Below are 115,343 nucleotides of genomic sequence, written 5' to 3'. Positions count from 1 at the left end.
GATAACTTAAAAATAAGGTTCTCAACAAGATTAATTGTTTTATTGTTAATTATTTTGTTGAATGGCTATTTTATTTTTTATCCTTTAATATTATATTAGCGACCATCATTAAATTTTTGCTCAAAATCTATGGCTGAACAAACCAATTATACCGAAGATAATATACGCTCATTAGACTGGAAAGAACATATTCGTATGCGTCCAGGAATGTATATTGGTAAGTTGGGTGATGGATCGTCTCCGGATGACGGGATTTATATTCTGCTAAAAGAAGTTTTAGACAACTCTATTGATGAGTATGTCATGGGGGCTGGTAAAACCATTGAAGTATCTATTCAAGGAGAAAAAGTAACTGTTAGAGATTACGGACGAGGTATTCCGCTTGGAAAAGTTGTGGATGTAGTTTCTAAGATGAATACGGGTGGAAAGTACGATTCTAAGGCATTTAAAAAATCAGTTGGTTTAAATGGTGTGGGAACAAAAGCTGTTAATGCGTTGTCTTCATTTTTTAGAGTAGAATCTACCCGAGATAGTAAGTCGGCCTCTGCAGAATTTGAACAAGGAAATCTTACCAATCAAGATCTTTTAGATGATACGTCCAGACGAAAAGGTACTAAGGTGTCATTTGTTCCTGATGAAGTCATTTTTAAAAATTATAAATACAGGAGTGAGTATGTTATAAGAATGCTTAAAAACTACGTATATCTTAATACGGGCTTAACTATTGTTTTTAATGGTGAAAAGTATTTTAGTGAACATGGTTTAAAAGATTTGCTGGCTGAAAACATTAGTGAATCAGACATGTTATATCCAATCATACATTTAAAAAGTGACGATATAGAAGTTGCGTTAACACATAGTAAAACGCAGTATAGTGAAGAATATCATTCGTTTGTAAATGGTCAAAATACCACGCAAGGAGGTACACATTTATCTGCTTTTAGAGAAGCCTTGGTTAAAACCATTAGAGAGTTTTATGGTAAAAACTATGAAGCAGCTGATGTTAGAAAATCAGTAGTAAGCGCAATTGCTATTAAAGTAATGGAGCCTGTTTTTGAAAGTCAAACAAAAACAAAGTTAGGTTCTACTGATATGGGAGGCGATTTGCCAACCGTAAGAACGTTTATTAATGATTTTGTAAAAACACATCTTGATAACTATTTACATAAAAATCCAGAATCAGCCGAGAAAATACAACGTAAAATCCTTCAGGCAGAACGGGAGCGTAAAGAACTCTCAGGAATTCGTAAACTAGCCAAAGACCGTGCTAAAAAAGCGAGTTTGCACAATAAAAAATTACGAGATTGTCGGGTACACTTTGGAGATACTAAAAACGAACGAAATTTAGAAACTACTTTATTTATTACCGAGGGTGATTCCGCTTCTGGTAGTATCACAAAATCAAGAGATGTTAACACACAAGCGGTCTTTAGTTTAAAAGGAAAACCTCTAAATTCATATGGTTTAAGTAAGAAAATTGTTTATGAAAATGAAGAATTTAATTTATTACAAGCCGCGTTAAATATTGAAGAATCTATTGAAGACTTACGTTATAATAACATTGTTATAGCCACCGATGCAGATGTTGATGGAATGCATATTAGATTGTTATTAATAACCTTCTTTTTACAGTTTTTTCCAGAAATCATTAAAGAGGGACATTTGTACATATTACAAACACCGTTGTTTAGGGTGCGTAACAAAAAAGAAACCATTTATTGCTATTCTGAACAAGAACGAAAAGATGCCATTGAAAAATTAAAACCGAAACCAGAAATCACCAGGTTTAAAGGGTTAGGTGAAATTTCACCTGATGAATTTAAAAATTTTATAGGAGATAGTATTCGTCTAGATCCTATTATGTTAGATAAGGATTTATCTATAGAAGAATTGCTTGGATTTTACATGGGGAAAAATACACCAGATAGGCAAGAATTTATTATCGATAATCTTAAAGTTGAACTTGATTTAATTGCAGAAGATAACTAAATTTGTAGTGTCTAAAATTGTTAATTATATATGCCAAAAAAGGCTAGTTATTTAACTAGTTGAAAAGCATACATATTAGAGTTTTAGATGAACAAACTAAAAGTATTAATTATGTTATATTCTAAAGAAAAAACTGGTTTTAAAAGACGTTCTTATGAGCATTTACACACTCATACAAGTAAAGAGCAAATGCACAGATTAAAGTCTGTGGGGCGTGTTATGCTTAATGGTACACCAAAAAAGTAAAAATTTTTAATGACAGAAGACAGCGACGATTTAATTAACGAACAAGACGAGCCCAAGGAGACGATTACCCGTATTACGGGGATGTACAAAGAGTGGTTTTTAGATTATGCATCGTATGTTATTTTAGAACGTGCTGTTCCTGCTATTGAAGATGGTTTTAAACCCGTTCAACGTCGTATCATGCATTCTATGAAAGATTTAGATGATGGACGTTACAATAAAGTCGCTAACATTGTTGGTCATACCATGCAATATCATCCTCATGGAGATGCCAGTATTGCAGATGCCATGGTGCAAATAGGGCAAAAAGACTTACTTATAGACACCCAAGGAAACTGGGGAAATATACTAACAGGTGATAGCGCTGCAGCATCAAGATATATAGAAGCACGCCTTTCTAAATTTGCTTTAGATGTTGTTTACAATCCTAAAATAACCGAATGGCAGGCCTCTTATGACGGACGTAGAAAAGAGCCTGTAAATCTACCTGTTATGTTTCCGTTGCTTTTAGCGCAAGGCGGAGAAGGTATTGCAGTAGGATTATCAACAAAAATATTACCACATAATTTTATTGAACTTATAGATGCTTCCATAAAGCATTTAAAAGGGAAAAGTTTTACTATTTATCCAGATTTTCCAACGGCTGGAATTATTGATGTTAGTGATTATAAAGATGGTTTACGCGGTGGTAAAGTTCGTGTTAGAGCTCAAATATCGCAACTCGACAAGAACACTTTAGTCATTACAGAAATTCCGTTTGGCACCAATACAACGTCGCTTATAGATTCTATTTTAAAAGCCAATGATAAAGGCAAAATAAAAATCAAAAAAATAGAAGATAATACTGCTGCAGAAGTTGAAATATTAGTCCATCTACCGTCAGGAATTTCACCAGATAAAACCATAGATGCGCTCTATGCATTTACCAATTGTGAAAGTTCTATTTCTCCTTTAGGTTGTGTCATTGAAGATAATAAACCATTATTTGTTGGGGTCACAGAAATGTTACGTCGCTCAACAGATAACACAGTTTTATTACTTAAAAGCGATTTAGAAATCAAACTAGATGAGTTTGAAGAGCAATGGCATTTTGCTTCACTAGAACGTATTTTTATAGAAAATAGAATTTATCGTGATATTGAAGAAGAAGAAACCTGGGAAGGCGTTATTAATGCGATTGATAAAGGCCTAGAGCCACATATTAAGCATTTAAAACGGGTTATTACTCAAGAGGATATTGAGCGCTTAACAGAAATTCGTATCAAGCGTATTTCAAAATTTGATATTGATAAAGCACAACAAAAAATAGATGCTTTAGAAGATCAGATAGCACAAGTAAAACACCATCTTGAAAACCTGATTGATTATGCGATTGCTTATTTTACTAGATTAAAAAAGGACTATGGTAAAGGCCGTGAACGTAAAACAGAAATCAGAGCCTTTGACGATGTCGATGTTACCAAAGTGGTCATTCGCAACACCAAACTTTATGTAAATAGAGAGGAAGGGTTTATTGGAACTTCTTTAAAACGAGATGAATACGTTTGCGATTGCAGTGATATAGATGATATTATCGTGTTTACCAAAGAAGGTAAAATGATGATTACCAAAGTAGACTCAAAAACATTTATAGGAAAGGATATTATTCACCTGGAAGTTTTTGACAAAAAAGACAATCGTACTATCTATAACATGATTTACAAGGATGGTACAAAAGGGCCTTCATACATTAAACGTTTTGCGGTTACCAGTATTACCAGAGATAAGGAATATGATTTAACCAACGGAAGTAAAGGATCAACGGTTTTATATTTCTCTGCAAATCCCAATGGTGAAGCAGAAGTAGTAACGGTTTTTTTAAGGCAAGTAGGAAGCATTAAAAAATTAAAATGGGATTTAGATTTCGCTGATATTTTAATTAAAGGAAGAAATTCAAAAGGAAATTTAGTTACTAAATATTCAGTTAAAAAAATTGAACTCAAAGAAAAAGGCATCTCTACTTTAAAGCCAAGAAAGATTTGGTTTGATGATACCGTTCAGCGTTTAAATGTTGATGGCAGAGGCGAATTGCTTGGTGAGTTTAGGGGAGAAGACAGATTGCTTATTATGACTCAGTCTGGCACTGTAAAAACGATTTTACCAGAACTGACAACTCATTTTGATAATGATATGATTGTGCTTGAAAAATGGATTCCTAAAAAGCCTATTTCAGCCATATATTATGATGGTGAAAAAGAGCGCTATTATGTTAAGAGGTTTTTAATAGAAAATGAAAACAAAGAGGAAATCTTTATTTCTGAACACGAGAAATCACAATTAGAAATCGTTTCAACAGATTGGATTCCACGAGTAGAAGTTGTTTTTGGCAAGGAGCGCGGAAAAGATAAAAAAGATGATTTAGAAGTAAATCTTGAAGAGTTCATCGCTATTAAAGGCATTAAAGCGCTTGGAAATCAATTAACGACGGATAAGGTTAAACAAATAAATTTACTGAATCCTTTGCCATACGAAGCCCCAGAAGAAGTTCATGCCGATGAACTTGAGGTTATTGATGAAGAAACTGTTGATTCAAAAGAATCTAACACTAAAGCAAAATCAAAAGGCTCTGATTCTGATGATACTGAAAGTGGTATTCAGGGGCAGCCCACTTTATTTTAAATAAAAAACAAAAACCCTTAAAAAAGGGTTTTTGTAAACTTCTATTTTTTTCATCTTTTATTCATATTTTAATGAATTAACGGGATTTGAATTGGCTGCAATATAGGCCTGAGTACTAACCGTAATTATAGCAATAATAAGTGCTAATACTGTAGCAAATATGTAAGGCAAAATAGGCATATCAATTTGATATGAAAAGTTTGACAACCAATTTTTTGCTAATAAAAACGTTATAGGCCACGCAAAAATATTTGCGATAAGTACCAGTTTAATAAAGTCTTTGGTTAGCATATTCATGATTTGAGAAACTGAAGCTCCCAAAACTTTGCGTATCCCAATTTCTTTCGTTCTCTGTTCTGCCGTATAAGAGGCCAATCCATATAAACCCATTGCAGATATAATAATAGCAAGAATAGTTAAGAATAAAAACATAGTTCCAAAGTTTTCTTGTTGTCTTAATAACGCACCAAACTTTTTATCCAAAAAGGTATATCTAAATGGATGGGTTGGTTCTAATTTATTCCATTCATCTTCTATAAAACTTATAGTAGAGCTTGCGTTTTCTGGTGAAATTTTAAAAGCAGTAAACCAGGTATAGTTACTAATTCGCATTACCATAGGACGAATAGGTTGGTTAAATCCTTCAATATGGAAATCTTTTACAACTCCTACAATTTTACCATATTGAACATCACCATTGTTATTAATAAAGGTGCCAAGTCGTTTTTCCAAGGGGTTTTTTATGTTCAAATTATTGACTGCAGTTTCATTTACTATAAAAGTTGGAATGGAATCCGAATCTTGCTCTCTATTAAAAAATCGTCCTTCAGCCAATTTAATACTCATGGTTTTAAAAAAATCATAATCTACGTTCATATTCCAAAGTGGTAATTGCTCTTGACTTCCCTCTAATGCATACATACTTTGATTAGGAAGGTCACCAGGAAAAAACGAGGCTCTTGAAACACTTTGAACATGACTGTTTTTTAAGAAGATACTTTTATAGTCTCTAAAGTTATCAGCCATTTGATCGGTTTGGATAGGAACTATAATAACTTGATCTCCTTTAAATCCAATATCTTTGTTGTGTAAGAAATCAATTTGCTTAAAAATAATAATCATTCCAATAATTAAAATAGTTGAAGCTGTAAACTGAGTAACAACAAGTGCTTTTCTTAAAAATGCTCCATTTTTAGATTTGGTAAAATCACCTTTTAAAACAGAAATGGGTTTAAATGATGATAAGAAAAAGGCGGGATAACTTCCTGCAAATAATCCATAAAACATGGTTATGATAATTGAAAAAAGTAAGGTTTGACTAAAATACTCATTCAATAAGCTAATATTGGTTTCTAAAACATTATTAAACCCTGGCAGCAATACTATAACAAGGATGTAAGCCAGACATAAAGCAATGAAACTTTGAATGACCGATTCTACTAAAAATTGAAAAATCAACATCTTTCTGGATGCTCCAGAAACTTTTCTAACACCTACTTCTTTGGCTCGTTTACCCGAACGCGCTGTTGACAAATTCATAAAATTAATACCGGCTATGATAAGTACTAAAAAGGCAATACCTAAAAACACATAGATGTACATGATATTACCATTTTGCTGAATCTCGAAGTCTTTATGAGAATATAAATGAATATCTTTTATTGGCATAAGCTGATATTCAAAAGCATTTCCTTGTTTGAAGAATTCGTCTACACTAACTTTTAGAAACCGTTCAACATCTGGTTCAATTTTTTTCATAAAGTTAGTTTTCATTTGCTGTTCAAATGAATTAAAATCAGCGCCCTTTTTTAGTTTGAGATAGGTGTTCCAACCATTATTTATCCAAACATTTTTAACATCATTATCAGATATAAATAAATCAAAACTAAAATGAGCATGTCCTTTGGGTTCTTTTATAATACCTGTAACGATTAAGTCTCGTCTATTATCATAATTAACCACTTCTCCCATAGCACTTTGGTCTCCAAAAAGCTTTTGTTTAGTTTCTTCAGATAATACAATGGAATTTGATTCTTTAAGAGCCGTTTTTGGATCTCCATGAATAAATTCATAATTAAAGACATTAAAGAACGAACTATCTGCTTGTGCAATATGTTGTATATAAACTTTTGTTTGATCGTGACGCATTAATATTTCCTGCCTACCGGTTTGAATTCTGGTGGCTGATTCTACATCTGTAAACTCTGTTCTTAGTGCATTTGCCATTGGGCTACAGGAAACCGGTGCGTCCATTTTTTGGCCCATCATATCGGCTTTTATGCCTGTTCTATATATACGTTCATAACCATCCCAGTGCTTTTCGTAACTCGTTTCATCTTTTATAAATAAAAAGACAAGTATGGATACTGCTAGCCCTAAAGCTAATCCAAGGATATTTATAAAAGCATAAATTCTATTTTTATTTAAGCTTCTGAGTGCTACTTTTAAATAATTTTTAAACATGGTTTTACGTTTTTAATTTAAACAGCAGCTTGGCTTAATTTACTTTCCTTTTCAGAAACTATTTTCCCATCCAATAAATTAATCGTTCTATTAGAGAAACTGGCATCATGTGCAGAGTGCGTTACCATGACAATGGTTGTGCCAGATTCGTTGAGCTTGCACAATAAATCCATAACCTCATTACCATGTGACGTATCCAAATTTCCCGTTGGCTCATCAGCCAATATCAAGGATGGGTTGGTGACAAGCGCCCTTGCAACGGCAACACGTTGTTGTTGTCCACCAGATAATTGTTGCGGATAGTGATTTGAACGATGTGAGATTCCAATTTTTTGAATGATCTCATCAACCCGCTTTTTTCTTTCTGAACTATTGATTTTATTATAAATGAGTGGTAATTCAATGTTTTCAAAAACAGTTAACTCATCAATGAGGTTAAAGTTTTGAAAAATAAATCCAATATTTTTTTTACGAATTTCAGACCGTTGTTTTTCATTGTATTGCGCAATTTCCTTTCCAAGAAACTCATAACTTCCGCTTTCAGGTTTATCCAACATTCCTAAAATGTTCAATAGGGTAGACTTTCCACAACCTGACGGACCCATAATAGAGACAAATTCGCCTTGGTTAATTTCAAAAGATATTTGATTTAAAGCGGTAGACTCTAACTCTTCTGTTCTGTAAACTTTAGTAAGATTTTTTAATTTGATCATCTGTTCGTTTTTTATTGGTTAATTTTGATTGATTCATAATTTTTAAAGTCGTCATAAGACGATGAGATAAATTCTTCATTGGCACTAAGCCCTTCAAGAACTTGGTAAAAGCTAGGATTTTGGTTGCCTAACTTTATATAACGCTTATGAGCTTCTCCTTTGCCATCCAAGACAAAGACGTATTGCCCACCAGAAGCTTGAAAGTAATTTCCTCGAGGAATCATGATTGATTTTTTAGATTTTGAAAGCTCTAGCCTAACTTGAACAGATTGCCCAATGGTAATATCTTTAGGAACCTCATTTTCAAATACTAATTCTATTTCAAATTTTCTGTTTTTTACTTCAGGAAACACTTTGTTCACTTTTAAATTGAGAAGTTCACCATTAAAAGAAAAGTTTGCTAGTTGACCAGGTTTAACGGAACTTAAATAATACTCGTCTACAAGCCCTTTCACTTTAAATCCTGATTGCACATCAATTTTAGCAACCGTCTGGTTTTTACTATAGGATTCTCCGATATCTGGATCAAAACTTGAGAGCATACCCGAGATAGGTGCTCTTACCAACAGTTTTTCAATGTTTTCGCGAATTAAATTTAAATTGCGTTGCATCAATGATATGGAGGTGTTAATCTGATCAATTTGCACCAAATTATCCTGCGTGCTTTTCACAACGTTGGTCTTCATAAAGTCGCGTTTGTTCTTAAAGTACTTGTAGGATTCTTGCCGTTCAATAAAATCGTTTCTGGCAATTATATCTTTTGAATATAAAACAGAATCAACTTTATAATTACGTTGTACTTCTGCTAGACTGTTTTCGCTATCAATTAAAGATTCTTTTAAATCTCGTTGATCTTTTTCTAGCGAGAGTTTTAAACTTCTTAGGTTGTTTATTTGCTCTACAATGGCTGTTTCCTGATTCATATAACCTAAGGTTGCAGAAGGATTACTTAAACGCAAAAGGGGAGTGCCCTTTTCAACGTTTACGCCATTTTCAATAAAGACCTCGTCTACTGTACCACCCTCTAGTGTATTGACTAAAACTAAATTGATAGGTTCAACGTCTCCATCAATTAAGATAACGTCTTGAAAATCGCCTTCAAAAGCCTTTTTTACAGAAATTTTTGAAGCCTCAACTTTGTATATTTTTTTGTTAAATACCTGTAATCCGAAAAAAGAGAGAATCAGAACAAATATGATACCAGCTAGTGTTAACATTTTTTTCTGACTCCAGGTTTTTTTCTCAATTTTTTTATCCATTCCCGTTTGGTTCATATTATGTTAGTTTTGATTTTTGGTTTGGTTGTTTTAAAATAAAATGACTTCAATAATTTTTATTAAAAAAGCTATTAGAGTAATAATTAGAGATATCATGCGGAATGAAAATTAGTTTGAAATTTATCTAAATTTGAATAGTGTAGTCTTTTACTAAATCCTACATACATTGAATTTCTATGTTTGATACTTTCTTTTGAATTGTTTACTATTAAAGTTGTCATAATGTTCGTTTTTTGATTGTTGATGGTATTTTTAGATGTTACTATCTGTAACGTCTTTTAGTATTCCAATAGTTGCTTTTTGAATTGTTTGGATGCTCTGATAATTGATAATTGTGTACTGTTTTCATGATTTTTATAGTTTAATGGTTTGATTTATAATATAGAGACGACTAACTTTTGAATTTGTTACAGTACTATGCATAACATATTAATAAATTTACAAAAAAAGGTAATTAGAGGTGTTCAGATTTATATTGAAAAAAGAGAACCTTTTTTAAAGAATGTTACAGTGATAAGATTTTTTAAATGTAGCTATTCTTGTTTACGCTCATCATATAACAATAATGAGACTAAAAAAAGAAAATATGATCAATAAAAAATTCTAGTGAATTTCAAAAATTAATTAAATTTTATTTTTTCTTATTCACCTTAAAACTTAAGAATTCTACAAAAAGCGAGAACGCAATAGCAAAGTATAAGTAGCCTTTAGGAATAGCACCAACTGCATTGCCAAAAAATTTGGTATGCGATAAATGAGCAGCTTCAGTGATAAGCATAAATCCAATTAAAATTAAAAAGGCTAAACCTAATAGTTGCATACTTGGATGCGCATCAATAAACTTGCGAATAGGATTGACAAACCCAATCATAATTCCGATGGAAATTACAACGGCTATAATCATTAAAACCAAATTGTAATTATGATTTTCATGTAACCCGTTAGTCATGCCAACGGCAGTTAAAATAGAATCTATGGAGAAAATAAAATCAATAATTAAAATTTGAACAATGGCTTGTGATAAGGTTTTTATTTTTTTTCCTTTTAATTGATTTTCATCATGTTTGGGAGATTCTACTTTCTCATGAATTTCAGAAGTACTTTTATAAATTAAAAACAAACCACCACCGAATAAAATGATAGATTGCCAACTTATGGCAATATGTAACCAACTGAATTCTATTGTATAAAAAGGGTCTTTTAAACCCACTAAAAATGACACAAAAAACAATAAAATAATACGTTGAACCATGGCTAGTAAAAGGCCTATGTTAGTGGCTTTACTCCGCTGGTTTTCTGGTAATTTATTAGCGGCTATGGAGATAAAAACAATATTGTCAATTCCTAAGATAATCTCTAAAAACGTTAAGGTAAGTAGCGCCATAATGGCATCACTAGTAAATAGAAAGTCTAACATGGAAATATATTATAATTTATGTGTCAAAATTAAGTAAATTTCAGAGCTTAAAAGAATAGGAAGAGCAGAATTATTGCTAGTTGAATTTTTTATTTAGTTCAGCAATAATAGTATCCAAAGGAGTTTCATAATCAAACCATAAAATGCGGTCATCTTTTCTAAACCATGTTAATTGGCGCTTTGCAAAACGTCGTGTATTTTTTTTAATTTCTGAAATGGCAAAATCTAATGTCCAATTACCGTCTAAATAATTAAACAATTCTTTATAGCCAACAGTGTTTAAAGCGTTTAATGATTTATAAGGAATAAGATTTTTTACTTCATCAAGTAAACCATCCTTAATCATTATATCTACGCGTTCGTTAATTCGGTTATAAATGATGTCTCTATCGGCAGTTAAACCAATAGTAATCGTTTTAAATGATCGTTTGGTTTTGTCTTTGTTTAAAAAAGAGGAATACGGATTTCCTGAACCAATACAAATTTCTAAAGCGCGAATGACGCGATGTGGATTATCAATAGCTATGGAGTTATAACTTTTAATATCTAACAATTTTAGTTGCTCCTGTAAAAATGGAAGTCCTTTTGATTCTAAATCAGCATTTAATTGGTCTCTTATTCTATTATCAACATCAGGAAAATAATCTAACCCTTTCGAAACAGCATCCACATAAAGGCCAGAGCCACCAACCATTATAACAATATTTTTGGTTTTAAAAAGAGACTCTAAGGTCTGTAAGGCTTCTTTTTCAAACTCCCCAACATTATACTGGTCTTGTATCGATTTATGATGGATAAAATGGTGTTTAGCGGCTTTTAATTCCTCTTTTGATGGAGCTGCTGTACCAATGGACATTTCTTTAAAAAACTGTCTAGAGTCTGCTGAGATAATCTCTGTATTAAAATGCTTAGCCAATTTAATGCTCAAGGTGGTTTTACCTATAGCTGTTGGTCCAACAATAGAAATAAGATAGTTATGCATGGTTTAATTTATGACCACAATTATAACAGAATTCAGCATTATCCTTATGATTTTCTGCCGAACAGCTAGGGCACGATTGGGTATTAAGACTCACTAAGTCTTTTTCTAAAATTGGTTTTGCTTTGCTTTGACTGGTATATTCTGCGGATACAATACCAGTTGGAACAGCAATAATACCGTAACCCAAAATCATAATACAAGTGGCTATTAATTGTCCTAAGGGTGTTTGTGGAGCAATATCCCCAAAACCTACGGTTGTAAGTGTTACGATACACCAATAGACACTTTTTGGGATATTTGTAAATCCATTTTCTTCGCCTTCAACCAGATACATTATAGTTCCGAAAATAATTGACATGATAAGAACAGCGAATAAAAACACAAATATTTTAGCTCGACTAGCTTTCAAGGCTGACATTAAATTATTAGAAGCGCCAAGATAACGTGCTAATTTTAAAATTCTGAAAACCCGTAATAAGCGCAATGCACGTAACGCCGCTAGAGCATGTACGCCACCAAAAATTAATGATATATATTTAGGAACTGTTGATAAAAAATCGATAACACCATAAAAACTAAAAATATATTTTAGAGGTTTTTTTACGGTAATAATTCTAGCAATATACTCCAAACTAAACAAGATTGTGATAATCCATTCTGAAATGTTAAGTATGTTATGATAATTTGCATCAATACTTTTAACGCTTTCCAGCATAACTAAAATAATGCTAGCAATAATGGTAATGAGCAATACAACATCAAATAACTTACCCGCAGGTGTATCAGCTTCATAAATAATTTCATGAAGTTTTGTTTTCCAGGTGGTTTTATCGAGATTGCTCATTTAGTAAAAATAAAAAAAGATAAATTAAATCTTCTTAATAAGGATAAGTGAATTTTTTTGAATATCAACAATTTTGTTCATAAATTCTTTTAAATAGGGATAATATTCTGCAGTATAAAAAGGTTCTTTAAAATCAACTTTCATAATTAGGTTTACAGAGTCATTTAAAATTTTGGTAGAAAAATTAATTTGTCCGGCATTATTAGGGAGCGCAACGGAGTAGTCTTTAGGTTGTTCTAAAACTGAATAAGAATTTCCTAAATTTAACTTAAGCAAATACAGATATGTTTTTTTGTAACCAAAATCAATAGGATAAGTTCTTTCTTGCAGTTTAAATGGGTTTTTATCAAAGAATTTAATAAAAAAGGGATTTAAATATAACTTGTCACCTGTATTTTCAGGATTATACTCGATATTATAAGATTCTATAAAGTCTTTGCTAGTTTTATCATTACTAGTTACATTATGATCAAAAATGTCCATGTAGGGTGAATTGTTTTCCAGTTTTTCTATGTAGGCATCTCTGTTTGAATAGTAACTCTTTCTTGCGTTTAAAGCATAATATCCTGTGTGTCTAGCGTCAACTTTACCAATAAAAGTTTGATTTTCATCTATATTTATTTCTGCTTTAAAAAAAACGCTAGATGGTTTATTGATAGCGATATCAACCCATTCACTACCATTTTTAAAGTCTAATAAGCGCCCATATAGATTTAAACATCTAAAGGGAATTTCGCCAAAACTTAAGTAATCGTCTGTTGCATCCAATAAATACGTTTTATTGTTTATGGTAGCTTGAACAATTAAGTAGTTAAATTCTGAAATAACGGGAAATAATTTTGTTGCAAACCCATTGTCCCTGGTGGATAATAAGATTGGTTTTACTAAAATTCCATTTTCCTCTAATAAATTGTGCAACAAAATATTGATGGAAGAAACATTTCCAGATTTATTTTTTATTAAGTCTTTAACAGAAACATCTTTGAAAATGTTATATTCTTTATTCCAAGCGTAGTTTTCTTGCACATATTTATAAATGGCTTCTGCTTTTTTTAAGGTGTCCTGCTCACTAAGAATGTCGATGCTCAATAATTCATCGGCTTTAACAGATTTTGATAATTGTCTACCAATATTAGGTTCTGCTTTTAATTCTTTATCAACTGTTTCCCATGTTTTTGCATAGTTGTGAACTATCCCTTGAAAATCTTGGAATGTTTTAAGTTCGTATTCAACTCTGGCCAAATAATTACTTTTAGCTGTCATATAATCCTCCTCTATAAAAGCAGGTGTGTTTTTCATGACGTAAGTAGAATTCGTGCAATCTGCTGTTCCGCCATTAGAAGAAGTCAAACAATTTTTTTGAAGCTTTGATTCGGCAACCGAAAGTTTCTGACTACCAATTAACTTAATATGATAATCCCAATTTGCTGGAATACTAGTTACATACTCACTATGCAATTTGGGAATATCATCTTGAAAATTCCAGCTTTTATAGTTAAACATAAAAGGGGATATAATAGTGTAACTATAGGTAATTACAGAGCCAGTTTTGATGTTGGGAAGCGCAAATTTTACAAGTGTATAATTTTCATTATACTTTTCTTTATATGTATTCGATTCTTTTAATTGTGTTTTTATAACTTTTCCATCAACTAGATTATAGGTAGTCGCAATAATTTTTTTTATTTTTTCTTCTCGACTTTCATTATTATATAAATAGATGGTAATATTCGCTTTATCAAACCCATCTCTATTTAGTATTTTAATTTTTTTTTGCACTTCTGTTCTTAAATCATAGTCGTTTTTATCAACATAACTGTTGCCATGCTCATAAATAACTAAAGCATTTGCAGTTGAATCTTTTTCGAAAGTTCTAGCAGAAATATCATTTAAAGTAACTCTATAACTTTCGGAACTATAATTTTCTTGAGAATAACTTGTTAGGTTAATAATGAGAAAAAGCAGGGGTAATATTATTCTTTTCATGGGTTTTAATCAAATTGTAATACTTTAAGGCGTTTATTTCGTCTCATATAACTTTGAATAATATGTTGAGTATCTCTATTATTTTCCATAGGAGTAATAAAAGATTTTAATACATCAATATTATTAATTTGATAATTTAAATTAAAAAAGCCAATACCTTTAAAAACTCCATTTTCAATGTAAATGGCACTTCGTTCGTCAATCTCGCGACCTCTATCAATAATAACCATGTTTTTTTGTCTGTAGCTATTTTTATTGATCAAGGACATGACTCTTTTGTTGTAATCTTCTGATGATTCTTTTCCAATGCAAGCGCCATGACACTCCTTAATATCATAGTTAAAGCAACTTGTTTTAGTTTTATAAAGTCCCGTTAATTTTTGACATAAATTATAATCTTCAACGGCTTTATTAATAAAACTTTTACCACTATCTCTGTTACTAAAGGTTGTGATAGGTTTTTTTCTTCCGTCAACCTTATCAATTTTTAAATTGATATAATCATTCTCATCAACAAAGCTGTAAAGTGCATGTGTAAAAACGGTTCGTCTTAGGGCACGATTATAAATAGGCTTATTTCGTTTTATTTCTTCACTTTCTTTAAGTAAAGCAACTAATTCGCTACCTGTAGCTTCATAAGTTACAGCAGCAGCATTGAGTTGGATTTTTTTTGATTTATGATTAGAATTGGTAAAATGCTGATTGATGCGTTTCTTTATGTTATTACTTTTTCCAATATAAATAATTTCGCCATCGGATTTATGAATGTAATAAACACCTGTTATTGAAGGTAATTGCTCAATAATATCAATGTGTCTGGGTTCTAATTGTAATTTTGGATTCTTGCGTATGGATTCTTGGATTATTTTTTTTGAGGAATCTTTATCCAATAACATTTTGAATAACTTAACCGTCGCAATGGCATCGCCAGACGCTCGGTGTCTATCTGTTACCGGAATACCTAATGAGCGCACTAATTTGCCTAAGCTATAAGAAGGCTGATTTGGAATAAGCGTTTTAGCTAATTGAACGGTACAAAGTGATTCTCGCGAGAAATCAAACCCTAGGCGTCTAAATTCAGTAACTAGTATTCTGTAATCAAACTGAGCATTGTGGGCAACAAGAATACAATCTTCTGTAATTTCAACAATGCGTTTAGCAACTTCATAAAACTTAGGCGCATTTCGTAACATATTACTGTTAATCCCTGTAAGATTTACCACAAATGGTTGAATGTCTCTTTCAGGATTTACTAAACTAATAAATTGGTCAACTACCTGATGACCATCGTATTTGTAGATAGCAATTTCAGTAATACCCTCTTCATTATACTTTCCGCCCGTTGTTTCTATGTCTAATATTGCGTAAATAAGATATAAAGTTAAATAGTTATAAAGTTAAAACGTTTTTTGATTGGCTAAAAACACCGAACAGTGCCAATTGAACTCTGCCCACTAACCACTATAATTCCGTTCTCCAAAAATACTACTTCCTACACGTACCATCGTACTTCCGCAATCAATAGCAATTTTATAATCACCACTCATACCCATGGAAATAATTTTAGGCTTAAAGTTAAAAATTTCAAGTGGTTTTAAGGTGTCAAATGTATGTTTTAAAACGTTAAATTCTTTTTTTATTTGATAGGTGTCGTCTGTAAATGTTGCCATTCCCATAAGACCCATAATTCGTATATTTTTTAATTCTGAAAGTGTTTCAGATTCAAGCAATACTCTAGCATCATCGGGTGTCATTCCAAATTTTGAGTCTTCGGAAGCTATTTTTATTTGAAGCAAACAATCAATGATTCTATCGTGTTTTAAAGCTTGTTTATTGATTTCTTTTAAAAGTTTGATGTCATCAACACCATGAATTAAAGACACAAAAGGAGCCATATATTTCACCTTATTTTTTTGAACATGCCCAATCATATGCCACTCTATGTCTTTCGGCATGGCTTCATATTTGTCTGCCATTTCCTGAATTTTATTTTCTCCAAATATTCGTTGTCCAACATTGTAGGCTTCCATTAAATCTGAAATAGGCTTTGTTTTTGAGACAGCAACAAGAGTTACATGTTCTGGTAAAGTTGATTTTATATGTTTTAGGTTTTCTTGTATTGAAGACATAGTTAATTTTAAAATTCGTAAATCGTAATTCCACTTCGAAGCTTTGGTAAAATATAGGTGCTTTTAGGAGGCATTTTTAAACCATCATCTGCAATTTGTTTCATTTGCTCAATAGTTGTAGCTCTCATGCCAAAACCTACTTTAAATTCTCCACTATCAACACTCCCTTTTATGTTTACCATTTCTTTATTACCGTGTGTATGCATGTAAGAAATACGATCATCATTGCGCAAATCTTGAATTCCCAAAATTGGCTTTAAAACAGTTTTATAGAGTATTTGAGTATCTAAACTATCTAAAGATGTTTTAAAATCATAAGATGTTTTTCTTAGATATAATGAATAAAAATCGCCATCTAAGTACATACTAAAATGATGATGTTTTGAAGGCGAATATGGTGCGTTTCCTCTATTTTGTATTCTGAAATTAGCATCTAATTTAATTAAAAAATCTTCTTTTGATAAACCGTTGAGATCTTTAATCAATCTATTAAACTCGTGTATTACTAAATCTGATTCAGGAATTAAATAGGACATGAAGAAATTATACGATTCGGTTCCGTTGTGGTTTGGGTTGTTTGCTTTTTCTTCTTGATATAATAAATGAGACGATGCCGATCTGTGGTGTCCGTCTGCAATATAAATGGTATTCATTTTTTTAAACTCATCCTGAATGGTTTTAATGACACTCTCATCATCAATTTTCCACAAATAATGCGTGTCCTTATAAGTCATGGTAAACTCATATTCGGCATGTTTTTTTTGAGTCTCCTTGATAATAGTTTCAATGTTGCTATTGTCTGGATAGGTGAGTAAAACCGGTTCTGCATTAAAACCTACTGTTTTTAAGTAATTTTTGAAGGTTTCTTCACGTAATTCAATCGTGTCTTCATGTTTTTTAATAATATCTTTTTCATAGTCTTCCGCACTTACTGCAGCTATAATACCATTAAACGTTTGATAGTGTCTATTCACAATTTTATAGACGTAAAATGAGGGTTTATCATCCTGAATGAAAACATGATTTTCTTTAAACTCTAAATACCTATTTTTTACCAATTTATAGCGTTCTTCACCAGTAATTACTTGATCGTATTTATAACCTGGATTGACAATATGCAGAAAAGTATAGGGATTATAGTCCATACGAGCTTCTCTCTCGTCTATAGTATAGCTTTGATATGAGCGCGATGCTACCAATCCCACGATGGCTCTAGTAGGTCGAACTGCTTTAAATGGAATTATTTTAGCCATGAATTTATTCTCGTCATTACAAGGAGTAAAACGATGTGGTAATCTTTTTATAGCAAAGAGATTACCACAACTTTTTTTAAAAGTTTCGCAATGACATTTTTATATTATTTAATAAACTGCTTTGCAATTTTTTCTGCTTTTCTGCTTTCAGAATAATCGTAAAATCCTTCACCAGATTTTACGCCCAATTTACCAGCGTTTACCATATTAACTAATAACGGACAAGGAGCATATTTGGGATTTTTAAAGCCATCATACATCACATTTAAAATAGACAGACAAACATCTAAACCAATAAAATCTGCTAATTGTAGTGGGCCCATTGGGTGTGCCATGCCAAGTTTCATTACAGTATCAATTTCATGAACACCGGCTACACCATTGTATAAGGTTTCTATAGATTCGTTAAGCATAGGCATTAAAATTCTATTAGCAACAAAACCAGGATAATCATTCACTTCAACAGGAATTTTGCCTAAAGTTTCAGATAACTCCATAATGGTTTTGGTTACGTCATTGCTGGTATTATAACCTCTGATGATTTCAACTAATTTCATAATAGGTACAGGATTCATAAAGTGCATACCAATTACTTGTCCTGGTCTTGAAGTAACCGAAGCAATTTGTGTAATTGAAATGGACGAGGTGTTAGTTGCCAGAATTGTATCTTCAGGACACGCTTCATCTAATTGTTTGAAAATTTTAAGTTTTAAATCAATATTTTCAGTAGCTGCTTCAATGACTAAACTAGCGTATTCAACGCCTTCATTAATGTTTGTAAATGTGCTAATATTAGATAACGTTTCTGCCTTTTGAGATTCAGTAATACTTTCTTTAACAACCATTCTATCCAGATTTTTAGTAATGGTTTCAATCCCCTTTTTTAAGGCATTGTCGCTTACGTCAATCAGTTGTACTTTAAATCCGCTTTGAGCAAAGGTATGTGCAATGCCATTTCCCATGGTTCCCGCACCAATAACAGCAACATTTTTCATCTGTTTAAATTTTTATTGAAAACAATTTATTATTTGAGTTGCAACACGTAAGGCTTCGGTACCATCATGAAGTGTTACAATAGGCTTTGTGTTATTATTAATAGAATCTGCAAAAGATTCTAATTCATCCAGAATGGCATTATTGCTAGAAATATTAGGATTGTCAAAATATATCTGTTTTTTAACACCTTCTGCATTTTGAAGTACCATATCAAAATCTCCTGGCTGTTCGGGAGCATCTTTCATTTTAACCACTTCGCATTTTTTCTCTAAAAAATCTACCGAGATATATGCATCTTTTTGAAAGAAACGTGTTTTACGCATGTTTTTTAATGAAATCCTGCTAGCTGTTAAATTGGCGACACAACCGTTTTCAAATTCAATGCGCGCGTTGGCGATATCTGGCGTGTCACTTATTACTGAAACACCACTTGCCAACACATGTTTTACTTTTGATTTAACCACACTTAAAATAATATCAATATCATGAATCATTAAATCTAATACTACAGGTACATCAGTACCGCGCGGATTAAATTCAGCCAATCGGTGTGTTTCAATAAACATAGGCGTATGGATATCATTTTTAACCGCAGTAAACGCTGGGTTAAAACGCTCTACATGACCTACCTGACCTTTTACATGATTTTCAGCTAATAAAGCCCTAATTTTTTCGGCTTCTTCTACCGTATTCGTGATCGGTTTTTCAATAAAAATATGCTTACCTTTTTCAATAGCTTGTATGGCACAATCGTAGTGCGAAAGGGTAGGCGTTACAATATCTACAACATCTACTGCATTAATTAAATCTTCGATAGTATGAAAGAATTTATAACCAAATTCGGCTTCTACTTTCTTGCCGTTTTCTATATCGGCATCATAAAATCCAATAAGGTTATATTTTTCAGATTGATTTAGGAGTCTTAAATGAATTTTTCCAAGGTGACCAGCACCTAGAACACCAGCTTTTAGCATTTTCTTTAGGTTTTAAACAAAAATAAGATATTTAACGAATGAAATTCATAATATTCTTGTAAAATTTTATCTATTAATTGTGAAAAATTAATTAAAAATAAATTGTTTTTAGCTAAAATGTTTGACTAATTTTAGACTTGAAAAGAATACGATAATTGAAAGATACATTTAAGCATAAAGGATTACGGCAGCAGTTGGTTAATATTGTAAAAGCCAAGGGTATAAAAGATGAAAGGGTTTTAAAAGCCATAGGACACATACCAAGGCATTTATTTATGGATTCTGGTTTTTTAGACCATGCTTATCAGGATAAAGCGTTTCCTATTGCAGCAGATCAAACTATTTCACAACCTTATACGGTAGCTTTTCAAACAGAATTATTGCAGGTTGAAAAGGAGCATAAAATTCTTGAAATAGGTACTGGAAGTGGTTATCAAACAGCCGTATTGTGCGAATTAGGTGCTAAGGTATTTAGTATTGAACGCCAATTAGAATTATTTAAAAAGACCAGTAAGTTTTTGCCAAAATTAGGCTATCGTGCTAAAAAACTCATTTTTGGTGATGGCTATAAAGGTCTTCCAGAGGAAGCTCCTTTTGATAGTATTATAGTCACGGCAGGCGCACCCTTTGTACCAAAACCGTTGTTAAACCAATTAAAAATTGGTGGAAGATTAGTGATTCCAGTTGGAGAAGCTATTCAAATTATGACCTTATATGTGAGGAAAGATAGGAAGGAATTTGAACAACACGAATTTGGTGAATTTCGTTTTGTACCTTTATTAGAGGACAAAAATTAGCTAAAGTTCGATGATTAATCAACCCTTGAATATTCAATGGGAATAGGGAATTCTTTACTTTCTTGTGCCCAATAGATATTAATTATCCACCAACGAATACCATCATAAAGTAATTGAATACTATTAATTCCTCGCATAAAAGGATATTTATCTGCTTCACTTGTAAAAGATTCATAGGTGCTAAATACTTGTGTTATATTACCAAAGGTATTAACAGTTCTGTGTATTTCTTTTTCAAAGAACCCATTTTCAACAAGCCAAGGGCCTGAATTTTTAATATACTCATCAGGTTTTAAATAACGTACTTTAACCTCTCCTTTATCATTTTTACCTGTAGGAATTAGTTTTGCATCTGGTTTAAATAAATATTTGAATAGTTTCCAGTTTCTTTCTTTTCCTTTTTCTCCAGAAATAACACTGTATAAGGTGTTAATGGTGCTGTCAAGTGTAACAACATGTTTCAGATAGAGTTCGTCTTCACTTGTTTTGGCTTTGGCAAGTATTGAAATGTCAATAGGCTGCATCCATTTAGCTCTTAATTTTAACTGGGCTTCTGTTGGATTATCTTCAAGTGAAAAGATGTTGGTTTCTTCATCAAAATCAACTCCAATTTTATCATAATATTCTTTTAAAGGCAATGGTTTTGAACCAATAATATAATCATCAAAAAAGGATCTGATTTCCGGATACGTTTCTTTAGTGAAATCATCAAAAAAACTAGTTTCATTAAATGGTTTGTCAGGACCGTATTCTTTTGCTAAATTTTTAATAACATCAATTAGTCCCGTTTTTCCATCAGAAAGCTCTATTAATCTAATATCTAAAAGCCCCGCTACCAGAGCTCCTTTCATATAAATATTTCCATATAACCGGTGACCCATTGGCGTATAAGATGTTTTTGATAATTGTACTAAGCTAATTTCTGAACTGTAAAAACTTGTACTTATATCAACTTTTTGCTTAAGTGTTTTAAAATAATCATTCAATGATTTTTGACCAGAGCGCATGAGCATCATGTGGGCAGCCCATTCGGTAGTTCCTTCGTAAAGCCATAAATGTTCGGAAGGTACAGGTTTAACAAAATTAAAATGGGCAATAATTTCGCTGTGAATATTTAAAGGTGTCACGACATGAAAAAACTCATGAGCAGCAACTTCTAAAATGCTTTTTTCTAGTCGGTTCCAAACATCTTCCTTGTAAATATATTCAGAACTATACGAATGTTCCCAAGCTCCAGCTGTTGAGTCTTCAAAATGAAATAAAAAGGTGTAATGTTTAACAGGAAGACCATTTAAAAAACCACTTGCTGAAAGCAACATGTTTTTCATGGACTTTAAAATTTCAGGAGAGGTTACTAACCCAGTTTTTGAATAGGTGTAAATATCAATAGATGTCCCTTGAACAGTCATGGATGCTTTCGTTAATTTTCCAAGAAGGATAGGTGAGTCTACAACTTGGTCATAATCTTTGGCTACATAATACCCATTTTCTGTTTTGCTTAATGCGGTAGCAATTTGCCAATCTTCGGGAGCTTCTATTTTAATTTTTATGGGGCTTGTTTGCTTTCCTTTAAAGTAACCAAAAACAGCCTGACCATTAATTAAAGCATGATCATTTTCTATAGAAGTGCCACACATTAAATAAATTTTGTTTTCTTTTACAGGTGTGTCCCAAGTATCTGCTATTTGGTATTCTATTTTAGCAATCTTTTCAGGCGTTGTTAAGGCATATTGATTGGTAGAAATTTTATTAGTTTCTAATTCATCACCACTCTTGTCATACGCTTTAAAATTGGATACATAACGACCAATATCCATAACTTCATAGGTTCCTGGAGCTGTTGACGCAAATTGAAAAATAGTATTATCAGCAGTTAGTGTTGGAGGTATAACTTGAACTTTAAAAGTATCGTTTGTTCGGTCTAACAAATTCACATTAAAACTAACGTCTTTTACTTCCTCAGCTACTTTATTTTTTCCGCTTCCGCAGGAAATGATAATAAATGCAAAAATTGAGGCTGCTATTTTTAATAAGTATCTCATGTTATATAAAGTGATTTTTTGGAACAAAAAATTTGAAATGCCTTTCTTTTGAAGTGTTAATTATTTGTATATCTTTTTAATGCGATCAAGATTGCGTTTATTATCACGATCTTTTATAGTTTCTCGCTTATCGTATAATTTTTTTCCTTTGGCCAAGGCAATATTTAATTTAGCATAGCCTTTATCATTTATAAATAATTTTAAAGGAATAATAGTAAGTCCTGTATTCTGAACTTCTTTATGCAGTTTTTTTAGTTCCTTTTTATTTAAAAGCAACTTGCGTTCTGCCTTTGGTCTGTGGTTATAATACGTGCCATAAGCATATTCTTCAATAGTCATATTAATAACAAAAAGTTCACCTTGCTCGTTAAATTCACAAAAGCTTTCAGCAATAGAAGCTTTACTAGATCTTATTGATTTAATTTCTGTTCCCGTTAATACAATACCAGCTGTATATTTATCCAGTATTTCATAAAGGAAACGTGCTTTTTTATTTAATATGTTGATGTTTTTTTGCATGGGGAACAAAATTACATAAATTTATTTTTAGAGTATGATTTGTTACTGTTGAAAAGTTAAATAAAAATTAACGCCTAGTGAATTAAAACAAATACATGTATTTTAGCTTTGCCTCTATGAATAGTATAATGTTTTACATAAAGAAATTACTATGGTCTACTTTGGTAGTAATTCTTATAGCGTCATGCAGTAGCGTTAAAAAATATAACGAACAAATAACAGCATTGCATTCAGTTGAGAGTATGCGTGCCGATTTAGATCAATTATACGCTCAGTTACAAAAAAATCATCCTAAATTATATCAATATACACCCAAGGAAGTTTTAGATTTTAAATTTGATAGCCTTAAATCAACCATAACAACTCCCATAACATCACGCGAGCTTTATAAAAAATTAGCTCCGGTTGTAGCCAACGTTAGGCAAGGTCATATTTCTATGGGATCGGCCAACAAACACTACACAAAAAGAGAGAGGAAGGCATTAAAACAACAAAAATTTGAATTTTATGATTTAGATTTTGAATTCGTAGACCATAAATTATGGGTTAAAAAATCCTTAGGAAAAGATTCATTAATAGCGGGTAGCGAAGTGATTAAAATAGCTGACGAACCTGCGGAAGATTTAGTAAAGCTTTATAAAAGTCGTTTTTCATCAGATGGGTTTAATAAGACGTTGTATGATAGGTATGTGGGCAAAGTGTTTCCTGCATTATACTATAAAGATAAGGGGTTTGTTGATAGTTTAACCGTTACTTTTAAGTTAAAAGATTCGGTGTTTAACAAAACGTTTAGACGGGTTCAAAAAGATAAAAAACAAGATGCTAAAAGTAATGATAGTATACCCTCTGTAAAAAAACCAAAACCAAGTAAAGAAGAGAATAGGATACAAAGGCATATAGCCAAAAATAAAAAGCGGTATAATAGAATTCACGGTTTTATTAGTAGAGAAAAAAATTATACCCGAAACTTTAATTTTTTAGAGGCAGATAGCTCTGTGGCATATATGAAGATTAGAGCTTTTGGAAATGGAAATTACAGAAAATTTTACAAAGAATGCTTTGCCAAATTGGATTCCGCTAAAACTAAAAATCTTATTATAGATTTAAGAGATAATGGAGGTGGAAGAGTTTCTGAAATAGATTATCTTTATTCATTTTTAGCGAATAAAGATTATCAACTTGTAAAAGAAAGTCAAGTAAATAGTCGGTTGCCCTATTTTAATTTTTTAATGAGTAAATCACAGCCCAATTTACTCAAAGTTGCTTCAGGGATCTTATCACCTTTTATTATGATTCATGATTTGCTTAAAACTAAAAAACACGACGGCAATATCTATTACAAGCTAAGATTTTCAAAAGAGAAGCAACCCAAAACCGCATTGCATTATAACGGAAACCTGTATGTAATAATTAACGGAAATTCTTTTTCAGCGTCGTCTTTATTAGCTACACATCTTAAAGCAACAAAACGAGCTGTTTTTGTTGGAGAGGAAACGGGCGGTGCTTATAACGGTTGTGTAGCAGGGATTTATAAAATATATGAATTACCAACTTCAAAACTTAACATACGAATGGGTTTAATGCAGATGGAAACACCATATAAGCAAAGTCCAGATGGATATGGTGTAAAACCAGATGTAGAAATAACACCAACAAGTGATGATGTAACTTCTAAAACAGACCCTGAGTTAGAATGGATATTGACTACAATAAAAAATAATAAGAATCCATAATCTTTCAAGGAATTGTAATTTACTTGCTTTTATTCCATTTTTATAAACGTAATTTGGAAAAATCTCTAATTATGATACATTGACTTCATAAAGCATTGTTTTTTATTGTCTTCCAGCAAAACATTTGTATTTTTGATGCTACTTTTGCTTTGTTGTGTTAAGCACAGTCGAAGCATCTTTTATTTATAAATTAAATTATTACTTATAATATGAATTCATACGATGTAGCCGTTATTGGCTCTGGACCTGGCGGATATGTTGCAGCGATACGTTGCGCTCAATTAGGCATGAAAACTGCCATTATAGAAAAATACTCAACTCTAGGAGGAACCTGTTTAAATGTGGGATGTATACCAAGTAAAGCCCTTTTAGATTCGTCTCACCATTATGAAGATGCCATCAAGCATTTTGAAGAGCATGGTATAGAAATTCCTGGAGAGATTAAGGTGAATTTAAAACAAATGATCGATCGTAAACAGGCGGTTGTAGACCAAACGACCGGTGGTATTGATTTCTTAATGAAGAAAAATAAGATTGATGTATACGAAGGTTTAGGAAGTTTTAAAGATGCAACCCATATTACGATTGCCGGCAAAGAAACAATAGAAATTGAAGCAAAAAATACGATTATAGCAACAGGAAGTAAACCATCCAACTTGCCTTTTATTTCTATTGATAAAGAACGTATTATTACTTCTACAGAGGCTTTAAAACTAACTGAAATACCAAAACATTTAATTGTAATTGGTGGTGGCGTTATTGGGTTAGAACTTGGTCAGGTTTATAAGCGTTTAGGAGCTGAAGTATCCGTAATTGAATACATGGACAGAATTATTCCAACAATGGATTCTGGTTTGTCTAAAGAACTTAACAAAGTTTTGAAAAAGCAAAAATTCCAAATCAATATCTCACATAAAGTAAAATCTGTTGAACGAAAAGGGGATGAAGTCATTGTAAAAGCAGATAACAAAAAAGGAGAAGAGGTCGAGTTTAAAGGCGATTATTGTTTGGTATCTGTAGGGCGTCGTCCATATACAGACGGTTTAAATGCTGAGGCAGCTGGTGTTAAAATAACTGAAAGAGGGCAGGTGGAAGTTAATGCTCATTTGCAAACATCGGCTAGTAATATTTACGCTATTGGTGATGTGGTTAAAGGCGCTATGTTGGCACATAAAGCTGAAGAAGAAGGTGTGTTTGTTGCAGAAACTATTGCAGGTCAAAAACCACATATCGATTATAATTTAATTCCGGGTGTTGTTTACACATGGCCAGAAGTAGCTAGTGTTGGTAAAACGGAAGAACAATTAAAAGAAGCTGGAGTTGAATACAAAACAGGATCGTTTCCAATGCGTGCGCTAGGTAGAAGTAGAGCTAGTATGGATTTAGACGGTTTTGTAAAAATACTAGCAGATAAAACTACCGATGAAATTTTAGGTGTTCATATGATTGGAGCTCGTGCCGCCGATATGATTGCAGAAGCAGTAGTTGCTATGGAATTTAGAGCAAGTGCAGAAGATGTGTCTAGAATGTCTCATGCACATCCAACCTTTACAGAGGCTATTAAAGAAGCGGCGTTAGCAGCGACAGAAGATAGATCGTTACATATGTAATGAATTCCTGTGAAAGGAGGAATCTTAATAGAACAAAAAAGCAACCATATAGGTTGCTTTTTTGTTTGATATACTATTATAATTTAAAATAAATCATTCAATACTTTAGCGAGTCTGATACCACCTTTTTGAAGTTGTGTTCTCACCGTTTCAAAATTATCGTACATGTATCGGTAACGTAAATTCTCATCAGGTTTTACATGCGCATATACTTCTCTTGTTACTTTATGGGTATCATTTATCCAATCAATAATACTACCTTCTTGGATGGCTTTTACTTCCTTTTTACTGAGCTTTTCAGCATTGCCTGCAAGCTCACTATAACTCATACCAAAACTGTCAATCATTTCTCTATCCCAAACCGAATGTAGATTTGTGTCTTTGTAAAACCATTGTAGTTTAAAGTCGTTACCACCTTTGTCTTCGGCAAGACCAACATGCATTGGCTGGTGCATATCACCTATAAAATGAATCAACAATTTAAGATAAAAGGTCTTGTCAGCATCACTGGAGGTCTTATCTTTAATGACTTTAATACAAAAGTTAATACCTGTTACTAAATCACCATTTTTATTAGCATCTGACGCCTTATAATCTGAATCTAACGGAATATTTACATAATGCCATGTGTAAAACTTATTAAAACGCTTATCTGATTTTATATCGTCTGCATAGGTAGATACAAATGCTAATGATTCATTATTGAGTAATTTTTTAAGTTTTCTTTTGGTGCTTCCTTTAAGATATTGATCAGCGATTTTACCAACCACTCTATGACCGGTAGCACTCCAATCATCAGAAGCATGAGATTGATAGGAAATAAAAAAAGTAAAGGCCAGCAAATAGGTAAATAATGATTTCATGTGTTTTTTTATTGTTTTTTAAAAGGCAAAAATATTTGGGCTAAATTATGAATATAAATAGAAAAAGATCTTAAATTTTTCATAACAAAAACTAAAAATATATAGCAATATATTTATTAGTTGTCTAGATGTTTTACAGTGCTTTTTTTCATTAAAAGCATGGGTAATGCAACACCAACTGTAAGGGATATTAAAACGAAAACCATGGTGAATCCATTGGTAAAAATGGCATCAATTAATTGTAAGCGTTTTTGGGAATCATCAACCATAAAAGTAAAATTCATGATAGATAACACGGTTTCATAGGCGAAATAACCCGGGATCATTGGGATTACCGGCGGAATTGAAAAAACAACGGGAGGCTGATGTATTTTATGAGCTAGAGGAACACTTATAAATCCAACAAACGATGCAGCTATAAAGCTTGCAAGAACCACATGAATATCAAAGTGCATTAATAAAAATTTTATAAATCCAGCCCCTGCTCCCAATAAAAATACCGTTAAAATAGAGTTTTTTGGAATGTTAAATAAAAGACCAAAACCAAGGGCAGCAATACCAGACCAAAAAGACACTTCTAATAATTTTAATATAACCTCTAACATCATCTTAAATTTATTTGAAAAATATACATGGCTAAAAATAGGCCAATTGCCATCGCAAAAACAATCATAGCCCCAGTTGTAAATCGTACCATGCCGTTTATTATTTTACTATCCATTAAGTCGGTAAAGGAGTTAATTAAAGGAACTCCTGGAACTAAAAACAAGATGGATGTTGCCAATGCTGTTGAAGGGTGAGAACCAATATTATAAATAACCGCTAAAGACGCTAAGGATGATGCTACAAACGATCCTAAGAATATTCTAATGTACAGATTGTATTTATGTTTATGTGTTTCTTGAAAAATATATAGGCCTACAAAGGTGCTCACAAAAGCTACCAGCATATTTAAATAGTCTCCTTTAAATATGTTGCAAAAACCGGCGCCAGCTAAACTTACGGCAATAAGAACAAGCCATCTGGGATATCTTTTTAAGGTTTGAATTCTTTTAATTTCTTCGGCAATTTGCTCTAAACTCCATTCCTCACTTAAGGCTTTCCAACTAGCTTTACTAATAGCAGAAATAAAAGTGAAATTGATAATATAAGGGGGTATTTTTTTTACTCGTGTACAACTTAAATCTGTTTTCTTATCATATAACGTCATCACTATGGTTTTATGACTAATAAAACTAGAGGCTTTAGTATTTAAAGCAGAGGCAAACCTGCCAATGCTTAAATTTATTCTAGTTGTATTAGCACCAGACACCATTAAAAGTGACGAAATATCTAATAATAAATCTGCTGTTTTTATAAGTTTTGATGAATCATCCATGCGATAAAGAGATGCTAAAATCTGTGCAAATTTAATGTTTTCATTTCTTCTTAGGGGATGAAATTTTAATATTTTGCATAAAGAACTAGAAGGGAAGATTTAGTTTTTAAAACTTTTCTAAAATGGATAGAACTTCTTTTTTATAACTTCTACTAATAGGGAATGACTTTTTATTAATGGTAATCTCTTCATTAGTAAACGATGTAATATGAGCCAAAGAAATGATGAAGGATCTATGAATTCTCATAAAATTGTTGTTAGGCAATTTTGCCTCAATAGCACTAATAGTTTCTCTTGTTGTAATGGTTTCATCTGTTAAATGAATTTTTATATAGTCACTATAACTTTCAACATAAATAATGGCATTAAAGTCAATTTTTATCATGCGTCTGTCTGCTCGTACAAACATAAATTCACTTACGGCTTCTTCTTTTAAACTTGTTTTATTTGAATTATTATAGACTTCAAAATACGTGTTTACAGCTTTCAGTAGCCGTTCAAAAGAGATAGGTTTTAACAAATAATCTACGGCTTGAAGCTCAAAACCTTCAACGGCGTAATCACGATAAGCAGTCGTGAAAATAATCTTAATGTCTTTATGAATAGATTTTGCAAAGGAGATACCAGAGATTTCAGGCATATTAATATCTAAAAAAACGAGATCTACAGAGTTATTTATTAAAAAATTAAACGCTTCAATGGCATTATTACAGCTATTAATTGATTTAATAGTTGGTATTTTAGACAAATGAGTTTCTATAATTTCTATAGCCATAGCTTCATCATCTACAATTAGGCACGATATGTCTCTGTTGATGTTCAAAAATTATAGGGTCTTTAATTCTAAGTTCACTTTAAAAGTATCACTTTTAGTTTCAATTTTCAAGTTATAATGGTCTTTATACAACAAATCTAAACGTTTTTGCATGTTTTCTAAACCAATACCTTTTGTAGAAACTTCTGATTTTTTATAGGTATTTTCAATATAAAAATGGATATTTTTATCTGTACAAGTAATAGAAATTTTAATAACTAAAACACCATTTATTAAAGCGCCATGTTTAAAACTATTTTCAATAAAAGGTAAAAATAGCATGGGAGCTATTTTAATATTTTCAGAAATAGTATTGCATTTTAAATCAATACTCAAGGTGTTATTAAATCGCAGTTTTTCTAATTCAATATAATCTTTAATATGATTAATTTCGTCTGTTAAAAGTACGAATGGTTTATCAACTTTATAAAGTAAGTAATCTAATAAATTAGATAGTTTTAAGATCATTTCTGGCGCTTCATCCGCTTTTTTTAATGCAAAACCGTACATGGTGTTTAACGTATTAAACAAGAAATGTGGATGAATTTGCATTTTTAGATAATTGAGCTCCTGTTCTTTTAATTTGAGTTGTGTTTCTAAAATTTTCTTTTCGAGATTATTGGCTTTGGAAGTGTTTTTAAAATTAAGTTTTAATAGTTTAAAGGCACTTACAATAATGGTTACTAAATAAACTGCTGTGGTTACCAGTATAATGTTTCTGGTAATTGGGTTCATGTTAGTATATTCGAAATTTGAAATATAAATCAAACTAAAAAATATCGATAGCATTATTAAATATCCAGAGATAATAATAGTGTAGAGACTATATAACACAAATAAAAAATAGCGTTTTGTAATTAAATAATCAGGTATTAATTTATAGATTGAAACGTATGTCGTTGCAATGGTTATTGGCATTAAAAACAAGGAGAATAAGAGAGTTTCACTATAATTTTTATTTTCTGCACCAAAGAAATATGTAAAAAACAAAAGGACCATGCACCAAAACACAAGATGCAATAGCAATCGTCCTATTAATTTTAAAATGATATTTGTTTTTGGCATTTCAACTATATATAAATACAATATTACTATATTTTTAAAATTGATTTGTACTTTGTAGATGAATAACGGATTTAATTAGGGTTTTTACACATTGTAATATCGGTAGCTAATTTGGTTATTCGTCGCATTTTATATTTTTTATGAGGAATCAATCTTAAGTTTGAAACATATTAATCATAAAACCATCAGTTATGTTTACATTACTCACATCATTATCACCAAAATTATTAGTTGTTTCAAATCCATTTGTAGACAGATTCAATGAAGGAGGCGTTTTCTTTATGTCTCTTATTCTAATTTGTTTCTTACTATCTATATTTTTTATAGTTAAGGGTATTATTTCAAACAAATCAAATAACGCACTTTCTAAAAAGATGCTTAAACTAGCTATAGACAGCAGTTTGTTGGGGTTGGTTATTGGTTTTTTTGCATCTGTTATCGGCTTAATTACAGCTTTTGATACAATAGAAGCTATGGGAGATGCCGATCCTGCTATTTTTGCAGGAGGGCTTAAAGTGTCTTTGCTAACCGCTATTTTTGGATTATTTACGTTTGCTATTTCTAGATTAGGTATCCTAATTTTGCGATGGATACAACAAAAAGAAGATTAAGAAATATGTCAATATCATCATTATCATCATCAAACAACGAATTATCATCATCAAAAAACAATAACATGAGAACAGTTCTTTTAACATTTTTTTTAATAATTAGTCAGCAAATTTCAAACGCTCAAAGCAGTACATTTTTGTATAGCGTGGGCGTTGCTGATAGCTTATATTCAAAAACTTTGAATGAATCAAGAGATATTTATATTCAAGTTCCTGAAAGTTATCAAAATGATACAACTAAACAATATCCAGTCGTTTATATTTTAGATGGAGAAGTTTTTCTTCCAACGGTCGCTAATGTATTCAACTTTTATAGTGGCGGATTTATGCCAGAAATGGTAATCGTCGGCATTTCAAATGCTAAGCATAGAACGAGAGATTTAACACCTTCAAAAATAACTACAAAATATGGGATGCCATTTAATGAAGAAAATGGTGAAGCAGTCAACTTTTTAAAATTTATTAAAGACGAATTAATTCCTTATGTTGAGAGCAACTATAGAGTTACAGATTATAGAACTTTAATAGGGCATTCTTATGGAGGCTTATTTGCTATGTATTCATTAGTTAATAATCCAGATATATTCGATAATTACTTATGTATAGATCCCAGTTTAGACTGGGATAACCAAAAACTATTGAAGCAAACAAAAGAGGTTTTATCTAAGCAAGATTTTTCAAAAAAATCATTGTATGTCTCTTTAAGTGGACAATTACATATGCAAAATCCCGAAATAACGATTAGCAATGTGATGCAAGATACCACAGATTTTACCATCTTTTCTCGCTCTAATTTGATGCTGTCAGATATAGTAAAAGATAATAAACATAGTGGATTAACTTTTGCTTGGAAGTTTTATCCAAACGATTTACATGGTACCATACCGCTTCCTTCCATTAGAGACGGGTTGTTGTCTACGTTTGAATGGTTTCAATGGGAAAATACAAGTAAGATTAATGATCCTGAAACCTCAAAAGACGAACTATTGCGTATAGTAAATTATAGAGAGGAGAAACTTTTGAATCATTTTGGTTATCACGTGTCTCCCTATCCAGAAGAACTTTTAAACATGTCTGGATATATGAATTTAGATATACAACAACCAGAAAAATCTAAAATGTATTTTGAACTTGCGCTTAAATATTTCCCCAAAAGTGCAAATGCATATGATTCTATGGCCGATTATTATGAGTCGCAAAACGATACTCAAAATGCTTTAGCATTTGTAACAAAAGCGTATGAGTTAAGTGGTAGCGATTATTATAAAAAAAGAATGGAAGATTTAAAAGCTCAAAACTAACTAAGTGTATTAATTATTTAGCAAGTCCCTTTTCATTTATTTGGAAAGGGATTTTTTATAAATGGCAATAAAAATATTTAAGAATTAGTACTCAAAAGGGTATATTTGATCTCGCAAAATTTTTAAAATGAATACAAAATTATTCTTACCATTTGTTGTTGTCATTCTTTTAGTGTCATCGTGTAAGTCAAAAGAAATAGATAAAAATGCGACTATAGAAGTCTTAGATCAATTTGAAGAACTTCAAGCTATTATTGATGCCCAAGGAAATGACGTATTAGTTTTAAATTTTTGGTCCACCTATTGTCCGCCTTGCATTAAAGAGTTGCCTCATTTTAAAAGATTAGAATCAGAATATCAGGATAAAAAAGTTAGAGTTTTACTTATTAGTTTAGATGATGTTAAACAGCTCGACTCAAGAGTTTATCCTTTTGTAAAGAAAAATAAAATTAAACAAGAAATCATGGTTCTTAAAGATCAAAATTATTCAAAATGGACCGATGATATTGACGAATCTTGGTATGGCGCGTTACCGGCAACCCTTATAATTAAAGGTAAAAAGAGACATTTTAGATTTGGTAGTTATGAAACTTATGATGATTTAAAAGCAGACGTTGATAAGATGCTGGAAGAGTAATTTTTTATTAGTTTCACTATTAATTAGGGCTAATTGATTATTCTTTTCACAAAGTTATCATCTACTTTCTCTTATTCCGTTTATTGTAGTTTTTATCACCTCGGGTTTTAGGCTTTTTATACTTCTCCGCAATTTTAAATTTATAAGAACCTCCTAAATTTTCTTTTTGGTTGCTCTCTTTCTTTTCATGAAAGGCAGGACCTACAGTCTCTTTTTTAATGGGGTTATTGCGTTCTTTTATTTTGGGACGTTCTTCTTCTATAAGCTCATCTGATATGTCCACTGATTCAGGAAATTCTATTAAATCGATTTTCTTGTTCATTAATGTTTCAATCTTTTCAACACTTTCAAGTTCCTTATCTGTTGAAAATAATATTGAAATACCTGCACGTTCTGCACGACCGGTTCTACCAATTCTGTGCATATAGTTTTCAGGATAATCGGGCGTATCAAAATTAATAACATGACTAATATTGTCAATATCCAGACCACGCGCCATCACATCGGTGGCGACCAAAATTCGGTTATCACCATTTCTGAATTGTTCAATACTTCTAAGTCGGTAATTCTGTGTCTTGTTGGAGTGAATAATGCAACATTCTCCATGAAATGATTCTTCTAATTTTTCAAACAATAAATCGGCTAACTTTTTATGGCTAACAAAAATCAAGACTTTACTAAACTCATCTGCATCTTGTAATAAATGACTAACTAAATTGACTTTGGTATAAAAATTAGGAATGGTATACCGATGTTGCGAAATGTTTTCTAAAGGTGTTCCAGAAACAGCGATTGAAACACGCTCTGGGCTTTTAAAAAATTCGGAAATCATTATATCTACATCATGCGTCATGGTAGCCGAAAACATGATGTTTTGTCTTTTATCTGGTAATAAATCAAAAATATTGATTAGCTGATGTCTAAAACCTAAATCAAGCATCACATCTACTTCATCAATCACTAATTTTTGAATCGTTTTTACTTGTAAAACACGGCTTAAAGCCAAATCATAAAAACGTCCTGGAGTCGCCACCAAAATATCTAAACCTTCTGCGATAGCTTGTTTTTGGGTGTTAATGTTGGTGCCACCATATACACCCAAAACACGAGCATTCATGTATTTGGTAAGATTCTCAATATCACTAACCACCTGTACAACTAATTCTCTAGTAGGTACTAACACCATAATGCGAGGTGTTTCCTGTGTTGAAAATTTTAAATGCTTTAGAATTGGCAACATATAGGCATAGGTTTTACCTGTTCCTGTTTGTGCAATCCCAACCATGTCTTTTCCTGAGGCCACCACATTAAATGCTTCTGCCTGAATAGGCGTAGGTGTTGTAAAGCCTAGGTCGTTTAAGGCATTATATAAAGGTGTATTTAAGTTTAAATCTTGAAAAGTCACAGCTTAATTTTGCTGGCAAAGTTAAGGTTATTATTCGTATTTAAACGAGATGATTGTTGTGAATTTCAATACTATAGCTAGCTGTAAAGCTTTCTTGAGCCTTTAAAGACAAAATGCCTTCCTTCGTTTTAAAGTCTTGATTAGTGTCTTCGCTGTCAGCAATACCTAACCAAGGTTCAATACAAACATAGTCGCCATTTGGTTTTGCCCAGATACCTAAATAGGGGAAATGTTGGTATTTAACCGTTAGAATAGCACCGTACGTATCACTTTTTAAAGTCACTTTTCTAGATTTTAAATCTTTAAAAACTAGTGCGTCATCATTAAATAATTCGTGGGTCAATCTTAAAATATTAGAATTTTTAAAAACAGGTTCTGTATTTGAAGAAATCAACCCATTTTCCATATTAATTAGGTGCCTTTCTGAAGTTTCATTGTGTTCAAACTCTAAAAAATAGTCATCATAAGTGTCATTGTAAACAGGACACTTAAATGCCGGATGACCACCTAAAGAAAAATACATGGTTTTGATGTCTATATTTTTAACGGTATGAATGATTTCTATCACATTATCCGTTAGTTTATAAGTGATATAAAATTCAAATTTAAAAGGATAGGATTGGAAGGTAGCGTCGTTATACTTTAATTTAAACGTTAAGCTGGCTTTGGTTTGCTCATGCAAAACAACGTCCTCATTATATCTTACAAATCCGTGTTTTACGAGCTGATATGTTTGGTTCTCAAAAATATAAGAATCGTCTTTTAAGGCGCCGATAATAGGAAATAAATTTGGAGCGTGGTTAGCCCAAACAGCAGGATTTGCGTGCCACATAAATTCATTGGTGTTTTTTACAGATGAAATTTGTGATAATTCTGCCCCAGCTTTTTTAACCCCAATTTTAAGTTTATTATTCTCTAATGTATACATACCTGCTATTTTAAAACTAATAAGCAAAATTCTTAATTTTTTAAGGATTCTAACTAACTTTACTCCATAATTTTTTGTTATTGAGAACAACAATTAGTCATAACGTTGAAAATCCAGAAGTATTTAAACAAAAGCTCCTTCTTTGGAGTCAGCAGTTTCATGAGGTAGTTTGGCTAGATTCTAATAATTATGAGCAAACCTATTCTAGTTTTGATGCTGTTTTGGCGGTTGATGCTATGAGTAGTGTTCAAACAAATCATTGTGATGCATTTAATACACTTAAACAGTATCAATCAAATTGCAAGGATTGGATTTTGGGGTATTTAACGTATGATTTGAAGAATGATGTTGAGCCTTTAGAATCGCATAATTTTGATGGCTTAGAATTTCCAGATTTATATTTTTTTCAGCCTAAAAAATTGTTTTTACTGAAAGGGAATCAGGTTGAAATTCAATATTTAGATATTGTAGAAAATGATTTGAAAACTGATTTAAAAAACATCCAACAAATGAACAAATCAACAAATCAACAAAATCAGGATTCAGTAAAAATTAAAATGCGCATTCACAAAGATGCCTACTTTGAGAAGGTGAATCGTGTTTTAGAGCATATTCATCGTGGCGATGTGTACGAAGTTAATTTTTGCCAAGAGTTTTATGCTGAAGACACGACAATCAATCCATTGGAAACCTATTTTAAGCTCAACGAGATTTCAAAACCACCATTTGCAACATTTTTAAGGCTTAATGATTTGTTTTTAATGTCATCGTCACCTGAACGCTATTTGAAAAAGGAAGGGCATTCGATAATATCAGAACCCATCAAAGGAACGGCAAAACGCTCTATGAATGCAGATGAAGATTTACAATTAAAAACAGACCTATCTCAAGACGAAAAAGAGCGAAGCGAGAATATCATGATTCTGGATTTAGTGCGTAACGATTTATCTAAAACAGCAAAAAAGGGAAGTGTACGCGTTGTAGAATTATGCAAAGTATACAGCTTTAAACAAGTACATCAAATGATTTCTACTGTGGTTTCGGAAATTGAAAATTCTGTTCATCCTGTCGATGTTCTTAAAAGTACATTTCCAATGGGCAGTATGACGGGTGCACCAAAAATATCCGCTATGAACATAATTGAAACATTAGAGGAAACCAAACGCAGCCTATATTCTGGAGCTGTTGGTTATTTTACTCCAGATGGCAATTTCGATTTTAATGTCGTAATACGCAGTATTCTATACAATGAAAGCAATAATTATGTATCCTATTCTGTTGGCGGCGCTATTACGGCAAAGAGCGACCCTCTAAAAGAATACGAAGAATGCCTCATTAAGGCTAAAGCAATGCGCGATGTTTTAGAGAATTAATCTAAATGATCTTTAAATTGCTTTTTTACTTCCTCATAAATAAATTCTACACGGCTCACTTCAATAGATTTTACTTTTGCGATGTCTTCAAAACTTAGTTTTCCAAAAACAAGCAAATCTATCACACTCGAAACATGTAAAGGCATCCAGCTATAAAGACTACCTAAAATTTGTTTAGATCTGTTTGGCTCTATGTCTTCAGCGTCAAATTCTGATAAAACAGAACTGTTATTATCATCATATAAAAACAAATGTTTGTGTTTATGGTCTTGTTTATATGAAATATCATTGAGCTCTTCATTCATTACAAAATCCCAATCAGCATTCATAGTGTAATGCTCTTCTAAGTCATCAAGTTCTTCTTCAAGTATGCTATTGGTACTAATCGTATCTTTATGAAACGCCTCTTTTTTAAAAAGTGTTTCTAAGTTAGAATTAGCTATTTTAAAAAGCTTGATTTTGATGGTGTGTATATCACTGTCAACATCAAATCCATTTTCATAAAATTCAGCGATGCTGTCATCAATGATACCATTTGATGTATCCATTTTTTTAGGTATAATACCTGTTGATTCAGCTATATATAGTCTGTGTTTTACATATGGGTGAATTTGTTGTGTTGCAGAAACTACGCGTTTATCAAATGCTAGTTTAGTAGCTTTATCGTTTATTTTTTCTATTGAACACATAATAATAGTATTTAAAATTAACGTTATTAAGGTACATATTTTTCACTTTATAATTCCTGATTATTGTCATTTTATATTAACAACTTGATATTAATTTCAATATTCAAAGTTGTATATTTGAAATATGATTGAACAATTTCAAAATCATATTAATACTCGTTTTTCTTTTTTAAAGAATAGCAGACTTTTAATAGCCATTTCAGGTGGAATAGATAGCGTGGTATTAACCCATTTATGTCATCAATTAAAGTTAAATATTGCCTTAGCTCATTGTAATTTTAATTTAAGAGGGGATGAAAGTGATACGGATGAAGATTTTGTATTCCAATTGGCTGAAGATTTAGATTTAGAAGTCTTTATTGAAAGTTTTGATACCAATGCCTACGCTAAAGAGCATAAATTGTCAATCCAAATGGCAGCCAGAGATTTGCGTTATCATTGGTTTCAAGAACTGAAGGATCAACTAAAATTCGACTATATTTTAACAGCACATCATGCCGATGATAATTTGGAAACTTTTTTAATCAATCTATCACGAGGAACAGGATTGAATGGTTTAACGGGCATCCCTGAGATTAATGGAGCAATAGTCAGGCCACTATTACTGTTTTCGGTGCAAGATATTGAGACATATGCTAAAGAACATCGAGTAACATGGCGAGACGATAGCAGTAATGCATCAAGAAAATATTTACGGAATAAGTTGCGTCATGATGTTATTCCTGTCTTAAAAGAAATCAATCCACAGTTGCTACAAAATTTTCAAACGACTTTAAATAATTTAAATGACACAGCAGATATTGTTGATGATAGCTTAAATGCAGTTTTGAAACGAGCTATTGTCACTATAGACGTCAACACATTAAAGTTTAAAATATCAGAATTTAAAACACTAAAAAATCCGAAAGCGTACCTCCACGAATTTTTAAAAGATTTTGGATTTACAGAATGGAATGATATTGTAAATTTATTGGATGCTCAGTCTGGCAAGCAAGTGTTTTCTTCTACTCATCGCTTGTTGAAAGACAGAGACTATTTGATATTAACTGATATAACATCAAGCGAAGAATCTCAAGTAATTACAATAACTGAAAACGATACTAATATTCAAATCCCATCAGGGATATTACATTTTAATCAAGTTGATGCTATGTCGACTACCAAGTCCGGCATTCTCTATGTAGATAAAGCGCTTTTAGACTATCCGTTGTTTGTTAGAAAATGGCAAGAAGGCGACTTTTTTTATCCGTTAGGAATGAACGGCAAAAAGAAATTGAGTAAATATTTAAAAGATGAAAAATTATCTTTAATTGAAAAAGAAAACATCTGGCTATTAACATCTGGAGATGACATAGTTTGGGTTATTGGCAAACGAGCCGATAATCGATTTAAAGTTACTGAGCAAACCAAACATATTTTAAAAATTGAATTACAATAATTTTCACAATTTGCAATAATGTCCATAGATTATAAATTAACTTCAAATGATAGTTTAACAAAATTAGCAAAGCGACATGGCATTGAAACGTGGAATAATTTAATAAAATATGTCAAAAGCATTCCTTACGGAAGAACTAGTGATAGAGCAAATTTAAGCTTAGTAATTCTAGAAAACACAGGAACTTGTAGCTCTAAGCATGCGTATCTTAAACAAGTTGCCGATTTTAATCATATTCCAAATGTAAAATTAATACTTAGTGTTTTTAAGATGAATCCATTAAATACACCTAAAATAGGAGATGCCATAACAGGATGTTCAATTGATTATATTCCAGAAGCGCATTGTTATTTGAAGATTCTTGATGAATGTATTGATGTAACTTCAAAGCATTTAGATTTTGCAAAAATAAAAGTAGACATCATAGAGGAACTAGAAATTAAGGCAGAACAAGTGATAACGTTTAAAGATGATTATCATAAAAAATTTATAAAAAATTGGATTGTTAAAGAGAGTTTGCCTTTAAATTTTGACGAAATTTGGAAATTAAGGGAGACATGTATTAAAAATTTAAGTAAATAAAACACGTAAAGAATGACCTTACAAGGACAAATTGTTGATATACCAAACAAGCGTATTTTTAAAGGAGAAATTACTATTGAAAACGGTAAAATCACATCTATTATTGAAAAGGATCATGATGTAAACCATTATATTTTACCTGGTTTTGTCGATGCTCACATTCATATAGAAAGTTCTATGTTGGTGCCCAGTGAATTTGCACGGTTAGCAGTCAAACATGGAACCGTTGCTACAGTTTCCGATCCACATGAAATAGCCAATGTACTAGGTGTTAAAGGTGTGGAGTTTATGATTGAAAACGGTAAAAAAGTGCCGTTTAAATTCAATTTTGGTGCACCATCTTGCGTGCCTGCCACGAGTTTTGAATCGGCTGGAGCTATTATCGATTCCGAAGGCATTAATAAATTACTTCAAAATCCAGATATTAAATATTTAGCAGAAATGATGAATTATCCCGGCGTTTTGTTTGACGATGGCGAGGTGATGAAAAAAATCGCTTGGGCAAAACATTATAATAAACCTGTTGATGGTCATGCACCAGGAATTCTTGGCGACGATATTACGAAATATATTAACGCCGGAATTTCAACGGATCATGAATGTTTTACCTTTGAAGAAGGTCTAGAGAAACTTCAAAAAGGAATGAAGATTTTGGTACGCGAAGGAAGTGCTGCTAAAAACTTTGAAGCCTTGATTGATTTACTTCCTGAGCATTTCGAAAATATGATGTTTTGTAGTGATGATAAACATCCGGACGATTTGTTGCTCAATCATATCAACAAGCTATGTGCGCGTGCCGTTGCTAAAAATATGGATGTGTTTAAAGTTTTGCAAGCCGCCTGTATCAATCCAGTAAAACATTATAATCTCGATGTTGGTTTGCTCAATGAAGGGGATGCTGCCGATTGTGTTGTGGTTGAAGATTTAATTGATTTTAAAGCTATTCAAACGTATATAAATGGCGAATTAGTTTTTAATAAAAGCCAATCACTCATCAAGCCAGTTAACTTTGAACTTTTAAATAATTTTTATACAGAAAAGAAACACGTTTCAGATTTTAGGTTTGATGCTTCTGCCGAAAAAATTAGAGTTATTGAAGCTCTGGAAGGGCAATTAGTGACTAACGAATTAATTGAAGATGCTCTTGTTGAAAACGGAAATATTATTTCAAATTTAGAGGCAGATGTCTTGAAAATGACGGTCGTAAATCGCTATCAAAACCAGAAACCAGCTATTGCTTTTATTAAGAATTTCGGATTAAAAGAAGGCGCTATTGCCTCCTCAGTTGGTCATGATTCTCATAATATCATTGCTGTAGGCGTTTCAGATGATGCTATTTGTAAAGCGGTGAATTTAATAATAGAACATAAAGGAGGAATTTGCGCAGTGTCTAATTCCGAAGAAAATATTATTCCACTACCAGTTGCAGGTATTATAAGCGACCAAGATGGAGAAACTGTCGGAATAAAATATGCTGAATTAGATGCTATGGCTAAACGATTAGGAAGTACGTTACATGCGCCATACATGACCTTGTCTTTTATGGCACTTTTAGTCATTCCGTCATTAAAATTGAGTGATAAAGGCTTGTTTAATGGCACAACATTCAAATTCACAAGTCTAGAAGTAAAATAGTTTAACAAACTCAAAACATATCAACTAACAACCAATAACCAAATGCCCATAATAGACAGTAATTATAAACCATCCTTCTTTTTTAAAAATGGACATGTTTCTACCGTTTATTCCGGATTAATGAGACGAGTTAAAGGACTTACCCAAGAGCGAGAACGTATCACTTTGCCTGATGGTGATTTCCTAGATTTAGATTGGAGTTTTTCGGAAGAGAAAACAAATAAAGTCATTATTATGCTGCATGGTTTGGAAGGGAATGCCCAACGGCCTTATATGACCGGAACAGCTAAATTATTTAATAACAATAAAATAGATGCTGTTTGTGTGAATTTTAGAGGGTGTAGTGGAAGCGATAATTTAAAATACAGATCCTACCATTCAGGAGCTACCGAAGATTTAGAGTCGGTGATTAATCATATCATTCAAACTAAAGCCTATACACATATTTATATTAAAGGCATCAGTTTGGGAGCGAATATGGCTTTGAAGTATCTTGGAGAGCGCACTGAAATACCACAGGAAATAAAAGCAGTGATTGCGGTTTCTGTGCCTTGTTCTTTAGAAGGATCAGCTAGAATGTTGCACACTCTGGAAAATAGATTATATCACGATCGGTTTAAAAAACATTTAGTAGATAGACTTCGGATAAAACAACAGCAATATTCAGATATTTTAAGTTTAGATGCGCTTAATTCCATCAAAACCTTATACGATTTTGATAATGTGTATACAGCAAAAGCTCATGGATTTAAAGACGGGTTGGATTATTATACACAATGTAGTTGTTTACAATTTTTGCCTAATATTAAAGTTCCATCACTTATTATCAATGCTTTGAACGATTCCTTCTTGTCTCCTGAATGTTATCCGGTAAAAGAAGCCAAACAAAATGAAAATTTGTTTTTAGAAATGCCAAAGCACGGCGGTCATGCAGGGTTTATTGATAAAAAGAATGTGTATTACAACGAAAAACGCGCGTTAGAATTTGTAAAACAATCTACTTTTTAAGAGCTTCAGGAAAACCCTTAATGAGTATATGCCATAATTCAGGAAGTGCCAAGTATACGAAAGTTGTTAAAACAAGTATTGAAATGATATTCATAAAAAAACCTGTCTTCACCATATCTGAAATTTTTAAATAACCAGAACCAAAAACAACAGCATTTGGAGGCGTTGCAACAGGAAGCATAAAGGCACAGGAAGCAGCAACGGTGGCGCTAACCATAAGTATAAACGGATGCACATCGATGCTTAAAGCCATAGGAGCCAACACAGGTAAAAGCATCGCAGTTGTCGCAAGATTTGATGTTATTTCGGTTAAAAAGTTTACAGATGTAATTAATAATAAAATAATAATAATGATGTTTAACCCCGCTAATGATATCATTTGATTTCCTATCCATAAGGCTAATCCGCTAGTCTCAAATCCTTTTGCTAATGCCATCCCGCCGCCAAATAAGAGAATAATTCCCCAAGGCAGTTTTTTAGTGTCTTTCCAAGAAATTAATTGTTTGTGTTTAGTTTTTGATGGAATTATAAATAAAACTACTGCGAAAACAATGGCAATAATAGTATCATCAAGTTGTGGTAATAGTTTTTGTAATAGAAATGATCTTGTAATCCAACAAAAAGCAGTTGCAAAGAAAACAAAAGCGACTAATTTTTCTTCATATCGCATCTTTCCTAGCGCTTTTAACAAGCGCGTGATTTCTGTTTTTCCTCCTGGAAATTCTTTTTGTTTAAATGCAAAAGCGAATGAGCTTAAGTATTTCCAAGAAACAAAAATCAATACTGTAGAGATAGGAAAACCAAATTTAAACCATTGTAAAAATGTGATTTCATAACCGTAAGTTTCAGAGACAATACCTGCTAAAACCAAATTTGGTGGCGTGCCAATTAAAGTTGCTATGCCTCCAATGGATGCACTGTAGGCAATGGCTAACATTAAGGCTTTTCCGAAAATTAAATTTTCATTCTTATCAGTTTCCGGATTGTCTTTTAGTTGTTTGATAATAGCAATGCCAATAGGAAGCATCATGACTGACGTGGCAGTATTTGAAATCCACATGGATAAAAATGACGTTGCCACCATAAATCCTAGAATAATTTTTTTAATATTAGTCCCAATAAGTTTTATAATGTTAAGCGCAATGCGTTTATGTAGATTCCATTTTTCAATAGCAATGGCAATAATAAAACCACCTAAATACAGAAAGACATATTTATGACCGTAGGATGTTGTTGTTGATGCTAAATCTAGACTTCCAGAGAGTGGAAATAAAACAATAGGCAATAAGGCTGTTGCGGCGATAGGAATGGCTTCGGTTATCCACCAAATAGCAATCCAAAGAGTTGATGCTAATACACCATTTGCCTCTTCAGATAAGCCTTCTGGTTTAAGAAAAAGACGAATGGTAATATAAAGAATAGGGCCAAGAAATAAGCCAATGCGCTTTGAATTTATCATCAAATTATTTTAAAGATTTAAATTTTATTTTGAAATAAATGTTAAAACAATACTATCCCTTAAAAATAACTTTATTTTTTTTATATATTTATGAAAATACCAGCACTTTTAAACAATCTGAACTTATTTTTTAATTAATATTCAAAAAATGCCAACATTCAATTTAAAAATTAACAATAAGGCCTATACGGTAGAGGCTGAAATGGATACACCTTTATTATGGGTTTTAAGAGATCATCTAAACCTTGTAGGAACCAAATTTGGATGCGGAATTGGGCAATGTGGTGCCTGTACGGTTCATGTTGAAGGCAATGCGATGCGCAGTTGTTTGATTCAAGTATCTCAATCTGAAGGTATGAATATTACAACGATTGAAGGTTTGTCTGAGGAAGGCGATCACCCTGTTCAACAAGCTTGGAAAGAGGTTGATGTCCCACAATGTGGTTATTGCCAGTCTGGACAAATTATGACGGCATCGGCTTTTTTAAATAAAAATTCAAACCCGAGTGAGACGGAAATACGAAATGCCATGCATGGTAATATTTGTAGATGTGCCTCTTATAATAGTATAGAGAAAGCAGTAAAAGTAGCTGCCGATAAAATAAAATAATTAACCATTAAGATAGATAGAACATGACACCTTCAAAACAATCAAATTTTAGCCGAAGATCGTTCCTTAAAACGTCTGCATTAGCAAGTGGCGGTATGCTTATTGGTTTTAACTTATTCAATGCGTGTAAGTCTGACGCTAAAGTGCCTGTAGATATTAGTCAATTAAACTTTAATGACTTTAATGCCTTTATCAAAATTTCTAATGAAGGGAAAGTCACTATTTTCTCTATAAATCCAGAAATAGGTCAAGGTGTAAAAACCTCAATGCCTATGATAATTGCAGAAGAATTAGATGTGCCTTGGGATGATGTTTATGTGCAACAAGCTCCTTTAGATACTAAAAACTTCAATAATCAAGTCGCTGGAGGTAGTCAATCTATTAGACAAAATTGGGAACCGTTAAGACAAACAGGAGCCACAGCAAAACAAATGTTAGTCAATGCTGCAGCTGCTAGATGGGGTGTATCACCTTCAGAATGTACTGCAAAACAAGGTGTTATTACCAATTCAAAAGGAGATAAGTTGGGTTATGGCGATGTGGTTTTAGAAGCAGCAGCTATGCAAGTTCCTGAAAATGTTACTTTAAAAGATCCTAAAGATTTTACGATTATAGGCAAAGGAACGAGTAATGTCGATATCGATGGTATTATTACCGGAAAACCTTTGTTCGGACTCGATTATAAAGAAGAAGGTATGTTGTATGCTTCGGTTTTAAGACCGCCTGCATTCGGTCAAGTTTTGGAATCTTTTGATGCCACGGCGGCAAAAGCCATTCCGGGAGTTATAGATGTGATTACAATTGGAGAGAAAGCCAGAAACTTTTTAAGCAAAGGCTATGTGAGTTGGACAGCTACCTTGAGCGGTACCGATAAAGTTGTGGTGATTGCTAAAACGACTTGGGATGCTATTAAAGGAAAAAAAGCCATTAAAGCTGTTTGGAAAGATGAGTCGCCTCTTGAAAGCACTGAGTTTCATAATAAAACCTTACTGGATTTATTAGATGGGACGTCGTTTAAAACCATGCGATCTGATGGTGATATAGATAAGGCATTTGCTGAAGCAGATGAGGTTCTTGAACGCACATATGAATCGTCTTTTTTGCCACATAATACAATGGAACCTATGAATTTTTTCGCTAACGTTAGTGCTGATAAAATTCATTTGGTAGGTCCGACACAGACGCCAGAAGAAGTTGCAAAATCTGTTGCTGTATTGTTAGATCGAAATGTGGATGATATTTATGTTGAAATGACTCGAATGGGAGGAGGTTTTGGAAGACGACTTTATTCTGATTTTGCGTTAGAAGCGGCTGAAATTTCAAATACTATAATGAAACCTGTTAAAATGGTCTCCACCAGAGAAGATGATATGACGACAGGCGTGTATCGTCCAGCAACAAAATATAGAATTAAAGCGAGTATAAAGAATGGTGAGATTTCTGGATATCAGCTAAAAGAGGCAGCTGTAGGGGGAAATATGTATGGCTTAATACCTAATTTTTTTCCGGCTGCTGCCATATCCAATTATCAAGTTGATGTAGCAAATTATAACAGTAATATTACCACAGGAGCTTGGAGAGCGCCATACACCAATTTTTTAGCAAATGCAGAACAAAGCTTTTTTGATGAACTAGCTGAACTTATGGGTGTAGATAGAGTTCAATTACATCTTGATTTATTGGAAAAAGCAAAACAAAATCTAGATCCAAAGATTGAATATATTCCGGAGCGCTTGCAAGGAGTTATAAAATTAGCAACAGAAAAAGCTAATTGGGGTCACGCTAAAGAAGGAGTTTATCAAGGTTTTTCAGTGTATTATTGTCACAATTCTCATGTTGCTGAAGTAGCTGATATTGTGATGAATAATGGGTTGCCAGAAGTGAAAAAGGTTACAGTAGCAGTAGATTGTGGTGTTGTTGTTAATCCGTTAGGAGCCAAAAATCAAGTGGCTGGAGGTGTTATTGATGGCATCGGACATGCTTTGTATGGCGAATTAACCTTTAATAATGGAATTCCACAGTCAAATAATTTTGATACCTATCAGTTAATCAGAATGGGGCAAACACCTCAAGTAGATATTCATTTTGTAGATAGTGATATAGCTCCAACAGGTTTAGGAGAACCAACGTTGCCACCAGTTGGTGCAGCAGTTGCTAATGCTATTTATAAGGCGACGGGTCAACGGTTAACAAAACAGCCATATATCAATCATATTAAAGTTGAAAAAATATTAAGTTAGGATTGTATTACAAAGGGTTTTTATGACACATGAATTTAAAACGATAGCAGATAACTATCTTTTAGCAAAAAAGCAGGGTTTAAAATCTGTTTTAGCAACAGTAGTAGATTTAGAAGGGTCTTCATATAGAAAACCGGGTGTAAGAATGCTTATTCTTGAAAATGGTAAAATGATTGGTGCTGTAAGTGGCGGTTGTGTAGAAAAAGATATTCTTCGTGAATCAGAATCAGTTTTTAAAACAGGAAACCCAAAAATGATGACCTATGATGGTAGATACCGTTTAGGTTGTGAAGGTATTCTATACATTTTGATAGAACCATTTAATCCTCATCTTGAATTTTTTAACGGCTTCACGAATTGTTTAAAAGACAGAGAGTCATTTCAAATTAAATCATATTATTCAAAAGAGATAGGCGAACATGCGTCTATTGGTTCGGTTGTGTTTTTCAAAAATAATCATCATCTACTTTCGAAATCTTTAAAAATAAATAACGAAGATTTAGTTTTTGAAGAAGAATTAAAGCCTTGTTTTAAATTAATGATTTTTGGAACAGAGCATGATTCGGTTCGGCTATGTAAACTGGCACATTATACAGGTTGGGATGTCACCGTAATTTCGGGCCCTTTAGAATCTAAAACCATAGAAGACTTTCCAGGTGCAACCGCTTTTTTTTCAGTGTCTCCGGATGCCTTAGAACTTCATTCCATAGATAATCAAACGGCTATCGTATTAATGACACATAATTTTTCGAATGATTTAAAGTATTTGTTAGAGTTGAAGGATTCTAAACCAGCTTATTTAGGAATTTTAGGACCTTCTAATCGACGAGAAAAACTCTTATCACAATTTTTAGAATATTGTCCCGAAGTCGATGAGGCTTTTATTGAAAACATTCATGCACCAGCCGGGTTAAATTTAGGTGCTGAAACGCCTCAAGAGATTGCGATATCAATTGTTTCAGAAATCTTATCTGTCGTTAGAAAGCAAGAGCCTATGTCTTTGAAAGAAAAAACAGGACGAATTCATATATAAATCGATTTCAATTGTCAAAACTAGTAGTATTAATACTTGCTGCTGGAAATGCTTCCAGGATGGGGTTCCCTAAACAACTTCTTAAATGGAAAAACACGAATTTGTTACAACATGCCATAAATTCAGTAACGCATATAGAAAACGATGGTATTTTTCTTGTTTTAGGGGCAAATTATGAAAAGATAATATCTCAAATTAATCCTTATAATTTACACGTTTTAAAAAATGATGCTTGGAAACAAGGGTTGGGCAGCTCCATTTCATTTGGCGTTCAAGAAATTTCAAAATGTCATCCAGAAATCAATGAGGTTCTTGTTATGTTGGCCGATCAGCCTTTAATAGACGCTTATTTTTTGAATGCACTCATCAACAAACATAACGAAAGTAAAAACGAGATTACCTGCACTTTGTATAAATACCAAAAATTAGGGGTGCCAGCTATTTTTAATAAATCTTATTTTGAGGAATTGTCTCAACTGAATGGCGACAAAGGGGCGAAAAAAATATTAGAAAAATATTCAGATAGGGTAACGTTTATTGATGGAAGCCATGTTATTTCGGATATTGATAGTAAAGAAGACTATGAGGTTTTATTCAAAAATCATCATTAAGTATTGATGATATCCTTTTTTATAATTTTTCATATACTTTTCTTACATTTAAGCTTTAAACAATTTTTATGCTCAAAAAAGTATTTGGAAGTGCCGTTTTTGGTGTTGAAGCTACCACCATTACTGTTGAAGTAAATGTTGATAGTGGTATTGGCTATCATTTAGTAGGATTGCCAGATAATGCCATTAAAGAAAGTAATTACCGTATTGCGGCTGCACTTCAAAATAACGGTTATAAAATCCCAGGAAAAAAAATAACCATTAATATGGCGCCTGCCGATTTACGGAAGGAGGGAAGCGCCTACGATTTAACCTTGGCTATTGGTATTTTGGCTGCTTCAAAACAAATTCAAGCTGAAGAGTTGGAGAAATACATTATCATGGGGGAGTTATCTTTAGATGGTAGTTTGCAACCCATTAAAGGTGCATTGCCAATTGCTGTAAAAGCGCGAGAAGAGGGTTTTAAAGGCTTTATTCTGCCAAGTCAAAATGCGAAGGAAGCTGCTATTGTTGATAATCTTGAGGTTTATGGTGTTGATACTATAAAACAAGTGATTGATTATTTTGATAAAGGCGAACCGCTAGAACAAACCATAATCAACACACGCGAAGAATTTTATAAAAATTTAGACTTTCCAGAATTTGATTTTAGCGATGTTAAAGGGCAAGAAGGTATTAAGCGTTGTATGGAAATTGCAGCTGCTGGTGGCCATAACATTATTTTAATTGGCCCTCCAGGAGCAGGAAAAACCATGTTAGCCAAACGTTTACCTAGTATTTTACCGCCAATGACCTTACATGAAGCTTTGGAAACAACTAAAATACATTCGGTAGTTGGTCGTGTTAAAGATACGGGGCTCATGGCACAACGTCCGTTTAGAAGTCCACATCACACCATTAGCGATGTTGCTTTAGTGGGTGGTGGCGCCTTTCCGCAACCAGGCGAAATATCGTTGTCACATAACGGTGTGTTGTTTTTAGATGAATTACCAGAATTTAAACGCAGTGTTTTGGAGGTGTTAAGGCAGCCTCTTGAAGATAGAGAAGTCACCATTTCTAGAGCAAAGTTTACAGTAACCTATCCATCATCCTTTATGTTGGTAGCGAGTATGAACCCAAGTCCTGGTGGTTATTTTAACGACCCTAATGCACCAGTTACGTCGAGTCCAGCCGAAATGCAACGATATTTAAGTAAAATTTCTGGACCGTTGTTGGATAGAATAGATATTCATATTGAAGTCACTCCAGTTCCTTTTGAAAAATTATCAGAAGATAGGAAAAGTGAAACCTCGGTTGAGATACGAAAGCGTGTTACCAAAGCCAGAGAGATTCAAACCAAACGTTTTTCAGAATCTGACATCGTGCATTATAATGCGCAAATGAACACGAAGCAAATTCGAAAATATTGTGTGTTAGACGATCCTTCAAAACAATTATTAAAAACAGCTATGGAACGGTTAAATCTATCTGCAAGAGCTTATGATCGAATCTTAAAAGTTTCTAGGACCATAGCTGATTTAGAAGGTGTAGAAGACGTAAATGGTTCGCACATTAGTGAAGCGATTCAATATAGAAGTTTAGATAGAGAAGGCTGGTTGGGGTAAATTGTGATTTCAGATAGTTTAGTACTCTCATTTTAAAATTTAATTTTATTGAAAAAATAGAAAATAAATATTTAATAGTAGAATTATTATTTCTAAGTAATATAAATTTTTAGGATTATCGGTCATTTTATTTATAAATGTAATATCAGATAAAATAGATATTTTAAAATTTATTTTGTTATTGCCTATGATTAATGTTTTTTAAATTTAATTTAAACAACTGAAAACCAAAATTTTAATAACTTTTTTAAAACTTATTTAGATAGAGAAAAAAAATAATTACATAAAAACAAAAGCATATGTTTTTTAGATTATTAAACGAGAAATCTTATTTTCATATGTTTCGATTATGTTGTATAACTTTTATGATTTTTATAAAATGAACAAACTAACTATATTTTTGTTTGCTTTTTTAATAGTAAGCTGCAACAATTTCAAAAAAAAAGACACCATAGAAAACCCTAAACCAGATATTGTGGAAACTCCTGTACTCAATCTAAAGCAAGCTAACCATTTAGCACAATTACCTTTGCATTGTATCGATACTGAATATCCAAACAGATTAGGGCAAACATTAGGAAGTGATTATGATTTAAAATCACCAAAAACTTTACATCCGGCATTTTATGGTTGTTTCGACTGGCACTCGTCGGTTCATGGGCATTGGAGTTTGGTACGTTTATTAAAAATGTTTCCCGAATTAGATAATTCCGAATCTATAAAGAAACGACTTCTCAAAAGTATTTCAAAAGAAAACATAGAAACCGAAGTAGCTTTTTTTGATGGTGAACATAACAAATCCTTTGAACGTACTTATGGTTGGGCTTGGTTGCTAAAACTAGCTGAAGAGTTGCATACTTGGGATTCGTCTGTTGCCAGAGAGTTAGAGGGAAATCTTCAACCCTTAACCGATTTGATTTCTGATAAATACATCGAGTTTTTACCAAAATTAAACTATCCGTTGCGTGTTGGTACACATCCTAATACCGCATTTGGATTGTCTTTTGCTTATGATTATGCTGAGAGTGTCCATAATGATTCTTTGAAATTAGCTATAAAAGAACGTGCAAACTATTTCTTTTTAAACGATACAGACTGTCCTATGTCTTGGGAACCTAGTGGAAGTGATTTTTTATCGCCATGTTTAGAAGAAGCTGCTTTAATGAAACGCTTATTACCTAAAGATAAATTTAAAATATGGCTAGATGCTTTTTTACCCCAACTAAAGAATCCCAATTATAAATTAGATGTTGGTTTAGTGTCTGATAGAACCGATGGGCAATTAGTACATTTAGATGGTGTTAACTTTTCGAGAGCTTGGTGCTTGAATAAAATAGCCGAAGGACTTCCGGAATATAAACATTTAAAAAATATAGCGAATCAACATATCAATTATTCGTTACGCAGTATTGTAGGCGATAGTTATGAAGGCGGTCATTGGTTAGGTAGTTTTGCTATTTACGCCTTGAGTTCAGTAGCTAATTTATCGACCTAATATTGTTAAAAACCAATTAGGTTAGGGCTTAATTATAAAAATGAATTATTTTTAGAAATCTAAACTATTACTCTATGCAATTATCACATAAACTATCTATTCTTTCTTTACTATTAACTTCAATTTGTTTTTCTCAAAATCCTATCATTAACAAACCATCTGTAAGTCCCGATGGACAACAAATAGCGTTTAATTATCAAGGTGATATTTGGACAGCGACTATCAATGGAGAAAATACTAAACGCTTAACGGTTCATGAAGCCTATGACACCAACCCAATGTGGAGTCATGACGGGAATTCCATTGCATTTCAAAGTAATCGTTACGGAAATAATGACATTTTTATAATTCCGTCTCAAGGAGGTTTACCAAAGCGTATTACCTTTCATTCGGCTTATGACTATATAACAGATTATACGAGCGACGGACATATTATATTTTCAACGAGACGTGTATTTGCTCAGGTTGAACGTGAATATGAAACACAAATAGTCAGTGAAAAAGGAGGAACACCAGAAAGATACATGAGTACCGTTGGTTTTGATGCAAAACGATCTCCTAACGGAAAATTTATTGTGTTTGTAAAAGGTTCTTGCCGTATTGAACGAGAAGCTTATAAAGGACCTGCTAATAGAAATATTTGGCTGTACGATATTGCGAATGATGCGTATACACAATTAACAACCTATGATGGCAATGATTTTTATCCGCAATGGGGTGATGATTCAACTATCTACTTTCAATCCTCAAGAACCGGTAAATACAATATTCATAAACTTACAATTAATCAGCAAGGACAAAAAACAGGAACGATTGAACCAATAACGTCATTTAAAGACATGGGTATATTTTCTTTTAACGTGAGTGCTAATGGTAAAACCATTGTAGCGGTAAAAGGCGATAAACTATATCAAATAGATGCCATAACAAAGTCTCAAACTGAGATTCATTTAAAGTTAGCCTCAGATTTCAGGTTTGATCCTGTCGTTCATAAAACATATACAAACAATATAAGTGATATTGCTATTTCTCCAAATGGAGACTATAGTGCGTTAGTGATTAGGGGAGAACTTTTTATTAGATCAACCAATAAGGATAATAAGAAAACGGTCAACGTTTCAAAATCAGCTTACAGAGATAGAATGCCAACATGGTTAAATGATAGTACGCTTGTTTTTGTATCGGATAGAGATGGACAAAGTGATTTATATCTTTTAAAGTCTGAGGATGCAAAGGAGTCCAGTTTATTGAACTCGTTGAAGCATAGCGTTGTACGATTGACAAAAACATCCGAGAATGAATCAAATCCAATCATATCACCAGACGGAAAATCAATAGTATACACACACGGTAGAGGTAAATTAATTGTGTCTCAAATTGATAAAAATGGAAAGTTATCAAAAGAGATTACCTTGCTTGATGGTTGGGCAACACCAAGTGATGTTGCGTGGTCTCCTGATTCTAAATGGTTGGCGTACAGTTTAGAAGATTTAGATTTTAATGGTGAAATTTATATTCATAAAGCTGATAATTCTCAAAAACCAGTCAATGTTTCGATGCATCCAAAACAAGATAGTAGGCCTATTTGGAGCGCAGATGGCAAAAAGTTGGTGTTTTCTTCTGATAGAAATAATGGTGATTATGATGTGTGGTTTGTTTGGTTAAATAAATCTGATTGGGAAAAGACAGCGCAGGATTGGGAAGAGGAAAAGAATAATGAAGATAAAAAAGACGATAAGAAAGATGAAAAGAAAGGCAATAAAGAGAATAGTGATTCTAAAATTGTTAAGGATATTACTATAGATTTTGATAATATATTTCAACGCTTAGTTCAGGTTACTAATTTTGTTGGAGGTGAATTTGCTCAATATATATCTAGTGATGGCAAAACCATTTATTATACCACAGGAAATGGTAGCAATGGTGATGCTGAAGTTGAATCAGATTTATACAAAATTTCATGGGATGGAAAAGACAAAAAGGAGATTACAACGAAAAATAAAAAACCATCACGAATTACTGCAGATAATAAAGGAAAAACTCTATTTATGACGTTAAGTTCTGGTTCGCTTTCAAGTGTTAATTTATCTGATGATAAATTAGAAAACTTAGCTATTTCTGCTAAAATGGATATTGACTATTCTGAAGAATCCGATCAGATATTTGATGAAGCATGGAAAGCTATTAATGATGGTTTCTATGATCCTAATTTTCATGGTCAAGACTGGAGCGCTTTGAAAAACGTCTATAAGCCTTTAGCAATGAAGGCATCAACGCGAGTAGATTTTAAGAATATATTCAATTGGATGTTAGGTCAAATTAATGCGAGTCATATGGGATTATATGGCGGTGAGCAACGAGAAGATTTACAGAGAGAATCCACCGGATTATTAGGAGTTGAATTTAAACCTAAAAACAATGGTAGTCTAGAGGTTAGTACTGTAACTTATGGAATGCCGGCAGATCGTGTTGCCAGCACCATTCAAGTTGGAGACATCATTACATCGGTAAATGGTACTAAACTTTCAAAAGATTTGAACGTGTATAGCCTTTTAGAAGGAACTTCTAATGAAAAGATTTATTTAGATGTTAAACGAGTTAATAACGCTGTCGAAGTTGTTATACGACCACAAAGTAGTAATAGAAAAGAGAATTATAATGCTTGGGTTAGGGAGCGTAAGAGGCTAACGGAAAAATATTCCAATGGGAAATTGGGATATATTCATATTCAAGGAATGAACTGGCAAAGTTTTGAAGAATTTGAGCGAGAGTTAACCTCTGCAGGTTTAGGTAAAAAAGGTTTGATTATCGATGTTCGTTATAATGGAGGCGGATGGACGACCGATTATCTTATGGCTGTTCTTAATGTAAAACAGCATGCCTATACCGTTCCAAGAGGCGCTGCCGATAATTTGGAAAAAGAACAAACAAAATTTGTAAATCATTATCCATTTAGTGAACGTTTACCATTAGCAGCTTGGACTAAGCCATCTATTGCTCTTTGTAACTCTACAAGTTATTCTAATGCTGAAATATTTTCTCATGCCTATAAAACTTTAGGTATTGGAACTTTGGTTGGAGAACCAACTTTTGGAGCTGTTATATCTACTGGAGCTACGTATTTAATTGATGGGTCTTATGTTAGAATGCCATTTAGAGGTTGGTATGTAAAATCAACCAAATCTAATATGGAGTTAGGACCTGCTGTTCCAGATGTTTTGGTGACTAATAATCCTGATGATAAAGCAAAAGGAGAAGATACGCAATTAAAGAAAGCTGTTGAGACGTTGTTAAAACAGTTATAAAAAACTATGATTTAAACTATAGTTTCTGATGTTTTTCAGTTGTTTCTTCGTATGTTAAGCACGTTATTAACGTAGTTAACCTGTTGCAATGAATACTAAGTTTGTCGATATTAATGTTGATGTAGGAGAAGGTGTTGGAAATGAATCTAAAATTTTTCCATATATATCATCCTGTAATATTGCTTGTGGAGGGCATGCGGGTGATAAAGAAACCATGAGACAGATTATAAAATTGTCTAAAGCGCATCGGGTCAAAATAGGAGCACATCCATCGTTCCCTGATAGAGAACATTTTGGACGTAAACCAATGGACATAACCTGTGCAGCTTTGTATACATCATTAAAAGAGCAGATAGATGATTTAATGAGTGTTTTAAGTGAAGAACAAGCGAGATTAAATCATGTAAAACCTCATGGCGCTTTATATAATTTGGCTGCTATTGACAAGAAAATTGCAACTGTAATAGTAAAGGTGATTAAAAGTTTTATGTTGCCTATTAAATTGTATGTCCCTTTTAAATCAGTCATTGAAAAACTTGCTATAGAAAATAAGATTCCAATTATCTATGAAGCGTTTGCTGATAGAAATTATAATGACGATTTAACCTTGGTTTCAAGAAACGATAAAAATGCATTGATTGAAGATCCCGAAACTGTTTTTAAACATATGTACAGCATGATTCAATCAGAGAACATAAAAACACTTCAGGGGCATTTGGTTCCAATACAAGCAGATACTTTTTGTATTCATGGCGACAACCCAAATGTGGTCACTATTTTAAAATTTTTAAAAAAGGAATTTAAAGCTAAACAGATCACTATTGCCTAAATATCAGCTTACATACAAACCGTATGGAGAACGAGCTATTTTAATTGAATGGCCGTCCATTATTAGTGAAGCTATTTTATATGATATCCTAGCTTTTAAAAAAGCTATTTTAAAAGATAAACAGGAAGAAGGTGTCGAGTTGAATTCTGCGTATCGTTCTCTTATCGTTATTTTTAAGGATACTAGTATAGATTTTAAAAAGCAAATACATTATTTTAAAAATATATACACCTCACTCAAGAAAGAACATCGACAACATTATAAATTATGGAAAATTCCAGTATGTTATCATCCCGATTTTGGTATTGATTTAGAGTGTTTATCGCAAGAAAAAAAAATATCAATTGAATCAATTATTGAAGCACATACAAAAGGCTTATATACCGTTTATTTTATTGGTTTTTTACCAGGTTTTTTATACCTAGGCGGTTTAGACGAGTTGTTATGGATACCAAGAAAAGGGACTCCAAGGTTAACAATTGAAAAAGGTTCGGTGGGTATTGGCGGTAATCAAACTGGTATTTATCCCAAAGAAAGTCCTGGAGGATGGAACATTATAGGTAACGCACCCATTGATTTTTTTAATATTCAAAATGATATTCCTTGTTTTGCGAGTCCGGGTGATAAAATACAATGTATTCCTATTTCTAAAAAGGAACATCAAGATGTAAAAATACTGGTAGAAGCGGGTGTTTACCAAATTGAAAGCGAGGTGATTCATGATTAAAGTATTAAAAGCTGGGTTCTATTCTTCTATTCAAGATTTTGGGAGAAGCGGATATCAAGCTTATGGAGTTCCTGTTTCAGGAGTCATGGACAAGCAGGCGGCTATATTAGCCAATTCCTTATTAGGAAATCCAGAAGATGCACCCGTTATAGAAATGACGATGGCAGGAGATAGTTTAGAATTTCAAATAGATACTCACATTTGCATCACAGGAGCCGATATGTCCCCAAAACTAGATCGCATTTCGATAGATTTATGTAAAATAATCAAAGTTAATAAAGGCAATGTGTTAACGTTTGGTACTTTAAAGTTTGGTTTTAGAAGCTATGTGGCAGTTTTAGGAGGAATTAAATTAGAAATCGTTATGGGGAGCGGCAGTATGTATAAAGACATCACAACTTCCTATAAATTAAATAAAGGAGATGAGGTATCTATTGGTGAGCCTAACACACAATTGATAGAACAACATGCATCACTTAGGGTCGATGTGTCTTATATAAAATCTAAGGATATTAATGCTTTTAAAGGACCAGAGTTTGATATGCTTTCAAAACAACAACAATCTGAATTATTTTCAAAAGAGTATACGGTTTCTAAGAATAACAATAGAATGGCCTATCAATTACAAGAACCTTTGGAGAATAGTTTAGAGCCTATCATTACATCTAGTGTGCTTCCTGGAACAGTTCAATTAACGCCCTCTGGGAATCTTATTATTTTAATGCGAGATTGTCAAACTACTGGTGGTTATCCTAGAATACTTCAATTAGAAGAAAAGTCAATTAGTATACTAGCCCAAAAATATACAAATCAAGTTATTAGGTTTTGCTTGGTTAATTAGGCCAATTCTAAGGCAATTTCTACCATACCTTTAAAAGTTGTCTCTCTTTCCTCGGTAGTAGTTCGTTCTCCCGTTACTAAAGAATCAGAAATAGTTAAAATAGAAAGCGCATTTACCTTGTATTTGGCTGCTACAGTATAAAGTCCGGCAGATTCCATTTCAACACAAAGAACTCCAAACTTTGACCATTTTTTATAAGATTCGAAATCATCCTCGTAAAATTCATCGGAGGTAAATATATTTCCTGCTTTAATTTTTATGTCTTTTGCTTTTGCTGCTTCTATAGCTTTTTGAAACAGTTCAAAACTAGCGGTAGGCGCAAAGTCAGCACCTCCAAATCTAAGTTCATTAATACCAGAATTTGAAGAAGCCGCCATGGCTAAAACAATATCTCTAATTTTAATATCTGCTTGATAAGAGCCTGCGCTGCCCACACGAATTAGATTTTTAACCCCATATTCGTTTATTAATTCATGCGCGTAAATAGAAATACTTGGTACGCCCATACCTGTTCCCATTACAGAAACACGTTTACCATTATATGTTCCGGTAAAGCCTAACATACCTCTTACTTTATTGAAACAAACAGGATTTTCTAGAAAGGTTTCGGCTATCCATTTTGCTCTTAAAGGATCACCAGGTAGTAAAATGGTTTCTGCAACATCTCCTTTTTTAGCTTCTATATGAACACTCATTAGCTTAATTTTGTTTTGATTAATAACTTGAATTTGATATCTCTCCTTTTATAATGGCAATTCCAGAGGATGTACCTAGGCGTTCAGCACCAGCATTTATATATTCTATAGCTGTTTTAGCATCTTTGATACCTCCTGATGCTTTTATTTTTGCAGTGTCCTTAGCAACATCTTTCATAAGTTTAACATCTTGCATACTAGCTCCTCTAGTACCAAAGCCTGTTGAGGTTTTAATAAAATTGGCACCACCTTTTATAGCGAGTTCACTTGCTTTTATAATTTCATCATCTTCTAAGTAGCAGGTTTCTAAAATAACTTTTAACGTGTTGTTAGGCATCACATTTTTAACGGCATCAATATCTTTACATACGCTGTCAAAATCCTTATTTTTTAAATAACCAATATTCATGACCATATCAATTTCGTCAGCCCCATCTTGTATGGCTATTTGGGCTTCAGCTGCTTTCGATTTTGAAGACATGGCGCCTAATGGAAACCCAATCACGCTGCAGACCTTAACATTTGAATGTTTTAAAAACTCTTTAGCTATTGAAACATAACAACTATTAACACAAACAGAGAAAAACTGATATGTTACAGCTTCTTCACAAAGTTTTTGAATGTCTTTTTTAGTTGCTGTGGCTTTTAAAAGTGTGTGATCTATATAATTATTTAATGATTTCATGAGGGTAATTTAATAGGTTAAAGTTAATGTTATTTTAGGTTAATAAAAATAGTTTTAAGTATAATTTATACCGCTGTGTTATAGAACTGTTTAGTTATTGGGATATGATGAAAAACAATGAAAGCTATGGAATTATTGTTTTTGAATTTTGAATAAAATTCAAAAAAGACAAAAAAACGCGGTTGAATTTATATAAATTCAACCGCGTTTTTTGACGTAGTGTCAATAATATGTTTTTTAGTTCTTAGAAAACTTCTTCGTTTATGAATTTAGTTTTTGATGATTTTATTCCTGACGTAACACCTATTCTATCAACACCTAACTCAATATATTTTAAAGCTGTTTCTGTATCCAGCACATCGTCAGAAGTTGCTATTTTTGCATTATCTCTAATTGTTTTTTTGATGATTTTTAGAGCTGTAAACGTTGTTCCTTTATTAGTTAGTCCTGTTGTTGTTTTTATATAATCAGCTTTAGCATCTAAGCAAATTTCGCAAGCCTTAATGACTTCGTTTTTTGATAATTCATTAATTTCAATAATAACTTTTAAAGGTGTTTCACCAATGGCTAGTTTTACATCAATAATATCTTTTAAAAGAGCCATATAGTTATTGCTTTTTAATAAGCCAATGTTAATAACCATTTCAATTTCATCTGCCCCATCTTTTATAGCTTTTTTAGCTTCAAAAACTTTCGCTTCTGTTGATACTGCACCTAATGGAAAACCTACGGTGGTGCATATTTTAACAGGTGTTGCATTTAATAATTGTTTTGCAAGAGGTACATAACAGCTATTAACACAAATTGATTTGTAATTATTATTAAGCGCGTCGTTGCATAAGTTAATCACATCTCGTTCTGTGGTAGATGCGTGTAAAAGTGAAAAATCTAAGAAAGAATTAATGTCCATTTAAGTAGGTTTATGGGTTAATATCGCTATAATTAATAAATTTGGAGAGGGAATAAAAGATCAAATTCTTGAGGGGAAATAAGAATTTAATCTCACTTCAAATTTAGAAAATTATTTAATACAGTTGCTAAAAAAATGCATTTTATTGGGTTTATGATACCGTTTGTCGATAGTGGTGAATTAAAAAAAGCAATGCGCATCACCTTCATGAAATATAAAGAATTGATTTACATTGCTTTTAACTAACCAACCAACTAAAAGACTGTTTTTTTAGCTAATTGTTACATTTGTAAAAAACATATTATACTTTTTTTGAAATTAAATCACCTTGATTTCTAAAAACTAATTGATTATCGAATGCATCTAAAAGAATAATACTATCAGTTGTTATTTTTCCAGATAAAATCTCTTTACTTAACTGATTTAATACTTCTTTTTGTATTACTCGTTTTACTGGTCTTGCGCCGTATTCAGGATTAAATCCTTTTTTTGCTAAATAGGATATCGCCTCTTGAGTTGCGTCAAAAGTGATTCCTTGTTTAGCTATCATTTTGGTAATTCCTTTTATTTGTAAGCCCACAATATCAATAATATTTTCTTGCGTAAGTGGTGTGAACATAATGGTATCATCAATTCTATTTAAAAATTCGGGTCTTATGGTTTGTTTTAACAAGCCTAAAACGTCAATTTTGGCGGCTTCAATAGCAGATTCAACATCTTTAGTAGATTCAAAACGTTCTTGAATCATCTGACTTCCTAAATTAGAGGTCATAATAATAATCGAGTTTTTAAAATCGGCCATACGACCTTTGTTGTCTGTTAAGCGACCTTCATCTAATACCTGTAACAAGATGTTAAACGTATCTGGATGTGCTTTTTCAATTTCATCCAGAAGAATTACAGAATATGGTTTTCTTCTAACGGCTTCAGTTAATTGCCCACCTTCATCATAACCAACATATCCTGGAGGTGCACCAACTAATCGGCTCACTGCATGACGTTCTTGATATTCACTCATATCAATTCTTGTCATGGCATTATCGTCATCAAAAAGATATTCTGCCAGGGCTTTCGCAAGTTCTGTTTTACCAACACCAGTTGTTCCTAAAAACAGGAAGGTTCCTATAGGTTTTTGTGGATTTTGTAATCCGGCGCGGCTACGTCTTACCGCATCACTAACAGCAATAATAGCTTCCTCTTGACCTATAACTCGCTTGTGAAGCTCGTCTTCCAGCTTTAAAAGTTTTTCACGTTCGCTCTGAAGCATTTTAACCACTGGAATTCCGGTCCATTTTGCAACGACTTCGGCAATGTCGTCATAAGTCACTTCTTCTTTAATAAGTGAATTTCCAGATTGATTTTCTTGCAATGTTTTTTGTAATTGCTCTAACTGCTCTTGAGAATCCTTGATTTTTCCGTAACGTAATTCGGCTACTTTACCATAATCACCATCACGTTCAGCGCGTTCGGCTTCTAGTTTATAATTCTCAATATTTTGTTTTATATTTTGAATGTTATCAACGACTTCTTTTTCGCTTTTCCATTTGGCGTATATTTCGTTTCTGTCTTCTTTAATATTTGCTAAATCTGAACGTAATACTTTAAATTTAGCTTCATCTTTTTCGCGTTTTATAGCTTCAATTTCAATCTCTAACTGCATGATTTTTCTATCCAAAACATCTAGTTCTTCTGGTTTAGAATTGATTTCCATACGTAATTTAGAGGCAGCTTCATCCATCAAATCAATAGCTTTGTCAGGTAAAAATCTATTGGTAATGTAACGTTGTGATAATTCAACAGCACCAATTATAGCTTCATCTTTAATACGCACTTTATGATGTGTTTCGTATTTTTCTTTAATACCACGTAAAATAGAAATAGCACTCTCGGTATCAGGCTCATCTACCATCACTTTTTGAAAACGACGTTCTAACGCTTTATCTTTTTCAAAATACTTTTGGTACTCATCTAAAGTAGTCGCGCCAATAGCACGCAGTTCACCTCTCGCCAATGCTGGTTTTAAAATATTGGCAGCATCCATAGCGCCTTGTCCGCCACCAGCTCCAACAAGCGTGTGAATTTCATCAATAAACAGTACAATGTCCCCTTCGCTCGTTGTTACTTCTTTGATGACGGCTTTTAGTCGTTCTTCAAACTCACCTTTGTATTTGGCACCAGCAATTAAAGCTCCCATATCTAAAGCAAAAATTTGCTTATCTTTTAAGTTTTCGGGAACGTCTCCATCAACAATTCTGTGTGCCAACCCTTCTGCAATGGCTGTTTTACCGGTTCCTGGTTCACCAACTAAAATGGGATTATTTTTGGTTCTTCGTGATAAAATTTGAAGAATTCTGCGTATTTCTTCATCACGACCAATAACAGGATCAAGTTTCCCATCTTTCGCCATTTGGTTTAAATTTTTAGCGTATTTGTTAAGTGCATTATAGGTTTCTTCTTGACTTTGTGACGTTACATTGTTGCCTTGGCGTAGTTCATCCATAGCAGCAATTAATCCTTTTTCGGTAACACCTTGATCTTTCAGCATTTGAGCTATTTTGCTGTTCGATTTAAAAATGGCAATGATTAAATGTTCAACAGACACATAATCGTCTTTCATTTTTTTAGCAATAATAGACGCTTCGTTTAGTGTCTTTCCAGCTTCTCTGGATAGCATAATATCGGTACCAGAAACTTTTGGAAAACTTTCTATTTGTTTGTCAAGGGCCTGTTCTAAAATAGTAACATTAACATTCAGTTTTTTTAAAATGAATGGGAGTACGTTTTCATCAACCTCGAAAAGCGCTTTAAAAATATGCTCATTTTCTATTTGTTGATGACCGAAACTTTGAGCAAGTTGTTGTGCTTGCTGAATAGCTTCTTGCGATTTTATTGTATAATTATTTAAGTTCATAATATTATTTGTTTTTCTTTGTATTCTGTCTAGGTCAATAACCTTACCAATAGAATTTAAGCGACAAAAAGACAGTTTAACTCAATAATAACGTGACTTTTAGTCAGTTTGTAAGATTAAAAAAAGATTACGACTTAAGCGTATATAAATTACAATATATGGGACTATTTAACAAGCTATTTAACAGTTCATCTTCTTCTAAAAACACTAATGAGTTGCCTTGGATTACGTTATCAACTATGTCTCAATTGGATGAGATTAAGGAGATTTCTAAAACAAAACCACAGTTGATTTTTAAACATTCTACCAGATGTGGTATTAGTAGAATGGTTAAGAAGCAATTTGAAAATGATTATGATTTTTCAGAGAATACATTTGACTTATATTATTTAGATTTGATTAGTTATAGAGATGTTTCCAATCAAATAGCTCAACAATTTCAGGTGATTCATGAATCCCCTCAATTATTAGTGATTAAAAATGGAGTAGTGGTAGCGCATTATTCTCATGGTGACATAAATACTGTAGATTTAGCTGCATTTGCGTGACATGTTATTGAGGTTGTTTAATTCTGATAATAAAGGAGTTAGCTGTAAATAAATTTTAAAATAATATTATAAAATTTATTGAAACTTATTATATTTATTTTTCATTGATCTTAGATTATGTTTATAGGACATTTTGGTTTGGGTTATGGGGCAAAAAAAATAGATAAGCTTCCATCGCTTGCAATGTTATTTATTGCAGCTCAGTTTTTAGATTTATTATGGCCAATTTTTGTGTTATTAGGTATTGAAACTTTTGAAATAGACCTTGGAAATACGTCATTAACGCCAATTAATTTTACATCATATCCCTTTTCACATAGTTTGTTAATGTCATTGGTTTGGGCAATTCTATTTGGTGTTTTATATTTTATAATTACAAAAAATAAGAAGTCTTCTTTATTGTTAGGAAGTTTAGTTTTTAGTCATTGGATTTTAGATTTTTTAACTCACAGACCAGATTTGCCATTGACTCCGTTTACAGATTTAAAAGTAGGTTTGGGTTTATGGAATTCATCAATAATTGAAATTATTTTAGAAACAGGACTCTTTTTAGGTGGTGTTTTTTTATACTACAAAACAGTAGACATTAAACGTAAGATAGCGTTTTGGTCTTTGGTCATTGCGTTTTTAGTGATTCATTTTATGAATGTATTTGGACCGCCACCTCCATCTGTTATGGCAGTAGCTTGGTCTGCAAATTTAATGTGGCTATTTGTATTATGGGCTTGGTGGATTGAAAAGAAATAAAAAATCATTCTTCTTTTTTCATTTTTTGTTAACTTGTGTGTATGAAAAAATCAAGTACAGACGCTTCAAATAGTAAACCATTTAATTATGATAAAGAACTAGCTATCCTGCATGAAGAGCTTGTTCATCTTCAAGAATGGGTAAAAAAACAAGGATTAAAAGTAGTTATCATTTTTGAAGGTAGGGATGCCTCAGGAAAAGGAGGTACTATAAAACGTTTTATGGAGCCTTTAAACCCTCGGGTATGTAAGGTGGTTGCCTTAGGGGTGCCAACTGAACGAGAAAAAACACAATGGTATTTTCAGCGCTTTGTACCTTATTTACCTGCTGCTGGCGAGATGGTCCTTTTTGATAGAAGTTGGTATAATAGAGCAGGAGTAGAAAAGGTGATGGGATTCTGTACTGATGAAGAATACAATGAATTTTTAAGATCTTGCCCAGAGTTTGAGCGGATGCTGGTTAGATCTGGAACAATCCTTTTAAAATACTGGTTTTCAGTAAGTGATGAAGAGCAAGAGAAGCGTTTTAAAAATCGAATAAGTAATCCATTAAAGCGTTGGAAATTTAGCCCTATGGATTTAGAATCGCGCTCTAGATGGTTAGAGTATTCAAAAGCTAAAGACAATATGTTTGCACATACCGATACGAAGCAGGTACCTTGGTTTGTCGTGAATGCAGACAATAAGAAAAAAGCACGCTTAAACTGCATAAGTCATGTTTTAAGTCAGATTCCTCATGAAAAAATGGATTTAAAACCTGTTGAACTTCCAGACCTACCAGATTATAAAGCTTACGTGCGTCCACCTATGAATTACCAGACGTTTGTGCCTGAGAAATATTAGATTTTATTTTTATAATCTTGATATACTATGATCTCTTTATTAACCATGATATCTATTGACACACAAGGTTCTTATTTTTTTGCTAGGTTCTCATTCTATAAGAAGTTATAATTTTTTTGAGCTTGTGTTTTAGATCTTCACCAGTATCATAAACCATTTGTTCGTTTGATGGAAAGGGGATACGTCTGTTATTAAGCAACCCGAGGTCTTCTTTGGTTAAGGCATTTTTATTTCCTCTGTAGGCAGCATATATGTTTTGAAAAACAAACTCACTATCAATCGTAAACGTGTCTACAACTTGATTTGATTTTAAATCAATATAAACCACATTACCAATAACCTGAGTTGATTTTACTTGGGTAAATTCAGAAAATCGAGCTTTGACAGTGACTATTTTATCTAATTTAATATCATTACCTAAACTATCTTTTACTACATTCCCTTTTCTATCTAATTTGTATTCCCAGCCATCTACAATCTCTCGTTCACGTTGTATTTCTTTTTCTTTAATTTGTTCAGGAGAAATATTAATACGTTTTAATTGAAGTTCCATTGCATAATCATAACTAATATTAGGATCTTTAGCAGCATGGTAGACCGTCCAGAATTGGTTTAAACCATAGGTATCAAAGTTTAATAAATCTGCTTCCAATCTATTAGGGATTATTTGATTGGTTTGATTTTCTATACTAACAATCACATAATTGGTACCTCTTGCATGGGCTTCTTCCATAAATTCCCTTGTTTTTTCAAAATTAGGATTTATAGATTCTATATAATTGTAAATATCGTAAGCGTCTCTTATGTTGGCTTTGGAATCAGAATCCAAAAGCTTAAGACCCTTTTCATATAAATAATCAGAGGCCTTATCCCTAGAACTAAGAATTTCATTTGTATAATCATTAAATTTAAAATTAATTGTTTTTCCATTTAATTGAAGTGGCATAAATGGTTTAATAGCCTCCTGTCTAGACTTTAAATCTTGATAGGTTTCATAAATTTTCTGATAGTATTCAGGATTATTATCTTTTTTAAGAAAAGAAATGCTGTTTAAATCTCTCTCAACAGCTTTTACATAAGCATCTTTGAGCATTACTATATAATCTTGCTTACTTTTTTTGCTTTTATTTGTATCAAGTTTATCTAAAGCATCAGAAATAGCTTTATCATAATTACCAGTATTAATAGACTTTTCAACTTGTTTTCTAGTACTACAAGATATTAACAGGGTAATAAACGTTGTGATAAGTAAAATTTTCTTCATGTTCTATAAGATTTTGAATAATTGGAATATCCTTCCAATAGTGGTGCCAAAATACTAATAAAACGGATTAAAAGCTAATAAATACGATTAAATGTAATATATTTTAATTTTTTATATGAAATTTCTTATTTTTTCTTGTAAATAGGTAATAATTTAGTTGATACTTCACCAAAACCTATTCTGGTACCATCTTTTTCACAATGCCCACGCATGATAACGGTGTCATTATCATTGATAAATTTACGTTCAGAACCATCTTTCATGATAATAGGTTTTTCACCTCTCCAGGTTAGTTCAAGCATAGAACCATAAGATTCTGGTGTTGGTCCAGAAATAGTACCACTTCCCATAAGGTCGCCTGAATTTACAGGGCATCCATTAACGGTATGATGTGCCAACTGCTGAGACATATTCCAATACATATACTTAAAGTTAGAATTGGTAACAATGGTTTCTTTTGCTCCTTTGGGACGTATAGCAACTTCTAAATGAATGTCGAAACTTTTCTTTCCCTTATATTTTAAATAATCCAATTGTGGCTTTAAAGGTTTCGGACTTTCAACTCTGTAAGGCTCTAAGGCATCAAGAGTTACTATCCATGGTGAAATAGAGGTCGCAAAGTTTTTAGCTAAAAATGGGCCTAAAGGCACATATTCCCACTTTTGAATATCGCGCGCACTCCAGTCATTCAATAACACTAAACCAAATATATATTCTTCTGCTTCTCCAATAGGAATTGGTTCTCCTAAATCGTTAGCATCTGTCGTAATAAAAGCCATTTCTAATTCAAAATCTACAAGTTTTGAAGGACCGAAAACAGGTTCTTTGGCTCCTTCTGGAAACGTTTGTCCTTGTGGTCTGTGTACTGGAATGCCAGAAGGGATGACAGATGAACTTCTACCATGATAGCCTACTGGAATATGTAACCAGTTTGGCAGCAATGCATTGTCAGGATCTCTAAACATACTGCCTACATTTGTTGCATGTTCGATACTTGAATAAAAATCGGTATAATCACCTATCTGAATGGGCAGTTGCATTTCAATTTCATCCAATCTAAATAAGACAATCTCTTTATTTTGCTTGTTATCTTTAAGGGTATTGTTGTCAGAATCAAAAATTTCAGCAATTCTATTTCTTACAGCTCTCCATGTTTTTCTTCCATCGGCTATAAAATCATTCAAAGTGTCTTGAAGAAAAATATCGTCGGTGAGCGGAATGCCATCAAAATAGCCTAATTGATGTAGGGCCCCAAGATCAATAGCGGTATCCCCAATACGTGTTCCAATAGTAATGATATCATCACGCGTTAAAAACACACCAAAGGGTATGTTCTGAATAGGGAAATCAGAATTTTTATCGACGTGTAACCACGATTTTCTATCTGGATTGTTAGCGGATATAGACATAACTTATATGTTTATTATTTTATTGAATAATATTCAAACCTACACATTTTTTTCATTTTAATAGAAAAAAATACTTAAAAAATAGGTTTCTTTCAACCGTTAATAAAATGGTTAAAAACTTGAGAGTAAATATATGTTTTTTGACGTATTTAACTAATCAATTTCCTATTTTTGCCGAATATTTAACTTGATTTTATAATTATATGCAACGCGACGAACAAATTTTTGAATTAATACAGGCAGAAAAAGAACGACAATTACACGGAATTGAACTCATTGCATCTGAGAATTTTGTGAGCAATCAAGTCATGGAGGCGGCTGGCTCTGTGCTAACCAACAAATATGCAGAAGGTTATCCGGGAAAGCGTTATTATGGTGGTTGTGAAGTTGTGGATGAAGTGGAGCAAATTGCTATTGATAGAGCAAAAACCTTGTTTAATGCGGCGTATGTAAATGTGCAACCACATTCTGGTAGTCAAGCTAATACAGCAGTTTACCATGCGTGTTTAACGCCTGGTGATAAAATTTTAGGATTTGATTTATCTCACGGAGGGCATTTAACCCATGGCTCGCCAGTTAACTTTTCAGGAAAACTATATAATCCAGTGTTTTACGGTGTAGAGCAGGAGACAGGGGTTTTAAATTATGATAAAATTCAAGAGATTGCAACGAAAGAGCAACCTAAGTTAATTATAGCCGGAGCTTCGGCGTATTCTCGTGATATCGATTTTAAACGATTTAGAGTGATATCTGATAGCGTTGGCGCTATTTTGTTAGCTGATATTTCACATCCAGCAGGATTGATTGCTAAAGGTATTTTAAATGATCCATTGCCACATTGTCATATTGTTACAACAACAACTCATAAGACGCTAAGAGGTCCAAGAGGAGGTATGATAATGATGGGACAAGATTTTGATAATCCATTTGGTATTACTTTAAAAAACGGAAGCTTACGTAAAATGTCGTCGTTGTTAGATTCTGCAGTATTTCCAGGAAATCAAGGAGGCCCGTTAGAACATATTATTGCAGCCAAAGCCATTGCATTTGGAGAAGCCTTAACCGATGAGTTTTTACACTATATTTTGCAAGTTAAACAGAATGCTGATTCTATGGCCAAAGCCTTAGTAGGTAAAGGCTATAATATTATTTCGGGTGGGACCGATAATCACATGATGTTGATTGATTTGCGTAATAAAAACATTTCAGGTAAAGATGCTGAGCAAGCTTTAGTCAAAGCTGATATTACGGTGAATAAAAACATGGTACCATTTGATGATAAATCACCGTTTGTGACCTCAGGAATCCGTGTAGGTACAGCGGCCATTACCACCAGAGGTTTAAAAGAAGCAGATATGGCAGGGATTGTTGACTTAATTGATGAAGTGATTACCAATTTTGAAGACGAAGCGGTTTTAGAATCTGTAAAAACTAAAGTGAATGCTATGATGAAGGGAAAACCTTTATTTGTATAGGTTTTAGCTTTATTTAAAATAAAAAAATCCTGCATAATGCAGGATTTTTTGTTTTAAGTCATTAATATTTTATGAAATCAATCAAACGAAATTGTACTACTTGAGCTTCATCAATAAATAAGAAAACGTCATAGCATTCATTTTAGCACTTTGTTCATTCGTTGAACTGCCTGCATGTCCTCCTTCTGTATTTTCATAATAATATGTTTTGTATCCCATATCATTCATTTTAGCTACCATTTTTCTGGCATGTCCAGGATGCACTCTATCATCACGGGTAGATGTGTAAAAGAACACTTCAGGATAGTCCATTCCTTCTTTAAGATTATGATAAGGTGAATATTTTTTGATGTATTCCCATTCTTCAGGAATATCAGGATTTCCATACTCTCCCATCCAACTGGCTCCTGCTAACAGTTTATTATAGCGTTGCATATCGAGCAACGGTACTTGACACACCACCGCATTGTATAAGTCTGGACGTTGCGTGAATGCAACTCCAACTAATAAGCCGCCATTACTTCCACCCATAACGCCTAAATGTTTTGGTGTAGTTATGTTTTTAGCTATCAAGTCTTCAGATACGGCATATAAATCGTCAAATACATTTTGTCGTTTTTCTTTCATTCCATCTTGGTGCCATTTTGGGCCATATTCACCACCACCACGAATATTAGCTAATACAAAAACACCACCTTTTTCTAGCCAGGCTGTGCCAAAAGTTGCAGAGTAAAAGGGTTGTTCAGATACTTCAAAGCCACCATAAGCATATACAAGAGTTGGATTTGTTCTGTCATTTTTCATGTCTTTAGCGGCTATCATAAAATAAGGAATCATCGTGCCATCTTTTGATTTTGCTTTGTATTGTTTTACTGCATATTTACTAGCGTCAAAAAACGCAGGTAACGATTGATAAACTTTAAAAGTGTTGTTACTTGCATTAGCAGAATATAAGGTAGATGGCGTAATAAAGTTCATAAAATTAAAATAATACTGGTCTGAAAGGTCATTGGTAGCGACAATAGAAATAGTTCCAAAATCGGGTGCTTTTACTTTTTCATTAATCCATTTTCCGTCATCAAATGAATAGATGTGCAATTGGCTAATAACATTAGATAAAAGGTTGACTAATAATTTATTCTTGGTCATTGAAACCTGTGAAATACTTGAAAATTCATCGGGTTCAATAATTACTTGAACTTCCTTATTCCCTTTTAATAATTCAGTAAAATTAAGACTTAAAAGTGTTCCAATTTTATAGGTTTTAGAATTAACTGTCCAATCAGATTTCAATTGAATAATAAATTGATTGTTTAAAATACCTTTTGTACTCGCATCATCGGGAATGTCTAGTTTTATGATTTTATTATTTGTCCAAATGAACTTTAAATCTGTAAAAAAAGATGGTGACCGGTCAATCACTATATAGCCTTTTTCATCATCACGCATTACATATCCATTAGTACTTACATCAGAGGGTTCTCCCTTATAAATTAGTTGCGCATCTTTTAATGGAGTCCCACGTTTCCAAAGTTTCACTTGACTTGGATATCCTGAAGTAGTCATGGTGCCTTCTCCAAAATCGGTTGAAACAATCAACGTATTTTCATTTACATAACTTGCATAACCTTTGGACTCTGGCAGATAAAATCCGTCTTCAAGAAATGATTTTGTTTCTGTATCAAACTCTTTAATAACAACAGCATCACCACCTCCTTTAGATAGCCTAATTAAAAAATGACTATAATCAGGATATAACCCGCTACTTCCTTTGTATACCCATTTTATATCGTCCTTTTTCGAAAGTTCATCTATATCAAGAAGCGTTTCCCAAACTGGATTTCCATTCGTGTAGTTTTCTAGAGGAGATCTTCTCCATATTCCTCTTACATGGTCTTTGTCTCTCCAGAAATTGTAAACGTAGGTTCCACGGATAGTTGGATAGGCTATTCTTTCATTAGAATTATAGATTGCTAAACTTTTATCATAAATATCTTGATAGTCCTTTTCTTTACTCAATTTTTCAAAAGTAGCTTTGCTTTGGTTGTTAACAAACTCCAATGCTTTTTTACCATCAACTTCTTCTAACCATTGGTATTTGTCTTCCTGAGCTTGAAAAATTTGACATATTCCTAATAATGCTATAAATAATAAAGTGTATTTTTTCATGTTTTTAGTTTTTTTCAAACGGTTTCTTGGGTTATCTGTGGTTTTTCTATTTTATACTAAGTTAATATTTAAAGTTTAAACATGCTATACACACTTGTAAGTATATATAAATAAAAAATTAGATCATACGAATGGAATACCACGGAATGAAGTTACCTATTTATTGAGTTATAAATATTTACTTTGGACATGTATTATGAGATTGCTTCGCTTTGCTCGCAATGACGATTATTATGAGATTGCTTAGCTTTTAATGAACGAGATTGTGCGTTTGTTTTTAGAAACTTACTAATCTCAATTACAATTATTCTTGTTTTAATTTCTGTTTTGCTATTTCTAAATTTTTCTGAAATAATTCGAGATTTCTATCCTTAGTTGTAATAGCAATAGCAACGGCATGTTGATAGTTCTTAACGGAAGCTTCTAAATCACCATTTATCATTAATAATTCAGCATAACTATCAAATGTATTTGCTGAATTTGGATAAAGAATTGTATTGGCTCTCAAAATAGATTCCGCTATTTTTGGTTTTTTGTTTGTTTGTAAATAATCATAACCTAGATTATTAATATCTCCTTCGTTAAACAATTTGGCTTCTTGACATTTTTTCAAACGTACAAGAATTATATCGTCTGTTTTTCCAACTATGTAATGTTCAAGTTGGTTGCTTAAATCCGTAAACAACTGGTTGAACTTTTCATTTCTTTTGGTTCTATAAGCTTCTGCAGCTTTCTGTGCTAAATCAAGTGTTTTATCATAAGTTTCTTCGACGGTTGTTGCCACTTCTGGAATAACTCCAACGCCTTCCCAATTTGTTTTAGTAACTGGATTAATTGCTTTTCCTGTTGGAATAAAAACACTTAAATTAGCATTGATTCTCATACTACGCCCCGGATTAGCACCTCCACCAGTGGTTTGTCCTACTAAGGTTGCTCTTTTTTGAGTTTGCATATTATATGAGAATTCTTCTGCAGCAGAGAAAGTTCTTTCACTAGTCATAATAAATAAAGGGACATCGTTCATTTTAAGTCCTCCAACGCTATCTAATGTCCAAAACTCTTCTGTTGTATTTCCTTCTCTCCAATACAGGCTATTCAAAAGTAATTTCTGGTTAAAGAAATAACTACATAAGTACTGAACCATTCTAGGGCTGCCCCCTCCATTTTTACTTAAGTCGATGATAATTGCATCTGTTCTCAACATTAATTTCATATAAGCATCAGCAATGTCTTTTCCAGTTTCCATTCCAGCAAAACCTCTTAAATCTAAATAACCCACATTACCTTCCAGAATTTTAACAGTTTTGAACCCTGCATTTGCTTCTCTTGATCTATCCATTCTAGCAATATGTTGGTCAATCATACTTTCCTGAGATGTTTCTGAAATCATATATGGTTGATTTGACCGAATACGCATATGCTTGTCTTTATTAATTGCTTGTACAGACTTAGTCAGGGCTGCTGCAAAAGTTTCATTATTTTTAAATTGATCAAAATAGCCATCTTGCATTTGAGTCTTTAAATGTTGTTCAGTTAACTTAGCAACTTCTGGAAACACATAATATTCATTCATCAATTGCGATAGGCTTTGAATTACGTTTTCCTTATAATCATTGGTTAACGAATTGTTTTGTGCTTTAGCTAAACTTACATTAATAAATACAGCTATAAACAGGACGAATATTTGGGAATTAATTTTCATTTTTTTCATTTAGTTTTTGTTTTTATTCTGTTTCTCCTGAATACAAGGCATTGTGTTAAATATAATTAATAGTAATACGTATTTAAAAATTTTCATGATGAAAAATTGCTATTCTAAAATGTTTTAGTTAGGATTATATATTTCAACCGCTTTTTTCATAATATTCATTTGTGTTTGAATAGAGTTCCTTCTTCTGTAATCACTTTTTGTTTTAAAAGCTAGCACAACATCTATTTCGGGATAAATAGTAATATTTTGTCCTAAAGCACCTTGGGCTGAATACGCATTTTTAAGTCGGTAATCGTTGGTGTTCTCTACTAACCACCACATGTAACCATACCCTAAATCGAGGCCGTCACTTTTTAAAAGAGGCACACTTTTCTGAGCTTCTTCATACGATGTTCGTTCTGTAATTATTTCATTTACTCAGGTTTCGGGTATAATTTGTTTATCATTCCATTTACCTTTTCTAAGCATTAGTAAGCCAATTCGAGCCATATCTCTTGTTGAAAACCACATATGATAGGCAGGAAACTTCGAGATTTCGTAATTACCACTTTTTCTTTGAAGCGATTTGTCCCAATCTTGCATTTGCAAAGGAATGGCAAGTTGAGATTCTATCTCGTCGTAAATAGAACGGTTGGTTTCTTGCTCGAATATATATCCTGCTACATTAAAATCCCAATTACTATATAACCAATGAGTTCCAGGGTTTACAGAGCCTCTTTCTGGCGCATATCTGCGAAAATCTCCTCCATTGGAGCCATTTAAATATACACCAGACTTGGCTGAAATGATGTCTTTGATTGTAGCCTTTTTTTCAATTGGAAGAAGTTCAGACACATCGTTAATGTTTAGCTCTTCCAGTGTTTTATTAAGTTATACGAGTTTCTATGGAAAAGTTACATGTTGATAAGCACCTAAATCAGGAGAGGAAGTTCGGTTAATATTAAGAATATCAAAAGGAACTTGATTTGAAAATATAGAGTTTCCTTGATTAATAGCAGCAGACTTATCACCAATCATCATTTCATTTAAACTTGTGTTTTTAAAATCAGGAGATTGATTAAACAGATTACCTTCGTAATGATTGGTATCATTTAAGTCGTAATTAGCACCCGTAAAGTTGTTATTGTTGTCTTCAAACCTAATCAAGCAGTTAGTAAATTTAAAATTAAAACTAACAGTAGCATCTTCAATTTCATCTAATAAAATCTCCGGATTGTCATTACCGTAAATAATGCAGTTGTTAAAATTAGCTTCGGTTAAATCGGTTAAAACAGTATTGTTATCGGTATCAACAATAAAATTATTTAATAGTACCGCAGGATATTGTCTAAACCCATTATCCCAATAATTAGCAATAGTAGAATGCGTGAAATTGTATTTGCCACCAATAGTGCCTGCAAATGAGGATTGCCCTGAATTATTTATAACCACATTTTCACCGTTAATCGAGGTGTTTCTACCTAGAATACCAAACGCACTGGAATTGTATATCTGGGAGTTTGTAATGGTGAGTTTATCAATACTTTCATTAGGGTTCCCATCAGCTAGCACGCCAACAGTGGCATTTTTTATAGTGGTGTAATGAATCTCATTATTAACACTTCCATCTAACAACCAAATAGAGTTCCATTGTCCTGGGGTTTCAGAAAAATCAGGTTCTAAGCGATCACCTTCAAGAATCACCTGATTTTCCATAGCTTCTTGATCTGTACTTAAACCACCTTGTATTTTAATAGAAGATCCTTCGGTTATTAAAAGTCCAGAATTCTCATGGAAATGTAAACGGGCTCCGGGGTTAATAGTAATCGTTTCTCCACTAGGTGTAGCTGCAAACCCATAGATAACATAGGGTTTTTCATTGGTGAAAGTGAGTTCGGCAGGTAATAATTCGCGTCCTTGAATATCTGTTTCTATGGATTCTCCGCCAATATTTAGGGTTAATGTTTCAACGACTTTTGTAGTGTTATCTCTATTGGGATATATAAAAATAGCATCCTTAACAAGCGTTACTAATTCCACTTTTTGCTGATTGCTATTCGTGTCAAACTCAATTTGGTCGGTATATAAATAGTCGGTTAAATTTGTATGATTTGCAATATCAACCGTAGTTTCAACGAATATATATAAACTGTCTTTAGCAAGAATCTCTACGTTTTCAAACGTTTTCCCAGCCATTCCATCTACATTTAATCTGTAAGCAGAAGCGTCTCCTAAACCAAGTTTTACAGTTGGAATAATAATATCGTTATCACTTCTATTATAAACTTTGAAGTTGTAAGTACTTGAACCAATATTAGAAAAAACGGTGTCAAGATATATCGTGTCTTTTGAAAATTGTAGACTTCCCGTACTTGGAGAAAATTCAAAATCTTTTCTGCATGAATTATACAGAAACAACATTGAAACAAGAAAAACAACATATAATAAACGCTTCATAAAATAAATATAAATGTTTTTTTGAAAAGGTAATTAGAATACTTCAGTTATATCTGAAGTAATTCTAGCGGGACGTTTTGTTTTTGTATTGATTAAGCACCATTTAGTTTCAGACTTTGCTATTAGTACATTGTTTTCATAATTAGTTATTTCTACAACTCTTGTTGAAATGGCACCTTTATAATTTTTTATGTAAGTTGTAAGTTTTATTTTATCATTTAAAAGAGCCGAGTTTTTATATTCAATACAGTGCTTGGTCATTACCCAAAAATAATTTTCAAGAATAATTGAAGGAGCATGTTGAATCCAATGTTGTTTAGCAACATTTTGAACCCATTGAACATAGCGTACGTTATTAACGTGATCAAGTTCATCTAAATCATCTTCTGTTACTTTTATAGTAGATTCAAAAGTTTGCATGTGATAGTTTTTGTAAGCAAAAATAGCCTTATTTTTTGGTAATAGAATAATTGATTTTTGGAGTTTTAAAATGCCAACAAATTCTTTTTTTTGGAATGATATATAAGTTATTGTCTCTTAACAGAAATAAATACACAAAGTTTTTTTGATACTATTAGGGAGCATAAGCATTTTTGGAAAACAATAAATCATAATTTTGGACGATTAAAAGCGGTTTTTAGGGTTAAGATAATAGTGTACATATTAACCCTCAAAGAAATATAAAGCAGTATAGTTAGATTGCTTATTATTTGTTATTTTTGAGTTTATTATTGTGTAAAACACAGTGTTTTAAAGGATAAGAAGTATAGTCTTTTTTATCTTATAAGTAAGTCAAAGAATTAATGAAAAAACAACAATGTATTGCCTATTATTTATTAGTAAGTTTTTTTTTGTTTGGTCAAAATTCTTGGGCTCGAAGTAATGTTTCTCCTGAGATTATAGCCATCGGAAATCAGAATTATTGTCCGTTAAGTCAAATCAATGTAGTTACAGATTTTAATATTTTAAATGCAGGAGGTGAAAATATTCAAGAAGTATATGTGCAAATATCAACGGGGTATGTGCAAGGTGAAGATAAGCTAGATTATAAAGGAACAAATTCCAATATAACACAATCTTGGAGTCTTAATCAGGGAAAGCTAACCTTAACGGCACTATCTGCGACAACAGCATTAAGTGATTTAATAGCCGCGGTTAAAGATGTTATTTTTGAAAGTACAAGTAACAACCCATCAAATAAGTATTTTTCTTTTACTATTGGTGATGCTAATTATTTACCCAGAACAGGACATTATTATGAGTATGTATCTGCTTTAGGTATTACATGGACAGCTGCCAAAACGGCGGCTGAAATGAGAACATATTATGGGTTACAAGGGTATTTGGCAACCTTACTTTATCCAGAAGAAGCACAATTAGCAGGAGAGCAAGCCGCTGGAGCTGGTTGGATTGGAGGAAGTGATGCCGAAACTGAAGGCGTTTGGAAATGGGTTACTGGACCTCCTTCAGAAAATGGTTTGATTTTTTGGAATGGCCTAAATAATGGGTCTACTCCAAATTACGCTAATTGGAATACAGGAGAGCCTAATCAGTATCTTGGAGCTAACGAAGATTATGCACATATAACATATAATGTAGGCATACCTGGAGCATGGAATGATTTAACAAATACTGGTGATACAACAGGAAACTATCAGCCTAAAGGATATATTGTTGAATATGGTGGTTTTCCTGGAGAACCTGTTTTAAATATTTCTGGTACGTCAAGTATTTGGGTAGCCAAAATTGATTACACCAATAGCGCTTCTAGATGTGGTAGTGGAAGTGTACAATTAGAAGCCTTTCCGTTGAATGGTTCTGAAGATATTTTATGGTTTGATTCTCCTACGGGAGGATCACCACTAGCAACTGGTCCAGTTTTTACAACCCCTAATATAAATATAACAACTAATTATTATGCCCTTGCATCAATAAATGGTTGTATAGAGGGCGCAAGAATACCCGTTACGGCAACCATTAATCCAATTCCAACTATTACAGCAACGACTAATGATTTGGTTTGTGATAGCGGTTCAGGGACGTTAACTGCGACATCTTCTGTAGGTAATATCAATTGGTACGATAGTGCAACAGCGGGAAATTTAGTTTTTACAGGAAATTCATTTGTAACACCAGTGTTAAGTACTACAACAACATATTATGTAGATGCTACCGCAAATGGTTGCACTACAACTACACGAACTCCAGTAACTCTAACCGTTCAAAAAACACCATTGCCAACTGCCAATACTACTCAAACATTTTGCGATATTGATAATACTACGATAGCTGATTTACAAGTGACAGAAACTAATGTGTTATGGTATGCCGCAAGTACAGGAGGAAGCCCTTTAAGTGCTAATAATCCATTAACAACAGCAACCTATTATGCTACTCAAACGGTTAATACTTGTGAAAGTTCATCACGTTTACCAGTTGATGTTATAATTTATGAAACGGTAAGTCCCCCAAACGCAACTACTATTCCTGTAATTGAACTATGTGATACTAGTGCAGATGGAGACGATACCAACGGGTTTACATCTTTTGATTTAACTGTAAATGAGTCTATTCTATTAAATGGAAAAGCTGCTTCAGATTTCACTATTAGCTATTATACAGATTCTACTTATACTGCTTTAATACCAGTACCAACAGCTTTTACAAATACAGTACAAACAACTCAAACCATATATGTAAGAATTGAAAATAATTTGGATAACACCTGTTATGCAGATACCTCAATGCAAATTCAGGTTAATGAGCTGCCTGTTATTCAATCTAATATTACCTTTAAAAATTGTGATGAAGATGGTAACCCTGATGGGTTTACGGATTATAATCTTAACGAAGCAAATGACATCATTACAAATAATAATTCTAGTGGTTTAGATATCACCTATTATGTATCACTTTCTGATGCTAATTCAGAAACAAATGCTATCAATGCAACCTCTTTTAATAATTCCATTGCTAGTACGGTTTTTGCGCGGGTTCAAAACTCTAATGGTTGTTTTAGAGTATCAACCGTTAGCTTAGAAGTGTCTACAACAGCCTTTCCACAAGGTTATTTACAAGAGTTAGAAACTTGTGATGATGATGCCGCTATTGATGGGTTGCATGTTTTTGATCTCAATCAAGCATCTGCTGCTTTTATTGCTGAATTTCCTGGGGGACAAAATTTAAGTGTGCATTATTTTAGAAACTTGAATGATGCTCAATTAGAACAAAATGAAATAACAGCGGTAAATAATTTTGTAAACGAAACACCATTTTCTCAAGTTTTATATGTTCGGGTAGAAAGTGATGATAATGGAGATTGCTTCGGACTTGGACCTCATTTATTGTTAACCGTGCACCCAAGACCTGAATTTGAAGTGGATCAAACAGAAGTATATTGTTTAGATAATAATCCTATTACCTTATTTACGTATAATCCTAGAGGGAATTATTCCTATGAGTGGAAAGATGAAACAGGAACAGTTATAAGCAATTTGCCTAATTCAACGGTTGTTTCAGGAGGTGTTTATACGGTTATAGCAACATCTAGTTTTGGCTGCGAATCATTTCCTGTGTCTTTTGATGTTGTTGAATCTGCAATAGCATCAATTGGCGCAGACGATATTACTATTGTAGAACTTACAGATAATAATAGTATCGCCATCAATAATGATAACAATAATCTTGGTATTGGCGATTATGAGTTTGCATTAGATGATATTAATGGTCCTTATCAAGACCAGCCATTTTTTGATAGAGTGGGGGCTGGTAATCATATTATTTATGTAAAAGATAAAAACAAGTGCGGTATAGCAAGTTTAGAAGTATTCATTCTAGGATTTCCAAAATATTTTACACCTAATGGTGATGGTAACAATGACACTCGGCAAATTAGAGGTTTAGGCAACGATTTTGCAAATACATCTGTAGTTAATATTTTTGACAGATATGGAAAATTCATCAAGCAACTAAATGCAAAAAACGGCTCTTGGGACGGCACTTTTAATGGGCAACGATTAGCAAGTACAGATTATTGGTTTATAGCCGAATTAATTGAAACCTCAGGTAATGTAATAACTTACAAAGGACATTTTAGTTTGGTTAGGTAGCTCTGGTTGTTTTCTTTAATTAAATTAAAAGAAAAACTAAAAACTTTTTTTATTGGGTTCATAAAACTCTACATTTTCTTTAATAATAATTTGGATAGGAGAGTAAACCTTTTTTGGTGGTATTTTCTTGTACAACAGGAAATCTGACATCATAAGAACCGATTCATATCCTTGGTTAAAGGCTTTTTGTGATATTAAGAATTTAATGGTATTATTTTCAAGTCCTTTGACATTTTTTTCTGTTGTATCAAATCCAATAATATGCAATGTTTTTATTTTATTTTTTTCTATCAAATCGCTAATTATGCCCACTCTACTTGATGGAACATAAACACCTTTAATTTTCGGATTTTCTTCTAATAGGTTATTTAATTCTTTTTTTACTAAAGCTAAATTGTCAAGATTGATAGTTAAATTTAAATTTGTAATCTTAATATTATTACTAGATATATAGTCATTAAAGCCTTCTATTCGTTTTGAAATAGCAAGATAATTAGAAATATTTGATCTAGTTTGTATTGTAAGGCAGGTGGTTTCTTCTTTTAAACTTAGGCACATTAACTTTCCGGCGACAAAACCACTTTTATAAGAGTCTTGTCCTATAAATGAAAAATTATTATATCCCTCAAGATTAATATTCATGAAAATATAAGGAAGGTTTAATGATTCCAATTTCTTAGTGATTTCAATAGTTTCTTCTTTAAACATTGGAACTATTACAACGACATCTGGTTCCCCTTTTATAAGTTTAGAGAATTCTTTTAAATAAGATAATGAGTTAAATTGGTCAAATGTGAATTTCTCAATTATAACGCCATAATTTTCTACTTCTTCACAAGCTTTAGTAATTCCCATATCTGGAAATTTCCAAAACACATTTTGTTCGTCATATTTTGGAATTAAATACGCAATCTTGAATTTCTTTTTTAAAGCTAAGGCACTGGCAATTGGATTGGTTTTAAAATTATACTTTTTTATAATTTTTTTTACTTTTTCTTTAGTTTTCGTAGATACTCCGCTTCTATTATGCAGAACCCGGTCAACAGTTCCTTCAGATACATTTGCCTCTTTTGCTATGTCTTTTATTGTTATCATTCTGAAATAGAGTGTATTAAAATTTTTAAACTAAAAAATTTAATTTAAAATGCATATGTACCATTGCGTAATTTTCAGCAATTTAATAAAATTTTTAACAAGTCGTGTGCGCACACATTTTTTTATTATATTTGCGTGTGCGAACACGAAATATAGTTTTTTTAATAATTATGATAAAATAAAAATGGGTAAAGTAGTAGTATTAACGGGAGCAGGTGGCGTTTTATGTAGTACCTTGGCAGAGGCAATGGCTAAGCAAGGACATAAAATTGCGGTCTTAGATTTAAAAATTGAAGCTGCACAAGCCGTAGCCAACAATATAAATGAATCTGGAGGAACTGCAATTGCTGTTATGGCTAATGTGTTAGAGAAAGCATCACTAGAAGCTGCAAAAGAAGTAGTGAACTCTAAATTAGGACTCTGTGATATTTTAATAAACGGAGCAGGAGGAAATCATCCGTTAGGAACAACGTCTAATCCACATTTGTTAGAGGCAGATTTGGAAAATACTGCTGAAGGTTTTAAAACCTTTTTTGATTTGGATCCCGAAGGCATTAAATTCGTTTTCAACTTAAATTTTATCGGAACATTATTGCCAACTCAAATTTTCGCGAAAGATATGGTGGGAAGAAAAGGATGTAATATTCTTAATATTTCGTCTATGAACGCCTTTACCCCACTTACAAAAATACCAGCGTATAGCGGAGCAAAAGCAGCAGTTTCTAATTTTACACAATGGTTGGCTGTGCATTTTTCAAAAGTAGGTATTCGTGTAAATGCTTTAGCACCTGGGTTTTTCTTAACAGACCAAAACAGAACCTTGCTCACCAATCCTGATGGCAGTTTAACCCAAAGAGGACAACAAATTATTGATCAAACACCCATGGGGCGTTATGGCGAACCAGAAGATTTAATAAGCACAACCTTATATTTATGTGATGATGCGTCATCTTTTGTAACGGGAGTTGTCATTCCTATTGATGGTGGATTTGCAGCTTATAGCGGTGTTTAATAGAAATTTAATTTATTATTATGGAACAAACATGGAGATGGTACGGACCCAATGATCCCGTATCGTTATCAGATATAAAACAAGCAGGCGCAACAGGAGTTGTATCGGCTTTACATCATATTCCAAACGGAACAGTTTGGACAGTTGATGAGATTCAAAAAAGAAAAGACATTATTGAAAGTAAAGGACTAACCTGGAGTGTCGTAGAAAGTATTCCGGTGCACGAGAATATTAAAACGCGTTCAGGAAACTTTCAACAGTACATCGAGAACTACAAAAAGAGTATTGAAAATTTAGCAAGTTGTGGCATCAATATCGTTTGCTATAACTTTATGCCAGTTTTAGATTGGACACGTACCGATTTGGCTTTTGAAGTAGAAGACGGTTCTAAAGCATTACGTTTTGATACCACCGCTTTTGCTGCTTTCGAACTATATTTATTGCAAAGACCAGGAGCAGAAGCATTCTATTCCGAAGAGCAAAAAGCCGAGGCCAAAGTCTATATTGACAAACTTTCAGAAGATGATAAACAAAAATTAGTCAATAATATTATTGCTGGTTTGCCAGGTGCGGAAGAAGGCTATACGTTGGAGCAATTTCAAACAATTTTAGATACTTATGCAGCTATTGACGCTAAAAAATTAAGAGAAAACTTGGCAGCATTTTTAAAAGAAATTATTCCAGTAGCGGCACAAAATCATGTTTTAATGTGTATTCACCCAGATGATCCACCGTATCCAATTTTAGGGTTGCCACGCGTGGTTAGTACCGAAGAAGATTATGCATATTTATTTGAACAGGTCTCAGATAGATCCAACGGTATTACTTTTTGTACAGGATCTTTAGGCGTGAGAGCGGATAATAATTTGGTTCAGATTTTCAAACGTTTTGCAGACCGCGTTCACTTTTTACATTTTAGAAGTACACAACGTGATGCAAAAGGTAATTTCCACGAAGCAAATCATTTAGAAGGCGATGTCGATATGTTTAACGTTGTAAAAGAAGTGGTTATTGAAGAACGCCGACGTAAAGCTGCAGGTATGAAAGATGCCTTGATTCCTATGCGTCCAGACCATGGCCACCAGATGTTAGACGATTTACATAAAAAAACAAATCCTGGCTATTCAGGGATTGGTAGATTACGAGGGTTAGCAGAACTAAGAGGATTAGAATTTGGAATTTCAAAAAGCTTAGTATAATGACCTTAATTAAATCTAAAACATTTATTACCGATAATTTTTTATTGAATTCTGATGTCGCTGTAGAATTATATCATAACTACGCCAAGGACATGCCAATTATAGATTACCACAACCACTTATCACCTAAACTTATTGCAGAAAACCAGCCTGTAAAAAATATTACAGAAGCTTGGTTGAATGGCGATCATTATAAATGGAGAGGTATGCGGGCTAATGGTATTGACGAAAATTTTATCACAGGTTCTGCTAGTTTGAAACATAGATTTGATAAATGGGCAGAAACGGTGCCTTATACCTTAAGAAACCCTTTGTTTCATTGGACACAATTAGAGTTGAAGCGTTATTTTGATATTGATGATATTCTGCAACCAAATACTGCAGATATAATTTATGAAAAGGCAAATACCATTTTAGAACATAAAACACCAGCACAGTTATTAGAACATTTGAATGTTAAGGTGGTTTGTACCACAGACGATCCAACGGACGATTTACAATATCATAAAGCCATTGCAAAAGCTGGTTTTTTTACAAAAGTATATCCAACATTTAGAGCAGACGAATTATTTTTTATTGGGCACGACAAGTTTATGCCTTACATTAATAAGTTAGGCGTAGCTGTAAATTTTGAAATAAAAACCTATTCTGATTTTCTAAAAGCTATTGATGCCAGAATTCTATATTTTAATGAAAACGGATGCCTTTTATCAGATTTTGGTGTTGGTGAAGCCTTGGTTATTGAAGATTTTACGCAAGAAGAGGTTTCTGCTATTTTCAATAAAAAACTAGAAGGAAACAAACTTTCAACTTTAGAAATTAATAAGTACAGATCGAGTTTATTTATCTATTTAGCAAAGCAATATCATAAATTTGATTGGGTGCAACAATACCATTTAGGTCCCATCAGAAATAATAATAGTAGATTAGTTGAACAAGTAGGTTTGGATGCAGGCTGCGACTCGATAGGCGATTTTCCTATGGCAGAATTTTTGTCTAAATTGTTTAATACCCTCAATTCAACAGATCAATTAGCTAAAACAATTACTTATAATTTGAACCCATCGCAGAATGAAGTTTTCGCAACCATGATGGGAAATTTTCAAACCGGAGGAATACCAGGAAAAATGCAATGGGGTTCCGGTTGGTGGTTTTTAGATCAGAAGGACGGTATGGAAAAACAATTAAACGCCTTGTCTAATATGGGTTTATTAAGTCGTTTTGTGGGAATGCTTACAGACAGTAGAAGTTTCTTATCGTTTCCACGACATGAATATTTTAGACGTATTTTGTGTAATTTATTAGCTGAAGATGTTAAAAAAGGCTTAGTGCCAAATGATACAGAATTCCTAGGACACATGGTTCAAGATATATGTTACAATAACGCAAAAAACTATTTCAATTTCAATTGAATTTAACAGATACTAAACTAAATTAATTATGAACGAAACTCAGAAGATTGGCAATTATCGCTACCGGATTTTAGCACTTTTAATGTTTGCTACGACTATCAATTATTTTGATAGAAGTATTATTGGAGTATTAGCTCCAACCTTAGAAAAATTATTCGGCTGGACCAATAGTGATTACTCTTATATTATGATTTCATTTAAAGTTGCTTACGCCCTTGGTATGCTATCAATGGGAGGATTAATCGACCGTTTAGGAACCAAAAAGGGTTACATTTTATCCATAGGTCTTTGGAGTTTCTTTGGGATGTTGCATGCATTGGTTCGTCCGGGTTGGAGCATAATAGGTTTTGCAGCAGCCAGATTTGGGTTAGGATTTGGAGAGTCAGGAAACTTTCCGGCAGCCATAAAAACAACAGCCGAATGGTTTCCAAAAAAAGACCGCGCTTTTGCTACAGGACTTTTTAATGCAGCCACAAGTGTAGGAGCTATCGCAGCACCATTTGTAGTTGGTTGGATTGTACATGAAGATGGTAAAAACTGGCAAATCCCTTTTTTAATTACAGGAGCACTTAGTGCTTTTTGGGTGTTTTTATGGTTTAGAATGTATAAAAAACCAGAAGTGCATCCTAAAGTAACCAAAGAAGAATTAGCCTATATAAACAGTGATTCAGAAGTAGAAAATGAAGATAAATTACCATGGAAAGCTGTGGCGGCAAAACGTCAAACATGGGCATTTGCTTTAGCAAAGGTAACCGATGCTGTGTGGTGGTTTTATCTATTCTGGGGCGCTAAATTTTTAGCAGATACCTTTGGTGTTAATATTCATAATATCGCCTTACCATTTTTTGTAATTTATATTATGGCCGATGGCGGAAGTATTTTAGGAGGCTATCTATCAGGAGTTTTTATAAAGAAAGGCTGGACGATTAACAAGGCAAGAAAGATCACTTTACTCATATGTGCTTTAATTATATTACCAGTAGCTTTTGTAGCTATAACGGACAATGAGTGGTTGGCTGTATTCTTAATAGGATTGGGAGCCGCAGGTCATCAAGCTTGGTCCGCTAATATCTTTACATTAGCATCCGATGTGTTTCCAAAGAAAGCAACCGCATCGGTAGTAGGAATCGGAGGCATGGTAGGAGCCGTAGCAGGTATTGTTGCAGATGCTCTTTTAGGATCAGTATTAGATACAGCTGGAAATACAGGGTATTTTTGGGCTTTCTTAGTAGCAGGCTCATGTTACTTAATTATTCTTGGTTTGGTACATTTATTAATGCCTAAAATGACGCCTTTGGATGAAAATTTAAAATTAATTCAAAAATAAACAAGCAAACAATAATATAGAAATTACTAAATTTGTGTAATTATAAGGGATTATCTTAAAATAGTCTATGAGAAGTTTTTAAGCTAATTTCAAAAGATATTATAACAAATAGAGGATTATTCTAAGTTTTAAAGAAAGTAAAATTGCCTTTAGATATTATAAGTCTATTAACAATAAATAATCTAAATTGAATAATTTGCAATGAAAACTTTCTATAAAATTGTGGCTTTATTTTTAATTTTAAATATGTCTCATGCTACATATTCTCAAGAAATAAATTTTTTAAATTCAGAAAAAAAAATAGATAGTATTATATCGCTGCTCACTATTAAAGAGAAAGTAGATATGGTACATGCACAATCAAAATTTAGTTCGCCAGGTGTCGATCGATTGGGGATTCCAGAACTATGGATGTCTGATGGACCACATGGTGTGCGAGCTGAAATTAATTGGGATAGTTGGAGTTATTCAAAATGGACCAATGATTCTATTACAGCATTTCCTGCTCTAACGTGTTTAGCAGCTACATTTAATCCAAATTTATCTGCAGACTACGGTTTTAGTATTGGTGAAGAAGCAGGCTATAGAAAGAAAGACGTCTTATTAGGGCCGGGTATAAACATATACCGTACACCTTTAAACGGCAGGAATTTTGAGTATATGGGAGAAGATCCATATCTAGCATCTAAAATGGTAGTTCCGTATATTCAAGGGGTTCAAAAAAATGGGGTAGCAGCTTGTGTCAAACATTATATACTCAACAATCAGGAATTATGGCGTGATAAAATTAATGTAGAAGTAAGTGATAGAGCTCTATATGAAATTTATTTACCAGCTTTTAAAGCCGCAGTTAAAGAGGGGAAGGCTTGGTCTATTATGGGAGCTTATAACCAATTTAGAGGGCAATATTGCAGTCACAATGAGTTGTTGTTAAATAAAATATTAAAAGAAGATTGGCAATTTGATGGCGTTGTAATTACAGATTGGGGCGCCACCCACAATACGAAGCAAGCAGCTTTGTATGGTTTAGATATTGAAATGGGGACAGGCACAAATGGATTGACAACAAGTAAAGAGAATGCCTATGATTATTACTATTTAGCAAATCCTTTTTTAAAACTTTTAAAAAACGGAGAGATTGAAGAATCTGTATTAAACGATAAAGTTCGTAGAATTTTAAGGTTAATGTTTAGGACAACTATGAGTTCTAATCGGCCTTTGGGCAAAATGAACAATCAAGAGCATTTAGATGTTGCTCGTAAAGTGGGTACAGAAGGGATTGTACTATTAAAAAATGAAGATTCTTTTTTTCCTGTTAATCCAAATAAAAAAATAACTATTGCTGTTATAGGAGAAAATGCTACAAGACCTATGACTGTTGGAGGTGGTTCTTCTGAATTAAAAGCAAAACAAGAAATATCTCCTTTACAAGGTATAAAGGAGCGTTATAAAAACGCAAATATTATTCATGCCATGGGTTACGCTTCAGGGCCTTCGGCCTATGGACGTGTTTTGCCTTCAAAATTTGATGCAAATACATTAAAACAGGAAGCACTTGAGGCTGCTAAAAAAGCTGATATTGTGTTGTTTGTTGGTGGATTAAATAAAAGTCATCATCAAGATTGTGAAGGAGGAGATAGACAATCGTTAGAGTTGCCTTTCGGACAAAATGAATTGTTAGAACAACTAGCAAAAGTTAACCCAAATATCGGGGTTGTATTAGTTAGTGGAAATGCCGTGGCAATGCCTTGGCTAGATCATGTTAAGGGTGTTATGCAAGCATGGTATTTAGGTAGTGAAACAGGACATGCCATCGCAGATATTCTTAGTGGTGATGAAAATCCATCGGGAAAATTACCATTTACGTTTCCAAAAAAGTTAAATGATAATGCGGCTCATTACTTTGGAGAAATATCATATCCAGGTGATGGTATCAATCAAGTTTATAAAGACGATATTTTAGTGGGTTATCGTTGGCATGATACTAAGCATATCAAGCCATTATTTGCATTTGGATATGGCCTCTCGTATACTACTTTTAAAATTTCAGATGTAAAAACTGATAAAAAGAAATATTCAAAAACAGATAAAATTAGTGTTAGCTGTAATATTGAAAATACGGGTGATATTTCTGGGGCGGAAGTTGTTCAAGTTTATATAGGCAAACCTAAATCTGAAGTAAAAAGAGCCCTAAAAGAGTTAAAAGGGTTTTGTAAAGTTGAATTATCTAAAAACGAAATTAGAAATCTAACTATAGCCATAGACGCCTCTAAATTGGCATATTATAATGAATCTATTTCTGATTGGACACTTGAAAAAGGGGATTATATTGTTTATGTTGGAAATGCTTCAGACCATATCGTAGAAAAGGTTAAAATTGAAATAGAATAAAGCAGACATTTGTTTTTTTTAAAATTGTGCTTTTACAAAAATTATGTTTTGAGGTTAAAACTAAGGAAAGGATTAGCTGATTTCATAAAACCATAGCTTTTTAATCTTATAGTCCCAGCAAAGGTAAATGTTTTACTTTATGGTATATGAGAGCCGACTTGATACAATATTTTAGCTCAGTGGTGGGGATTTTATCATCCAATGTAAAAATGATAGCTCTTTTACCTTCAAAGTTAAAGGTATTATTAAATATGAGTCTAAAAGTTTCTACCAATCTGCTTGTACATTGAAAATACATAGCATATTGATTAGGAGATTTTGATTTCCAATCTATTCTAATGGTACTTCCTGTTTTTGTGAGATAGCTTGGCTCTCCCCATTTTAGTGTTTCTTCTACTATTTTTACTTCTTTAATTTCTTGAGCAGTTTCAATAATCAAGTTTCTAAGAGCTAACATTTTATTTCTTACAGAATCAGGATAATTATTGAAAACCATTTCAACTTGTGGGTTTGTTTTTATTTGTAAATCTTTCATGAGTTTTCAAATAAGATGTGCGTGTTTGGTCTTTTTTATGCACGAATTTCAATTTTACATATAATGCTTTAATGGGTTTCTCGATTAATTAACTTTATTTTTCAGTTATAAATAATATTATATAACGAGGAATAATCATTCTATTTTGTAGCTCTTTCTAACCGGTCATTTATAGATTTACCTAACCCAAAGTCTGGAACTATTTCTGCAACAATCATATCCAAATTTAAGTTATCAAGCTTGTGTAAAGAATTATATAACCTTGAAGCTGCTTCTTTTAAATCACCTGTTTTTGATAAGATTTCTACGTGTACAACATTTATGGAATGTATATCTTCTGAGAATCGTAATATGCCAACTTTTTTATTCTGGTAATTTTTTACAAAATTTTCTACATCATTTACCAAATATGTTTTTGTCTTTGGTGCGTAATGTTTAGCTAGCATTCCAGGGGCATTAGGTGCTATTTCTTTATTGTTTTTTATTTTAATTTGCCCTATAACATTTATAATGTCTTCTATAGAGATAGACCCTAGTCTGTAGAGTACGGGTTCATTATTTTCAAATCCAATGATTGTAGATTCAATACCATTTTTGCATTCACCACCCTCAAGTACCATCGATATAGTATTCTTAAAATAATCTTCAACGTGTAAAGAACTAGTTGGGCTAATTCTATTGAATGGATTTGCGCTAGGTGCTGCCAGCGGAAAGGATAATTGCTTTAATAAACTAAGTGTTACGGGATGATTTGGAATTCTTACTGCAACAGTGTCTTTTCCTCCTGTTATTAAATCTGGTATGTTTGATTTTTTCTTTAGAATTAATGTTAATGGACCTGGCCAAAAAGCATTTGCAAGTATTTTAGCTTTGTCTGGAAATTCACTTACTATATCATGTATTTTTTTAATGGAATGAATGTGAACTATAAGCGGATTAAATAACGGTCTTTGCTTGACTTGAAAGATTTTTTTAATGGCTTTTTCGCTATAAATATTTCCTGCTAAACCATAAACCGTTTCTGTAGGTATAGCGACTACATCGTCATTATTTAAAATTTCAATAGCTTTTACAATATCTTTTGAAATAATTGTCATTGTTTTAATAATCGTATTTATTAAAGGTGATTGTAATTGCAAATTTACCTTTTTGGAAAATACTTTATCTCAAATTAGTATATCAATTTATCTTCAAGAGGTAAGAATAAATAAATAAAAATCATTTTACAAGATGTTTGTAGTGAAAACAATCTTTAAGCATTTGGTATAATTCTGGATGTTTTTTCTTCATAGCATCAGGTTTTTCAAAAAAATATTCAGATGCAACAGCTAAAAATTCAGCTTCATTAGTACCTCCATAATTTCTGATATCCGACTTATTATCATTAATAGCTTCCATTTCTTTATGAATTAATTTAAGCCAAGGTATTACATAAGGCCTTTGTATTAATGCTTCAGGAACGCCATCTGTTATACCATCTATCTTATCTATTAAATGAACAAATTCGTGTATCCCCGTATTATACGCATCCGATTTAATTTTGAACCCATCATATAGTGCCTTTCTGGAAAGAATCATTTGTTTTTCTAATGGACCATTTCCCACCATACCTGCTATATTTCGTTTTTTATCAGTTTGAGCAAAACCTAAGTCTTTATTAAAATGATCTGGATAAATTAAAACCGTACTTAAATTAGTGTAATGCCATTCGTTAAAACCAAAAACTGGAATAACAGAACTTGCTGCTGTAAGTAGTTTGTCTAGCGGTTCAATTTCAAAATCAACACTTTCTATATAAACTTCACTAAAAAAAGTTAGGATGCGTTTTTTAAATCGGTTTTGTTCTTCAACAGATAATTCTTTGTAAAAATGAACATGCTCTAATAATAGCGTATGCCAATGCGAAGGAAATGTTGTGATTTTTTGTTTTTTTCTTGTGAATGCATAAATAGCAAAAGCTATTAACAGTAAAAAAATAATAATTGTAAACACCATGTAAAGGATGATTTGTTTAAATTTTAAAAATAGACTATAGCAAATAAAAAACCTTTAAAATATGTTTAAAGTTGCTTGATTTTTTGAGCATTACTTCTTAAAACAATGCAATACAGGTATTTATTGTCGTTTATTTGATTTTATAAAAGTTAAAGTTTTATAAATTGAAAAATTGTGCTACTTAGGTAGCAATCTATGTTTTTAATTAGAGTTAATTTTGCTAATAATTTTATTTTAAAACAGTACAAACAAATCTAAAAACATGAAAACGAAAGCAATAATTATGCTATGTATCCTTTTAGGATTTAGCGCAACCATGAAAGGTCAAGAAGAGCAAAAATCTAGTGGGTTTTATCTAAGAGCTGGTGGTGGCATTATAGCACAATCAGGAAAAACTGAATTTAATAATGCAGATCCAAATGGTATTACCATGATTCAGCAATCTACAGATATTAGCACAGATGGTTCTACTGTAAAAGTAAAATCACTTAATGGAACTTTAGGAGCTGGCTATAAATTTAATATTACTGGAGGGTATATGTTTAATCCTTATTTAGGAGCAGAATTAGGGATTAATTATTTTAACGGAAGTAAAGAAACCATTGGTAAATTTACCAGTCCACAATTAGTTTCTGAAGAAATAGCCTATATACGGGGAGGAGTAGATTTAATGCCAGCTATATATATTACTCCTGCATTTAAAAAGGTAAATCCTTATGCAAGAATTGGAGTGATAATGACTGCTTCAGGTACATTGAACATAGAAACTAATGTAAAACAGATTGATGGTGGTGGTTCGGGAACAGATATTTTAGTAAATGCAAAATCTGAAGTGAAATCTAAATTTAGTACCGGTTTTGCAGGTGCTTTTGGTGTTACGTATCCGATTAATAATAAGTTAAGTCTTTTTGGAGAAGTTGAATTTAAAAACTTTAGTGTAAAAAGCAAATCAGCTTCCATTAAAGAATATGTAACAAAAGCAGTAACTGGTAATCAATCACAGCTGGTTCCTGGTCAACAATTAGCAGATTTACCTACATCTGAAAAAGAATTTTTATTTACCGATAATTACACACAAAGCGCAACAACTCCAGTCCCTCAAAATGAACCAAGAAAAATTCCAACCCAATTTGTAAATATTAGTGGAGCAGGAATTAATATTGGTATTAAATATAATTTGTAGAATAGTTATCATAAAAACACAAATAATTTAGTAAAGGCTTTAAAAAATAAATGTTTTTTATCGATTAATTAAGTATTTCGTCCTATATTCGTAGCGTTACACCAAAAATTAAACGCTATTTTTACTTATGAAGAAATTCAGAATCTTTAAAAAGCCAACTTTTTTAATTTTTATGTGCTTTTTGCTCACCTTGAGTGTTGTTAGATCTGTGACTAATTCTGATAATGGAGCAGTAATTTCGACCACTAAAATTGAAAAAGCTACGGTCAATCAAAAAAACATCAAAATATATAAAGAGCACCAGCAAGAATTGCATGATGCTCTTTCTGCATATTTTAAAAGTGCCATAGCTTCAGGAGATATTGTGGGTGCTGGAGTAAGCATCGTTAAGGGAGATTCTATCATAATTTCTGAGGGATTTGGAAAAAGGAATATTACATCTGATGATAAAGTTGATGGTAAAACTGTATTTCGACTTGGATCGCTATCAAAGGGGTTTACAGGTGTTTTAGCGGCCAAATTAAAAAGTGAAGGCGTATTAGATTGGACAGATAAGGTTAGCGATTACATTCCGGGATTTCAATTGGGAGATAGCATTAATACAAACCACATTACACTTGCGAATATTTTATCGCAAACTTCGGGAGCGCCTTACCATAGTTATACCAATCTTGTCGAGGCTGGATTGCCATTAACCGAAATTGCGAAGCGCTTTAAATCGGTAGTACCTGTTAGTAAACCAGGTGAGATGTATAGCTATCAAAATGCTATGTTTGCGCTTAGTGCAGAGATGATGCAAAAATCAACCCATCAGGATATTAGGACATTATTGAATAATAGATTTTTTAAACCTTTGGGAATGAATACTATTTCTATGGATTATACAAGTCTAGAGAATAATGAAGATGTTGCTTTGCCATATTCTAAAAGGCATAACACATGGAAGACCTTAAAACTTAACCATCATTATTACAATGCCGTAGCTGCAGGAGGTATTAATGCCAGCGCACTTGATATGGCAAAATGGATGAGATTATTACTTGGACATCGTCCAGAAATAATAGATAAGACCGCTTTAAGTCAGGCTTTTACTCCTTTTATAGAAATTAAAGGTCACAGCAAATACTATCAAAAATGGCCAGGTCATGTAAGTTCTTACTATGGTTTTGGATGGAGGATACATAATTTTTTAGAAAATAAAGAACAAAAAACCATGTTACATCATGGAGGAAGCGTTAACAATTATAGAAATGAAATCGCGGTCTATCCCGATTCCGATTTGGGTATTTGTGTTCTTTTAAATACTAATTCTAAAATAGCAAGAACAGTAATACCTGATATTTATAAGATTGCAAATAGGATTTTTAATGAAACCAACTCAAAATTACAACAGACAATCGCTTCTAACTAATCTCGATATTTGAGAAGATTATAATATCAAGTTTTACGAACCTATTTTTTTGAAATTAAATTATAAGAATGACTGTTAAATGCACTACTTATAAATTTATGAAGCAGTCCCTCTATTATAAATAGCTGGCATTTGTCCCTTCCACTTGTTCCAAATATCATTATTCGTGATAAGATCTGCCATAAAGTGACCAACATTAATTCGACTAATTTGACCATCTTTTAAAATGCTTCTCATAGGGGAGGGATATATTTCGATGTCAGAAGGACTTTCCTCATCGATTAAAGCTGAGGGCCGAACGGCAACCCATTCAATGGTATTGTCTTTTTGGCCTATTTCGGTTCTTAAATAATCTGCAGCCTTTTCATTATCGACGTGTGGAGGGAGCAGAACTCGAAGTAATCCAATGACACATTTTTGAGCAAAGGAAATAGTTTCATTGAGATCACGATTGCGATTAGCAACTGTATTCATCAAAATATATTTAGTTGATATCTCAGATTTATTTGTTTTGATAGCGGAACATAAACGCTTGGTTGTTTCTGTTACAAGTAGGCGGGGTTTGCCATAAATTCCTTTAAGAGTAACATTATGACCAAGGCATGAAACGACTGCGTTACAGCCAGCAACATGTTGTTTTATCTCTTCGTCTGATAATTCTAGAACACTTGCACAAATCACAGATAAACGTTCATGATTCTTTATGGCGTCAGTTAGTTTTTCTGGTGATCGGACAATTACTTTAACTATTTGATCACGATTGAGTAACTCCTTAACCAATCGTACACCTGTTGCACCTGTTGCACCAACAACCAATATTGTCATATCTTTCTTGTATTAATTTAATTAGTATCTGTTCAAAATAACTTTTAACATTCTGCTAAAATAGTTTGCATTAGCAATTTTTTGAACCTGTTTTTTATGTATATATATTTTCAATATTCAACTCTTCAATTACCATATCTTGAAGAGTTTTTAATTCATGATTATAATTAATAGTTTCTTTTTCATTCTTCTTTAGTTCGCATAAAACTTCAAAAATAAAATTTTGCTCTCCATATTCATTCCAATCTTTTTGAAAACTCCTATTCCTATGGTTTCCAAGTTTAAGTTCCATTTTATGTCTGTTCCATTTGGATTCCATATCAATACTGTTATCAATTAGGACTTTATTGTTACAAACGTTAATGATTTGAAAAACTCCCATTGGAATTTTTAGTTGTTTGTACGCTTGTTTGAGTTCTTTTTTTGTTTTCATATTAAATGAATCCTAATTGTTTCATTACTGTTATTCTGTCAATAACCTGAGTATGTCCATTAATTAAATTGTCTTTGAAATGATAAATTGTGATCCCTTTTGTGTTTATGGATTTTTGAGTAGGAGGATAATCTCCTATCATCCCTAGGTTTGTTCCAGTTAAAATCCAAGTGATAGCAACATGGTTTTCTTCTGGAATTGCAGATGTTATTTCAAAATTCATATCAGGAAATGAGTTAAATGAAAACTTCAATCGTTCTTTAAATTCAGAATAAGTTATTGTTTTTCCTTCCCAAGGGTCAGCAGTGTCCAGTTGAATTGTGTATTCAGGATGAACATATTTCTCAACTTTATCAAAATTCTTTTCGTTCCAAATGTCATTCATAAATTCCCGAAGGAAAGATTCTTTGTTCATTGTTATTAAGCGTATTATTATTTAATTTTTTTAAAATTAGTGTTTGAGATTAAGATACTTTACCGTTTATATAAAGCAATTATCGTAATTGTGTAGGTATTCAATAGCCTCAATTATTTATATAGTTTATTGTAGTGTGTTGTTTTCCAATATAATTTCCTCAATTAGTTTGTTCTGTTGCTTATTTGGAACGTGTTTAGAGTCTTCAATTAGTATTGCACTTTTTAACGTTGGGAATATTTTCTGTGCTCGCTTAACCATTTTATGACCAGGAAAAAGGATGTCGTTTGTAGCAGCGAAGATGGTAATAGGCGTTTTAATTGATTTTGCTTTTTTAGAATCTATAATTGGTACAGGTGTAAAATCCATTTTAAAATTTAAGAACACTTTTGATAAATATTGAATGGCAAATTCATCACGATCTGTAAAAAGTTCTGCTAAAAACGTTTCGACGTATTTGATTTTTTTCGTTTTTATAAATCGTTTTATTGGAATAAATATTTTAAATAAAGCTTTGATAGGATTTCCATTTACTATGTAAGCAGGTGCAGATAGATAAACTTCTTTAATCTTACTCTCATTAAATTCAAGTGTTTTTAATATGATTAATCCTCCAAATGAAAAACCAGTCATAATAACATTTTCAATTTTTAGAGAATCTATTATTTCATTTACCCATTGCCCATACGAATCATCTTTCATACTTAATCTTGTTTCAGCACTTTTATTTGGTTGCGCCAAAACATCAATAGCATACACTCTAAAGTTCTTGCTTAAATTAGGATATGTTTCAAGAGCAATAGGTGCGCAACCATTAGAACCGTGAAATATTAAAATTGGTGGATTTGAAAGTTTTCCAGTTGCGATAATATTTGTTTCACCAAAACTTGTATTAATCTTAATGTATTCAAATCCAAGATTAAGTTCATCTAATTTTTGGTCATAAAGTCTTAAAATTTCATTCTTTCCTTCTTTTGTTTTGAAAAGTGATTTAACTTGGTGCATCTTCAGGTTTTAGTTTATGTATTTATTTTTTGGTTGTAGTTTTTTCTATTAGTTATTGAATTCTTTCAAAAATTAAGGCTTCATTATATTCACCTATATATAGACCTCCACCTCTGTGAAACACCATTCTGTCTTCTGATAATTCAGCCAATGCGTAATATGTAGAAGTAGCTCCTGAGGCGGTGTGATCTTCATTTATATAACCTCTTGCAAAATGCAAATAAATGGTCTCACCTTGAAATCCATCCATAAACATCAATTGACTTTCAAAAATTTCATTATCTGCGGTAAAAATACCGTCATCAATATCCGCGAAGCAAAGTGACTCTCCTAAATCAATTTGAACATTTTCATCAGTAGCTGAGAATGTATAAACATCATCAGTAACACAATCTAGGTTTATTTCTAATTCGTAGTTTGGATCGTAATACTTATTAATAACTTCTGTAATATGCCAAGACTTTTCACTATCGTTGTGAATCAATGACATATCAGATTCTTTAAATAAAGGGATAGTTGTTTGTTGAACCACGTCTTCTTTATTATTTGAGCATTGAAGAAAAAGGATTCCTATACAAATAACTATTAGTGATTTAAAAATTTGAGTGTAATGTTTCATTAATTTTAGTTTGATTTATTGTTAAAATGTGCTGTGATTTATTTCGTATTTTTTGAAAAAGAAAGCTAAATAACTTATTGGGGTTTGATGAGTGAATTACACTAATTACAGATACTATTTAATTCTTGATAATCTGACTTAGATACGGTTGGAATTTCCTGACCACTTTGAATTTTGATACAGGTTAAATATGGATTTCTATCTACCCTTAAATCTACTAGTTCTTGATTGTTGCTGACATCAATACTGGTAAGTGAATTACTTGTAATATATAAGTGGGTTAAATAACTATTATGCTGAAGATTTATGTTCTGAATTTTATTATCAGAAATTAATAAGGTTTCTAATAATGTATTGGAACTAAAGTCTACTTCAGTAAGTTTATTACTTGTCAATAAAATATTTTTTAGATTGATAGCTCCATCGATATCTAAGGATTTTAACAAGTTCTGACTTATATGTAAGACTTCTAAAGACTCATTGTGAATACTAAATTCTTCTAGGTTATTCCAAGATAAATTCAAGGTTTTTAAATTTGTCGCTTTTGATAGTCCATTAATTGAGTTGATTTGATTCGACAGCATATCCACCAAAATTAAATTTGGATTGTTACTAATATCAATAGATGTTAAGTAATTTGCCTGAAGGTATAAAGTATCTAACTTGGTATTTAAACTTAAATCTATAGTCTCAATTTTTTGACCAGATGCCGACAAAAATGTTAGATTTGTAAAGCCTTGAATTCCTGTTAAATCACTAATTTCACCAAAATCACCAGTAAGATTTAAATCCAAATGACTTACTTCCTCAGCATCTGTCTTTAACATTTGTTTGTTTAAAATACCGTCTGAATCTATGCCTTGTTCAATTAAAATAGTTTCAAAATGATTGTCTGGAATACTTAAATAAATATCATTTACCGGCTTTTCATTTTCATTATTACTTGAACATGAAACAATGATAAACAATGCTAAAACAAAGATTGGGGAGATGATTTTATTTCTGGTAAAGGTAAATTTCATTTTTATTTTTTGAAGCAATTTATTAGAATGACGATATTAAATTTAAATTGTTACGAAAGGATATTTGATTTGATAGTTTCTTTAGTTTCTATTAAAATTATTTCTAAGGTGTTTGTATGTTTTTTAGTGTTAAAAGCATACAGTTATGAGTTGTTGTTACGCCTCACTATTTTTACAACACGACTGTATATGATTTCCGCTAAATTCCAGTCATATCCATTAAAGTTGGTTGTATTGTTAAATTGAATTACTACAGTATCTATGTCTTTGTAGTATTTCGCAATACTCTGATAACCAGGAAGCAGACCTGTATGTTCATATTCGTAAACAGAGGAATAGATTTCCTGTTCACCTTCATTAAATACAGAGCCATCATTTAATGCTCTCAAAAATTTACCCACATCCTCTGCAGTTGCTAGCATTAAGCCTGTATTTTCAGTTTTAAAATCTTTGTCAATGCCAACATAATAACCACTCATTACATCATTCATATTAACTTCACTAAGCGAACCGAAAGTATGTATCAGGCCAAGTGGAATTAATATTTCCTCTTTGATATATTGTTGATGGGGATACCCCAACGTTTTATCAATGAGGTCCTCAATCAACATATAATTGGTATTTGAATAGCCATAATCTTCACCTGGTTTAAAATCAGCAGGTAAATCGAGTGCATATTCAAGTGTTTCTTGCCTGTTTTTAGGTGGTTTTATCCAGTAATCAGGATGGTCTACATAATTGGGAATGCCACTCCGATGTTGCAGCATCATTCTCAAGGTTATCTTGTCTGAATATTCAATTCGTCCCGCAAGTTCCGGAAAGTATTCAGCGAGGGTTTTATCTAAAGATAATCGTCCTGCTTTAACTAATTTGGTGGTTGCAACAGCAATATATAGCTTGGTAATGCTCGCAATCTTGAATAAGGCTTGCGGATACGCAGGTATTTTGTTTTTTCGGTCGTGCCAACCTGCTGCATAAAATTCCGGTGGTTTTCCACCTTGATCTACATAAACTATCATACCATCAAATCCATGATTTATACCTTCCTCTAATTGTTCTTGAACTGTATTGGGTAATGGTAATATCCAAGCCTTTACCAAAATCCATGGCACAAAATACAAGGAAGATATACTTGCAATAATAAATGCAATTCTGAATATTTGTTTTATTTTCTTCTTTGTCATAATAGTATAATTGTTTTAATAATCACTTTTATATAGCGCTAAATTATAGTCGCAATCTTATTTTTACTATTAATAATGACCCAAATGTTGTTTTTTATATCTGAGTTGTATTGATTGATTAGATAGCGCTTAAGTCTCGTCATTAAATATGGACAACATACTAAAAACCATTTTTTTTAATATTTGATATACCATAGTAGCAAATATATATAGAATAAAAAGTCTGCTGGAATTTTTGAAAACAAGTAATAGTAAAGCAATTTTTTATCCGGGTTTGCGCTACAGTTGTTATTTGTTTTTTACTTTTTCAGTTTTAACGGGAGAATATTCATTTTTTAATTCTCCATTCACCAAAATATTTTCAAAATAGGATTTAGCACCAGTAGCTTTATTCATATCCTCGACATTTTGAATATGAAAATGCAAATGTGGTTCAGTAGAATTACCAGAGTTTCCGCACAAGCCCAACACATCTCCTTGTTTTACCATTTGCCCTTGTTTAACAACAATAGAGTGAAGTTTAAAGTGCGCAAAAAATAGATATTCGTTGTTCTCCGTTTTTATTATCACCGTATTTCCAGGTACATATAATGGATTTGGAATTCCCGGTTTATTATCCTTAATGCCATCAACAACTAATACGACTTCTCCGTCTGTTGGTGAAATAAGTTGCTTCCCGAAGGCATAAAAATCTTCATTAGTTTTTCCCTCGTTTTCATAGCTCTTGCCTTGTTGATTTGTAATTACAAAATCAAAAGCATTTTTTTGAGCATTATCAATCACGTGATAGTTTAGTTCTTTGGTGTCTCCTCCCCAAAGCACAGTCCACTCTTCATTAAAAGGGAGTTTTAATTTAGAAACATTGCGATTAAGTTCAGGTAAGTTTTCTTCCTTAAACGGTTTCACCATTAATCCGTTTATATTAGAATTTTCATCAACAGAAATATAAAGGGCAACTACAATACGTTCAAAGTTTGTTTTGTACAACGCTACATTTGGTTGTTCGTATTTCACAAAAGATTTTGTCTTGATAGCACCAGCTTCTGAATTTAACCCACGTAAAAAAGCTAATGTTTTTTCGAGTGGCATAAAGTTTTTCATTTCGTTGGAAAACATCTCATAAATGCCTTGATAATCATTGGCGTTGTATTTTTGTTGAAAATTATTTGCGACAGTTTTTGTTACCTCACTCTCGTTTTGAGCAAAAGCGTTGTTGATAAATAAAAAGGCACTAAGTATAAATATTATTTCTTTCATTGATATTATTTTTTTATTTGTTGTTGCATTGTTTCAATGCTTTCTATAATTGGTTTTACATCTTTGGTTAAAGCTCTTTTATTAACCCAAAAAGTAAATGCATAAAATAATGCTAAACCAGTTAAGGTTATTATTTTTAAATTGGAGGAAAGAGGTAATATTTTTGCGGCAATACTATTAGTCCAATTGTAATCGGCCGGGTTTTCTAACCCTAAAATGAATATAAAATTCATGATAAAAGGAGGGATAGCATACCAATAAAGAGCCGTGTCTAATAGGTTTGCCTGCTGAGCCATCATTGTTTTTTGATTATTAAGTTGTTCCGTTAGCGACAACGAAAAATCAGTTTTAATGTTTTGTGTTTTTGATTTTTTGAATTTTAAAATAACAAATACGAACCAGGCAATCGCCAAACCACAAGCCACTTTAGTAATAGGAAATGGGATTTCGTATAATAAATAGTCAAAAAGGAGTATCCCAATTGCAGATGCAGACATTTCTCTAATATCTCTTATTCGAATCTTTTTTTGTATGCGACTTACTTTATTGTTCAATTCTTCCACCAACTGATTTGTTTCAATTGATATTTTTGCCGTTTGAGAAGCATTATTCCAAATATCTTTTAATTCTTGTTCTAACATTTTATTTTTGGTGTTATACATTCAAATAACTTTTTTCTAATTCTCTTCATTTTTACTGCAATATGATTTTCTGATAATCCAGTAATTACCCCAATTTCTGTATAAGATAGATCATCTAAATAAAGAGCAATAAGTGAAGTGTCTGTTTCATTTAAAGTTGAAATGCACTCTTTTAAATAATTGAATTTCTCCTGTTCAGAAGTATTAATTTCTTTATCTATACGCGTAAAATGAATTGATTCAAACCGGTCTGTCTTGTCATTGCTTTTAGCAAATTTCATTTTTGAACGCAAGCAAACATTAATAGTAATCTTGTATACCCAGGTATCGACAGATGATTTACCTTCAAATTTGTCAATAGATTTCCAAATTTGAAAAATAACTTCTTGAAAGAGATCTTGAGGTTCTATTGGATTAACAGCATAAATATTGCAAATCCTGTATATTTTATATTTATTCCTTTCAAGAATTTCTTCAAAAAAATTATCGTCTTTTTCTTTATACATTCTTTTTAAATGTTTCAGAAGGTTAATCCTGTCAATTAATTTTCGCTATTTGCTTTTTTTAAATTGTTTTTAGTTGAACTTATCAGCAAAAATTCAATAAAGAAACCGCAAATAAGTATAAGGCTAATTTCCTTATATGATTCACCCAATACTTGGTAGCAAACTATTAGTAGAATAGCCCAAATAATACTGCTGATTATTTGAATTTTTGTTAAAATTTGAATTAATTTTTTTTTGTTTTCCATTTTCTTAAAAATTTAAATGATTCTTTTTAGTGTTTCTATTATAGTTAGTTACAAACTTTAAGAAAATATGACAGAATATATTAATTTTTTATTTTATCCGGATTATTTCCAAAATCCAATTAGAAATTTCTTTCAATGCAATGGGTGATATTGTTTGTTTTATATCTTTATATTCATTAATGTTTCCCGTTTTACATTCTTGAAATAAATGATTTAAATTTTTTAATTCTACAATCTTATAATTATTATTACCTCCTTTAATTAAAGCTTTTCGTATGGCATTTTGATTAATTGTTGCATTAACTTGTGTATCCTTACTTCCATTTAAGGATAACACAGGAATACTTAATTTTTCAAACTCATTTGTTGGATTATAGTTATAGAAATAAGTATTCCAAGGTTTTAAAACAGACTCGGTTTCTTTTTCAATAAAAGTTGAAATATTTTCATCGGTAGCTCCTAAAGATTTTAAAATAGGAGCGAGGTAAGAGTTGTTATGTGCCAAGAGTTCTTTTCTTTTTTGTATAATGTCGTCTTCAGAAGATGCTATTTTAATTGCTTTTCTTACATTTCGTTCAAATTCTGCTACATTAGAAACAGGAAAAGGTCTTAGTGTTTTTGATTGCATAACAGATACTTCGCTTCCAGGAATTCCCGTTGCTGCTAAAGCAACAATAAACGAAACATCTTTTGTTTGATTGGCTGCCAATGGCGCAACAATACCTCCTTCGCTATGGCCAATCAACCCTATTTTTTTTGGATTGATATCTGATCTCGATTTTAAATACTGAACCGCACTTAAAACATCCTGAGCAAAATCAGCTGTTGTGGCTTTACTAAAATCTCCCGTAGATTTGCCAAAACCACGATCGTCAAATCGCAATACAGCAATGCCTTTACGAGTAAGATAATCTGATAAAACCAAAAAAGGTTTGTGCATAGGAATGCTTCCATCTCTGTCATGTCTGCCACTTCCGCTTATTAAAACGACCACAGGATATTTTCCTTCTTTATTGGGTCTTGTAAATGTTCCTGCTAATGTGACGTTTGCTTTGGTATTTTTAAAAACCACATCCTTTTCATAATACGGATAAGGTTTTACAGGCTCTTGAGGTCTGTTAAGATTAGCCATTTTAGGATTCCCTTTTTTAAGATTTAAAGTGAGTAGAACGCCGCCTTCAGTATAATTACCTTCTATTTGATTGCTAGTTTCGTTTAATATTCCTTCGTATTTCATACCGACATTTGAACCATCTATGCTTAATTTTCCATTTTTAAAAGTGGTTGTTTTAGGTTTGATACCTGAAACGTCAAAAGTTGGAACAGCCATGGTTGAAACAAAACCACTTTCGGTTTTTTCAAAAAGAAAGACAAAGAGAATTTCTTTATTATCTGGGTTTTTTGTGAAGCCATGCCATACGCCTGAAAGATCTTGTGAAACTACATTCAATATGGAGAATGCTATTAAAAGTGTTGTTATTAGTTTAGTTTTCATAAATTTTATTTTTAGAATTTGGACGTAAAAGTCCACGCTAAATAATTAGCGTTATAATTAGTAAAATGTATAGTGTTGATAATTAAATTTTAAAACGCAGAGAGATAATTTAAATCATTCTGCCTTCACTTTTGGCTTTGGAGTCCAGAGATTTGCCAACAGCTAACCCAATTAACATTCCAAAACTTAAACCCAAAGCAATACCTAAAGACCGCTCAAGACTTGATAAAAACACAATTCCAAAAAGAATTCCAAAAGTTAATCCTAAACCTATACCAAGATTGGTATAATACCCTTTAGAAGTTAAGGAAAATACATCCTTTAAATAGTTCTCAAATTTACTTAATGCTTTCTTAAAGTATTTTTTTCTGTTTTCAGGATTTGATTTTAAATTTAAGTTCTCAAGTTCCATCTCAATAGAATGAATTTCTTCTTGAGAGAACTCTCTGGTTTTTAATTCGTTTAGAATGTCAAGAAATTTTTCGTAAACTTTAATTTCAGATTTATTATCTGTTTTAGATACTAAGCTTTCAAAAAAGTTAGTTGCTTTATTTAGTGTCATAATGTTAATGCTTTCTTGGTTAGTGTCTTAAAACAATAATTATTACACTTTAATTTAAAAATTATATAAAAAATGAGATTAAAAGGCGCATAGGCAATTGAAATAACAAATTTTGCTGGTTATCATTTAATAGAGAAATGGGGTAACTTAATTATACATAATTAGATATTGTTAGCTAAAAAATGGGGGCAATTCCTGGATAGAGTAAATTAGAATTTGGTTTGAATTTGGGGCATCCTAATTAAACTGAATTGGTAAGTTGTTCAGCCAATCATAAATTGAGGATAGATATTCAGGATGTGGCATTGGCCAATACGGGAAATCACTATTTCCTACTAATTGCATTGAGTGATTTGCATCCGTTAGTAAAACAACTTTTGAGTAGTTCTGTTTATTTTTTAAAACTTCAAAAATTGAAGCACTACTTTCTTCTGGAATAATTTCGTCCTTAGTTCCTTGGATTATTAATAGTGGCTGATTTATTAATTTAAAATAGGGCATCGGTGTAAATTGAAGCTTTCTGTCAATTTCAACTTCGTCCAAGTTAGGTATCCATAACTTTGAAAACCAAGGTTTATGTTTGTTTTGAATAATTGATTCTTCAAGCGTTTCTCGTGTTGTTATTCCACCAATATATTGGTAAACTAAACGCTCTAAAGAAAAAGCTTCGTCAAAATATTTATGTTCGATTGTTGATTGATTATTGTTTTTCCAGTAATTTAAATCACTTTCTAATAACGAAGTAGATGGGCAGCTCACAACAATACCAAAAGCCAGATTTTCTATTTTGCTTAAAATATAAGGAACTTTAGTTCCTCCTTGACTACTTCCTTTAATACCCATATTAGAAAATGGTATGTTCAGTTTTTTTGATAAAAATTTAAGTGCATTTATGTCATCCATACATAATTCTTCAATAGAAGAACTCCTCCAATTTCCTTCTGAAACGCCGGTGCCACGTTTATCAAAATGAAATGTAATAAAACCTTGATTGGTAAACTTGATAGCTTCAGCTCGTGACGCACTTCTATCTGAATTTCCGGATGACGTAACAAAATACAATACCTTATTAGAAGGTTTAGATGGGAAATAAATAGTTCCTTTTAAATTTAAATCATTAGACTTAAAGGAAACATCTTCTTGACGAATTTCACTCTCTTTTAAATTAATACTCTTTTTTAATTTAAAGTTTTGAGATATACTATCAACCGATAAATTAGCGTTTAAGTAAGTGCCGTCTTCGGAACGTTTATTTTTAAATTTAAAACTAAAATAATCACTGTTTAACTCAAAATAAATAGAGTCTCCTTTCTGTGAAACATTTGAGGTTGGTATTCTATAAGCATTTTGATCTGGACTGGTAAAGTAAACTAAATAATTAAGAGAATCTTTTTCAATCTCTATTTGAATGGGAGTAGAAAAGTTTCCGTGCGTAAAGTTACCTTCATAAACGCCAATAAAATTCTTATTATCTGAGTGATTGTTTTGACATCCTGCAGAAAAAGCAATAAAAACTAATGCTATAATGCTCAAAATCTGTTTTAAAATAAATTCCATCGTTTCTAAAATTTAAAAGTTACATGCAATAGTAAAAACAGATAAATTAAAAAGGCTTTTTTTATAACTTAAAAAGGTTCTGTTTTATTTTTGAGAACCTTTTTTGAAAGCAGTTGGCGTAAAACCTGTGTTTTTTTTAAACCAAGTATTAAATGCTGACTTAGAATTGAATCCTACTTCATACATAATTTCATTAATTCGTAAATCGTTATTATGAGTTTCTTTAAGTAATTTTTTAGCTTCTTCAAGTCTTTGAAAACTGATATATTGAGAGTACGTTAAATGGAATGTGTCTTTTAAAATCTTTGATAAAGTATGTTCCGAAATATTTAATTTGGCACTTAGTCCATTCAGATTTAAATTGGAGTCTTTAAAAATCTTTTGTTCAGACATAAGTTTTTTTAAATCTTGTAATATCAGATTATCTGAATCATTCTTAATAATTCCTAAATCATTTTTGGTTTTAAGTGTAATGTGTGTTAAGTTATCATTTTCTCTAAAAAACAATGGATTACTTTTCCATTCATAAAAAATCATAAGAAGTTGGGTCATTAATAAACCAAAGATTAAAAAAACTAAGTATTGAGAGGACATATCGTCAATTAAATAATTCTCTACTACTAGGCAAATGGTAATTATAAATTGAATTAAAAACAAGGTGATTGAAAATTTAATCCTCTTATATTGCAAAGTAGGCTTAATAGCTTTAATGAGTAATTTGTTGTTTTTTATAAAATAAATGAGAAGAAACATGTATACAAGGAATTGTAAAGCAATTAAAGCAGTTATGTATGAGTTGTTATTGTAACCTAAAAGTTTCCGTCTGTAATCATCAAAAATCCAATATATAATTATACATAAAGCGGGAATGCTTGCAATAAAATGCTTATAAATTATAGATTTTAAATTTTTAATATTGAGTAATGATATGGTATGAAAAAATAATAATGGAGCTAGTAAAAAACCAGTGAGGGAATTAAAAATAGGAAAAATAATGACTGTTTGATCGTAATAAGAAAGTATTTGATTTAATGAAATTAAACTGATAGTTAAAGTATAAAAAGCTATTAATTTTGAATTTTTTGAAAGCACAAATAGCTTTTTGGATAGATAGAATCCCAATAACAAAATAGACACTAAAAGGGTTTCTATGTAAAAATTCATTTACTATTAGTATTACAATTTATCCTCTACTTTGAGTTAAATATAATACATTAATTAAATTTCATAAAGCGCTTTTGTTTATCCTTTAAACAATGACTAGTAAAATTATATAGAATTTTGAATTTATTTGTTATCAATAGTAGCTAATTAGTACTATTTAGGGAATGTTAATTAAGAATTATAAAGTTTACTAATTCTACTTTTATAAGTTTGCCCAATTGGTATTTTATGCTCTTTAATAAGAATTCTATTTCCTTCAATTTGATTAATTTTTGTTTTGGCAATAATAAATGATTTGTGCGTGCGAATAAATTCGTTTTTTGGTAAAAACTCTTCAAAAGAAGAAATTTTTTCGTTACTTAAAATCATTTCATTTTCTAAATATACTTTAGTAAAATGTCCGTAAGCTTCTATAAATAAAATAGATTCTAAATGTATTTGATGGTGTTTTTTGTCTCCTTTTAAAAAGAAATTTTTAGATTTTGTTTTTGTATCTTCAATTACTGTTTTAGTAGTGTTTTCTTCAATAATCGCTTGACTCATTATAGTTTTATTGACTGCTTTGGCAAAACGTTCAAAGCTAAAGGGCTTTAATAAATAATCGGAAATATTAAGCTCGTATCCTTCTAATGCAAACTCTTTGTAGGCAGTGGTTACAATAATTTTTGGTGGATTTGGGATTGTTTTTAAAAAATCAAAACCAGATAATTTGGGCATATTTATATCCAAAAACAATAAATGGACTTCATTCTCATTTAAAAATTGCATTGCTTCAAATGCATTGTAGCAATTACCTTTTTTTTCCAAATAAGGTAAATCATTGCAATATTTTTCTATAATACGATGCGCAATGGGTTCATCATCAACAATTAAATAATATATCATTTTGTGTCTAATTTAAGAGATAATTTATATACAGAATCGTTGTTTTCAATAGTGAGTTGATGCTTTTTTGGATATAGTAATTGTAATCTTTGTTTTAAATTTTCTAATCCAATTCCAGTCTTGTGTTTTGTTTCTGGCTTTTCAAAATTGTTTTCTATTTCAAAGCTGACAATTCCATCATCTGTGTTGATTTTGATATGAATATAGGCGTTCTCTTTTAATTTCTCCACCCCATGCTTAAAAGCATTCTCTAATCCAATAATATAGAGCAGTGGTGCAATTTTATAATCGGATATATTAGAATACTTAAATTGAATATCTACTTTTTTTTGATACCTAATTTTATGCAATTCAATATAATTATTTAAATATTCAACTTCATCTTTTAAGAGAACAAAATCTTCTTTTCCCATATAAATGGTGTAACGCATCATGTCTGATAATTTCAAAACAACATTGGGAGCGTCATCAGATTTTTCTACAGTTAAACCATACAAGTTATTTAAGGTGTTAAAAAAGAAGTGTGGGTTTATCTGATTTTTTAAAAGAGTTAATTCCGCTTTTGATTTTTTTGATTCTAATGATTTCAACCATTTCCAATGCTGAAAAAACCAACCTAAAGTCAATACTAAAAAAGGAATTGTTAAAATAATTTTTATTTCTTTTTCTTGCTGTAAATACACATTTATATCCTCAGTATATATCCTTAAATAGATAAAATAACCCAAACTCAATACATAAAAGACTATGGTATATAAAACATACTTTTTAAAGAATTGTGGTGCTATAATTGAGAAAAAAAGTAAACCAATACAAATAATTCCAATAAAAGTAATTGGATTATCAATCATCGTTGAATTGGCATCATTTACTATAACAAGAACAAAAAGAACAATTAGAACTAAAAATTTGAGTGTCTTAATTTTATGTTTCTTAAAAAAAGGGAAATAATAAATTGGTAAAGAGAATAAAAACCAATAAAACAGAAAGCTTAAAGTATTGGACAAGTATTCTGAATTATCAATATGCACAAAATCATAATACGATAATACCAAAACTACAATTCTAAAGACGATAAGTCCGTATATAAATGCTTTGTATTTTTTTAAGAATGCAATCACCCGGTAAATCTACTAATATTAACCCTAATCTTAGAATGATTTGCACCAACTCGCTAAAAACTAACGCAAACGCATCAATATTAGACGCAAGTTTAGTTTGTGATTAAAATAGCCAAATGTGTGCTTAGAACATATGTGAATAAGAAATTAAATTTTATGTATTAAAGATTGACGATAGGTTTGCGTCAAATTTAAAATCAATAAAAATGAAAAGACAAATCATCACATTAGTATTAGTGTTTATCTCTATAACAAACCTAAAAGCACAGAACAAAGAAATTACTAAAGACGAAAAAGTAGAAATTACAGAAATGATTTCTAAAAATTTATTGAAAACCTATATAGACTTGGATGTCGCACAAGAAATGACTGCATTGCTAAAATCAAATATAAAGTCAAACAAATACGAGACTATTACAAATCCAGACAACTTTGCTGAAATAGTGACTCAAGATTTACAAAATGTGAGTCATGATTTACATTTAAAACTAAAATACGAACCAAAAAAAATTGCACAAAGTCAACGTATTATGCCAGAAGAAATGAAAATAAAAAGAGAAAGCATAATGTCAATGAAAATGGCAGAAGTTAATTATGGTTTTACAGTGGTTAAAGTTTTAAACGGAAATATTGGCTATTTAAATTTGCGCATGTTTGCAGATACTATTTATGCAAAAGATGTAGCAACAGCTGCAATGAACTTTCTACATAATACGAATGCTATTATTATAGATTTAAGAGAAAATGGTGGAGGAGTGCCAAGCATGATTCAATTATTATCTAGTTATTTTACGGAAGCAAAACCCGTGCTGTTAAGTAATTTCTACGAGCGAGAAAAAGACCTTAAAACACAATTGTTCACCTTTGAAACTATTGATGGAAAAAGAATGACAAATAAACCTTTATATATATTAACAAGTGAAAATACATTTTCTGCTGCTGAAGCATTTACATATACTTTAAAACATTTGAATAAAGCGGTTGTTGTGGGAGAAGTAACTAGAGGAGGAGCTAACAGAACACGAACAATTAATTTAAATGATGACTTTAGTCTTTCTTTACCATATATTAAAGCAATTCATCCAGTAACAAATACAAATTGGGAAGGAAAAGGTGTGCAGCCAACTATTAAAACCACTAAAAAAGAAGCCTTTGTAAAGGCTTATATAGATGCCATTAATAAAACGGTTACCAGAAATAAGGAAAATGTATTAAATAGCATTGGTTATGCATTACTAAAAGAAAAATCAATTGATGAAGCTATTATTGTATTTCAAGAAAGCACAAAATTATACCCCCAGGAATCCAATTCATGGGATAGTTTAGGCGAAGCTTATTTTATGAATCACGATAAAGTAAACGCATTGAAATCTTATAGAAGAGCCTTAGAATTAGATCCAGCGTCTAAATCGACTAAAGACATGATTCAGAAATTAGAAAACTTATAGTATAATGAAAAAAGGAAAAATCATAATTGTATTGCTAGTATTGTGTTTAACATATTTTGTGTATTCGCAATTATTTAAACAACCCAAGTTAGTTGAAGCAAACTATATTGAATTAAAAGAAACATTTAAGCTTCATTCTGGTGATGTTTGGGAGGTTAAGTTTGCACCAAATGATACATTAATGATTAGTGGTGGAATAGATCAAAATACTAAAATTTGGAATAGAATTACAGGAGAAACATTACATATTCTACCACATGAAATAGGATCACCAGCTGTAGATTTTAATCCAAACGGAAAACTAGCTGCAACTGGTGCTTATGATGGTAAAGTTAGACTATGGGATGTGAATTCTGGAGAACTTTTAAAAGTATTACAAGGAAATGAAGGTGTTGTTTGGTCTGTAAACTTTAGTCCGAAAGGTCAATTAATTGCTGCTGGAAGCGATGATGATAAAGTTACCGTTTGGAATGTAAATACAGGAGAAATTAAATATGAATTTAAAGAAGCAACCCATAATATTTGGGAAGTAGTTTTTAATCCCTCAGGAAACTATTTAGCAGCTTCAGGTAGTGATAATGCTATAAGAATTTATAACATGGAAACAGGTAAATTAATAAAAACTATTCTGGGTCATTCTATGGTGCCATTAGCAATGGATTTTAGTCCAAACGGAGAATTATTAGCAAGTGCAGGAGATGATAAAACCATCAAAATATGGGATACTAAAACATGGGAGTTACTGCACACTTTACAAGGTGAAAACGAAGCTCTTCATTCAGTCATATTTATTGGTAATAATAAAGTTTTAGCAGGAGGAACAGATAAAAAAATGCTAGGAGAATTATTAGAATATCATTTTGGTTTCACAGGATATACACTCCTTATCGCTGCAACGCTTTGGGATATTGAGAATGAAACAATTCTACAAACAATAACAGAACATACAGATGATATTGGTCTAGGAATGGATGTAAGTTCTGATGGAAAATTTATTGCAACACCTTCTAAAGATAGAACAGTTAATATTTGGGAACTGACTAAATTGTAAGCCTATTAAAGAATTATTATAGTAAATTTCAAAGGATACTTTTTGAATTTAAAGACGGTAAAATCTCATGCATTGTTGAATACTAGTAATTAGAACCAAACATTGAACGTGAAATATAAAAATTATAACACTTAACACTTATATTTTACGTTCCTGTACTTTTTCTTTTGACATTGAAAAGTATTTCGTTGCTTTGTTCTAGACATGCACTCATGAATGTACACACAAAATAAAAAAAACCAGCTTTCTTTATATTGGAAATGCCAGATTTCAGGTTGGAGTTTGGTTTCTATTTATTGGGCTTATGTTGTGTTTACACGAGACCATTATGGGTACTTTTTAACTTTTCTTAATTACATTCTTGATATTTTAATCGGCATAATATTAACGCATGGCTATCGATTCATTGCTTTGAAGTTAAAATGGAACTCACTTAGCCTGCCTCAATTATTTCGAAAAATTCTACCCTCAATAATCCTTTTAGCAGTATTATACATGTTGGTTGTAAACATAAAATGGTATTTCTTTTGGCAATTTATAGGGGGCAAAGAAATTGATTTATGGAATTCACTAACATATTGGGATCCGGTACTTCTCACAGGTTTGAGATTAATGTCTATATGGATTTTGGCCTATCATTTATATCACTATTACCAAAATAAAATTGAAACTACCCAGCAAAACGCTGAGCTTTTAGTAATTGCAAAGCAAGCTCAACTAGATAATTTATCAGCTCAATTAAATCCACATTTTTTATTTAACTCTTTAAATTCTATCAAATCTTTAGTCATAGAAAACCCGGAAACCGCAAGAAGAGCTATCGATTTATTATCAGATTTATTACGATCGTCTTTGTATGAAAAAGACAAAGATTTGATTACAATAAAAGATGAATTAGCTTTAGTAAAGGATTATATAGAATTGGAAAAACTACGTTTTGAAGAACGTTTACAGTTAGAAGTTACAGTTGATAAATCACTTGAGACTTTTAAAATTCCAACATTAAGCATTCAATTATTAGTCGAAAATGCCATTAAACACGGCGTTGATTCAAAGATTGAAGGTGGAATTGTTTCTATAACCATTAAAAATGAGGGAGGTTTTGTTTCTATACAAGTGCTTAATCCAGGGAGATTATCTTTAAACAAGACAAGCAAGGGGCTTGGGTTAAAAAACCTTCATGAAAGATTAAAAATTCAATATAATAGTAAGGCATCATTTAAATTGGTAGCCCTAAACAATGATATAGTTGAAGCAAAAATTCTAATACCATTTACTGCTAATGAAAACATTTAAAACAATCATCATTGATGATGAACGTTTGGCTCGAGAAGAAGTAAAACGTGCTTTGAAAGGGTATCCAGAGTTCGAAATTATTGGAGAAGCAAGTCATGTAGATGAAGCTAAGGAGATGATTGAAAGTGCTTTGCCTGATATATTATTTCTAGACATTCATATGCCGGGGAAATCTGGATTTGATTTGTTAGAAGAGCTCACAACAGTGCCAGAAGTTGTTTTTACCACGGCTTACGATCAATATGCCGTAAAAGCATTTGAATTGAATGCCTTAGATTATTTAGTAAAGCCTTTACGAGAAGAACGTTTTGCAAAAACGATTGAAAAAGTAAAAGCGGAGTTAGTAAAAAAAGAAGAAATTAAAACGGGTGTATTACCAATGCATCGAAAAATATTTATCAAGGATGGAGAAAATTGCTACTTTATTCCCTTGTCAGACATTCATTTTATAGAGTCTTTAGATAATTATGCACGCTTGTATTTTGGTAATCAGAAAGCAATGATTAAACGCTCATTAAATCTATTGGAAGAAAAGTTAGATTCAACCGTTTTTTTTAGAACCAATAGAAGTCAAATAATCAATACGCATTACATAAAAGAGATTCACCCCTATTTTAATAATAAGCTACAAATTACTTTAACCACTGGTGAAAAGATAGAAGTATCAAGCCGACAATCAGTTAAGTTTAAAAATTGGAATAGCCTATAAGTGCATCATCGTATAAATTATTTTTACGCTCATCTGTGTTTATCTGCACTCCTGTACTTTCTCTTTTTACACTTTAAAAAAATTTATTGCTTTGTTTCATAAATAAGAAAAACCTAATTTAAAAATTACATTTATGAGACATTTTGATATAACATATTACTTGCTTAAATATATATATGCAGTCGTAGTTTCACTTTTTTATCATTTTGATAACATTACTTCAATAATGATAAATAAAATTAATTTAAATGATTATGAAATTTCACAATTCTATTCTTGTGCTAATGATACATCAACAGTTACAGAAAAGCCAACAATAAATGATTATGAAATTGGAGAACAATGGACTTGGGATTGGAGACGTTCTGTTAATGGCGAGGTTCGTGCTCAAGGGGAAGACTATCAAAAGGTTGTCAAATTTAATAATAGCTTAGGCATTTATAATGGTAATGACACCATTCAAATTAAAACTATTCTAAATGAGAAGCCTAGTAAAACACCTCGTTATGATTGGCCATTAAAGGTAGGTAAAAAGTGGACCTATGAGCAGACTTGGGAAAATAATGAAGGAACAACAGGGAAAACCAGTCAAGATGTAGAAGTAGTATCTTATGACGAGGTAATTGTAGCTGCAGGAAAATTTATGGCTTATAAAATAGAATATAAAGGTAGAATTACAAATTCAAGGGGATTTGATGGTAAATTGGAAGATATTTGGTGGTATGCATCCACTATTAAAACTTATATTAAACACACTCAAGATGATGGAGAAGGACTTTATGTTAATGAGTTAATCAGGTACACCAGTCCGAACAAAAATTAAGTATATGCCTTTTAATAAAACAACAATGAAAAAAATAGTATTCGCATTATTTTTTACCATACAGTTTGCCTCTATTGGACAAGAGCTCCTATTTAAAAAGGTAGCGCTCACCGATTCAATAGCACTGGCAAAACAAATGAAACAATTGGCATCAGCCTGTGACCAACAAAAACTATCAGCATTCGACCTATTTAAGTTTCAATTAATAAGCGGTAAGTATAAAGATGCAAATGCTACTATAGAACTGATTATCAACAATACTCCCCAAGAAGAAAGTATCTATTTGGATGTTTATCAGCAGTATCTGAAAGCAACAATTTCTTCGAACTTTACGGAAACCTTTAAGCAGTTGTATAAAAAATACCTCATGAATTCTGATGATTTTCATGTGCTAAATTTAGATGACACCTTGATTTCTAGAGATGCAACGGACTATTTTATTGCTGATTTTAATGATAGCTATAAAAATATTGAAACAGATACCATTTCTATGGAGATAGCTCAAAATTTAGTGAAGAAGTATTTTTTTAAAACAGTTTATGCAGCAACAAGAGATCTCTTTTTTAAAGAAATTAGATTAGATCACAAACGGAGATATCATATCAATGACAGCATTTTAATACCCACCAAAGATGGTGCTGAAGTTTCTGTGGTAGTGATTCAACGAAAAGGAACTATATCTACTAAAAACTCCGCCATATTAATTGCTTCTATTTATGCAGGAACCAATGAAGCAGGGGCTATGTTATCAGCCTCTAAAGGCTATGTTGGAGTAATTATGAATACCAGAGGGAAACGATTAAGTAGCGGAGAGGTAAAGCCGTTTGAATATGAAAATACGGATGTATATGAAGTAATTGATTGGATTAGCAAACAACCATGGTCCAATCAAAAAGTAGGTATGTATGGTGGTAGTTATAATGGTTTTACGCAATGGGCTTCAATGAAACACAAAGTACATCCCGCGTTAAAAACAATTGTTCCAATGGTGGCAATTGCTCCAGGAATTGATTACCCTATGGAAAATAATGTGTTGCATAATTATTCATATTCTTGGAATTTTTATGTGACGAATAATAAATATTTAGATTATAAAGCAGCACAAGATTTTAACCGTTGGAATACCTTAAAAAATAACTGGTATACATCTGGAGTAGCTTTTAATAAGTTAGATAGCTTAGATGGCCAAGTAAATAAATTATGGAATGCCTATATGCAGCACCCAAGTTATGATGATTTTTGGAAAAAGATGATTCCATATAAAGAGGAGTTTGCAAAAATTAACATACCAATTTTAACGATTACTGGATATTATGATGACTCGCAAAGAGGAGCGATGTATTACTACAATCAACATCATAAATATGTAAAGAATCCAAATCACTATTTGTTGGTGGGGCCATACGATCATTGGACGGCGCAAACCCAACCCGAAGCCTATTTGAGAAATTATAAATTGGACAAAGCAGCTTTAATTAATATAAGATATGACTTGGTCTATCAATGGTTTGATTATATCTTAAAAGGAAAAGAAAAACCAAGTATTTTAAAAGACAAAGTGAATTTTCAGGTGATGGGTACCAATAGATGGATGCATAAACCCAGTTTACAAGCAATGACGAATGATACGTTGCAATTTTATTTATGTTCTGAGAAAACAAAAGATTTTTACGCGTTGAAATCAAAACCAAATGCGGCTAAAATTGAGTTGACTGTTGATTTTAAAGACAGAAAAAGCATGACCAATACCGAGTACTATCCTTGGCCTTTAGAAAAAGAAAACATCAACTTAAAAGACGGTTTGTTATTTAAATCTAAGCCTTTAAAAGAAGACGTTATTATAAACGGATCCTTTCTAGGAAATCTTGAATTTGCCATCAATAAAAAAGATGTTGATTATTCTGTTATCTTGTATCAACTAACTCGAGAGGGTAAATATTTCCACTTAAGTTATTATATTGGTAGAGCTAGTTTTGCAAAGAATAGAGAACATAGAAATTTGCTAACTCCGAATCAAAGAACTCAAGTTTCATTCAATAATTCTAAATTAATCAGTAAAAAGTTAGAAAAGGGAAGTCGAATTATAATCGTTGTTAATGTAAACAAAAATAACAACGCACAGATTAATTATGGAACAGGAAAAGATGTGAATGTGGAAAGCATTAAAGATGCTAAAACACCTCTTAAAATAACTTTCACAGGACAAAGCAGTATTTCTTTGCCAGTTTGGAATATTACAAAATAGTTGTTAGTACATTTATCCAATTGGTAAGTTAATCTGTCCGGAAGCTATTCTAGAATTTAGTAATTATGCATTCGATTATATGATAGATAAACCTTAAATTCTATTCTAAATAATATTTAAAGTCTTACAAAATCACCTAAAATTTAATTCATATTTTTTTCATTTTACAATTTTTAAATCAACATTACCTGTTTTTTGCCCAGCTTAGACGTATTTATCAAATTTTCTAAGGAAAATTTGATATGTGAGCCATCT

Annotated in this window: 97 protein-coding genes; 42 read left to right on the top strand and 55 right to left on the bottom strand. The window is 32.1% G+C overall.

All coding sequences use genetic code 11. The annotated features are described in order from the left end of the window. The first annotated feature begins 129 nt into the window (after window positions 1-129). From G5V56_RS09685 to G5V56_RS09675, 3 genes are all read left to right on the top strand, one after another. Window positions 130-1,989, top strand: a complete 1,860-nt coding sequence (locus tag G5V56_RS09685; RefSeq protein ID WP_166964322.1) for a DNA topoisomerase IV subunit B — start codon at window positions 130-132, stop codon at window positions 1,987-1,989. A gap of 87 nt (window positions 1,990-2,076) precedes the next feature. Beyond that, on the top strand, window positions 2,077-2,235 hold the full coding sequence (locus tag G5V56_RS09680) for a hypothetical protein (RefSeq protein ID WP_166964320.1): 159 nt from the start codon (window positions 2,077-2,079) through the stop codon (window positions 2,233-2,235). A 9-nt stretch (window positions 2,236-2,244) separates the two neighbouring features. After that, the gene (locus G5V56_RS09675; protein ID WP_166964318.1) at window positions 2,245-4,893 is read left to right on the top strand and encodes a DNA gyrase/topoisomerase IV subunit A; all 2,649 of its coding nucleotides are present in this window, start codon (window positions 2,245-2,247) and stop codon (window positions 4,891-4,893) included. A 57-nt stretch (window positions 4,894-4,950) separates the two neighbouring features. On the opposite strand, the gene G5V56_RS09670 is transcribed toward G5V56_RS09675, so the two are convergent. The 12 genes from G5V56_RS09670 to G5V56_RS09615 form a co-directional block, all read right to left on the bottom strand. Further along, window positions 4,951-7,356: an ABC transporter permease gene (locus G5V56_RS09670; protein WP_166964316.1), complete on the bottom strand. Its 2,406-nt coding sequence runs from the start codon at window positions 7,354-7,356 to the stop codon at window positions 4,951-4,953. Between the two features lie 17 nt (window positions 7,357-7,373). Continuing rightward, complete coding sequence (locus G5V56_RS09665) at window positions 7,374-8,069, bottom strand: ABC transporter ATP-binding protein (protein WP_166964314.1); 696 nt, start codon at window positions 8,067-8,069, stop codon at window positions 7,374-7,376. 11 nt (window positions 8,070-8,080) lie between these two features. Continuing rightward, window positions 8,081-9,328: an efflux RND transporter periplasmic adaptor subunit gene (locus tag G5V56_RS09660; RefSeq protein WP_166964312.1), complete on the bottom strand. Its 1,248-nt coding sequence runs from the start codon at window positions 9,326-9,328 to the stop codon at window positions 8,081-8,083. Window positions 9,329-9,977: 649 nt separating this feature from the next. Next, the gene (locus G5V56_RS09655) at window positions 9,978-10,763 is read right to left on the bottom strand and encodes a TerC family protein (protein ID WP_166964310.1); all 786 of its coding nucleotides are present in this window, start codon (window positions 10,761-10,763) and stop codon (window positions 9,978-9,980) included. A 76-nt stretch (window positions 10,764-10,839) separates the two neighbouring features. After that, entirely contained in the window at window positions 10,840-11,745 is a 906-nt protein-coding gene (gene miaA, locus G5V56_RS09650; protein WP_166964308.1) for a tRNA (adenosine(37)-N6)-dimethylallyltransferase MiaA, read from the bottom strand. Beyond that, window positions 11,738-12,589 (bottom strand): ion transporter, encoded by an 852-nt coding sequence (locus G5V56_RS09645; protein ID WP_166964306.1) that lies wholly within the window; start codon window positions 12,587-12,589, stop codon window positions 11,738-11,740. The genes miaA and G5V56_RS09645 overlap by 8 nt, the downstream gene beginning before the upstream one ends. A 24-nt stretch (window positions 12,590-12,613) precedes the next feature. Beyond that, window positions 12,614-14,575, bottom strand: coding sequence for a DUF3857 domain-containing protein (locus G5V56_RS09640; protein WP_166964304.1), 1,962 nt, complete (start codon window positions 14,573-14,575; stop codon window positions 12,614-12,616). A 5-nt stretch (window positions 14,576-14,580) separates the two neighbouring features. Further along, window positions 14,581-15,945, bottom strand: coding sequence for an exonuclease domain-containing protein (locus G5V56_RS09635; protein ID WP_166964527.1), 1,365 nt, complete (start codon window positions 15,943-15,945; stop codon window positions 14,581-14,583). Between the two features lie 84 nt (window positions 15,946-16,029). Continuing rightward, window positions 16,030-16,704 (bottom strand): YggS family pyridoxal phosphate-dependent enzyme, encoded by a 675-nt coding sequence (locus G5V56_RS09630; RefSeq protein WP_166964302.1) that lies wholly within the window; start codon window positions 16,702-16,704, stop codon window positions 16,030-16,032. An 8-nt stretch (window positions 16,705-16,712) separates the two neighbouring features. Further along, window positions 16,713-17,957, bottom strand: a complete 1,245-nt coding sequence (locus tag G5V56_RS09625; protein WP_166964300.1) for a DUF1015 domain-containing protein — start codon at window positions 17,955-17,957, stop codon at window positions 16,713-16,715. A 104-nt stretch (window positions 17,958-18,061) separates the two neighbouring features. Next, on the bottom strand, window positions 18,062-18,952 hold the full coding sequence (locus tag G5V56_RS09620; RefSeq protein ID WP_166964298.1) for a 3-hydroxyacyl-CoA dehydrogenase family protein: 891 nt from the start codon (window positions 18,950-18,952) through the stop codon (window positions 18,062-18,064). 12 nt (window positions 18,953-18,964) lie between these two features. Next, window positions 18,965-19,927: a Gfo/Idh/MocA family protein gene (locus G5V56_RS09615; protein ID WP_166964296.1), complete on the bottom strand. Its 963-nt coding sequence runs from the start codon at window positions 19,925-19,927 to the stop codon at window positions 18,965-18,967. Between the two features lie 155 nt (window positions 19,928-20,082). Between G5V56_RS09615 and G5V56_RS09610 the strand changes: the two genes are divergently transcribed. After that, on the top strand, window positions 20,083-20,724 hold the full coding sequence (locus G5V56_RS09610) for a protein-L-isoaspartate(D-aspartate) O-methyltransferase (RefSeq protein ID WP_166964294.1): 642 nt from the start codon (window positions 20,083-20,085) through the stop codon (window positions 20,722-20,724). 14 nt (window positions 20,725-20,738) lie between these two features. Here G5V56_RS09610 and G5V56_RS09605 read toward each other — a convergent pair whose 3' ends face one another. Both G5V56_RS09605 and smpB read right to left on the bottom strand, forming a co-directional pair. Next, on the bottom strand, window positions 20,739-22,766 hold the full coding sequence (locus G5V56_RS09605) for a M61 family metallopeptidase (protein WP_166964292.1): 2,028 nt from the start codon (window positions 22,764-22,766) through the stop codon (window positions 20,739-20,741). Window positions 22,767-22,826: 60 nt separating this feature from the next. Then, complete coding sequence (gene smpB, locus G5V56_RS09600) at window positions 22,827-23,285, bottom strand: SsrA-binding protein SmpB (RefSeq protein ID WP_166964290.1); 459 nt, start codon at window positions 23,283-23,285, stop codon at window positions 22,827-22,829. Between the two features lie 116 nt (window positions 23,286-23,401). Here smpB and G5V56_RS09595 point away from each other — a divergent pair, with 116 nt between their 5' ends. Both G5V56_RS09595 and lpdA read left to right on the top strand, forming a co-directional pair. Next, window positions 23,402-25,018 carry a S41 family peptidase gene (locus tag G5V56_RS09595; RefSeq protein ID WP_240911281.1) on the top strand — a complete coding sequence of 539 codons (1,617 nt, stop codon included), beginning with the start codon at window positions 23,402-23,404 and terminating at the stop codon, window positions 25,016-25,018. A gap of 209 nt (window positions 25,019-25,227) precedes the next feature. Then, window positions 25,228-26,628 carry a dihydrolipoyl dehydrogenase gene (gene lpdA / locus G5V56_RS09590; RefSeq protein WP_166964288.1) on the top strand — a complete coding sequence of 467 codons (1,401 nt, stop codon included), beginning with the start codon at window positions 25,228-25,230 and terminating at the stop codon, window positions 26,626-26,628. A gap of 83 nt (window positions 26,629-26,711) precedes the next feature. Here the strand turns inward: lpdA and G5V56_RS09585 are convergent, their stop codons facing one another. The 5 genes from G5V56_RS09585 to G5V56_RS09565 form a co-directional block, all read right to left on the bottom strand. Continuing rightward, a complete protein-coding gene (locus tag G5V56_RS09585; RefSeq protein WP_166964286.1) occupies window positions 26,712-27,491 on the bottom strand; it encodes a S1/P1 nuclease in 780 nt (259 codons plus the stop codon). 116 nt (window positions 27,492-27,607) lie between these two features. Next, window positions 27,608-28,099: a threonine/serine exporter family protein gene (locus G5V56_RS09580; RefSeq protein ID WP_166964284.1), complete on the bottom strand. Its 492-nt coding sequence runs from the start codon at window positions 28,097-28,099 to the stop codon at window positions 27,608-27,610. Beyond that, window positions 28,096-28,869, bottom strand: coding sequence for a threonine/serine exporter family protein (locus G5V56_RS09575; RefSeq protein WP_166964282.1), 774 nt, complete (start codon window positions 28,867-28,869; stop codon window positions 28,096-28,098). The genes G5V56_RS09580 and G5V56_RS09575 overlap by 4 nt, the downstream gene beginning before the upstream one ends. Before the next feature lie 106 nt (window positions 28,870-28,975). After that, window positions 28,976-29,692: a LytR/AlgR family response regulator transcription factor gene (locus tag G5V56_RS09570; RefSeq protein ID WP_455433270.1), complete on the bottom strand. Its 717-nt coding sequence runs from the start codon at window positions 29,690-29,692 to the stop codon at window positions 28,976-28,978. A gap of 3 nt (window positions 29,693-29,695) precedes the next feature. Next, window positions 29,696-30,748, bottom strand: coding sequence for a sensor histidine kinase (locus tag G5V56_RS09565; RefSeq protein WP_166964280.1), 1,053 nt, complete (start codon window positions 30,746-30,748; stop codon window positions 29,696-29,698). A gap of 191 nt (window positions 30,749-30,939) precedes the next feature. On the opposite strand from G5V56_RS09565, the gene G5V56_RS09560 reads away from it, so the two are divergent. The 3 genes from G5V56_RS09560 (at window position 30,940) to G5V56_RS09550 (ending at window position 33,297) form a co-directional block, all read left to right on the top strand. Next, a complete protein-coding gene (locus tag G5V56_RS09560; protein ID WP_166964279.1) occupies window positions 30,940-31,359 on the top strand; it encodes a MotA/TolQ/ExbB proton channel family protein in 420 nt (139 codons plus the stop codon). 5 nt (window positions 31,360-31,364) lie between these two features. Further along, a complete protein-coding gene (locus G5V56_RS09555; protein WP_240911279.1) occupies window positions 31,365-32,660 on the top strand; it encodes an alpha/beta hydrolase-fold protein in 1,296 nt (431 codons plus the stop codon). Window positions 32,661-32,787: 127 nt separating this feature from the next. Continuing rightward, a complete protein-coding gene (locus tag G5V56_RS09550; RefSeq protein ID WP_166964278.1) occupies window positions 32,788-33,297 on the top strand; it encodes a TlpA disulfide reductase family protein in 510 nt (169 codons plus the stop codon). Window positions 33,298-33,358: 61 nt separating this feature from the next. Here G5V56_RS09550 and G5V56_RS09545 read toward each other — a convergent pair whose 3' ends face one another. Beyond that, window positions 33,359-34,702, bottom strand: coding sequence for a DEAD/DEAH box helicase (locus G5V56_RS09545; RefSeq protein ID WP_166964277.1), 1,344 nt, complete (start codon window positions 34,700-34,702; stop codon window positions 33,359-33,361). 40 nt (window positions 34,703-34,742) lie between these two features. Continuing rightward, a complete protein-coding gene (locus G5V56_RS09540; RefSeq protein ID WP_166964276.1) occupies window positions 34,743-35,630 on the bottom strand; it encodes an aldose 1-epimerase family protein in 888 nt (295 codons plus the stop codon). Between the two features lie 80 nt (window positions 35,631-35,710). On the opposite strand from G5V56_RS09540, the gene G5V56_RS09535 reads away from it, so the two are divergent. Continuing rightward, window positions 35,711-37,003 carry an anthranilate synthase component I family protein gene (locus G5V56_RS09535; RefSeq protein WP_166964275.1) on the top strand — a complete coding sequence of 431 codons (1,293 nt, stop codon included), beginning with the start codon at window positions 35,711-35,713 and terminating at the stop codon, window positions 37,001-37,003. Here G5V56_RS09535 and G5V56_RS09530 read toward each other — a convergent pair. Continuing rightward, the gene (locus G5V56_RS09530; protein WP_166964274.1) at window positions 37,000-37,692 is read right to left on the bottom strand and encodes a hypothetical protein; all 693 of its coding nucleotides are present in this window, start codon (window positions 37,690-37,692) and stop codon (window positions 37,000-37,002) included. The genes G5V56_RS09535 and G5V56_RS09530 overlap by 4 nt on opposite strands. Before the next feature lie 124 nt (window positions 37,693-37,816). Between G5V56_RS09530 and tilS the strand changes: the two genes are divergently transcribed. The 4 genes from tilS to G5V56_RS09510 are packed head-to-tail and all read left to right on the top strand — an operon-like array spanning window position 37,817 to window position 42,355. Further along, complete coding sequence (tilS, locus tag G5V56_RS09525) at window positions 37,817-39,130, top strand: tRNA lysidine(34) synthetase TilS (RefSeq protein ID WP_166964272.1); 1,314 nt, start codon at window positions 37,817-37,819, stop codon at window positions 39,128-39,130. Between the two features lie 18 nt (window positions 39,131-39,148). Next, window positions 39,149-39,712, top strand: coding sequence for a hypothetical protein (locus G5V56_RS09520; protein WP_240911277.1), 564 nt, complete (start codon window positions 39,149-39,151; stop codon window positions 39,710-39,712). A 12-nt stretch (window positions 39,713-39,724) separates the two neighbouring features. After that, the gene (gene ade, locus G5V56_RS09515) at window positions 39,725-41,347 is read left to right on the top strand and encodes an adenine deaminase (RefSeq protein WP_166964270.1); all 1,623 of its coding nucleotides are present in this window, start codon (window positions 39,725-39,727) and stop codon (window positions 41,345-41,347) included. Between the two features lie 42 nt (window positions 41,348-41,389). Further along, window positions 41,390-42,355 carry a YheT family hydrolase gene (locus G5V56_RS09510; RefSeq protein WP_166964268.1) on the top strand — a complete coding sequence of 322 codons (966 nt, stop codon included), beginning with the start codon at window positions 41,390-41,392 and terminating at the stop codon, window positions 42,353-42,355. Here G5V56_RS09510 and G5V56_RS09505 read toward each other — a convergent pair. Beyond that, window positions 42,345-43,814, bottom strand: a complete 1,470-nt coding sequence (locus G5V56_RS09505) for an SLC13 family permease (protein WP_166964266.1) — start codon at window positions 43,812-43,814, stop codon at window positions 42,345-42,347. The genes G5V56_RS09510 and G5V56_RS09505 overlap by 11 nt on opposite strands. A gap of 148 nt (window positions 43,815-43,962) precedes the next feature. On the opposite strand from G5V56_RS09505, the gene G5V56_RS09500 reads away from it, so the two are divergent. The 10 genes from G5V56_RS09500 to G5V56_RS09455 all read left to right on the top strand — a co-directional run bounded on the left by G5V56_RS09500 (window position 43,963) and on the right by G5V56_RS09455 (window position 57,109). Next, window positions 43,963-44,424, top strand: coding sequence for a (2Fe-2S)-binding protein (locus G5V56_RS09500; protein ID WP_166964264.1), 462 nt, complete (start codon window positions 43,963-43,965; stop codon window positions 44,422-44,424). A gap of 23 nt (window positions 44,425-44,447) precedes the next feature. Beyond that, entirely contained in the window at window positions 44,448-46,664 is a 2,217-nt protein-coding gene (locus tag G5V56_RS09495) for a xanthine dehydrogenase family protein molybdopterin-binding subunit (RefSeq protein WP_166964262.1), read from the top strand. 22 nt (window positions 46,665-46,686) lie between these two features. Continuing rightward, a complete protein-coding gene (locus G5V56_RS09490; protein ID WP_166964260.1) occupies window positions 46,687-47,697 on the top strand; it encodes an XdhC family protein in 1,011 nt (336 codons plus the stop codon). An 11-nt stretch (window positions 47,698-47,708) separates the two neighbouring features. After that, on the top strand, window positions 47,709-48,308 hold the full coding sequence (locus tag G5V56_RS09485; RefSeq protein WP_166964258.1) for a nucleotidyltransferase family protein: 600 nt from the start codon (window positions 47,709-47,711) through the stop codon (window positions 48,306-48,308). A gap of 68 nt (window positions 48,309-48,376) precedes the next feature. Continuing rightward, window positions 48,377-49,912: a YifB family Mg chelatase-like AAA ATPase gene (locus G5V56_RS09480; protein WP_166964256.1), complete on the top strand. Its 1,536-nt coding sequence runs from the start codon at window positions 48,377-48,379 to the stop codon at window positions 49,910-49,912. Window positions 49,913-50,291: 379 nt separating this feature from the next. Further along, complete coding sequence (locus G5V56_RS09475; RefSeq protein ID WP_166964254.1) at window positions 50,292-51,407, top strand: DUF2891 domain-containing protein; 1,116 nt, start codon at window positions 50,292-50,294, stop codon at window positions 51,405-51,407. Window positions 51,408-51,481: 74 nt separating this feature from the next. Beyond that, complete coding sequence (locus G5V56_RS09470; protein WP_166964252.1) at window positions 51,482-54,712, top strand: S41 family peptidase; 3,231 nt, start codon at window positions 51,482-51,484, stop codon at window positions 54,710-54,712. A gap of 88 nt (window positions 54,713-54,800) precedes the next feature. Beyond that, window positions 54,801-55,541: a 5-oxoprolinase subunit PxpA gene (pxpA, locus tag G5V56_RS09465; RefSeq protein WP_166964250.1), complete on the top strand. Its 741-nt coding sequence runs from the start codon at window positions 54,801-54,803 to the stop codon at window positions 55,539-55,541. After that, complete coding sequence (pxpB, locus tag G5V56_RS09460) at window positions 55,534-56,268, top strand: 5-oxoprolinase subunit PxpB (protein WP_166964248.1); 735 nt, start codon at window positions 55,534-55,536, stop codon at window positions 56,266-56,268. Before pxpA ends, pxpB begins: the two co-directional genes overlap by 8 nt. Next, complete coding sequence (locus G5V56_RS09455; protein WP_166964246.1) at window positions 56,261-57,109, top strand: 5-oxoprolinase subunit C family protein; 849 nt, start codon at window positions 56,261-56,263, stop codon at window positions 57,107-57,109. The genes pxpB and G5V56_RS09455 overlap by 8 nt, the downstream gene beginning before the upstream one ends. On the opposite strand, the gene deoD is transcribed toward G5V56_RS09455, so the two are convergent. The 4 genes from deoD to clpB form a co-directional block, all read right to left on the bottom strand. Continuing rightward, window positions 57,106-57,804, bottom strand: coding sequence for a purine-nucleoside phosphorylase (deoD, locus tag G5V56_RS09450; protein ID WP_166964244.1), 699 nt, complete (start codon window positions 57,802-57,804; stop codon window positions 57,106-57,108). The two genes, G5V56_RS09455 and deoD, sit on opposite strands and share 4 nt — an antisense overlap. Window positions 57,805-57,823: 19 nt before the next feature. Beyond that, window positions 57,824-58,489, bottom strand: a complete 666-nt coding sequence (gene deoC, locus G5V56_RS09445; protein ID WP_166964242.1) for a deoxyribose-phosphate aldolase — start codon at window positions 58,487-58,489, stop codon at window positions 57,824-57,826. A gap of 244 nt (window positions 58,490-58,733) precedes the next feature. Beyond that, complete coding sequence (deoC, locus tag G5V56_RS09440; protein ID WP_166964240.1) at window positions 58,734-59,399, bottom strand: deoxyribose-phosphate aldolase; 666 nt, start codon at window positions 59,397-59,399, stop codon at window positions 58,734-58,736. A 301-nt stretch (window positions 59,400-59,700) separates the two neighbouring features. After that, a complete protein-coding gene (gene clpB / locus G5V56_RS09435; protein WP_166964238.1) occupies window positions 59,701-62,310 on the bottom strand; it encodes an ATP-dependent chaperone ClpB in 2,610 nt (869 codons plus the stop codon). Window positions 62,311-62,468: 158 nt separating this feature from the next. Here clpB and ytxJ point away from each other — a divergent pair, with 158 nt between their 5' ends. The 3 genes from ytxJ to ppk2 all read left to right on the top strand — a co-directional run bounded on the left by ytxJ (window position 62,469) and on the right by ppk2 (window position 64,447). Continuing rightward, window positions 62,469-62,858 carry a bacillithiol system redox-active protein YtxJ gene (ytxJ, locus tag G5V56_RS09430; protein ID WP_166964236.1) on the top strand — a complete coding sequence of 130 codons (390 nt, stop codon included), beginning with the start codon at window positions 62,469-62,471 and terminating at the stop codon, window positions 62,856-62,858. 117 nt (window positions 62,859-62,975) lie between these two features. After that, the gene (locus G5V56_RS09425) at window positions 62,976-63,605 is read left to right on the top strand and encodes a metal-dependent hydrolase (protein ID WP_166964234.1); all 630 of its coding nucleotides are present in this window, start codon (window positions 62,976-62,978) and stop codon (window positions 63,603-63,605) included. 41 nt (window positions 63,606-63,646) lie between these two features. Next, window positions 63,647-64,447, top strand: coding sequence for a polyphosphate kinase 2 (ppk2, locus tag G5V56_RS09420; RefSeq protein ID WP_166964232.1), 801 nt, complete (start codon window positions 63,647-63,649; stop codon window positions 64,445-64,447). Window positions 64,448-64,529: 82 nt separating this feature from the next. Here ppk2 and G5V56_RS09415 read toward each other — a convergent pair whose 3' ends face one another. Together G5V56_RS09415 and fahA are read right to left on the bottom strand one after the other, a co-directional pair. Continuing rightward, window positions 64,530-65,711: a hypothetical protein gene (locus tag G5V56_RS09415; protein WP_166964230.1), complete on the bottom strand. Its 1,182-nt coding sequence runs from the start codon at window positions 65,709-65,711 to the stop codon at window positions 64,530-64,532. 125 nt (window positions 65,712-65,836) lie between these two features. Continuing rightward, window positions 65,837-67,120 (bottom strand): fumarylacetoacetase, encoded by a 1,284-nt coding sequence (gene fahA / locus G5V56_RS09410; RefSeq protein WP_166964228.1) that lies wholly within the window; start codon window positions 67,118-67,120, stop codon window positions 65,837-65,839. 203 nt (window positions 67,121-67,323) lie between these two features. Between fahA and glyA the strand changes: the two genes are divergently transcribed. Beyond that, complete coding sequence (gene glyA / locus G5V56_RS09405; RefSeq protein ID WP_166964226.1) at window positions 67,324-68,595, top strand: serine hydroxymethyltransferase; 1,272 nt, start codon at window positions 67,324-67,326, stop codon at window positions 68,593-68,595. A gap of 96 nt (window positions 68,596-68,691) precedes the next feature. On the opposite strand, the gene G5V56_RS09400 is transcribed toward glyA, so the two are convergent. The 6 genes from G5V56_RS09400 to G5V56_RS09375 all read right to left on the bottom strand — a co-directional run bounded on the left by G5V56_RS09400 (window position 68,692) and on the right by G5V56_RS09375 (window position 75,331). Then, window positions 68,692-70,764, bottom strand: a complete 2,073-nt coding sequence (locus G5V56_RS09400) for a prolyl oligopeptidase family serine peptidase (protein ID WP_166964224.1) — start codon at window positions 70,762-70,764, stop codon at window positions 68,692-68,694. A gap of 304 nt (window positions 70,765-71,068) precedes the next feature. Next, a complete protein-coding gene (locus G5V56_RS09395) occupies window positions 71,069-72,475 on the bottom strand; it encodes a S41 family peptidase (RefSeq protein WP_166964222.1) in 1,407 nt (468 codons plus the stop codon). 114 nt (window positions 72,476-72,589) lie between these two features. After that, a complete protein-coding gene (locus tag G5V56_RS09390; RefSeq protein ID WP_166964220.1) occupies window positions 72,590-72,841 on the bottom strand; it encodes a hypothetical protein in 252 nt (83 codons plus the stop codon). Between the two features lie 51 nt (window positions 72,842-72,892). Then, window positions 72,893-73,309 carry a serine hydrolase gene (locus tag G5V56_RS09385; protein ID WP_166964218.1) on the bottom strand — a complete coding sequence of 139 codons (417 nt, stop codon included), beginning with the start codon at window positions 73,307-73,309 and terminating at the stop codon, window positions 72,893-72,895. Window positions 73,310-73,357: 48 nt separating this feature from the next. Continuing rightward, complete coding sequence (locus G5V56_RS09380) at window positions 73,358-74,911, bottom strand: right-handed parallel beta-helix repeat-containing protein (RefSeq protein WP_166964216.1); 1,554 nt, start codon at window positions 74,909-74,911, stop codon at window positions 73,358-73,360. A 33-nt stretch (window positions 74,912-74,944) separates the two neighbouring features. After that, window positions 74,945-75,331: an acyl-CoA thioesterase gene (locus G5V56_RS09375; protein WP_166964214.1), complete on the bottom strand. Its 387-nt coding sequence runs from the start codon at window positions 75,329-75,331 to the stop codon at window positions 74,945-74,947. Between the two features lie 383 nt (window positions 75,332-75,714). On the opposite strand from G5V56_RS09375, the gene G5V56_RS09370 reads away from it, so the two are divergent. Continuing rightward, window positions 75,715-79,020 carry an Ig-like domain-containing protein gene (locus G5V56_RS09370; RefSeq protein ID WP_166964212.1) on the top strand — a complete coding sequence of 1,102 codons (3,306 nt, stop codon included), beginning with the start codon at window positions 75,715-75,717 and terminating at the stop codon, window positions 79,018-79,020. Between the two features lie 36 nt (window positions 79,021-79,056). Here the strand turns inward: G5V56_RS09370 and G5V56_RS09365 are convergent, their stop codons facing one another. Beyond that, window positions 79,057-80,115 (bottom strand): sugar ABC transporter substrate-binding protein, encoded by a 1,059-nt coding sequence (locus tag G5V56_RS09365; protein WP_166964210.1) that lies wholly within the window; start codon window positions 80,113-80,115, stop codon window positions 79,057-79,059. Between the two features lie 184 nt (window positions 80,116-80,299). Here G5V56_RS09365 and G5V56_RS09360 point away from each other — a divergent pair, with 184 nt between their 5' ends. The 5 genes from G5V56_RS09360 to G5V56_RS09340 all read left to right on the top strand — a co-directional run bounded on the left by G5V56_RS09360 (window position 80,300) and on the right by G5V56_RS09340 (window position 87,456). Then, window positions 80,300-81,127, top strand: a complete 828-nt coding sequence (locus G5V56_RS09360; RefSeq protein ID WP_166964208.1) for an SDR family oxidoreductase — start codon at window positions 80,300-80,302, stop codon at window positions 81,125-81,127. Window positions 81,128-81,147: 20 nt separating this feature from the next. Continuing rightward, complete coding sequence (uxuA, locus tag G5V56_RS09355) at window positions 81,148-82,326, top strand: mannonate dehydratase (protein WP_206285889.1); 1,179 nt, start codon at window positions 81,148-81,150, stop codon at window positions 82,324-82,326. Beyond that, entirely contained in the window at window positions 82,326-83,738 is a 1,413-nt protein-coding gene (gene uxaC, locus G5V56_RS09350; RefSeq protein WP_166964206.1) for a glucuronate isomerase, read from the top strand. Before uxuA ends, uxaC begins: the two co-directional genes overlap by 1 nt. Window positions 83,739-83,766: 28 nt before the next feature. Beyond that, a complete protein-coding gene (locus G5V56_RS09345; RefSeq protein ID WP_166964204.1) occupies window positions 83,767-85,065 on the top strand; it encodes an MFS transporter in 1,299 nt (432 codons plus the stop codon). Window positions 85,066-85,311: 246 nt separating this feature from the next. Next, window positions 85,312-87,456, top strand: a complete 2,145-nt coding sequence (locus G5V56_RS09340) for a beta-glucosidase (protein ID WP_240911292.1) — start codon at window positions 85,312-85,314, stop codon at window positions 87,454-87,456. A gap of 106 nt (window positions 87,457-87,562) precedes the next feature. Here the strand turns inward: G5V56_RS09340 and G5V56_RS09335 are convergent, their stop codons facing one another. From G5V56_RS09335 to G5V56_RS09325, 3 genes are all read right to left on the bottom strand, one after another. Then, a complete protein-coding gene (locus G5V56_RS09335) occupies window positions 87,563-87,991 on the bottom strand; it encodes a DUF1801 domain-containing protein (RefSeq protein WP_166964199.1) in 429 nt (142 codons plus the stop codon). 140 nt (window positions 87,992-88,131) lie between these two features. Further along, window positions 88,132-89,088, bottom strand: a complete 957-nt coding sequence (locus G5V56_RS09330; protein WP_166964197.1) for an L-threonylcarbamoyladenylate synthase — start codon at window positions 89,086-89,088, stop codon at window positions 88,132-88,134. 121 nt (window positions 89,089-89,209) lie between these two features. Then, entirely contained in the window at window positions 89,210-89,986 is a 777-nt protein-coding gene (locus G5V56_RS09325) for a M90 family metallopeptidase (RefSeq protein WP_206285888.1), read from the bottom strand. Window positions 89,987-90,248: 262 nt separating this feature from the next. On the opposite strand from G5V56_RS09325, the gene G5V56_RS09320 reads away from it, so the two are divergent. Beyond that, entirely contained in the window at window positions 90,249-91,169 is a 921-nt protein-coding gene (locus tag G5V56_RS09320; RefSeq protein ID WP_166964195.1) for an outer membrane beta-barrel protein, read from the top strand. 127 nt (window positions 91,170-91,296) lie between these two features. Next, the gene (locus G5V56_RS09315; protein ID WP_240911276.1) at window positions 91,297-92,580 is read left to right on the top strand and encodes a serine hydrolase domain-containing protein; all 1,284 of its coding nucleotides are present in this window, start codon (window positions 91,297-91,299) and stop codon (window positions 92,578-92,580) included. 96 nt (window positions 92,581-92,676) lie between these two features. Here the strand turns inward: G5V56_RS09315 and G5V56_RS09310 are convergent, their stop codons facing one another. The 16 genes from G5V56_RS09310 to G5V56_RS09230 all read right to left on the bottom strand — a co-directional run bounded on the left by G5V56_RS09310 (window position 92,677) and on the right by G5V56_RS09230 (window position 107,516). After that, the gene (locus tag G5V56_RS09310; RefSeq protein ID WP_166964193.1) at window positions 92,677-93,405 is read right to left on the bottom strand and encodes an NAD(P)-dependent oxidoreductase; all 729 of its coding nucleotides are present in this window, start codon (window positions 93,403-93,405) and stop codon (window positions 92,677-92,679) included. A 94-nt stretch (window positions 93,406-93,499) separates the two neighbouring features. Beyond that, complete coding sequence (locus tag G5V56_RS09305) at window positions 93,500-93,838, bottom strand: GIY-YIG nuclease family protein (RefSeq protein WP_166964191.1); 339 nt, start codon at window positions 93,836-93,838, stop codon at window positions 93,500-93,502. A gap of 1 nt (window position 93,839) precedes the next feature. Beyond that, entirely contained in the window at window positions 93,840-94,253 is a 414-nt protein-coding gene (locus G5V56_RS09300; RefSeq protein ID WP_166964189.1) for an ester cyclase, read from the bottom strand. 126 nt (window positions 94,254-94,379) lie between these two features. After that, on the bottom strand, window positions 94,380-95,258 hold the full coding sequence (locus G5V56_RS09295; protein ID WP_166964187.1) for an alpha/beta fold hydrolase: 879 nt from the start codon (window positions 95,256-95,258) through the stop codon (window positions 94,380-94,382). Between the two features lie 52 nt (window positions 95,259-95,310). Then, on the bottom strand, window positions 95,311-95,877 hold the full coding sequence (locus tag G5V56_RS09290; protein ID WP_166964185.1) for a hypothetical protein: 567 nt from the start codon (window positions 95,875-95,877) through the stop codon (window positions 95,311-95,313). Window positions 95,878-95,978: 101 nt separating this feature from the next. Next, window positions 95,979-96,899 carry a leucine-rich repeat domain-containing protein gene (locus tag G5V56_RS09285; protein ID WP_166964182.1) on the bottom strand — a complete coding sequence of 307 codons (921 nt, stop codon included), beginning with the start codon at window positions 96,897-96,899 and terminating at the stop codon, window positions 95,979-95,981. Between the two features lie 143 nt (window positions 96,900-97,042). After that, window positions 97,043-98,083 (bottom strand): serine hydrolase domain-containing protein, encoded by a 1,041-nt coding sequence (locus tag G5V56_RS09280; RefSeq protein WP_166964170.1) that lies wholly within the window; start codon window positions 98,081-98,083, stop codon window positions 97,043-97,045. A gap of 288 nt (window positions 98,084-98,371) precedes the next feature. Further along, window positions 98,372-99,340, bottom strand: coding sequence for a peptidoglycan DD-metalloendopeptidase family protein (locus G5V56_RS09275; RefSeq protein ID WP_166964167.1), 969 nt, complete (start codon window positions 99,338-99,340; stop codon window positions 98,372-98,374). 5 nt (window positions 99,341-99,345) lie between these two features. Then, on the bottom strand, window positions 99,346-100,002 hold the full coding sequence (locus G5V56_RS09270) for a hypothetical protein (protein WP_240911275.1): 657 nt from the start codon (window positions 100,000-100,002) through the stop codon (window positions 99,346-99,348). After that, on the bottom strand, window positions 99,975-100,487 hold the full coding sequence (locus tag G5V56_RS09265) for an RNA polymerase sigma factor (protein ID WP_166964164.1): 513 nt from the start codon (window positions 100,485-100,487) through the stop codon (window positions 99,975-99,977). The genes G5V56_RS09270 and G5V56_RS09265 overlap by 28 nt, the downstream gene beginning before the upstream one ends. 333 nt (window positions 100,488-100,820) lie before the next feature. Next, window positions 100,821-102,227: an alpha/beta hydrolase family protein gene (locus G5V56_RS09255; protein WP_166964157.1), complete on the bottom strand. Its 1,407-nt coding sequence runs from the start codon at window positions 102,225-102,227 to the stop codon at window positions 100,821-100,823. A gap of 109 nt (window positions 102,228-102,336) precedes the next feature. After that, window positions 102,337-102,789: a hypothetical protein gene (locus G5V56_RS09250; RefSeq protein WP_166964153.1), complete on the bottom strand. Its 453-nt coding sequence runs from the start codon at window positions 102,787-102,789 to the stop codon at window positions 102,337-102,339. Between the two features lie 237 nt (window positions 102,790-103,026). Next, on the bottom strand, window positions 103,027-104,346 hold the full coding sequence (locus G5V56_RS09245; RefSeq protein ID WP_166964150.1) for an alpha/beta hydrolase family protein: 1,320 nt from the start codon (window positions 104,344-104,346) through the stop codon (window positions 103,027-103,029). Window positions 104,347-104,430: 84 nt separating this feature from the next. Continuing rightward, a complete protein-coding gene (locus G5V56_RS09240) occupies window positions 104,431-105,510 on the bottom strand; it encodes a helix-turn-helix domain-containing protein (RefSeq protein WP_166964146.1) in 1,080 nt (359 codons plus the stop codon). A 171-nt stretch (window positions 105,511-105,681) separates the two neighbouring features. After that, a complete protein-coding gene (locus G5V56_RS09235) occupies window positions 105,682-106,395 on the bottom strand; it encodes a LytR/AlgR family response regulator transcription factor (RefSeq protein WP_166964144.1) in 714 nt (237 codons plus the stop codon). Then, window positions 106,392-107,516: a sensor histidine kinase gene (locus G5V56_RS09230; protein ID WP_166964142.1), complete on the bottom strand. Its 1,125-nt coding sequence runs from the start codon at window positions 107,514-107,516 to the stop codon at window positions 106,392-106,394. The genes G5V56_RS09235 and G5V56_RS09230 overlap by 4 nt, the downstream gene beginning before the upstream one ends. A gap of 206 nt (window positions 107,517-107,722) precedes the next feature. Between G5V56_RS09230 and G5V56_RS09225 the strand changes: the two genes are divergently transcribed. From G5V56_RS09225 to G5V56_RS09200, 6 genes are all read left to right on the top strand, one after another. Next, window positions 107,723-108,964 (top strand): S41 family peptidase, encoded by a 1,242-nt coding sequence (locus G5V56_RS09225; RefSeq protein WP_166964140.1) that lies wholly within the window; start codon window positions 107,723-107,725, stop codon window positions 108,962-108,964. Window positions 108,965-108,968: 4 nt separating this feature from the next. Beyond that, the gene (locus tag G5V56_RS09220; RefSeq protein WP_166964138.1) at window positions 108,969-110,015 is read left to right on the top strand and encodes a WD40 repeat domain-containing protein; all 1,047 of its coding nucleotides are present in this window, start codon (window positions 108,969-108,971) and stop codon (window positions 110,013-110,015) included. Between the two features lie 216 nt (window positions 110,016-110,231). Then, window positions 110,232-111,311 (top strand): sensor histidine kinase, encoded by a 1,080-nt coding sequence (locus G5V56_RS09215; protein WP_166964137.1) that lies wholly within the window; start codon window positions 110,232-110,234, stop codon window positions 111,309-111,311. Beyond that, window positions 111,298-112,020: a LytR/AlgR family response regulator transcription factor gene (locus G5V56_RS09210; RefSeq protein WP_166964135.1), complete on the top strand. Its 723-nt coding sequence runs from the start codon at window positions 111,298-111,300 to the stop codon at window positions 112,018-112,020. The genes G5V56_RS09215 and G5V56_RS09210 overlap by 14 nt, the downstream gene beginning before the upstream one ends. A gap of 133 nt (window positions 112,021-112,153) precedes the next feature. Further along, window positions 112,154-112,843: a hypothetical protein gene (locus G5V56_RS09205; RefSeq protein WP_240911274.1), complete on the top strand. Its 690-nt coding sequence runs from the start codon at window positions 112,154-112,156 to the stop codon at window positions 112,841-112,843. A 25-nt stretch (window positions 112,844-112,868) separates the two neighbouring features. Further along, window positions 112,869-115,088: a CocE/NonD family hydrolase gene (locus tag G5V56_RS09200; RefSeq protein ID WP_206285887.1), complete on the top strand. Its 2,220-nt coding sequence runs from the start codon at window positions 112,869-112,871 to the stop codon at window positions 115,086-115,088. Window positions 115,089-115,343: the final 255 nt, after the last annotated feature.

Source organism: Yeosuana marina, from assembly GCF_011762485.1.
Lineage (GTDB): Bacteria > Bacteroidota > Bacteroidia > Flavobacteriales > Flavobacteriaceae > Yeosuana > Yeosuana marina.
This window is presented reverse-complemented; position numbering and strand designations above follow the sequence as displayed.

Excerpts from the sequence above, each read along its gene's own strand:
- G5V56_RS09685 (WP_166964322.1), top strand. The coding sequence starts at position 130 with ATGGCTGAACAAACCAATTATACCGAAGATAATATACGCTCATTAGAC.
- G5V56_RS09680 (WP_166964320.1), top strand. The coding sequence starts at position 2,077 with ATGAACAAACTAAAAGTATTAATTATGTTATATTCTAAAGAAAAAACT.
- G5V56_RS09675 (WP_166964318.1), top strand. The coding sequence starts at position 2,245 with ATGACAGAAGACAGCGACGATTTAATTAACGAACAAGACGAGCCCAAG.
- G5V56_RS09670 (WP_166964316.1), bottom strand. The coding sequence starts at position 7,356 with ATGTTTAAAAATTATTTAAAAGTAGCACTCAGAAGCTTAAATAAAAAT.
- G5V56_RS09665 (WP_166964314.1), bottom strand. The coding sequence starts at position 8,069 with ATGATCAAATTAAAAAATCTTACTAAAGTTTACAGAACAGAAGAGTTA.
- G5V56_RS09660 (WP_166964312.1), bottom strand. The coding sequence starts at position 9,328 with ATGGATAAAAAAATTGAGAAAAAAACCTGGAGTCAGAAAAAAATGTTA.
- G5V56_RS09655 (WP_166964310.1), bottom strand. The coding sequence starts at position 10,763 with ATGTTAGACTTTCTATTTACTAGTGATGCCATTATGGCGCTACTTACC.
- miaA (WP_166964308.1), bottom strand. The coding sequence starts at position 11,745 with ATGCATAACTATCTTATTTCTATTGTTGGACCAACAGCTATAGGTAAA.
- G5V56_RS09645 (WP_166964306.1), bottom strand. The coding sequence starts at position 12,589 with ATGAGCAATCTCGATAAAACCACCTGGAAAACAAAACTTCATGAAATT.
- G5V56_RS09640 (WP_166964304.1), bottom strand. The coding sequence starts at position 14,575 with ATGAAAAGAATAATATTACCCCTGCTTTTTCTCATTATTAACCTAACA.
- G5V56_RS09630 (WP_166964302.1), bottom strand. The coding sequence starts at position 16,704 with ATGTCTTCAATACAAGAAAACCTAAAACATATAAAATCAACTTTACCA.
- G5V56_RS09625 (WP_166964300.1), bottom strand. The coding sequence starts at position 17,957 with ATGGCTAAAATAATTCCATTTAAAGCAGTTCGACCTACTAGAGCCATC.
- G5V56_RS09620 (WP_166964298.1), bottom strand. The coding sequence starts at position 18,952 with ATGAAAAATGTTGCTGTTATTGGTGCGGGAACCATGGGAAATGGCATT.
- G5V56_RS09615 (WP_166964296.1), bottom strand. The coding sequence starts at position 19,927 with ATGCTAAAAGCTGGTGTTCTAGGTGCTGGTCACCTTGGAAAAATTCAT.
- G5V56_RS09605 (WP_166964292.1), bottom strand. The coding sequence starts at position 22,766 with ATGAGATACTTATTAAAAATAGCAGCCTCAATTTTTGCATTTATTATC.
- smpB (WP_166964290.1), bottom strand. The coding sequence starts at position 23,285 with ATGCAAAAAAACATCAACATATTAAATAAAAAAGCACGTTTCCTTTAT.
- G5V56_RS09595 (WP_240911281.1), top strand. The coding sequence starts at position 23,402 with ATGAATAGTATAATGTTTTACATAAAGAAATTACTATGGTCTACTTTG.
- lpdA (WP_166964288.1), top strand. The coding sequence starts at position 25,228 with ATGAATTCATACGATGTAGCCGTTATTGGCTCTGGACCTGGCGGATAT.
- G5V56_RS09585 (WP_166964286.1), bottom strand. The coding sequence starts at position 27,491 with ATGAAATCATTATTTACCTATTTGCTGGCCTTTACTTTTTTTATTTCC.
- G5V56_RS09580 (WP_166964284.1), bottom strand. The coding sequence starts at position 28,099 with ATGATGTTAGAGGTTATATTAAAATTATTAGAAGTGTCTTTTTGGTCT.
- G5V56_RS09575 (WP_166964282.1), bottom strand. The coding sequence starts at position 28,869 with ATGGATGATTCATCAAAACTTATAAAAACAGCAGATTTATTATTAGAT.
- G5V56_RS09565 (WP_166964280.1), bottom strand. The coding sequence starts at position 30,748 with ATGCCAAAAACAAATATCATTTTAAAATTAATAGGACGATTGCTATTG.
- G5V56_RS09560 (WP_166964279.1), top strand. The coding sequence starts at position 30,940 with ATGTTTACATTACTCACATCATTATCACCAAAATTATTAGTTGTTTCA.
- G5V56_RS09555 (WP_240911279.1), top strand. The coding sequence starts at position 31,365 with ATGTCAATATCATCATTATCATCATCAAACAACGAATTATCATCATCA.
- G5V56_RS09550 (WP_166964278.1), top strand. The coding sequence starts at position 32,788 with ATGAATACAAAATTATTCTTACCATTTGTTGTTGTCATTCTTTTAGTG.
- G5V56_RS09540 (WP_166964276.1), bottom strand. The coding sequence starts at position 35,630 with ATGTATACATTAGAGAATAATAAACTTAAAATTGGGGTTAAAAAAGCT.
- G5V56_RS09530 (WP_166964274.1), bottom strand. The coding sequence starts at position 37,692 with ATGTGTTCAATAGAAAAAATAAACGATAAAGCTACTAAACTAGCATTT.
- tilS (WP_166964272.1), top strand. The coding sequence starts at position 37,817 with ATGATTGAACAATTTCAAAATCATATTAATACTCGTTTTTCTTTTTTA.
- G5V56_RS09520 (WP_240911277.1), top strand. The coding sequence starts at position 39,149 with ATGTCCATAGATTATAAATTAACTTCAAATGATAGTTTAACAAAATTA.
- ade (WP_166964270.1), top strand. The coding sequence starts at position 39,725 with ATGACCTTACAAGGACAAATTGTTGATATACCAAACAAGCGTATTTTT.
- G5V56_RS09510 (WP_166964268.1), top strand. The coding sequence starts at position 41,390 with ATGCCCATAATAGACAGTAATTATAAACCATCCTTCTTTTTTAAAAAT.
- G5V56_RS09505 (WP_166964266.1), bottom strand. The coding sequence starts at position 43,814 with ATGATAAATTCAAAGCGCATTGGCTTATTTCTTGGCCCTATTCTTTAT.
- G5V56_RS09500 (WP_166964264.1), top strand. The coding sequence starts at position 43,963 with ATGCCAACATTCAATTTAAAAATTAACAATAAGGCCTATACGGTAGAG.
- G5V56_RS09495 (WP_166964262.1), top strand. The coding sequence starts at position 44,448 with ATGACACCTTCAAAACAATCAAATTTTAGCCGAAGATCGTTCCTTAAA.
- G5V56_RS09490 (WP_166964260.1), top strand. The coding sequence starts at position 46,687 with ATGACACATGAATTTAAAACGATAGCAGATAACTATCTTTTAGCAAAA.
- G5V56_RS09480 (WP_166964256.1), top strand. The coding sequence starts at position 48,377 with ATGCTCAAAAAAGTATTTGGAAGTGCCGTTTTTGGTGTTGAAGCTACC.
- G5V56_RS09475 (WP_166964254.1), top strand. The coding sequence starts at position 50,292 with ATGAACAAACTAACTATATTTTTGTTTGCTTTTTTAATAGTAAGCTGC.
- G5V56_RS09470 (WP_166964252.1), top strand. The coding sequence starts at position 51,482 with ATGCAATTATCACATAAACTATCTATTCTTTCTTTACTATTAACTTCA.
- pxpA (WP_166964250.1), top strand. The coding sequence starts at position 54,801 with ATGAATACTAAGTTTGTCGATATTAATGTTGATGTAGGAGAAGGTGTT.
- G5V56_RS09455 (WP_166964246.1), top strand. The coding sequence starts at position 56,261 with ATGATTAAAGTATTAAAAGCTGGGTTCTATTCTTCTATTCAAGATTTT.
- deoD (WP_166964244.1), bottom strand. The coding sequence starts at position 57,804 with ATGAGTGTTCATATAGAAGCTAAAAAAGGAGATGTTGCAGAAACCATT.
- deoC (WP_166964242.1), bottom strand. The coding sequence starts at position 58,489 with ATGAAATCATTAAATAATTATATAGATCACACACTTTTAAAAGCCACA.
- deoC (WP_166964240.1), bottom strand. The coding sequence starts at position 59,399 with ATGGACATTAATTCTTTCTTAGATTTTTCACTTTTACACGCATCTACC.
- clpB (WP_166964238.1), bottom strand. The coding sequence starts at position 62,310 with ATGAACTTAAATAATTATACAATAAAATCGCAAGAAGCTATTCAGCAA.
- ytxJ (WP_166964236.1), top strand. The coding sequence starts at position 62,469 with ATGGGACTATTTAACAAGCTATTTAACAGTTCATCTTCTTCTAAAAAC.
- G5V56_RS09425 (WP_166964234.1), top strand. The coding sequence starts at position 62,976 with ATGTTTATAGGACATTTTGGTTTGGGTTATGGGGCAAAAAAAATAGAT.
- ppk2 (WP_166964232.1), top strand. The coding sequence starts at position 63,647 with ATGAAAAAATCAAGTACAGACGCTTCAAATAGTAAACCATTTAATTAT.
- G5V56_RS09415 (WP_166964230.1), bottom strand. The coding sequence starts at position 65,711 with ATGAAGAAAATTTTACTTATCACAACGTTTATTACCCTGTTAATATCT.
- fahA (WP_166964228.1), bottom strand. The coding sequence starts at position 67,120 with ATGTCTATATCCGCTAACAATCCAGATAGAAAATCGTGGTTACACGTC.
- glyA (WP_166964226.1), top strand. The coding sequence starts at position 67,324 with ATGCAACGCGACGAACAAATTTTTGAATTAATACAGGCAGAAAAAGAA.
- G5V56_RS09400 (WP_166964224.1), bottom strand. The coding sequence starts at position 70,764 with ATGAAAAAATACACTTTATTATTTATAGCATTATTAGGAATATGTCAA.
- G5V56_RS09395 (WP_166964222.1), bottom strand. The coding sequence starts at position 72,475 with ATGAAAAAAATGAAAATTAATTCCCAAATATTCGTCCTGTTTATAGCT.
- G5V56_RS09380 (WP_166964216.1), bottom strand. The coding sequence starts at position 74,911 with ATGAAGCGTTTATTATATGTTGTTTTTCTTGTTTCAATGTTGTTTCTG.
- G5V56_RS09375 (WP_166964214.1), bottom strand. The coding sequence starts at position 75,331 with ATGCAAACTTTTGAATCTACTATAAAAGTAACAGAAGATGATTTAGAT.
- G5V56_RS09370 (WP_166964212.1), top strand. The coding sequence starts at position 75,715 with ATGAAAAAACAACAATGTATTGCCTATTATTTATTAGTAAGTTTTTTT.
- G5V56_RS09365 (WP_166964210.1), bottom strand. The coding sequence starts at position 80,115 with ATGATAACAATAAAAGACATAGCAAAAGAGGCAAATGTATCTGAAGGA.
- G5V56_RS09360 (WP_166964208.1), top strand. The coding sequence starts at position 80,300 with ATGGGTAAAGTAGTAGTATTAACGGGAGCAGGTGGCGTTTTATGTAGT.
- uxuA (WP_206285889.1), top strand. The coding sequence starts at position 81,148 with ATGGAACAAACATGGAGATGGTACGGACCCAATGATCCCGTATCGTTA.
- uxaC (WP_166964206.1), top strand. The coding sequence starts at position 82,326 with ATGACCTTAATTAAATCTAAAACATTTATTACCGATAATTTTTTATTG.
- G5V56_RS09345 (WP_166964204.1), top strand. The coding sequence starts at position 83,767 with ATGAACGAAACTCAGAAGATTGGCAATTATCGCTACCGGATTTTAGCA.
- G5V56_RS09340 (WP_240911292.1), top strand. The coding sequence starts at position 85,312 with ATGTCTCATGCTACATATTCTCAAGAAATAAATTTTTTAAATTCAGAA.
- G5V56_RS09335 (WP_166964199.1), bottom strand. The coding sequence starts at position 87,991 with ATGAAAGATTTACAAATAAAAACAAACCCACAAGTTGAAATGGTTTTC.
- G5V56_RS09330 (WP_166964197.1), bottom strand. The coding sequence starts at position 89,088 with ATGACAATTATTTCAAAAGATATTGTAAAAGCTATTGAAATTTTAAAT.
- G5V56_RS09325 (WP_206285888.1), bottom strand. The coding sequence starts at position 89,986 with ATGGTGTTTACAATTATTATTTTTTTACTGTTAATAGCTTTTGCTATT.
- G5V56_RS09320 (WP_166964195.1), top strand. The coding sequence starts at position 90,249 with ATGAAAACGAAAGCAATAATTATGCTATGTATCCTTTTAGGATTTAGC.
- G5V56_RS09315 (WP_240911276.1), top strand. The coding sequence starts at position 91,297 with ATGAAGAAATTCAGAATCTTTAAAAAGCCAACTTTTTTAATTTTTATG.
- G5V56_RS09310 (WP_166964193.1), bottom strand. The coding sequence starts at position 93,405 with ATGACAATATTGGTTGTTGGTGCAACAGGTGCAACAGGTGTACGATTG.
- G5V56_RS09305 (WP_166964191.1), bottom strand. The coding sequence starts at position 93,838 with ATGAAAACAAAAAAAGAACTCAAACAAGCGTACAAACAACTAAAAATT.
- G5V56_RS09300 (WP_166964189.1), bottom strand. The coding sequence starts at position 94,253 with ATGAACAAAGAATCTTTCCTTCGGGAATTTATGAATGACATTTGGAAC.
- G5V56_RS09295 (WP_166964187.1), bottom strand. The coding sequence starts at position 95,258 with ATGCACCAAGTTAAATCACTTTTCAAAACAAAAGAAGGAAAGAATGAA.
- G5V56_RS09290 (WP_166964185.1), bottom strand. The coding sequence starts at position 95,877 with ATGAAACATTACACTCAAATTTTTAAATCACTAATAGTTATTTGTATA.
- G5V56_RS09285 (WP_166964182.1), bottom strand. The coding sequence starts at position 96,899 with ATGAAATTTACCTTTACCAGAAATAAAATCATCTCCCCAATCTTTGTT.
- G5V56_RS09280 (WP_166964170.1), bottom strand. The coding sequence starts at position 98,083 with ATGACAAAGAAGAAAATAAAACAAATATTCAGAATTGCATTTATTATT.
- G5V56_RS09275 (WP_166964167.1), bottom strand. The coding sequence starts at position 99,340 with ATGAAAGAAATAATATTTATACTTAGTGCCTTTTTATTTATCAACAAC.
- G5V56_RS09270 (WP_240911275.1), bottom strand. The coding sequence starts at position 100,002 with ATGTATAACACCAAAAATAAAATGTTAGAACAAGAATTAAAAGATATT.
- G5V56_RS09265 (WP_166964164.1), bottom strand. The coding sequence starts at position 100,487 with ATGTATAAAGAAAAAGACGATAATTTTTTTGAAGAAATTCTTGAAAGG.
- G5V56_RS09255 (WP_166964157.1), bottom strand. The coding sequence starts at position 102,227 with ATGAAAACTAAACTAATAACAACACTTTTAATAGCATTCTCCATATTG.
- G5V56_RS09250 (WP_166964153.1), bottom strand. The coding sequence starts at position 102,789 with ATGACACTAAATAAAGCAACTAACTTTTTTGAAAGCTTAGTATCTAAA.
- G5V56_RS09245 (WP_166964150.1), bottom strand. The coding sequence starts at position 104,346 with ATGGAATTTATTTTAAAACAGATTTTGAGCATTATAGCATTAGTTTTT.
- G5V56_RS09240 (WP_166964146.1), bottom strand. The coding sequence starts at position 105,510 with ATGAATTTTTACATAGAAACCCTTTTAGTGTCTATTTTGTTATTGGGA.
- G5V56_RS09235 (WP_166964144.1), bottom strand. The coding sequence starts at position 106,395 with ATGATATATTATTTAATTGTTGATGATGAACCCATTGCGCATCGTATT.
- G5V56_RS09225 (WP_166964140.1), top strand. The coding sequence starts at position 107,723 with ATGAAAAGACAAATCATCACATTAGTATTAGTGTTTATCTCTATAACA.
- G5V56_RS09220 (WP_166964138.1), top strand. The coding sequence starts at position 108,969 with ATGAAAAAAGGAAAAATCATAATTGTATTGCTAGTATTGTGTTTAACA.
- G5V56_RS09215 (WP_166964137.1), top strand. The coding sequence starts at position 110,232 with ATGTACACACAAAATAAAAAAAACCAGCTTTCTTTATATTGGAAATGC.
- G5V56_RS09210 (WP_166964135.1), top strand. The coding sequence starts at position 111,298 with ATGAAAACATTTAAAACAATCATCATTGATGATGAACGTTTGGCTCGA.
- G5V56_RS09205 (WP_240911274.1), top strand. The coding sequence starts at position 112,154 with ATGAGACATTTTGATATAACATATTACTTGCTTAAATATATATATGCA.
- G5V56_RS09200 (WP_206285887.1), top strand. The coding sequence starts at position 112,869 with ATGAAAAAAATAGTATTCGCATTATTTTTTACCATACAGTTTGCCTCT.